Source organism: Photobacterium atrarenae (genome assembly GCF_024380015.1).
Classification (GTDB): Bacteria; Pseudomonadota; Gammaproteobacteria; order Enterobacterales; family Vibrionaceae; genus Photobacterium; species Photobacterium atrarenae.
Map to the genome: position 1 here is coordinate 3240597 of NZ_CP101508.1, position 115343 is coordinate 3355939.

General features: G+C 54.8%; 94 protein-coding genes, 10 tRNA genes, 6 rRNA genes and 1 riboswitch (2 of these 111 cut by a window edge). Of the genes, 33 read left to right on the plus strand and 77 right to left on the minus strand.

The features are described from left to right. The 4 genes from hemE to nudC form a co-directional block, all read right to left on the minus strand. Positions 1-692, minus strand: the 5' portion of a protein-coding gene (gene hemE, locus NNL38_RS15080; protein ID WP_255388816.1) for a uroporphyrinogen decarboxylase. The gene continues 376 nt to the left of window position 1, outside the view; only the first 692 of its 1068 coding nucleotides appear in the window; the start codon lies at positions 690-692; its stop codon lies off the left edge, out of view. Positions 693-1230: 538 nt separating this feature from the next. After that, entirely contained in the window at positions 1231-2001 is a 771-nt protein-coding gene (locus NNL38_RS15085) for a hypothetical protein (RefSeq protein ID WP_255388817.1), read from the minus strand. A 4-nt stretch (positions 2002-2005) separates the two neighbouring features. Further along, on the minus strand, positions 2006-2494 hold the full coding sequence (locus NNL38_RS15090; protein WP_255388818.1) for a hypothetical protein: 489 nt from the start codon (positions 2492-2494) through the stop codon (positions 2006-2008). Positions 2495-2631: 137 nt separating this feature from the next. Then, positions 2632-3390, minus strand: a complete 759-nt coding sequence (gene nudC, locus NNL38_RS15095; protein WP_255388819.1) for an NAD(+) diphosphatase — start codon at positions 3388-3390, stop codon at positions 2632-2634. A gap of 148 nt (positions 3391-3538) precedes the next feature. Here nudC and rsd point away from each other — a divergent pair, with 148 nt between their 5' ends. Next, positions 3539-4021, plus strand: coding sequence for a sigma D regulator (rsd, locus tag NNL38_RS15100; protein ID WP_255388820.1), 483 nt, complete (start codon positions 3539-3541; stop codon positions 4019-4021). 256 nt (positions 4022-4277) lie between these two features. Here rsd and rpoC read toward each other — a convergent pair whose 3' ends face one another. The 16 genes from rpoC to murB form a co-directional block, all read right to left on the minus strand. Continuing rightward, positions 4278-8495 carry a DNA-directed RNA polymerase subunit beta' gene (rpoC, locus tag NNL38_RS15105; RefSeq protein WP_255388821.1) on the minus strand — a complete coding sequence of 1406 codons (4218 nt, stop codon included), beginning with the start codon at positions 8493-8495 and terminating at the stop codon, positions 4278-4280. Between the two features lie 100 nt (positions 8496-8595). Beyond that, positions 8596-12621 carry a DNA-directed RNA polymerase subunit beta gene (gene rpoB, locus NNL38_RS15110; RefSeq protein ID WP_255388822.1) on the minus strand — a complete coding sequence of 1342 codons (4026 nt, stop codon included), beginning with the start codon at positions 12619-12621 and terminating at the stop codon, positions 8596-8598. A gap of 223 nt (positions 12622-12844) precedes the next feature. Continuing rightward, complete coding sequence (rplL, locus tag NNL38_RS15115) at positions 12845-13213, minus strand: 50S ribosomal protein L7/L12 (RefSeq protein ID WP_255388823.1); 369 nt, start codon at positions 13211-13213, stop codon at positions 12845-12847. Between the two features lie 61 nt (positions 13214-13274). Continuing rightward, complete coding sequence (rplJ, locus tag NNL38_RS15120) at positions 13275-13769, minus strand: 50S ribosomal protein L10 (RefSeq protein WP_255388824.1); 495 nt, start codon at positions 13767-13769, stop codon at positions 13275-13277. Between the two features lie 253 nt (positions 13770-14022). After that, positions 14023-14727, minus strand: coding sequence for a 50S ribosomal protein L1 (rplA, locus tag NNL38_RS15125; protein WP_255388825.1), 705 nt, complete (start codon positions 14725-14727; stop codon positions 14023-14025). 4 nt (positions 14728-14731) lie between these two features. Further along, a complete protein-coding gene (rplK, locus tag NNL38_RS15130; RefSeq protein WP_036817329.1) occupies positions 14732-15160 on the minus strand; it encodes a 50S ribosomal protein L11 in 429 nt (142 codons plus the stop codon). A 120-nt stretch (positions 15161-15280) separates the two neighbouring features. Then, positions 15281-15826 carry a transcription termination/antitermination protein NusG gene (gene nusG / locus NNL38_RS15135; RefSeq protein WP_255388826.1) on the minus strand — a complete coding sequence of 182 codons (546 nt, stop codon included), beginning with the start codon at positions 15824-15826 and terminating at the stop codon, positions 15281-15283. A gap of 11 nt (positions 15827-15837) precedes the next feature. Continuing rightward, positions 15838-16215: a preprotein translocase subunit SecE gene (gene secE / locus NNL38_RS15140; RefSeq protein WP_255388827.1), complete on the minus strand. Its 378-nt coding sequence runs from the start codon at positions 16213-16215 to the stop codon at positions 15838-15840. Between the two features lie 216 nt (positions 16216-16431). Further along, on the minus strand, positions 16432-17616 hold the full coding sequence (gene tuf / locus NNL38_RS15145) for an elongation factor Tu (protein WP_255388828.1): 1185 nt from the start codon (positions 17614-17616) through the stop codon (positions 16432-16434). A 102-nt stretch (positions 17617-17718) separates the two neighbouring features. Further along, a tRNA-Thr gene (locus tag NNL38_RS15150) sits at positions 17719-17794 on the minus strand. A 12-nt stretch (positions 17795-17806) separates the two neighbouring features. Beyond that, positions 17807-17881 (minus strand) — tRNA-Gly (locus NNL38_RS15155). A 38-nt stretch (positions 17882-17919) separates the two neighbouring features. After that, positions 17920-18004: transfer RNA gene (locus NNL38_RS15160), tRNA-Tyr, on the minus strand. A gap of 36 nt (positions 18005-18040) precedes the next feature. After that, positions 18041-18116, minus strand: a tRNA-Thr gene (locus tag NNL38_RS15165). Positions 18117-18212: 96 nt separating this feature from the next. Further along, positions 18213-18944 (minus strand): type III pantothenate kinase, encoded by a 732-nt coding sequence (locus tag NNL38_RS15170; RefSeq protein WP_255388829.1) that lies wholly within the window; start codon positions 18942-18944, stop codon positions 18213-18215. Then, positions 18944-19906 carry a bifunctional biotin--[acetyl-CoA-carboxylase] ligase/biotin operon repressor BirA gene (birA, locus tag NNL38_RS15175; protein WP_255388830.1) on the minus strand — a complete coding sequence of 321 codons (963 nt, stop codon included), beginning with the start codon at positions 19904-19906 and terminating at the stop codon, positions 18944-18946. Before birA ends, NNL38_RS15170 begins: the two co-directional genes overlap by 1 nt. Beyond that, entirely contained in the window at positions 19903-20943 is a 1041-nt protein-coding gene (gene murB / locus NNL38_RS15180; protein WP_255388831.1) for a UDP-N-acetylmuramate dehydrogenase, read from the minus strand. The genes birA and murB overlap by 4 nt, the downstream gene beginning before the upstream one ends. 76 nt (positions 20944-21019) lie before the next feature. On the opposite strand from murB, the gene NNL38_RS15185 reads away from it, so the two are divergent. The 3 genes from NNL38_RS15185 to NNL38_RS15195 all read left to right on the plus strand — a co-directional run bounded on the left by NNL38_RS15185 (position 21020) and on the right by NNL38_RS15195 (position 23561). Continuing rightward, a complete protein-coding gene (locus NNL38_RS15185; RefSeq protein ID WP_255388832.1) occupies positions 21020-21493 on the plus strand; it encodes a GNAT family N-acetyltransferase in 474 nt (157 codons plus the stop codon). A 77-nt stretch (positions 21494-21570) separates the two neighbouring features. Then, entirely contained in the window at positions 21571-22920 is a 1350-nt protein-coding gene (gene pssA / locus NNL38_RS15190) for a CDP-diacylglycerol--serine O-phosphatidyltransferase (RefSeq protein WP_255388833.1), read from the plus strand. 11 nt (positions 22921-22931) lie between these two features. Beyond that, a complete protein-coding gene (locus tag NNL38_RS15195; protein WP_255388834.1) occupies positions 22932-23561 on the plus strand; it encodes a nicotinamidase in 630 nt (209 codons plus the stop codon). An 863-nt stretch (positions 23562-24424) separates the two neighbouring features. On the opposite strand, the gene ltrA (NNL38_RS15200) is transcribed toward NNL38_RS15195, so the two are convergent. The 13 genes from ltrA (NNL38_RS15200) to NNL38_RS15260 form a co-directional block, all read right to left on the minus strand. Beyond that, the gene (ltrA, locus tag NNL38_RS15200; protein ID WP_369414611.1) at positions 24425-25717 is read right to left on the minus strand and encodes a group II intron reverse transcriptase/maturase; all 1293 of its coding nucleotides are present in this window, start codon (positions 25715-25717) and stop codon (positions 24425-24427) included. 753 nt (positions 25718-26470) lie between these two features. Continuing rightward, a tRNA-Asp gene (locus NNL38_RS15205) sits at positions 26471-26547 on the minus strand. Positions 26548-26561: 14 nt separating this feature from the next. Next, positions 26562-26677 (minus strand): 5S ribosomal RNA (rrf, locus tag NNL38_RS15210). 127 nt (positions 26678-26804) lie between these two features. Next, a 23S ribosomal RNA gene (locus NNL38_RS15215) occupies positions 26805-29689 on the minus strand. 360 nt (positions 29690-30049) lie between these two features. Beyond that, positions 30050-30125: transfer RNA gene (locus NNL38_RS15220), tRNA-Val, on the minus strand. A 28-nt stretch (positions 30126-30153) separates the two neighbouring features. Continuing rightward, a tRNA-Lys gene (locus tag NNL38_RS15225) sits at positions 30154-30229 on the minus strand. A 1-nt stretch (position 30230) separates the two neighbouring features. Further along, positions 30231-30306: transfer RNA gene (locus NNL38_RS15230), tRNA-Glu, on the minus strand. A gap of 96 nt (positions 30307-30402) precedes the next feature. After that, positions 30403-31954: ribosomal RNA gene (locus NNL38_RS15235) — 16S ribosomal RNA — on the minus strand. 361 nt (positions 31955-32315) lie between these two features. Further along, positions 32316-32431, minus strand: a 5S ribosomal RNA gene (rrf, locus tag NNL38_RS15240). 127 nt (positions 32432-32558) lie between these two features. Further along, a 23S ribosomal RNA gene (locus NNL38_RS15245) occupies positions 32559-35456 on the minus strand. Positions 35457-35758: 302 nt separating this feature from the next. Further along, positions 35759-35834 (minus strand) — tRNA-Ala (locus NNL38_RS15250). A 40-nt stretch (positions 35835-35874) separates the two neighbouring features. Then, positions 35875-35951, minus strand: a tRNA-Ile gene (locus NNL38_RS15255). A 74-nt stretch (positions 35952-36025) separates the two neighbouring features. Continuing rightward, positions 36026-37577: ribosomal RNA gene (locus tag NNL38_RS15260) — 16S ribosomal RNA — on the minus strand. The 16S, 23S and 5S rRNA genes sit together here with 6 tRNA genes alongside, the layout of an rRNA operon. A 545-nt stretch (positions 37578-38122) precedes the next feature. Here NNL38_RS15260 and NNL38_RS15265 point away from each other — a divergent pair. Then, positions 38123-38566: an RNA recognition motif domain-containing protein gene (locus NNL38_RS15265; RefSeq protein WP_255388835.1), complete on the plus strand. Its 444-nt coding sequence runs from the start codon at positions 38123-38125 to the stop codon at positions 38564-38566. Here the strand turns inward: NNL38_RS15265 and murI are convergent. The 4 genes from murI to NNL38_RS15285 form a co-directional block, all read right to left on the minus strand. Then, positions 38547-39341 carry a glutamate racemase gene (murI, locus tag NNL38_RS15270; RefSeq protein ID WP_255388836.1) on the minus strand — a complete coding sequence of 265 codons (795 nt, stop codon included), beginning with the start codon at positions 39339-39341 and terminating at the stop codon, positions 38547-38549. The genes NNL38_RS15265 and murI overlap by 20 nt on opposite strands. A 78-nt stretch (positions 39342-39419) precedes the next feature. Continuing rightward, positions 39420-40085, minus strand: a complete 666-nt coding sequence (locus NNL38_RS15275) for an adenine nucleotide alpha hydrolase (protein ID WP_255388837.1) — start codon at positions 40083-40085, stop codon at positions 39420-39422. A gap of 52 nt (positions 40086-40137) precedes the next feature. After that, positions 40138-41430, minus strand: coding sequence for a group II intron reverse transcriptase/maturase (gene ltrA / locus NNL38_RS15280; RefSeq protein ID WP_369414611.1), 1293 nt, complete (start codon positions 41428-41430; stop codon positions 40138-40140). A 598-nt stretch (positions 41431-42028) separates the two neighbouring features. Beyond that, entirely contained in the window at positions 42029-43879 is a 1851-nt protein-coding gene (locus NNL38_RS15285; protein WP_255388838.1) for a TonB-dependent receptor domain-containing protein, read from the minus strand. A 38-nt stretch (positions 43880-43917) separates the two neighbouring features. Next, positions 43918-44142, minus strand: a riboswitch (cobalamin riboswitch). Positions 44143-44290: 148 nt separating this feature from the next. Here NNL38_RS15285 and trmA point away from each other — a divergent pair. After that, complete coding sequence (trmA, locus tag NNL38_RS15290) at positions 44291-45397, plus strand: tRNA (uridine(54)-C5)-methyltransferase TrmA (RefSeq protein WP_255388839.1); 1107 nt, start codon at positions 44291-44293, stop codon at positions 45395-45397. A 77-nt stretch (positions 45398-45474) separates the two neighbouring features. Here the strand turns inward: trmA and NNL38_RS15295 are convergent, their stop codons facing one another. Both NNL38_RS15295 and fabR read right to left on the minus strand, forming a co-directional pair. Next, the gene (locus NNL38_RS15295; RefSeq protein ID WP_255388840.1) at positions 45475-45858 is read right to left on the minus strand and encodes a YijD family membrane protein; all 384 of its coding nucleotides are present in this window, start codon (positions 45856-45858) and stop codon (positions 45475-45477) included. A gap of 22 nt (positions 45859-45880) precedes the next feature. Continuing rightward, positions 45881-46513, minus strand: a complete 633-nt coding sequence (gene fabR / locus NNL38_RS15300; RefSeq protein WP_255388841.1) for an HTH-type transcriptional repressor FabR — start codon at positions 46511-46513, stop codon at positions 45881-45883. Positions 46514-46791: 278 nt separating this feature from the next. On the opposite strand from fabR, the gene sthA reads away from it, so the two are divergent. Then, positions 46792-48207 carry a Si-specific NAD(P)(+) transhydrogenase gene (gene sthA / locus NNL38_RS15305; RefSeq protein ID WP_255388842.1) on the plus strand — a complete coding sequence of 472 codons (1416 nt, stop codon included), beginning with the start codon at positions 46792-46794 and terminating at the stop codon, positions 48205-48207. Positions 48208-48289: 82 nt separating this feature from the next. On the opposite strand, the gene cysQ is transcribed toward sthA, so the two are convergent. The 14 genes from cysQ to gspC form a co-directional block, all read right to left on the minus strand. Then, positions 48290-49120 (minus strand): 3'(2'),5'-bisphosphate nucleotidase CysQ, encoded by an 831-nt coding sequence (cysQ, locus tag NNL38_RS15310; protein WP_255390664.1) that lies wholly within the window; start codon positions 49118-49120, stop codon positions 48290-48292. Between the two features lie 9 nt (positions 49121-49129). Next, positions 49130-49681, minus strand: a complete 552-nt coding sequence (gene nudE / locus NNL38_RS15315) for an ADP compounds hydrolase NudE (RefSeq protein WP_255388843.1) — start codon at positions 49679-49681, stop codon at positions 49130-49132. A gap of 157 nt (positions 49682-49838) precedes the next feature. Then, positions 49839-50597, minus strand: coding sequence for a type II secretion system protein N (locus NNL38_RS15320; RefSeq protein WP_255388844.1), 759 nt, complete (start codon positions 50595-50597; stop codon positions 49839-49841). Between the two features lie 2 nt (positions 50598-50599). Continuing rightward, complete coding sequence (locus NNL38_RS15325; RefSeq protein ID WP_255388845.1) at positions 50600-51076, minus strand: type II secretion system protein M; 477 nt, start codon at positions 51074-51076, stop codon at positions 50600-50602. Next, the gene (gene gspL / locus NNL38_RS15330; protein WP_255388846.1) at positions 51073-52371 is read right to left on the minus strand and encodes a type II secretion system protein GspL; all 1299 of its coding nucleotides are present in this window, start codon (positions 52369-52371) and stop codon (positions 51073-51075) included. The genes NNL38_RS15325 and gspL overlap by 4 nt, the downstream gene beginning before the upstream one ends. Beyond that, positions 52340-53347 carry a type II secretion system minor pseudopilin GspK gene (gene gspK, locus NNL38_RS15335; protein WP_255388847.1) on the minus strand — a complete coding sequence of 336 codons (1008 nt, stop codon included), beginning with the start codon at positions 53345-53347 and terminating at the stop codon, positions 52340-52342. The genes gspL and gspK overlap by 32 nt, the downstream gene beginning before the upstream one ends. Then, positions 53347-54009: a type II secretion system minor pseudopilin GspJ gene (gene gspJ, locus NNL38_RS15340; RefSeq protein ID WP_255390665.1), complete on the minus strand. Its 663-nt coding sequence runs from the start codon at positions 54007-54009 to the stop codon at positions 53347-53349. The genes gspK and gspJ overlap by 1 nt, the downstream gene beginning before the upstream one ends. Positions 54010-54028: 19 nt before the next feature. After that, positions 54029-54388: a type II secretion system minor pseudopilin GspI gene (gspI, locus tag NNL38_RS15345; protein WP_255388848.1), complete on the minus strand. Its 360-nt coding sequence runs from the start codon at positions 54386-54388 to the stop codon at positions 54029-54031. Beyond that, the gene (gspH, locus tag NNL38_RS15350; protein ID WP_255388849.1) at positions 54385-54975 is read right to left on the minus strand and encodes a type II secretion system minor pseudopilin GspH; all 591 of its coding nucleotides are present in this window, start codon (positions 54973-54975) and stop codon (positions 54385-54387) included. The genes gspI and gspH overlap by 4 nt, the downstream gene beginning before the upstream one ends. Positions 54976-54999: 24 nt before the next feature. Further along, the gene (gspG, locus tag NNL38_RS15355; RefSeq protein WP_255388850.1) at positions 55000-55434 is read right to left on the minus strand and encodes a type II secretion system major pseudopilin GspG; all 435 of its coding nucleotides are present in this window, start codon (positions 55432-55434) and stop codon (positions 55000-55002) included. A 24-nt stretch (positions 55435-55458) separates the two neighbouring features. After that, positions 55459-56679, minus strand: a complete 1221-nt coding sequence (gspF, locus tag NNL38_RS15360) for a type II secretion system inner membrane protein GspF (protein ID WP_255388851.1) — start codon at positions 56677-56679, stop codon at positions 55459-55461. Beyond that, positions 56680-58185, minus strand: coding sequence for a type II secretion system ATPase GspE (gene gspE, locus NNL38_RS15365; RefSeq protein ID WP_255388852.1), 1506 nt, complete (start codon positions 58183-58185; stop codon positions 56680-56682). Further along, a complete protein-coding gene (gene gspD, locus NNL38_RS15370) occupies positions 58185-60209 on the minus strand; it encodes a type II secretion system secretin GspD (RefSeq protein WP_255388853.1) in 2025 nt (674 codons plus the stop codon). The genes gspE and gspD overlap by 1 nt, the downstream gene beginning before the upstream one ends. 28 nt (positions 60210-60237) lie before the next feature. Further along, positions 60238-61125 carry a type II secretion system protein GspC gene (gene gspC, locus NNL38_RS15375; RefSeq protein ID WP_255390666.1) on the minus strand — a complete coding sequence of 296 codons (888 nt, stop codon included), beginning with the start codon at positions 61123-61125 and terminating at the stop codon, positions 60238-60240. A gap of 288 nt (positions 61126-61413) precedes the next feature. On the opposite strand from gspC, the gene hslR reads away from it, so the two are divergent. The 4 genes from hslR to NNL38_RS15395 all read left to right on the plus strand — a co-directional run bounded on the left by hslR (position 61414) and on the right by NNL38_RS15395 (position 66907). After that, a complete protein-coding gene (gene hslR / locus NNL38_RS15380; protein WP_255388854.1) occupies positions 61414-61821 on the plus strand; it encodes a ribosome-associated heat shock protein Hsp15 in 408 nt (135 codons plus the stop codon). A 26-nt stretch (positions 61822-61847) separates the two neighbouring features. Beyond that, positions 61848-62723, plus strand: a complete 876-nt coding sequence (hslO, locus tag NNL38_RS15385) for an Hsp33 family molecular chaperone HslO (RefSeq protein ID WP_255388855.1) — start codon at positions 61848-61850, stop codon at positions 62721-62723. Between the two features lie 318 nt (positions 62724-63041). Beyond that, on the plus strand, positions 63042-64673 hold the full coding sequence (gene pckA, locus NNL38_RS15390) for a phosphoenolpyruvate carboxykinase (ATP) (RefSeq protein WP_255388856.1): 1632 nt from the start codon (positions 63042-63044) through the stop codon (positions 64671-64673). Between the two features lie 167 nt (positions 64674-64840). Beyond that, positions 64841-66907: an AsmA family protein gene (locus NNL38_RS15395; protein WP_255388857.1), complete on the plus strand. Its 2067-nt coding sequence runs from the start codon at positions 64841-64843 to the stop codon at positions 66905-66907. Here NNL38_RS15395 and NNL38_RS15400 read toward each other — a convergent pair. The 3 genes from NNL38_RS15400 to NNL38_RS15410 all read right to left on the minus strand — a co-directional run bounded on the left by NNL38_RS15400 (position 66865) and on the right by NNL38_RS15410 (position 69267). Beyond that, complete coding sequence (locus tag NNL38_RS15400; protein ID WP_255388858.1) at positions 66865-67782, minus strand: bifunctional GNAT family N-acetyltransferase/hotdog fold thioesterase; 918 nt, start codon at positions 67780-67782, stop codon at positions 66865-66867. The two genes, NNL38_RS15395 and NNL38_RS15400, sit on opposite strands and share 43 nt — an antisense overlap. 89 nt (positions 67783-67871) lie before the next feature. Further along, the gene (gene dtd / locus NNL38_RS15405) at positions 67872-68309 is read right to left on the minus strand and encodes a D-aminoacyl-tRNA deacylase (protein ID WP_255388859.1); all 438 of its coding nucleotides are present in this window, start codon (positions 68307-68309) and stop codon (positions 67872-67874) included. Continuing rightward, positions 68281-69267, minus strand: a complete 987-nt coding sequence (locus NNL38_RS15410) for a virulence factor BrkB family protein (RefSeq protein ID WP_255388860.1) — start codon at positions 69265-69267, stop codon at positions 68281-68283. The genes dtd and NNL38_RS15410 overlap by 29 nt, the downstream gene beginning before the upstream one ends. Before the next feature lie 103 nt (positions 69268-69370). Here NNL38_RS15410 and NNL38_RS15415 point away from each other — a divergent pair, with 103 nt between their 5' ends. Beyond that, positions 69371-70012: a DUF2959 domain-containing protein gene (locus NNL38_RS15415; RefSeq protein ID WP_255388861.1), complete on the plus strand. Its 642-nt coding sequence runs from the start codon at positions 69371-69373 to the stop codon at positions 70010-70012. Here the strand turns inward: NNL38_RS15415 and NNL38_RS15420 are convergent. Next, the gene (locus tag NNL38_RS15420) at positions 70009-70539 is read right to left on the minus strand and encodes an AAA family ATPase (RefSeq protein ID WP_255388862.1); all 531 of its coding nucleotides are present in this window, start codon (positions 70537-70539) and stop codon (positions 70009-70011) included. The two genes, NNL38_RS15415 and NNL38_RS15420, sit on opposite strands and share 4 nt — an antisense overlap. Positions 70540-70667: 128 nt before the next feature. Then, positions 70668-72497 (minus strand): translational GTPase TypA, encoded by a 1830-nt coding sequence (gene typA / locus NNL38_RS15425; protein ID WP_255388863.1) that lies wholly within the window; start codon positions 72495-72497, stop codon positions 70668-70670. A gap of 473 nt (positions 72498-72970) precedes the next feature. On the opposite strand from typA, the gene glnA reads away from it, so the two are divergent. The 7 genes from glnA (at position 72971) to NNL38_RS15460 (ending at position 81837) form a co-directional block, all read left to right on the plus strand. Then, positions 72971-74380, plus strand: a complete 1410-nt coding sequence (gene glnA, locus NNL38_RS15430; protein WP_255388864.1) for a glutamate--ammonia ligase — start codon at positions 72971-72973, stop codon at positions 74378-74380. Positions 74381-74519: 139 nt separating this feature from the next. Then, positions 74520-75053: a DUF4124 domain-containing protein gene (locus NNL38_RS15435; RefSeq protein ID WP_255388865.1), complete on the plus strand. Its 534-nt coding sequence runs from the start codon at positions 74520-74522 to the stop codon at positions 75051-75053. A 122-nt stretch (positions 75054-75175) separates the two neighbouring features. After that, a complete protein-coding gene (glnL, locus tag NNL38_RS15440; RefSeq protein ID WP_255388866.1) occupies positions 75176-76225 on the plus strand; it encodes a nitrogen regulation protein NR(II) in 1050 nt (349 codons plus the stop codon). Between the two features lie 49 nt (positions 76226-76274). Further along, on the plus strand, positions 76275-77690 hold the full coding sequence (gene glnG, locus NNL38_RS15445; RefSeq protein ID WP_255388867.1) for a nitrogen regulation protein NR(I): 1416 nt from the start codon (positions 76275-76277) through the stop codon (positions 77688-77690). A 204-nt stretch (positions 77691-77894) separates the two neighbouring features. Next, positions 77895-80453, plus strand: coding sequence for a bifunctional diguanylate cyclase/phosphodiesterase (locus NNL38_RS15450; protein WP_255388868.1), 2559 nt, complete (start codon positions 77895-77897; stop codon positions 80451-80453). 67 nt (positions 80454-80520) lie between these two features. Next, entirely contained in the window at positions 80521-81522 is a 1002-nt protein-coding gene (add, locus tag NNL38_RS15455; RefSeq protein ID WP_255388869.1) for an adenosine deaminase, read from the plus strand. A 186-nt stretch (positions 81523-81708) separates the two neighbouring features. Beyond that, positions 81709-81837: a hypothetical protein gene (locus NNL38_RS15460; protein WP_255388870.1), complete on the plus strand. Its 129-nt coding sequence runs from the start codon at positions 81709-81711 to the stop codon at positions 81835-81837. Positions 81838-81906: 69 nt separating this feature from the next. Here NNL38_RS15460 and hemN read toward each other — a convergent pair whose 3' ends face one another. The 5 genes from hemN to NNL38_RS15485 all read right to left on the minus strand — a co-directional run bounded on the left by hemN (position 81907) and on the right by NNL38_RS15485 (position 85945). Then, on the minus strand, positions 81907-83280 hold the full coding sequence (gene hemN / locus NNL38_RS15465; protein ID WP_255388871.1) for an oxygen-independent coproporphyrinogen III oxidase: 1374 nt from the start codon (positions 83278-83280) through the stop codon (positions 81907-81909). Between the two features lie 206 nt (positions 83281-83486). Then, complete coding sequence (locus NNL38_RS15470; protein WP_255388872.1) at positions 83487-83966, minus strand: DUF2489 domain-containing protein; 480 nt, start codon at positions 83964-83966, stop codon at positions 83487-83489. A gap of 3 nt (positions 83967-83969) precedes the next feature. Continuing rightward, positions 83970-84503 (minus strand): Der GTPase-activating protein YihI, encoded by a 534-nt coding sequence (gene yihI / locus NNL38_RS15475; protein WP_255388873.1) that lies wholly within the window; start codon positions 84501-84503, stop codon positions 83970-83972. Continuing rightward, positions 84503-85144, minus strand: coding sequence for a class I SAM-dependent methyltransferase (locus NNL38_RS15480; RefSeq protein WP_255388874.1), 642 nt, complete (start codon positions 85142-85144; stop codon positions 84503-84505). The genes yihI and NNL38_RS15480 overlap by 1 nt, the downstream gene beginning before the upstream one ends. Before the next feature lie 183 nt (positions 85145-85327). Further along, positions 85328-85945: a c-type cytochrome gene (locus tag NNL38_RS15485; protein WP_255388875.1), complete on the minus strand. Its 618-nt coding sequence runs from the start codon at positions 85943-85945 to the stop codon at positions 85328-85330. A gap of 156 nt (positions 85946-86101) precedes the next feature. Between NNL38_RS15485 and yihA the strand changes: the two genes are divergently transcribed. After that, positions 86102-86770, plus strand: coding sequence for a ribosome biogenesis GTP-binding protein YihA/YsxC (yihA, locus tag NNL38_RS15490; RefSeq protein WP_255388876.1), 669 nt, complete (start codon positions 86102-86104; stop codon positions 86768-86770). A gap of 709 nt (positions 86771-87479) precedes the next feature. Here yihA and spfP read toward each other — a convergent pair. Both spfP and polA read right to left on the minus strand, forming a co-directional pair. Beyond that, positions 87480-87527: a small protein SpfP gene (spfP, locus tag NNL38_RS24855; RefSeq protein WP_438616993.1), complete on the minus strand. Its 48-nt coding sequence runs from the start codon at positions 87525-87527 to the stop codon at positions 87480-87482. 195 nt (positions 87528-87722) lie between these two features. After that, complete coding sequence (polA, locus tag NNL38_RS15495) at positions 87723-90494, minus strand: DNA polymerase I (protein WP_255388877.1); 2772 nt, start codon at positions 90492-90494, stop codon at positions 87723-87725. A gap of 324 nt (positions 90495-90818) precedes the next feature. Between polA and elbB the strand changes: the two genes are divergently transcribed. Next, positions 90819-91469, plus strand: coding sequence for an isoprenoid biosynthesis glyoxalase ElbB (gene elbB / locus NNL38_RS15500; RefSeq protein WP_255388878.1), 651 nt, complete (start codon positions 90819-90821; stop codon positions 91467-91469). Between the two features lie 344 nt (positions 91470-91813). Here elbB and NNL38_RS15505 read toward each other — a convergent pair whose 3' ends face one another. From NNL38_RS15505 to recQ, 4 genes are all read right to left on the minus strand, one after another. Then, positions 91814-92257, minus strand: a complete 444-nt coding sequence (locus NNL38_RS15505; protein WP_255388879.1) for a GNAT family N-acetyltransferase — start codon at positions 92255-92257, stop codon at positions 91814-91816. 76 nt (positions 92258-92333) lie between these two features. Next, positions 92334-93011, minus strand: a complete 678-nt coding sequence (locus NNL38_RS15510) for a 7-cyano-7-deazaguanine/7-aminomethyl-7-deazaguanine transporter (protein ID WP_255388880.1) — start codon at positions 93009-93011, stop codon at positions 92334-92336. Positions 93012-93172: 161 nt separating this feature from the next. Beyond that, positions 93173-93478, minus strand: coding sequence for a DUF3630 family protein (locus NNL38_RS15515; RefSeq protein ID WP_255388881.1), 306 nt, complete (start codon positions 93476-93478; stop codon positions 93173-93175). A gap of 61 nt (positions 93479-93539) precedes the next feature. Then, the gene (recQ, locus tag NNL38_RS15520; protein ID WP_255388882.1) at positions 93540-95387 is read right to left on the minus strand and encodes an ATP-dependent DNA helicase RecQ; all 1848 of its coding nucleotides are present in this window, start codon (positions 95385-95387) and stop codon (positions 93540-93542) included. 254 nt (positions 95388-95641) lie between these two features. Here recQ and rarD point away from each other — a divergent pair, with 254 nt between their 5' ends. The 4 genes from rarD to ggt all read left to right on the plus strand — a co-directional run bounded on the left by rarD (position 95642) and on the right by ggt (position 100082). Then, positions 95642-96550 (plus strand): EamA family transporter RarD, encoded by a 909-nt coding sequence (gene rarD, locus NNL38_RS15525; RefSeq protein ID WP_255388883.1) that lies wholly within the window; start codon positions 95642-95644, stop codon positions 96548-96550. Between the two features lie 108 nt (positions 96551-96658). Further along, a complete protein-coding gene (locus NNL38_RS15530; protein ID WP_255388884.1) occupies positions 96659-97447 on the plus strand; it encodes an AraC family transcriptional regulator in 789 nt (262 codons plus the stop codon). Between the two features lie 93 nt (positions 97448-97540). Next, the gene (locus NNL38_RS15535; RefSeq protein ID WP_255388886.1) at positions 97541-98197 is read left to right on the plus strand and encodes a LysE family translocator; all 657 of its coding nucleotides are present in this window, start codon (positions 97541-97543) and stop codon (positions 98195-98197) included. A 115-nt stretch (positions 98198-98312) separates the two neighbouring features. Further along, complete coding sequence (gene ggt, locus NNL38_RS15540; protein WP_255388887.1) at positions 98313-100082, plus strand: gamma-glutamyltransferase; 1770 nt, start codon at positions 98313-98315, stop codon at positions 100080-100082. A gap of 121 nt (positions 100083-100203) precedes the next feature. Here ggt and uvrD read toward each other — a convergent pair whose 3' ends face one another. Further along, complete coding sequence (gene uvrD, locus NNL38_RS15545) at positions 100204-102378, minus strand: DNA helicase II (protein ID WP_255388888.1); 2175 nt, start codon at positions 102376-102378, stop codon at positions 100204-100206. Between the two features lie 323 nt (positions 102379-102701). On the opposite strand from uvrD, the gene NNL38_RS15550 reads away from it, so the two are divergent. From NNL38_RS15550 to NNL38_RS15565, 4 genes are read left to right on the plus strand one after another with little or no spacing between them, the layout of a single operon-like run. Continuing rightward, positions 102702-102968: a BufA1 family periplasmic bufferin-type metallophore gene (locus NNL38_RS15550; protein ID WP_255388889.1), complete on the plus strand. Its 267-nt coding sequence runs from the start codon at positions 102702-102704 to the stop codon at positions 102966-102968. Beyond that, positions 102968-103825, plus strand: coding sequence for an MNIO family bufferin maturase (gene bufB, locus NNL38_RS15555; protein WP_255388890.1), 858 nt, complete (start codon positions 102968-102970; stop codon positions 103823-103825). Before NNL38_RS15550 ends, bufB begins: the two co-directional genes overlap by 1 nt. Continuing rightward, the gene (locus NNL38_RS15560) at positions 103803-104582 is read left to right on the plus strand and encodes an HvfC/BufC N-terminal domain-containing protein (protein WP_255388891.1); all 780 of its coding nucleotides are present in this window, start codon (positions 103803-103805) and stop codon (positions 104580-104582) included. The genes bufB and NNL38_RS15560 overlap by 23 nt, the downstream gene beginning before the upstream one ends. Beyond that, entirely contained in the window at positions 104582-105037 is a 456-nt protein-coding gene (locus tag NNL38_RS15565) for a DoxX family protein (protein ID WP_255388892.1), read from the plus strand. Before NNL38_RS15560 ends, NNL38_RS15565 begins: the two co-directional genes overlap by 1 nt. A gap of 97 nt (positions 105038-105134) precedes the next feature. Here the strand turns inward: NNL38_RS15565 and yigB are convergent, their stop codons facing one another. From yigB to lptM, 6 genes are read right to left on the minus strand one after another with little or no spacing between them, the layout of a single operon-like run. Then, complete coding sequence (gene yigB / locus NNL38_RS15570) at positions 105135-105851, minus strand: 5-amino-6-(5-phospho-D-ribitylamino)uracil phosphatase YigB (RefSeq protein WP_255388893.1); 717 nt, start codon at positions 105849-105851, stop codon at positions 105135-105137. A 50-nt stretch (positions 105852-105901) separates the two neighbouring features. Then, positions 105902-106813, minus strand: a complete 912-nt coding sequence (gene xerC / locus NNL38_RS15575; RefSeq protein WP_304414185.1) for a tyrosine recombinase XerC — start codon at positions 106811-106813, stop codon at positions 105902-105904. Then, on the minus strand, positions 106810-107511 hold the full coding sequence (locus NNL38_RS15580; RefSeq protein ID WP_255388894.1) for a DUF484 family protein: 702 nt from the start codon (positions 107509-107511) through the stop codon (positions 106810-106812). Before NNL38_RS15580 ends, xerC begins: the two co-directional genes overlap by 4 nt. Then, on the minus strand, positions 107508-108338 hold the full coding sequence (dapF, locus tag NNL38_RS15585; protein WP_255388895.1) for a diaminopimelate epimerase: 831 nt from the start codon (positions 108336-108338) through the stop codon (positions 107508-107510). The genes NNL38_RS15580 and dapF overlap by 4 nt, the downstream gene beginning before the upstream one ends. Before the next feature lie 14 nt (positions 108339-108352). Further along, positions 108353-109606, minus strand: coding sequence for a diaminopimelate decarboxylase (gene lysA, locus NNL38_RS15590; protein ID WP_255388896.1), 1254 nt, complete (start codon positions 109604-109606; stop codon positions 108353-108355). 30 nt (positions 109607-109636) lie between these two features. After that, entirely contained in the window at positions 109637-109753 is a 117-nt protein-coding gene (gene lptM, locus NNL38_RS15595; RefSeq protein ID WP_255388897.1) for an LPS translocon maturation chaperone LptM, read from the minus strand. A 78-nt stretch (positions 109754-109831) separates the two neighbouring features. Here lptM and cyaY point away from each other — a divergent pair, with 78 nt between their 5' ends. After that, positions 109832-110143 (plus strand): iron donor protein CyaY, encoded by a 312-nt coding sequence (cyaY, locus tag NNL38_RS15600; protein WP_255388898.1) that lies wholly within the window; start codon positions 109832-109834, stop codon positions 110141-110143. Between the two features lie 67 nt (positions 110144-110210). Here the strand turns inward: cyaY and NNL38_RS15605 are convergent, their stop codons facing one another. Further along, positions 110211-112790 carry a class I adenylate cyclase gene (locus NNL38_RS15605; protein WP_255388899.1) on the minus strand — a complete coding sequence of 860 codons (2580 nt, stop codon included), beginning with the start codon at positions 112788-112790 and terminating at the stop codon, positions 110211-110213. A 414-nt stretch (positions 112791-113204) separates the two neighbouring features. Between NNL38_RS15605 and hemC the strand changes: the two genes are divergently transcribed. The 3 genes in view from hemC to NNL38_RS15620 are tightly spaced (at most 5 nt apart) and all read left to right on the plus strand, a layout consistent with a single transcriptional unit that may run on beyond the window. Then, on the plus strand, positions 113205-114137 hold the full coding sequence (gene hemC, locus NNL38_RS15610) for a hydroxymethylbilane synthase (protein ID WP_255388900.1): 933 nt from the start codon (positions 113205-113207) through the stop codon (positions 114135-114137). Then, on the plus strand, positions 114137-114892 hold the full coding sequence (locus NNL38_RS15615; protein WP_255388901.1) for a uroporphyrinogen-III synthase: 756 nt from the start codon (positions 114137-114139) through the stop codon (positions 114890-114892). The genes hemC and NNL38_RS15615 overlap by 1 nt, the downstream gene beginning before the upstream one ends. Positions 114893-114897: 5 nt before the next feature. After that, positions 114898-115343, plus strand: partial view of a uroporphyrinogen-III C-methyltransferase gene (locus NNL38_RS15620; RefSeq protein ID WP_255388902.1) — the start only. Its footprint extends 760 nt past the window's final position; the window shows 446 of its 1206 coding nt (coding positions 1-446); its start codon is at positions 114898-114900; its stop codon lies beyond the right edge, outside the window.

The following is a 115343-nucleotide window of genomic DNA, read 5'->3' on the forward strand; positions in this document are numbered from 1 at the left end:
ACAATCTTATGCATGTAGCGCAGGGAGAACTCGTTGTAATCACGCGGGGTCAGCACGCCACCCCAGGTATCAAACACCATCACCGACTGGGCACCGGCTTTGATCTGGGCATTCAGGTACTCAACCACACTATCGGCCAGTTTATCCAGCAGTGCATGCAAGGTCGCCGGCTCGGCGTACATCATCTTCTTGATTTTGGTGAACGCTTTCGAGCTGCCACCTTCGACCATATAAGTTGCCAGGGTCCATGGGCTACCCGAGAATCCGATCAAAGGCACTTCGCCCTGCAGATCTTTGCGGATCTGGCGCACGGCATTCATCACATACTGCAACTCACCTTCCGGATCCGGCAGGCCAATTTTATCCACATCGGCCTTGCAGGTGATTGGACGCTCAAACTTTGGTCCTTCACCGGCTTCGAAATACAGCCCCAGGCCCATCGCATCCGGAATGGTCAGGATATCTGAAAATAGAATGGCAGCATCCAACGGAAAACGGCGCAGCGGCTGTAGCGTCACTTCACTCGCCAGCTCAGCATTCTTGCACAGTGACATGAAGTCGCCGGCCACACTGCGGGTTGCACGGTACTCCGGCAGATAACGGCCGGCCTGGCGCATCATCCACACTGGGGTGCAATCGACCGGCTGCTTCAGCAGCGCACGTAGGTAGCGGTCATTCTTTAATTCGCTCATTCGGGACTCCCTGGGTAAATTCTGCGGCGTATTGTATCACTCCAGGTCGGCAACAAAAGAGCGCGATTGTTAAGCAGATCATGTTTATCACAACAATCCACGCACCGGGTTTGCGACATCACACGCTACCGTGGTACAAAATCTGCGCGCTAGCAATAATAACAATGATATTGCTCGTCACAGAGCACGATAACTGCACCTTACCCCTCCCCGCGGAGGGTTTTTTTATGCCCTAAACAGGCCAGTGACAGCACAGATATAGCCATGGCCATACCCGGCAAAGCCCCCAGCCAGCAAAGTTCCGAAGCCCTAATACCAATCACAGTCGTCAGTGTTCAGAAATAGCGCAGGAAAAATCCTTGAGAACAAGGTGGGATTTTTCGATAAGCAGTTATTCTACATTCAAAAACCCTAACGCAGTTATCGCGCGTTTTAACAAGCTAGGATGACCAGTTACTTGCAATGATTAGTATAAGATCAAGAAAGGAGGCTCACGCCTCCTTTGCCCTCACATGACGGCATCGACCGCCTGCATCCGTTAGCCCGCAATCAACTCGCAGACTTTTTTAGTGATCCCGGCTAAATACCCTTGAGCCAGGTAGGACGGACACAAGGCTGCCTGTACTTCAGAGGAATGCTTCAGGTACCCCTCTGCCCCTGTCAGTTTATGATCCAGGCAGTGTTGGGTCGCAACAGCTAACGCCGTCTGATAGTGCTGGTGTTTGGGCAACGCTAAGGTCTCCAGCACGCCTTTCGCCACATCCGCCTCTTGACAGTAATCGGCATTGCGCTGCACGGCCGGTGCGAAGAACGGGACCGATGCGGTCGATGAAACCTGCTTCAGCGACCGTTGCCCCTGCTGGAACAGCATATCCGCCGGGGCAGAGAAATGAGTCAGCGTTTGAGCATACTCATAGGTACAGGCCGCATTCCCGTAGCGGTAACATGGCGCGTAATATTGCTCAGCCTGCATCAGGTAGATAGCGGTAAACTCACGATTGTTCGCCAACTGCGGGTACTGCAACGCCAAGCCTTTGCCAACACCGACCACATCTTCAAGGCTCACCGTGCTCGTTAGCGATTTCAGAAACGCCACCCCAGCCTGATCAACCAATGTCTGCCAGGTCGCTCCCCGCTCTGCCGGACTGACATCCTGCAAATGCGTGATCACCTCTGTCCAGGCCTGCTGCCGGGCCAGTTGCTGGAGCTCATCGAGCGAGTAAACCTGCTGCTCGGCCTGAGCGCCGACCGCTACCAGCGCCAAACCGATAACCGCGACCCGGGCACCAGATTTCAAGCGTTCCATCATCTTATCAACCCCATGCATCCTGCAGTAGTTTCGCGAACTTACTATTGTAGGTCCCATTCCCGTTGAGTTTGATATTCAGCTCAGTCCCATCCGGTGACAGGCTAAAGCTGGTATCACGCTCAGTGATCTTGCTTTGACCACTGAAATTCAATTTCTTCAGCTTACTGAATTCTGCTTTATACAGCTCGGCATGATCAATGGTGGTACACAGCGCCACCATATCGTCATAAATGTTATTAACCTGACCACCAACCCAGCCCGCCACGTTGACTGGATCCACGCGTGCTTCCTGATAGTCATACCCGGACCAAGCTTGCCAGTCGATACTGGCTTTCAGCTCAGCATTCCCACATTTTTGTTGGACCCGGGCGACCTCGCTTTCAACGACATCCTGAGACACCAGTTGCTTGGCTTTCACCTTGAGCCCCGCGGCGTTGGCGCCGCCAACCAGCGACATAGCACATAAAACCAGAGCAATGTGACGATATTTCATAACAACCTCAGTTCATATTTATTTCAAGTTTATGAGCGGTGTTGTATATTATTTTGGCGCTCACATCTACACCTGGCCCAAATGAAATTCGGAATATGAAGCAGTATCGTACAACGGTGTAATTGAGTTTATTCTCATCACATTAGCTCAATCGTCGCCTCGATCAGCGCCCGGGCAATGGTACCCGGTGGTGCCAACGGTGGCAGGTGCGCGGCATCAGCCCAGATCGCATCACTGAGCTCGGTATAGTCCGGTTTGAGTGTCCCGCCGGCATAATCGGCCAGAAACCCCATCATCAGGTTGGAGGGAAACGCCCACGGCTGACTGCCGAAATAGCGGATATTGGTGATCTCAATCCCGGTTTCTTCCATCACTTCCCGAGCCACACACTGCTCCAGGGTTTCGCCGGCTTCGACAAATCCTGCAATGACGGTATACATCCCGGTTTTATGCCTTGGGTGTTGCGCCAGCAGAATTTGATTCTCTTTTCGTACTGCCACGATCACGCAGGGAGAGAGGCGGGGATAATGATGGGCCTGGCATCCCTGACAGTGCATCGCCAACTCGTGGCGGGCCAGCACACAGCGCGCACCGCAGATGGCGCAAAACGCCTGGCTGGAGAGCATATGCGACAACTGCGTCGCCTTACCGGCCAAGCTGAATAATTCGCCATCCAGATGTAGTAATTCCCTTTGAGAATAAAACCTACCTTGGTCATTACTTTCAGTCACTTCGAGCCAATACACCGGCTTCCCCTGAAAATGACCAATTAAGCGAGCATTCTCGCAAGAAAATACCAACTGCTTCGGTGTCATGAGAGGAAGTGTTTGATTTTCTAAATATAATTGGCGTTCTCTCACGATGCACCAATAGGCGGCCTCTTGGTTATTTAACATCAATGTTACATCCATCCTTGCAGGGTTAGTTTTTTACTGGCAATCTAAACTTATCGCGGAGTCAATCCGTCAGACAAGGGTCTCTTTTTAAAGAGATTCAACTGTAGTCTAGTCAGTATTGATACTGGCCGATCATGAGGGCATGGTCATGCTAAGTAAATTCGAGCAAGTTCAACAACAGTGGGGCGGCACCAGCGATGTCATCGATCACTGGCTGATGTCGAGGCAACAACTGCTCATCGACTATTGCAAGCTCGCGGGGCTTCCCCCCTTTGAGCACAAACAACGCCAGCTTCCGACCGCGGCGCAGCTACAACTCTTTTCCCAACAGTTAGTCGATTATATCTCTGAAGGTCACTTCAAAATCTATGACATGGTGATGGCCCGCTGGAATGCCACCGGCTACTCCCCTACGGAAGAAATTTCGACCCTATACTCCCAGATCACCGAAACCACCGATCCGCTGCTGAATTTCACGGATCGCTACGGCGATATCAAAGAAGATGACGAGATCCCCGACTTTGATAACGACTTGTCTGCTGTCGGTGAATTGATTGAATCACGCTTTGAGCTGGAAGACGAATTAATTGAGCTGATCAGCGAAAGTCTGGCTTGCCCACCGGGCGCCTGAGCTTTACCAGCACTCAGTCCTGTCCTCCACCAGCCTGACTCGTTTCGGGCTGGTTAACAAACCTGCACGTCACGCACTGTCCATGACCGCCATGCTGTTGCTGGTCATCGCACAATGTCCGGCTCTCACCAAACCTAATTCTCAACAAACAGTGCTGACAGCTTTGAACAACGGCCTGTCTGCACCTGCGGCCAAGTACAGATAATAAAAAGGGTACCCGAAGGTACCCTTTTCAATCAGTGCGATAAACGCGAGATTAGTGCTCGTCGTTCAGGCCGGCATTCAGCAGTGCCGCCAGATCTTGCGATGCTTGCTCGGCATCAACCTGAGGTGCTGCTGGCTCCAGCTCTGCATCACGGTTGCGCTGACGCTCCTGGTGGTACGCAAAACCGGTACCGGCAGGGATCAGACGACCCACGATCACGTTCTCTTTCAGGCCGCGTAGCTCATCACGCTTACCAGAAACCGCAGCTTCGGTCAGTACGCGAGTCGTTTCCTGGAACGACGCCGCAGAGATGAACGACTCAGTCGCCAGAGACGCTTTAGTAATACCCAACAGATCACGCTCGTAAGTTGCTGGTAGTTTACCTTCAGCTTCCAGCTTACGGTTCGCGATGGTCACGCGGGAGTATTCCAGCTGTTCACCCGGAAGGAACTCAGAATCACCGGAAGACAGGATCGTTACCTTACGCAGCATCTGACGAACGATTGTCTCAATGTGCTTATCGTTAATCTTAACGCCCTGAAGACGGTAAACTTCCTGAACCTCGTTCACGATATAGTCTGCAACAGCGTTCACGCCACGCAGACGCAGGATATCGTGCGGCGCCTCTGGACCATCGGCGATCACATCACCTTTCTCGACCTTCTCACCTTCGAATACGTTCAGCTGGCGCCATTTCGGTACCATCTCTTCGTATGCGTTTCCTTCTGCAGGGGTGATGATCAGGCGACGCTTACCTTTGGTCTCTTTACCGAACGATACGGTACCTGTGATCTCAGCCAGGATTGCAGGCTCTTTCGGCTTACGTGCTTCAAACAGATCAGCAACGCGTGGCAGACCACCGGTGATATCTTTCGTACCGCCAGATGCCTGAGGAATACGCGCCAGCGTATCACCAATACCAACCATGGCACCGTCTTCCAACTGGATAATCGCTTTACCCGGCAGGAAGTACTGTGCTGGCATTTCGGTGCCCGCGATCATCACGTCATGACCGTTTTCGTCAACCAGCTTGATGGTCGGACGCATGTCTTTACCCGCACCGGTACGCTCAGCAGCATCCAGTACCGTGATCATAGACAGACCGGTTAGCTCATCCGTCTGGCGAGAAACGGTCACACCGTCGATCAGGTCAACAAACTGAACACGACCCGCCACTTCAGTGATGATTGGCATAGTATGTGGGTCCCAGTTGGCAACCACTTCACCGGCATTCACATGCTCGCCGTCACCTTTGGTCAGGTGAGAACCATATGGCAGCTTGTAGTTCTCTTTAGTACGGCCGAACTCATCAATGATGGTCATTTCAGACGCACGAGAGGTGATCACCAGCTTGCCTTCGTTGTTGGTCACGAACTTGGCATTCTGAAGTTTCAGAGAACCGTTGTTCTTCACCTGGATGCTGTTTTCAGCCGCAGCCGCAGATGCCGCACCACCGATGTGGAACGTACGCATCGTCAGCTGGGTACCCGGCTCACCGATAGACTGTGCAGCAACAACACCGACCGCTTCACCTTGGTTCACCAGGTGACCACGGGCCAAGTCACGGCCGTAACAGTTACGACAACAACCGAAGTCGTTTTCACAGCTGACAACAGAGCGTACTTTCACCTGGTCAACAGAGTTTTCTTCCAGGATGTCACACCACTTCTCATCCAGCAGCGTGTTACGCGGCGCAAGCACTTCTTCAGTACCTGGCTTGAGTACGTCTTCAGCAACCACACGACCCAGAACACGCTCACGCAGTGGCTCTTTAACATCACCACCTTCGATCAGCGCCATCATGTTGATACCTTCATGGGTACCACAGTCATCAGACGTGATCACCACGTCTTGCGCCACGTCTACCAGACGACGAGTCAGGTAACCGGAGTTCGCGGTCTTCAGTGCGGTATCAGCCAGACCCTTACGTGCACCGTGAGTCGAGATGAAGTACTGCAGTACGTTCAGACCTTCACGGAAGTTCGCAGTGATTGGCGTTTCGATGATCGAGCCATCCGGCTTGGCCATCAGACCACGCATACCTGCCAGCTGACGGATCTGAGCGGCAGAACCACGCGCACCCGAGTCGGCCATCATGTATACGCTGTTGAACGATTTCTGTTGCTCTTCTTCACCATCGCGGTTGATAACGGTGTCGTAAGACAGGTTATCCATCATCGCCTTGGCAACCTGCTCGTTGGCAGTGGCCCAAATATCGATCACTTTGTTGTAGCGCTCGCCGGCAGTGACCAGACCAGACTGGAACTGCTCCTGAATTTCAGCAACTTCTGCTTCAGCTTCAGCGATCTTGGTGTATTTCGCCTCTGGTACAACCATATCGTCAATACCAACAGACACACCAGACAGGGCTGCGTACGCGAAACCGGTGTACATGATTTGGTCCGCAAAAATCACGGTCTCTTTCATGCCCAGCTCACGGTAACAGGTGTTCAGCAGCTTAGAAATTTGCTTCTTACCCAGCGCTTCGGTGTTGACCAGGCTGTACGGCAGACCTTTCGGTACGATTTGCCATAGCATTGCACGACCAACCGTGGTATCAACCAGCTTAGTGTCAGCAACCAGGTTACCCTGCTCGTCTTTCACGTGTTCAGTGATACGCACTTTCACACGGGAGTGCAGCTCGGCGTTGCCGGTACGGTAAGCTTTTTCAGCTTCTGCCGAGCCCGCCAGGTACATGCCTTCACCCTTCGCGTTGATTTTTTCACGCGTCATGTAGTACAGACCCAGTACAACGTCCTGAGAAGGGACGATGATTGGATCACCAGACGCTGGCGACAGGATGTTGTTGGTCGACATCATCAGTGCACGCGCTTCCAGCTGGGCTTCCAGCGTCAGCGGAACGTGTACCGCCATTTGGTCACCATCGAAGTCGGCGTTATAGGCCGCACACACCAGTGGGTGCAGCTGGATCGCTTTACCTTCGATCAGGACTGGCTCAAATGCCTGGATACCCAAACGGTGCAGGGTTGGTGCACGGTTCAGCATCACTGGGTGTTCACGGATAACTTCGTCCAGGATATCCCAAACAACCGCTTCTTCGCGCTCGACCATCTTCTTAGCAGCTTTGATAGTCGTGGCCAGGCCACGGGTTTCCAGCTTGCCATAGATGAATGGCTTAAACAGCTCCAGGGCCATCTTCTTCGGAAGACCACACTGGTGCAGACGCAGGTATGGACCTACGGTGATAACCGAACGGCCTGAGTAGTCAACACGCTTACCCAGCAGGTTCTGACGGAAACGGCCCTGCTTACCTTTGATCATGTCGGCCAAAGATTTCAGAGGACGCTTGTTCGAACCTGTGATCGCTCGGCCGCGACGACCGTTATCCAGCAATGCATCAACAGACTCCTGAAGCATACGCTTTTCGTTACGTACGATAATATCAGGAGCAGCCAGATCCAGCAGGCGCTTCAGACGGTTGTTACGGTTGATCACACGACGGTACAGATCGTTCAGATCTGAAGTTGCGAAACGACCACCATCCAGCGGTACCAGCGGACGTAGATCCGGCGGCAGAACTGGCAGAACAGACAGGATCATCCACTCAGGGTTGTTCCCTGACTGCAGGAATGCTTCGACTAGCTTCAAACGCTTGGTCAGTTTCTTACGCTTGGTTTCAGAGTTGGTTTCTTCCAGCTCTTCACGCATCAGTTCGATTTCAGCATTGAGGTCCATGTTGGCCAGCAATGCTTTCACCGCTTCGGCGCCCATTTTCGCGTCGAATTCGTCGCCCCACTCTTCCAGCGCGTCCAGGTACTGCTCTTCGCTCAGCAGCTGGCTACGCTCAAGGTTGGTCATGCCTGGTTCAATTACGACGTAAGATTCGAAGTACAGTACACGCTCGATGTCACGCAGTGGCATGTCCATCAGCAGGCCGATACGGGACGGCAGTGACTTCAGGAACCAGATGTGGGCAACCGGAGAAGCCAGCTCGATATGACCCATACGCTCACGGCGTACTTTGGTCTGCGTAACTTCTACACCACATTTTTCACAGATCACACCACGGTGCTTCAGGCGCTTATATTTGCCACAAAGACACTCGTAGTCTTTTACCGGGCCAAAGATACGTGCACAGAAAAGACCGTCACGCTCAGGCTTAAAGGTACGGTAGTTAATGGTTTCTGGCTTTTTCACTTCACCAAACGACCATGAACGAATCATGTCTGGTGACGCAAGACCGATTTTGATCGCGTCAAATTCTTCAGTCTTGTGTTGTGCTTTCAGAAACTTAAGTAAGTCTTTCACATTCGGCTCCTGTGAGGAGTTGACCCATAAAGGCGCCAGTCTTCTGGCGCCTTCATATTTATACCGGTTTGACTAATAAGTATAGGTAACCAACCTAAGCTTATTCGTCTTCCAGCTCGATGTTGATACCCAACGAGCGGATCTCTTTCAACAGTACGTTGAACGATTCCGGCATACCTGGTTCCATACGATGGTCGCCATCGACGATGTTCTTATACATCTTCGTACGGCCGTTCACGTCATCCGACTTAACGGTTAGCATTTCCTGCAGGGTATATGCCGCGCCGTATGCTTCCAGCGCCCACACTTCCATCTCACCGAAACGCTGACCACCGAACTGTGCTTTACCACCCAGCGGCTGCTGAGTAACCAGGCTGTAAGAACCGGTAGAACGGGCGTGCATCTTGTCATCAACCAGGTGGTTCAGTTTCAGCATGTACATGTAACCAACAGTTACAGGACGCTCAAACTTGTCACCGGTGCGACCGTCAAACAGAGTCAGCTGACCAGATTCTGGCAGATCACCCAGCTTCAGCAGCTCTTTGATTGACGGCTCAGGCGCGCCATCAAAGACCGGGGTCGCAATCGGCAGACCGCCACGCAGGTTCTGGATCAAGGTGCGAACTTCATCGTCTGACAGGGCAGCAATGTCAACTTTCTGGCGTGTGTCACCCAGATCGTAAACCTTCTGCAGGAACTCACGGAACTTGTGTAGTTCTTGCTGCTGCTTCAGCATCTCGTTGATCTTGTCACCGATACCTTTCGCTGCCAGACCCAGGTGGGTCTCCAGGATCTGACCGATGTTCATACGAGACGGTACACCCAGTGGGTTCAGTACGATATCAACCGTCTGACCTTTCTCATCGTACGGCATGTCTTCAACAGGGTTAATCTTCGAGATAACACCCTTGTTACCGTGACGACCGGCCATCTTATCACCCGGCTGGATGCGACGTTTCACGGCCAGATAAACCTTAACGATCTTCAGTACGCCCGGCGCCAGATCATCACCCTGTGTGATCTTGCGACGCTTGGTTTCGAACTTCTTATCGAATTCGGCTTTCAGCTCGTCGTACTGCTCGGCCAGCTGCTCCAGCTGGTTCTGCTGGGCTTCGTCGTCCAGCGTCTGTGCGAACAGTTTTTCGCGATCCATCGACAGCAGTTTGTCTTCGCTGTAACCGGCTGCCAGCAGCAGGGTGCGAACACGTGCCAGAAGGCCACCCTCAAGGATTTGGAACTCCTCGGTGATGTCTTTCTTCGCTTCTTTGAGCTGCATCTCTTCGATTTCAAGCGCACGCTTGTCTTTCTCCACGCCATCGCGGGTAAAGACTTGAACGTCGATAATCGTACCAGAGACAGAGTTCGGTACACGCAGAGAAGAGTCTTTCACGTCAGACGCTTTCTCACCGAAGATCGCACGCAGCAGCTTCTCTTCCGGTGTCAGCTGAGTTTCACCTTTTGGTGTCACCTTACCAACCAGGATGTCGCCGCCTTTCACTTCAGCACCGATGTAAACGATACCTGACTCATCCAGCTTCGACAGCGCAGCTTCACCCACGTTCGGGATATCGGCTGTGATTTCTTCCGCGCCCAGCTTGGTATCACGCGCCACACAAGACAGTTCTTGAATGTGGATCGTGGTCAGACGGTCTTCCTGAACTACACGCTCAGAAACAAGGATGGAATCCTCGAAGTTGTAACCGTTCCAAGGCATGAACGCGATACGCATGTTCTGGCCCAGAGCCAGCTCACCCAGATCAGTTGACGGGCCGTCAGCCAGGACATCGCCACGCGCAACCGGCTCACCCGGCATCACTGTTGGACGCTGGTTGATACAGGTGTTCTGGTTCGAACGGGTGTACTTGGTCAGGTTGTAGATGTCGATACCGGCTTCGCCTGGTACCAGCTCGTCTTCGTTGACTTTCACAACGATGCGAGATGCATCCACCGACTGGATCATACCGCCACGTTTGGCTACGGCTGTTACACCGGAGTCAACCGCTACGTTACGCTCGATACCGGTACCAACCAGCGGCTTGTCTGCACGCAGTGTTGGGACTGCCTGACGTTGCATGTTCGCACCCATCAGGGCACGGTTCGCATCATCGTGTTCCAGGAACGGGATCAGGGATGCCGCCACCGATACAACCTGGTTGGTTGCAACGTCCATGTACTGAACGTGATCGCGTGGGTGCAGACCGGATTCACCTTTCTGGCGAGCGGTGATCAGTTCGTCAGCGAAAGAGCCATCTTCGTTCAGCGCGGCGTTCGCCTGCGCAATCACGTAGTGACCTTCTTCAATGGCAGACAGGTAATCAATTTCTTCGGTTACCTTGCCGTCGATGACTTTACGGTATGGGGTTTCCAGGAAACCGTAAGCATTACACTGTGCAAAGGCAGACAGTGAGTTGATCAGACCGATGTTCGGACCTTCAGGGGTTTCGATAGGACACAGGCGACCGTAGTGGGTTGCGTGGACGTCTCGAACCTCAAAGCCAGCACGTTCACGTGTCAGACCACCTGGACCAAGCGCCGAGATACGACGTTTGTGAGTAACTTCTGACAGTGGGTTGTTCTGATCCATAAACTGAGACAGCTGAGAAGAGCCAAAGAACTCTTTCACTGCCGCAGAAATTGGCTTCGCGTTGATCAGATCCTGAGGCATGACATTGTCAAGGTCACCCAGGCTCAGACGCTCTTTCACCGCACGCTCAACACGGACCAGACCGACACGGAATTGGTTTTCTGCCATCTCGCCTACAGAGCGAATACGACGGTTGCCCAGGTGGTCGATATCATCGACTTCACCTTTACCATTACGGATGTCGATCAGCTTACGCATCACATCGATGATGTCGTCATGATCCAGGGTACCCGGGCCAGTCGTTTCATCACGGTTCAGAGAGCTGTTGAACTTCATCCGGCCTACGGCAGACAGATCGTAACGATCTTCGGTGAAGAACAGGCTTTCGAACAGCTGCTCAGCGGCTTCACGTGTCGGCGGCTCGCCCGGACGCATCATGCGGTAGATTTCTACCAGTGCGCTCAGACGGTCAGTCGTGCTGTCAATACGCACGGTTTCCGACATGTAGGGGCCAAAGTCCAGATCATTGGTAAACAGGACTTCCAGTGACTTGTGGCCAGCTTGTGACAACAGTGCCAGCGCTTCCAGGCTCAGTTCCTGGTTCGCAGCCACGATCAGTTCACCTGTTTCTTCGTTCACATAGTCACGAGAAGCAATTTTGCCAACAATGTATTCAACAGGCACTTCGATATGATCGACACCGTCTTTGCCAAGCTGGCGAATGTGACGGGCCGTAATACGGCGGCCTTTTTCTACGTAGAGCTTACCGTTCGCTTCGATATCAAAGCTGGCAGTTTCACCGCGCAGACGCTCCGGAACCAGCTCCATCACCAAAGATTTACCCTGAACTTCGAACTTCACTTTCTCGAAGAACATGTCCAGGATCTGCTCGGTGTTGTAGCCTAGTGCACGCAGAATGATTGATGCTGGTAGCTTACGACGACGGTCGATACGTACGAATACGTTATCCTTAGGATCAAATTCGAAATCCAACCATGAGCCACGGTAAGGGATGACGCGTGCATTGTAGAGCACTTTACCTGAGGAGTGGGTTTTACCCTTATCGCTGTCGAAGAAGACACCCGGGCTACGGTGCAGCTGGGATACGATAACCCTCTCGGTACCGTTAATAACGAATGTACCGTTATCTGTCATGAGCGGAATTTCGCCCATGTAAACTTCTTGTTCTTTGATGTCTTTGACAGTGCCCGCAGGTGCGTCTTTATCGTACATGACAAGACGTAGCTTCACGCGTAGCGGCGCAGAGTAAGTTACACCCCGAATCTGACATTCTTTAACATCGAAGACCGGCTCACCGAGACGATAGCTAACGTATTGCAGCTCGGAATTGCCGTTATAGCTCTGAATTGGGAAAACAGAACGAAAGGCAGCTTCTAGACCGTAATGCCCTTCCGGATCCTGCTCGATGAACTTATCAAAAGACTCAAGCTGGATCGACAGCAAGTAAGGTACATCCAATACTTGTGGACGCTTACCAAAATCCTTACGGATACGCTTTTTCTCGGTATAAGAGTAAACCATAGGTTCCTCAGATCGCTGATAAGTGATCCAAACTACCTCGAGTAAGAGGCAGTGACTAATAACACTGTTTATTGTAGGTTCAGCATTCCGTTGAATACTGTTTTTTGCACGGGACGTGGTCGCAAAACAATGTGAAAAACACCACTACCCTACAGCGCAAAAAGGCCGGTGGCTATTTAGCCACCAGCCATTAGCCTTTCCAGGCTAAGAAATTAAGTAATTATTACTTAACTTCAACAGAAGCACCAGCTTCTTCAAGTTGAGCTTTCAGAGCTTCAGCTTCGTCTTTCTCGATACCTTCTTTCAGAGGTGCTGGAGCGCCGTCAACCAGAGCTTTCGCTTCTTTCAGACCCAGGCCAGTTGCGCCACGTACTGCTTTGATTACAGCAACTTTGTTACCGCCAGCAGAAGTCAGGATTACGTCGAATTCAGTTTGCTCTTCAGCAGCTTCACCTGCTGCTGCGCCGCCTGCTACAACTGCAGCTGCAGCAGTAACACCGAATTTCTCTTCCATAGCTTCGATCAGCTCAACAACTTGCATTACAGACATTTCTGCAACTGCGTCTAGGATTTGCTCGTTAGTGATAGACATAACAATTCTCTTTTAAAGTCAACAATTAGTTTAAGTAGCAACCAGGTGAAAGCAAGGGCAATTAAGCCGCAGCTTCTTCTTTCTGATCGCGAACAGCTGCGATAGTACGGACCAGCTTGCCAGCAGACGCTTCTTTCATGCACATCATCAGACGTGCAATCGCTTCGTCGTAAGTTGGTAGAGTCGCTAGTACTTCAACGTCGGCAACAGCGCCTTCGAATGCAGCAGATTTGATCTCGAATTCTTTGTTCTCTTTCGCGAAGTCTTTGAACAGACGCGCGGCAGCACCTGGGTGCTCATTAGAGAAACCAATCAGTGTAGGACCAACAAATGTCTCAGTCAGACATTCGAAGTCAGTACCTTCCACTGCACGACGAGCCAGGGTATTACGAACAACTTTCAGGTAAACGCCGTTTTCACGAGCTTGTTTACGCAGAGAAGTCATCGCACCCACAGCAACGCCACGAGAGTCAGCAACAACTGCAGACAGGGCACCATTGGCAGCTTCGTTGACTTCAGCAACAATTGCTTTTTTGTCTTGAAGGTTCAATGCCATTGGATTTGCTCCTGGATTTAAGCCGGGTTCCCCCGGACATTACACCACTCACTGCCACTATGGCAGGAGAGTTCTTACGGCGCAGATCCAAGAAAGACATACATCAATCATGTTCTGGCACCGTCTACGTAGGTCATATTAAGTTCCGAAGAACACCTACGGTCTTTGACGAAGGCTGAATTACATCAAGCAATTCAGCCTCAGCCATGAATTCGGAAGCGCGAATTATACACGAATTACGCGCTTCTGCAAATTACTGTGCGTTAGTTTCCAGAGTGTTCTGGTCTAGCGCCACACCTGCACCCATAGTGGTGGAGATGCTTACTTTCTTGATGAAAGTACCTTTCGCTGAAGAAGGCTTCGCTTTCTTCAGAGCAACCAGCAGAGACTCTAGGTTCTCTTTCAGTTGCGCAGCATCGAAGTCCACTTTACCAATAGTGGTGTGGATGATGCCGTTTTTGTCGTTACGGTAACGAACCTGGCCTGCTTTCGCGTTCTTAACCGCTTCAGCAACGTTTGGCGTTACAGTACCAACTTTCGGGTTTGGCATCAGACCGCGAGGACCAAGAATAGTACCCAGCTGACCAACAACACGCATTGCATCTGGAGATGCAATTACAACGTCGAAGTTCATCTCGCCTTTCTTAACCTGCTCAGCCAGATCTTCCATACCAACCAGGTCAGCACCAGCTTCTTTGGCAGCTTCTGCGTTTGCACCCTGAGTGAATACCGCTACGCGGATGTCACGGCCAGTACCGTGTGGCAGGACAGTCGCGCCACGAACGTTCTGGTCAGATTTACGTGCATCAATGCCAAGATTAACAGCAACGTCAACACTTTCGTTGAATTTAGCAGTAGCCAGTTCTTTCAGAAGAGCAACAGCTTCGTTGATGTCGTACTCGCGAGAAACATCTACTTTCTCACGGATTACGCGCATGCGCTTAGTTAGTTTTGCCATTGTCTTAACCCTCTACTACCAGACCCATTGAACGAGCAGTACCGGCAATCGAACGCTTCATCGCTTCGATATCAGCACCAGTCATGTCCGCAGCTTTAGTTTCTGCGATCTCTTGGATCTGAGCGTCAGTCACAGTACCCACTTTTTCAGTGTTAGGACGGCCTGAGCCAGACTTAACGCCAGCAGCTTTCTTCAGCAGAACAGCAGCAGGTGGAGTTTTAGTTACGAACGTGAAAGAACGGTCGTTGTATACTGTAATAACAACTGGAATCGGCAGACCTTTCTCGATAGAGTCAGTCTTCGCGTTGAACGCTTTACAGAATTCCATGATGTTCACACCGTGCTGACCCAGAGCAGGACCAACCGGTGGACTTGGGTTTGCTGCACCAGCTGCAACTTGCAGCTTGATGTAAGCTTCTACTTTTTTAGCCATTGCTATTTACCTTATTTTGGGTTCAAACGTCTATCAGAGATAGACTCCCCGTCTAACGAAAGGGCGCGAAATTGTAGTCCAATTTCACGCCCTTGACAACACCTGCTGACTATTTATTGATCAGCTTTTTTCAACCTGGCCGAACTCAAGTTCTACCGGTGTCGCACGGCCGAAGATCGATACAGACACCTTCAGGCGGCTCTTGTCGTAATCCACTTCTTCAACCACACCGTTAAAGTCGGCAAACGGGCCGTCCGTAACACGGATAACTTCACCCGGCTCAAAGACCGTTTTATGCACAGGAGATTCGCTCGCCTGTTGCAGACGGTTCAGAATCGCATCCGCTTCTTTATCCGAGATAGGCGCCGGGCGATCTGAAGTACCGCCGATGAAGCCCATTACACGAGGGATGCTACGAACCAGATGCCAAGTTTCATCGTTCATCACCATCTGAACCAGCACATAGCCAGGGAAGAACTTACGTTCACTTTTGCGGCGCTGGCCTGCACGCATCTCGACTACTTCCTCTGTCGGTACCAGCACCTCATCAAAGTAGTCTTCCATGCCATGCATTTTGATATGCTCACGCAGTGATTGTGCAACACGGCCTTCAAAACCAGAAAAAGCCTGCACGACATACCATCGTTTTTTTGGAGCTTCGCTCATGAACTCTTACCTCACACACCGGTAACTAGGCGGACTAGACGGACCATGATGCCGTCGATACCCCACAAGGCTAACGCCATAATGACAGTGACAGCTAAAACGATAAAGGTTGTCTGCGTAGCTTCCTGACGAGTAGGCCATACTACCTTGCGGACTTCCATGCGCGATTCACGGGCAAACGTAATCGCGGTTTTACCTTTTGCCGTAAGTGCCGCAATACCACCAGCAGCCGCCACGAGGACAACTACAGCAGCAGCGCGGATCACCACGGAAACATCACTGTACAGGTAATTACCAACCACAGCGGCAGCGAGCAGCGCAAATACAACGACCCACTTCAGGCCATCCATACTGCTTGAGCTGCTTTGGTTTTCGGCATTCGCTTTCATACAACCAACCTGTAACTAGTCTCAATATAGACGAAAATAACCCCGCAAGTGCGAGGCCATAAATGAAGGAAAGCACTAAGGCTTTAATTACAATACGAAAACTTCATATCAGTGAACTGCTTTTCTGCATTTTCGACCAAAAAACAAACAGAAAATTGCTCAAACGCAGAAAAAGGGCATCAAATGATGCCCTTTTTAGTACCTAGTCGTCAAATATTATTCAACGATCTTAGCTACAACACCAGCACCAACGGTACGGCCACCTTCACGGATTGCGAAGCGCAGACCTTCGTCCATCGCGATTGGTGCGATCAATGTCACAACCATCTTGATGTTGTCGCCTGGCATTACCATCTCAACGCCTTCTGGCAGCTCGATAGTACCAGTCACGTCAGTTGTACGGAAGTAGAACTGTGGACGGTAGCCTTTGAAGAACGGCGTATGGCGGCCACCTTCGTCTTTAGACAGCACGTATACTTCAGACTCGAAAGTTGTGTGCGGAGTGATAGAACCTGGCTTCGCCAGTACTTGACCACGCTCAACTTCGTCACGCTTCGTACCACGCAGCAGAACACCAACGTTCTCACCGGCACGGCCTTCGTCCAGAAGTTTACGGAACATTTCAACGCCAGTACAAGTCGTCGTTGTCGTCTCTTTGATACCAACGATTTCTACTTCGTCACCAACAGTGATGATACCTTGCTCAACACGACCAGTTACAACAGTACCACGGCCCTGGATTGAGAATACGTCTTCGATTGGCAGGATGAATGGCAGATCGATCGCACGCTCTGGCTCTGGGATGTAGTTGTCAAGTGCTTCAGCCAACTCAACGATCTTGTCTTCCCACTCTTTCTCGCCGTTCAGGGCGCCCAGAGCAGAACCCATGATTACTGGGCAGTCGTCACCTGGGAAGTCGTACTCAGACAGCAGTTCACGAACTTCCATTTCAACCAGCTCTAGCAGCTCTTCATCATCAACCATGTCACACTTGTTCATGAATACGATGATGTAAGGGATACCAACCTGACGACCCAGCAGGATGTGCTCACGAGTCTGAGGCATAGGGCCATCAGTTGCAGCAACAACCAGGATACCACCGTCCATCTGCGCAGCACCGGTGATCATGTTTTTAACATAATCCGCGTGTCCTGGGCAGTCTACGTGTGCGTAGTGACGAGATGGCGTGTCGTACTCAACGTGAGAAGTTGCGATGGTGATACCGCGCTCACGCTCTTCCGGCGCATTATCGATCGATGCGAAGTCTTTTGCTTCACCGCCGTAAACTTTAGCCAGAGTAGTACAGATAGCTGCAGTCAGAGTCGTTTTACCGTGGTCAACGTGGCCGATAGTACCAACGTTAACGTGCGGTTTAGTACGTTCAAATTTTTCTTTAGACATGGATAGTCCCTCTAGGCACGGTATTTGGTGGCATTACGACCACACAACCAATCATGGGTTTGTAGAGTATATATCAAAAGAATTGACGTGACTTGAGGAGAGTGGTGCTGATAGGCGGATTTGAACCGCCGACCTCACCCTTACCAAGGGTGCGCTCTACCGACTGAGCTATATCAGCACACAAGAAGTGTGGAGCGGGCAGCGGGAATCGAACCCGCATCATCAGCTTGGAAGGCTGAGGTAATAGCCATTATACGATGCCCGCTAAACTCGTAACTCGTCAAGCTATCAATCATTTGAAAATGGTGGAGGGGGACGGATTCGAACCATCGAAGGCAGTGCCGGCAGATTTACAGTCTGCTCCCTTTGGCCACTCGGGAACCCCTCCAGATTTTTACTACACTTTCACTCATCTAGGAGAAAGTGGTGCCGACTACCGGAATCGAACTGGTGACCTACTGATTACAAGTCAGTTGCTCTACCTACTGAGCTAAGTCGGCGTAAGTGCTGCGCATTCTAGAGAATGATGGCATCGCTTGCAATACCCTAAAGGCTATTTTTTTTTGTTTTCACCTTGAACGATGTAATTTTAACCATTAGCGACATTTTGCATACAAAGCCAGGCCTTCCAGCACCAGATCCGAGCGTCGGCGATAGGACTTCGCCCAAGACACCGGCAAATGGCGGACACCGCCCCCACACAAAATCACTTCCGGCTCGGTTTTCAATTTCTCGCGCGCCTGTCCCAGGCCATACTCGATCAGTCCGACCAAAGCTGCCCGGCAACCATTCTTTAATCCGTCTGCCGTGTTGTCTGCAAAAGTCAATTCGTCGCTGTGTTCATGATCGGAGAACACCTTGGTGGTATTTTCCAGAACTGATTTCATCATCAGTTGGTAGCCCGGTGCAATCCACCCCCCCAGGTGTTTGCCGTCTTCCGATAATACATCAAAGGTTAAAGCGGTACCGATATCGATAATGACTGTCGGCGCTTTAAACTCCTGGCGAATGGCTACCAGCGTCAGCCAACGATCCACCCCCAGGTACTGATATTCGGTATAGGCGTTCTTCACCCCGAAGTCTTTGCGCAGGGTTTTGACCTGCATCACCGGGATATTCGCCAGCTGCGCAATCCGCTGGATCGAGTTATCCACTTCAAACGGCCCGACACTGGCAAAGACGATCCTGTTAATTTCCTTATCTAACAGCGGCTCTAACACCATCTCCAACTTCCGGCTCGGGTAACGCCCCAGCAGCTCAAAGTCACCGTTATCAAATAACTGGGCAACTTTGACATAGGTGTTACCCGCTTCGATTAATAATTGCATTAACAACCTCTGAGGCTGATTTCTCCACCGATATAAGGTGTGATCCCCTGCTCGGTTTCCAATAACAGCGCCCCCTGACTATTGATACCGCGAGCAACTCCTTCTACTACGCGTTCACCGATCAACAACTTTACAGGGCGATCCAAATAATTATCTATACGATTCCAGCGCTCGACAAAACCATCCAGCCCGACTTGCTCATAGTGCTCTAAAGTCTCTTGCATCCGCTGAATCAGTGTCGCGGCCAGCAAGTTACGCTCCGGCAATGCCGAACAAGCTTGCTCCAGATTAGCCCAGGCCTGGCCGATCGCCGTGCCTTCCTGCTCCCGCATGGCAACATTCAAGCCCATCCCGATCACCAGATGCGCGGCCTCACCTGCCTGCCCGGTCATCTCAATCAGGATCCCGGCCAGTTTCTGATCCCGGTAATAAAGGTCGTTGGGCCATTTGACTTTTACTTCATCCGCCCCCAGCGACTGCAGCGCTTCGGCAATCGCGACACCGACAACCAAGCTGAGGCCCATCGCTGCCGCCATTCCAGCATCTAAACGCCAGTACATAGACAGGTACAGATTACTGCCAAAAGGAGAGAGCCACTGCCGACCACGACGACCACGTCCGGCTTCCTGATACTCAGCCAGACACACAGCCCCCCGGGGTAACTGGCCGACCCTGTCCAGCATATATTGGTTGGTCGAGTCAATCACAGGAATGAGATCTAAGCTCGGGCACTTTACCTGAGCCTGGATCTTATCGCAATTGAGCAAGTCTAATTTTGATACAAGGCTGTATCCTTTTCCTTGCACCCGAAAAATATCGAGCCCCCAGCTTTGCAACACTTTGATATGTTTACTGATCGCTGCACGGGAGATCCCAATCGCCTGCCCCAGCGCTTCCCCGGAGTGAAATTGGCCATCAGCCAGCTGAGCCACTAAGGCCAAACGCGTTCCATGCTCTTTCATGGCAACATCTCCTCTAAGTATGTCTCCTGGCCTGCAGCCATAAACCTTACTTCATGTTCCAAGGTTACACCAAAGGTCTGCTGTACGGCACAGACCACATCTGAAGCCAACGTCAGCACATCCTGGGCACTGGCTCCGCCGGCATTCACCAGGACCAGGGCCTGCTGCTCATGCACTTTCGCCCCTCCGACCTGGTAACCTTTCAGGCCACACTGATCAATCAGCCATCCCGCGGCTAACTTGCACGACCCATCAGCCATTTCATAGCTGGGCAGACTCGGAAACTGAGCAAGCAAGGTATCTCGCCGGGCTTGGGTAACCACCGGATTCTTAAAAAAGCTGCCGGCATTACCCAGCACTGCGGGGTCTGGCAACTTGGCCCGGCGTACCTGACAGACCGCTTCGAAAATCTCTTTCGCAGAGACCGTTTCGGGATCAAACTTTGCGAGTGGACCGTAGCTAATGTTAGGCTGCCAGGCTTTTGGCAGGGCAAGTCCAACCGCAACAATCGCATGACTATCTTTCAGCGCATGTTTGAACACTGAATCACGATAGCCAAACTGACACGCTTGTGCCGACAGCCGGTGCGCCTCCCCTGTAGCCAGCTCTACCGTATCGACATACTGACAGATATCTTTGAGTTCAACCCCGTAGGCACCGATATTCTGGATGGGGGATGAGCCGACGCACCCCGGGATCAAGGCCAGGTTTTCCAATCCCGGCATATTGCGCGCAATGGTCTCGCATACCAGCTGATGCCAGTCTTCCCCGGCACCAATATGAAGCAGATAAGCAGACTCAGTTTCCGTTACTGTGATCCCGGCAATCCGGTTCAGAACAATCACCCCGGCGAAATCTTCACAAAACAGTAAATTGCTGCCTTGTCCGACAATCAGTTTCGGCAAGGTTCGGTATTGCTCATCCTGCCAAATCGCCACTAAATCCGCTGCCGTTTCGGCAACCAGGATCTGTTGAGCCTGAACTTCAATCCCAAAGGTGTGAAAAGGTGCCAGAGACCTTTCTTGCAAAACTTTCATGCCAATACCGAACCATACCTTTTATACTTAGACGCGCATTCTAACCCGATTCATACCAACGACGCAGTGTTTTCCCATGAGTAACCTTAGATTCCACCCCTTAGAACCCCTCCGATTTCCCCTGATTCACCGGTTCTATAAAGCCCATTATCCGGCCGGAAAAGCCAAGAAAGACGAGATCATCTGGGTCGGAGAAGATACCAGCGGTTTAGTCTGCTGTGTCAGGTTCAAGCAATTTGAACACCAGCAATTGCTCACCGGGATGCTGGTTCACCCGGCACACCGCGGTCAGGGACATGGCTTGGCTCTGCTGGCAGCAGTGCAGGCACAATTACAGAGTTTGCCCTGCTTCTGCTTTGCCTTTCGTCACTTGGAAGGACTCTATACCTCAGCGGGATTCCGGTCCATCGCAGATGATGACTTACCCGAAGCGTTGGCCAGCCGGATCAGGCGCTACCGGCAAAGCGGTAAAGATCTCATTGCCATGCAATTTGATCTCGAGGCGACAAATTCCATGCCACGGGACGCAAGCCTTGAAGGTCATGGGTAGAATCAGGGAATTTTCTGATATAATTCCGCTCTAAATTAACAGATTTATCTTCAATAGATCGCGTAAACGAGGCGATAATGGATTCAGCTATTGCTCACAGGCAGCGCATTGATCAATTACCGTGTATTGCACACAACCCGGAAGATTTAGAGACTCTACTTGATGCAGGCTCCTTCCGGGAGCGTCTACTTCACGAAATCACTCATGCTACACAGCGCATTTATCTCGTCGCACTCTACCTCCAGGATGATGAGGCCGGGCGAGGCGTACTGAAAGCACTCTATGAGGCAAAACAAGCGAACCCCGACCTGGATATTAAAGTCCTGGTTGACTGGCACCGTGCCCAAAGAGGCCTGATCGGCGCTTCAAAATCCGATGGCAATGCCGCTCTGTATCGAGAGTTCGCCGAAAAATACCAGCATCAGATCGAAATTTTAGGTGTACCGGTTCGCAACCGGGAAGTTTTCGGTGTCCTGCATCTGAAAGGATTTGTTATTGATGACAAGGTGATCTACAGCGGTGCCAGCCTCAATGACGTCTATTTAGCCCAGCATAATCGCTACCGTTATGATCGCTATCATGTGATCAAGAACCGGCACCTGGCCGATAGCATGGCACGCTTCATTACCGAAACACTAGCGGAAAGCGATGCGGTAAACTGCTTGAGCCAAGCTGTTCGCCCGGATACCAAATCACTGAAAGGTGCGATCCGAACACTTCGGAGCCAGCTTCAACACGCCAGCTATTCCTTTACTCCGGAACAGATTGACCATGGACAAGTCGGTCTGACACCGCTTATCGGGCTTGGAAAACGCAAAAACAAGTTAAATCAGCATATTTGTACCCTGATCGCCAGTGCTGAGAAAGAACTGACCATCTGTACGCCGTATTTCAACTTCCCGCGTATGATCAGCCGAGAGGTCAAACGTGCGCTGCGACGCGGCGTCAAAGTCACCATTATCGTGGGTGATAAGACAGCCAATGATTTCTACATCCCACCGAGCGAGCCATTTAAAACTATTGCGGGTCTGCCTTATCTGTACGAAATTAACCTGCGCAACTTTGCCAAGCACAACGAAGCCGCAATTGCCCGGCGCCAGCTTGCGATTCACTTATGGAAACATAATGACAACAGTTTCCACCTCAAAGGCGTCTGGGTGGATCGTCAGTATATGTTGATCACCGGCAGTAACCTTAATCCACGCGCATGGAAGCTGGATCTGGAGAATGCCATTCTGATCCGGGATAAAAACCAGCTCCTCGCTGAGGAGAAGCAGAAAGAATTAGACTGCATTTTGCGCCATACTCAACTTGTGGGCAGTTACAAATTCATCGATAAAGTGGATACCTACCCAATCCCGGTGAAAAAGCTGATCAAACGGATCCGCCGAGTCCAAGCGGATCATATTTTGAATCAGATCCTTTAAGGAAGAAGACCATGACAATCGCCGCAATTGATGTCGATCCGCAGCGGACCTTTAGTCCGCTCTGTCCAGAGGAACTCCCGGTTCCTGAAGGCGATCAGATTGCCTCTGCACTGAATGCTCAGGCCGAGTTTGCGACCTTGCGTGTCCTGACCAAGGATGCCCATCCTGCCAGTGCGGTCTGGGTAGTCGATAGTCATGAGCAAATGCTGAAGCCTTTATCGCTGCCAAATGCCGACCTGACCTGGGTTGCTCACGCCGTTCCGGGCACCGACGGCTTTAAAACGATCCCGGGCCTGCCGGCTGTCACAGATTATGATCATGTTATCTGGAAGGGGATCGAGCCGGATCTTCACCCTTACGGCGCTTGCTACCATGATCTTCAGGAAAAGCTCAGTACCGGACTAATCGAGTGGCTGGTCGCAAACCAAGTTTCAACCGTGATTATCGGCGGCTTAGCGACAGACTACTGTGTCAAAACAACGGCCTTACAGCTGCAATCCTGTCAGCAATTTAGAGTAATCGTGAACCTCGCGGCCTGCCGTGGCATTGACCCCGACACAATAGAGAAGGCTTGCGCTGAGATGCAGACGGCCGGGATCACAGTGGTGCCCAATCTGGAAGCCCTGCGCGCAAACCTGTAAACAAGCATCTCCATATCAAAAGCAGCCTCATCAGGCTGCTTTTTTATATCTAGATTTCCCGAGTCGAACACAACATACCGGACATGAGCATTTAGCCTGTATTATATCCCTTGAGCAACAAGAACAACTCGCCAATATATCAAAGACAATGCCCATAACCCGCCAGATGGCAAACTAACGGGCGCAGATATCCATGCATATATAGTCCAGAAATTTGATAAGCACTACCACCCTGATTCTATTTATACCAATCAAAGTAAATCAGTGATCAGAAATAGCACCGGAAAAATGTTTGAGAACAAGGCAGAATTTTCAGATAAGTAGTTATTCTACAATCAAAAATTCTAACGCAGTTATCGAGCATTTGAACAAGCTAGGATGACCAGTTACGCGCTAGCCAATGAGAGCCACCGCAAGCTTCAAAAGCAACAATGCAACGAGGGTGTTTAGACAGGAATGTACAAAGGCTTGAACGAGAAAATTTCTTTTTGAAATGAGTATGACCAGCCGCATCGCGGCCAATAAGATGGAAATTAGATTTGCCTAAATCAACACCGAGAACTTAAATTAACATGATGGTTCGCCTCTTGTTGTCTCAAACCAAAGCCTAGTGGCTTCGGAGTGAGGCGGACCATCTAATTAACCAAGCATTTCTGCTTGGGTTTAGTGTAAATGACGGAGCGGACGGGAATCGATGGTCCAGCATTCCGGCCCGCGAAAAAGTGCGTAGCACTTTCGGGAGCGTAGAATGTAAAAAAGCCCGAATCTTTCGTCGGGGACGCCTAGTCTCGGGCTATCCGGCCGAAGGACGGACCTTCAAAATCAACAATCGAGTAGGAGGAGGCCTCACGGCCTCCGTCCTCTCACACCACCGTACAAGCGTGGGTCGCATACGGCGGTTCCGAATATATTTTCAGTGACTCGTACCCATCTCGCAACGAGTACAGACCCATCTCCTTGAACCATTTCATTGGCATGGCCTGATTGAGCTGGGGCGATAAAGCCAAGTGCCACCACCCTTTATCTGACATCGCCAGCTTCCACGCATTGCGTTCGCTTACACCCTCTTGGCGTAACCATGTCGCTATGCTGTATCTGCGCTTGCGCTGCTTGAGGCGATAGCACCGTAAGCGCCGCCTTATCCATTCATCCAAGCGCTGCATCGCGCTTTTCCGTATGGCAAGCTTGAAATAGTGTTGCCAACCTCTTAGGTATTGAGTGAGTTCGACTAGGACTGTCTTCAACTCTCGCCCTCGATTCCGCTTCGTTATTTGACGCACTCGCTTCTTCATCTGAGTTTGTGCTGTCTTCGAGATATGGATGCTTCCATCTCGTTGAAAGCGATGGCCTAGGTAAGTCCGCTCTGTCACTCTCGTTGCCGCACTTTTCTCACGGTTAACCCTGAGTTTCAGTTTCTGCTCCAAGAACTCCGTGATTGAGGCTTTTACTCGATTGGCGGCTTCCTCACTGTGCACGTAGATTTGGCAGTCGTCTGCATATCGGCAGAACTTATGCCCTCTTCGCTCAAGCTCTTTATCCAACTCATCTAATACGATATTTGATAGCAGCGGAGATAATGGTCCACCCTGTGGCGTCCCTCGTTGCCTCTGCTCAACTAACCCGTTTCGCATTATGCCTGCCTGTAGGTATGACCTGACCAGCTTCAGGACCCGTTTATCTGTGATGTCCTCCGATAGCCTGTGCATCAGTCTATCGTGGTTCACAGTATCGAAGTATTTCGCCAGGTCTATGTCGACTACATAACCCCGCCCCTCCCTGATGTAGTGGCTTGCTGCCACCAATGCATGGTGGGCACTGCGGTTAGGCCTGAACCCATAACTGTTGCTTGAAAACTGAGGTTCGTAGATATCTGTCAGTACTGAGGTAATGGCCTGTTGGACTACCCTATCAAGTACAGTTGGGATACCTAGCTGCCTCACTCCCCCGCTAGGTTTGGGAATTTCTACACCCAGAACGGGTTGCGGTTGGTAGCTCCCGTCCAGAAGGCTCTGGCGGAGCGCTTGCCCATTAGAAGACTGCCGAAGCATCGAGATAGTCGCTGTTATGTCGAGTTTATCAACCCCAGCACATCCCTTGTTCTTCTTCACTCTTCTCAGGGCTTGGTTCAGATTTGTTGAGGAGCAGATCCGCTCCATCAACTGAGTTGAGGTCACCAAGACTCGTCCTCCTGTCTACGCCGATCATGCTTGTCATTCTTCGTGGCCATGAGCGTCACTTGCGGTGTTGCCCAGTAGTACGTAGAGATGTTGTTCATCTTGCTATGACCCCACATGATTGAGTGTCTAGTGACTGCTTCTTGATATATTCAGTTCCGGCCTTCCCTTGGGTTGTACTTCCCCAAGGTACTATGCCTTCTGCTGACTTCTTATTACCCGTCACACAACATCACTGTTGTATTAGTCTCATCCGAGACAGGTCGTAAGATCTCCCGAGGTAAGACGTTGTTCTTTCCCTTGGCTGTGCCTGATTTACCCGTACACACTTCCCGTCGAGGCATTGGGCTGTTCTATATATTGCTAGGTTACCCAAGTTGTACTGGCCTACTATCAGGTTTCTGTTCGTCACACCCAAGTTTTGCCGTTTGCTTCCTTCAGATCCCACCTCACGGTGGGCACCCTTGCATAGGCTAACGGTTCTCGCTCGACTGAGCCCGTAGAGGACTTTCACCTCCTAGAACAACGCCATGCTCGGCGCACAATGCAAAAAAGCCCCGCTATTTCTAGCGGGGCTTTCAAAGAAGTGGCGGAGCGGACGGGACTCGAACCCGCGATTGCCTTCGGCAGCGTGACAGGCCGCTGCTTTCAAGGTAAAGAAGCTAACCAACTGAACTACCGCTCTTGTACTGCGCATACAAAAATCCCCAGCATTCCTGCTAGGGACTTGATAATTGGCGGAGTGGACGGGACTCGAACCCGCGACCCCCGGCGTGACAGGCCGGTATTCTAACCAACTGAACTACCACTCCGCACTAAATTGGAAGCCTGGCGATGTCCTACTCTCACATGGGGAGGCCCCACACTACCATCGGCGCTGTTACGTTTCACTGCTGAGTTCGGCATGGGATCAGGTGGGTCCATAACGCTATGGTCGCCAAGCAAATTCTGTTTATCTTACGCCTTTGGCGGAAGATACAATCTCGGAAAATCTGACCAGTATTCTCAAACACTCCATTCAAGTGCTTGCGGAGTCCGTACTTCGTAAACAAAACCCCTTGGGTGTTGTATGGTTAAGCCGCACGGGCAATTAGTACAGGTTAGCTCAACGCCTCACAGCGCTTACACACCCTGCCTATCAACGTCGTAGTCTACGACAACCCTTCAGAAGGCTTGAAGCCTTGGGGATGACTCATCTTGAGGCTCGCTTCCCGCTTAGATGCTTTCAGCGGTTATCGATTCCGAACTTAGCTACCGGGCAATGCGTCTGGCGACACAACCCGAACACCAGCGGTTCGTCCACTCCGGTCCTCTCGTACTAGGAGCAGCCCCTCTCAATCATCCAACGCCCACGGCAGATAGGGACCGAACTGTCTCACGACGTTCTAAACCCAGCTCGCGTACCACTTTAAATGGCGAACAGCCATACCCTTGGGACCGACTTCAGCCCCAGGATGTGATGAGCCGACATCGAGGTGCCAAACACCGCCGTCGATATGAACTCTTGGGCGGTATCAGCCTGTTATCCCCGGAGTACCTTTTATCCGTTGAGCGATGGCCCTTCCATTCAGAACCACCGGATCACTATGACCTGCTTTCGCACCTGCTCGAACCGTCATTCTCGCAGTCAAGCGGGCTTATGCCATTGCACTAACCTCACGATGTCCGACCGTGATTAGCCCACCTTCGTGCTCCTCCGTTACGCTTTGGGAGGAGACCGCCCCAGTCAAACTACCCACCAGGCACTGTCCGCAACCCCGATAAGGGGCCGACGTTAGAACATCAACACTACAAGGGTGGTATTTCAAGGACGGCTCCACAGATACTGGCGTACCTGCTTCGAAGCCTCCCACCTATCCTACACATGTAGGGTCAATGTTCAGTGCCAAGCTGTAGTAAAGGTTCACGGGGTCTTTCCGTCTAGCCGCGGGTACACAGCATCTTCACTGCGATTTCAATTTCACTGAGTCTCGGGTGGAGACAGCGTGGCCATCATTACGCCATTCGTGCAGGTCGGAACTTACCCGACAAGGAATTTCGCTACCTTAGGACCGTTATAGTTACGGCCGCCGTTTACCGGGGCTTCGATCAAGAGCTTCTCCGAAGATAACCCCATCAATTAACCTTCCGGCACCGGGCAGGCGTCACACCGTATACGTCATCTTTCGATTTTGCACAGTGCTGTGTTTTTAATAAACAGTTGCAGCCACCTGGTATCTGCGACTGCCAGCAGCGCCAAGAGCAAGTCTCTTTACCGCCGGCAGCGTACCTTCTCCCGAAGTTACGGTACCATTTTGCCTAGTTCCTTCACCCGAGTTCTCTCAAGCGCCTTGGTATTCTCTACCCGACCACCTGTGTCGGTTTGGGGTACGATTCCTTGCTATCTGAAGCTTAGAGGCTTTTCCCGGAAGCATGGCATCAATGACTTCAGCACCGTAGTGCCTCGACATCAGGTCTCAGCCTTGTAATCCCGGATTTGCCTAAGATTACAGCCTACACCCTTGAACCTGGACAACCGTCGCCAGGCCCACCTAGCCTTCTCCGTCCCCCCATCGCAATAGCAAGAAGTACGGGAATATTAACCCGTTTCCCATCGACTACGCCTTTCGGCCTCGCCTTAGGGGTCGACTCACCCTGCCCCGATTAACGTTGGACAGGAACCCTTGGTCTTCCGGCGAGGAGGTTTTTCACCCCCTTTATCGTTACTCATGTCAGCATTCGCACTTCTGATACCTCCAGCAGCCCTTACAGGCCACCTTCAACGGCTTACAGAACGCTCCCCTACCCAATACATAAAATGCATTGCCGCAGCTTCGGTGTATCGCTTAGCCCCGTTAAATCTTCCGCGCAGGCCGACTCGACCAGTGAGCTATTACGCTTTCTTTAAATGATGGCTGCTTCTAAGCCAACATCCTGGCTGTCTGAGCCTTCCCACATCGTTTCCCACTTAGCGATAACTTTGGGACCTTAGCTGGCGGTCTGGGTTGTTTCCCTCTCCACGACGGACGTTAGCACCCGCCGTGTGTCTCCCGGATAGTACTTACTGGTATTCGGAGTTTGCAAAGGGTTGGTAAGTCGGGATGACCCCCTAGCCTTAACAGTGCTCTACCCCCAGTAGTATTCGTCCGAGGCGCTACCTAAATAGCTTTCGGGGAGAACCAGCTATCTCCAGGTTTGATTGGCCTTTCACCCCTAGCCACAAGTCATCCGCTAATTTTTCAACATTAGTCGGTTCGGTCCTCCAGTGCGTGTTACCGCACCTTCAACCTGCCCATGGCTAGATCACCTGGTTTCGGGTCTAATCCCAGCAACTGCACGCCCAGTTAAGACTCGGTTTCCCTACGGCTCCCCTATACGGTTAACCTTGCTACTGAAATTAAGTCGCTGACCCATTATACAAAAGGTACGCAGTCACACCCGAGGGTGCTCCTACTGCTTGTACGTACACGGTTTCAGGTTCTGTTTCACTCCCCTCACAGGGGTTCTTTTCGCCTTTCCCTCACGGTACTGGTTCACTATCGGTCAGTCAGGAGTATTTAGCCTTGGAGGATGGTCCCCCCATCTTCAGACAAGATAACACGTGTCCCGTCCTACTCGTTTTCACCTTAAATGCGTTGTCGGCTACGGGGCTATCACCCTGTCTCGCGGCACTTTCCAGAGCCTTCACCTGACGCATAAAAAGCTTAAGGGCTAATCCGGTTTCGCTCGCCGCTACTGCCGGAATCTCGGTTGATTTCTCTTCCTCGGGGTACTTAGATGTTTCAGTTCCCCCGGTTCGCCTCAATACGCTATGAATTCACGTATTGATAACTGCTGCTGCAGCTGGGTTTCCCCATTCGGAAATCGTAGACTCAAGTGGCTCTTACTGCCTCATCTACGCTTATCGCAAGTTAGTACGTCCTTCATCGCCTCTGACTGCCCAGGCATCCACCGTGTACGCTTAGTCACTTAACCATACAACCCCAAGGGGTCTGTATCGCAAACGACCAAGGTTTCCATCAATGACTTGACGGATTAGTTTGTTTTGCCGGACTCTTTGTCTGTCTTCACTTTGGAAAAGTGAAAGCAAACATACACAAGACACTTGAATGTGTGTTGCTTGAGAACTCGTTCCATCTTTCGATGAAACTTTAGTATTGAATGTCAAACATTCAATTTACTAGTCAGCTTTCCAGATTGTTAAAGAGCATGTGTTTATCTTTCGATATCCACTTTCTAATGACTTTCAGCCGGACGCGCAGGCGACAAAAAATCGGACTCAACAAAGTTAACCTTCATTGAATCTGCGATTCCGTGCAGAAAATAATTAGAAAGTGGTGGGCGATACCGGGCTCGAACCAGTGACCCCCTCCTTGTAAGGGAGGTGCTCTCCCAACTGAGCTAATCGCCCTCCGAGTTTTACATCTTCGAGGAGAAGATGGTGGGTCGTGCAGGATTCGAACCTGCGACCAATTGATTAAAAGTCAACTGCTCTACCAACTGAGCTAACGACCCGTGGCGTCCCATAGGGGAGTCGAACCCCTGTTACCGCCGTGAAAGGGCGGTGTCCTAGGCCTCTAGACGAATGGGACTTTGGTTTCTAAGTTTGGGCACTTAGAAAAACATGTTCTTTCTATTTCGACCAGGCAATCTGTGTGGACACTGCATTAAACAATACGTCATATCGTTAAGGAGGTGATCCAGCCCCAGGTTCCCCTAGGGCTACCTTGTTACGACTTCACCCCAGTCATGAACCACACCGTGGTAAACGCCCTCCCGAAGGTTAAGCTATCTACTTCTGGTGCAGCCCACTCCCATGGTGTGACGGGCGGTGTGTACAAGGCCCGGGAACGTATTCACCGTGGCATTCTGATCCACGATTACTAGCGATTCCGACTTCATGGAGTCGAGTTGCAGACTCCAATCCGGACTACGACGCACTTTTTGGGATTCGCTCACTATCGCTAGCTCGCCGCCCTCTGTATGCGCCATTGTAGCACGTGTGTAGCCCTACTCGTAAGGGCCATGATGACTTGACGTCGTCCCCACCTTCCTCCGGTTTATCACCGGCAGTCTCCCTGGAGTTCCCACCCGAAGTGCTGGCAAACAAGGATAAGGGTTGCGCTCGTTGCGGGACTTAACCCAACATTTCACAACACGAGCTGACGACAGCCATGCAGCACCTGTCTCAGAGTTCCCGAAGGCACCAAAGCATCTCTGCTAAGTTCTCTGGATGTCAAGAGTAGGTAAGGTTCTTCGCGTTGCATCGAATTAAACCACATGCTCCACCGCTTGTGCGGGCCCCCGTCAATTCATTTGAGTTTTAATCTTGCGACCGTACTCCCCAGGCGGTCTACTTAACGCGTTAGCTCCGAAAGCCAGAATTCAAGACCCCAGCCTCCAAGTAGACATCGTTTACGGCGTGGACTACCAGGGTATCTAATCCTGTTTGCTCCCCACGCTTTCGCATCTGAGCGTCAGTCTTTGTCCAGGGGGCCGCCTTCGCCACCGGTATTCCTTCAGATCTCTACGCATTTCACCGCTACACCTGAAATTCTACCCCCCTCTACAAGACTCTAGCCTGCCAGTTCCAAATGCGATTCCGAGGTTGAGCCCCGGGCTTTCACATCTGGCTTAACAAGCCGCCTGCATGCGCTTTACGCCCAGTAATTCCGATTAACGCTCGCACCCTCCGTATTACCGCGGCTGCTGGCACGGAGTTAGCCGGTGCTTCTTCTGTCGCTAACGTCAAACAACCAGGCTATTAACCTGGCCGCCTTCCTCACGACTGAAAGTGCTTTACAACCCGAAGGCCTTCTTCACACACGCGGCATGGCTGCATCAGGGTTTCCCCCATTGTGCAATATTCCCCACTGCTGCCTCCCGTAGGAGTCTGGACCGTGTCTCAGTTCCAGTGTGGCTGATCATCCTCTCAGACCAGCTAGAGATCGTCGCCTTGGTGAGCCGTTACCTCACCAACCAGCTAATCTCACCTGGGCTAATCCTGACGCGAGAGGCCCGAAGGTCCCCCTCTTTGCTCCGAAGAGATTATGCGGTATTAGCCATCGTTTCCAATGGTTATCCCCCACATCAGGGCATATTCCCAGGCATTACTCACCCGTCCGCCGCTCGCCGCCCTTAACGTTCCCCGAAGGTTCAGTTAAGTCGCTGCCGCTCGACTTGCATGTGTTAGGCCTGCCGCCAGCGTTCAATCTGAGCCATGATCAAACTCTTCAATTAAAGTTTTGTTGTTTCCGAAGAAACGGCTCAGTGATTACTGATAAATTGACTGTGCCGATACCTAAGTATCGATTTGGTCACTCAGTTCACTGATAAATCTTTTGACTATCATTCCACGAGTGCCCACACAGATTGCATGGTCAAATTGTTAAAGAACGTTGACTTTCAGTGCCTTGGCGATTTCCGCTTCAGCAAGTCAGGAGGCGTATAATACGCTTTTCTGATATCCAGTCAAGACAAAATTTTCATCTTTTTTCGCGGTTGGCGAAACAGTAAAAACCTTCTGTTGACGTCGCTCACATTGCAACCAGTCGGAGCGAAAGAAAAGCCCGCTGTATCCAGCGGGCTCTCTCAATTGGAAGCCTGGCGATGTCCTACTCTCACATGGGGAGGCCCCACACTACCATCGGCGCTGTTACGTTTCACTGCTGAGTTCGGCATGGGATCAGGTGGGTCCATAACGCTATGGTCGCCAAGCAAATTCTGTTTATCTTGCGCCTTCGGCGGAAGATACAATCTCGGAAAATCTGACCAGTATTCTCAAACACTCCATTCAAGTGCTTGCGGAGTCCGTACTTCGTAAACAAAACCCCTTGGGTGTTGTATGGTTAAGCCGCACGGGCAATTAGTACAGGTTAGCTCAACGCCTCACAGCGCTTACACACCCTGCCTATCAACGTCGTAGTCTACGACAACCCTTCAGAAGGCTTAAAGCCTTAGGGATGACTCATCTTGAGGCTCGCTTCCCGCTTAGATGCTTTCAGCGGTTATCGATTCCGAACTTAGCTACCGGGCAATGCGTCTGGCGACACAACCCGAACACCAGCGGTTCGTCCACTCCGGTCCTCTCGTACTAGGAGCAGCCCCTCTCAATCATCCAACGCCCACGGCAGATAGGGACCGAACTGTCTCACGACGTTCTAAACCCAGCTCGCGTACCACTTTAAATGGCGAACAGCCATACCCTTGGGACCGACTTCAGCCCCAGGATGTGATGAGCCGACATCGAGGTGCCAAACACCGCCGTCGATATGAACTCTTGGGCGGTATCAGCCTGTTATCCCCGGAGTACCTTTTATCCGTTGAGCGATGGCCCTTCCATTCAGAACCACCGGATCACTATGACCTGCTTTCGCACCTGCTCGAACCGTCATTCTCGCAGTCAAGCGGGCTTATGCCATTGCACTAACCTCACGATGTCCGACCGTGATTAGCCCACCTTCGTGCTCCTCCGTTACGCTTTGGGAGGAGACCGCCCCAGTCAAACTACCCACCAGGCACTGTCCGCAACCCCGATAAGGGGCCGACGTTAGAACATCAACACTACAAGGGTGGTATTTCAAGGACGGCTCCACAGATACTGGCGTACCTGCTTCGAAGCCTCCCACCTATCCTACACATGTAGGGTCAATGTTCAGTGCCAAGCTGTAGTAAAGGTTCACGGGGTCTTTCCGTCTAGCCGCGGGTACACAGCATCTTCACTGCGATTTCAATTTCACTGAGTCTCGGGTGGAGACAGCGTGGCCATCATTACGCCATTCGTGCAGGTCGGAACTTACCCGACAAGGAATTTCGCTACCTTAGGACCGTTATAGTTACGGCCGCCGTTTACCGGGGCTTCGATCAAGAGCTTCTCCGAAGATAACCCCATCAATTAACCTTCCGGCACCGGGCAGGCGTCACACCGTATACGTCATCTTTCGATTTTGCACAGTGCTGTGTTTTTAATAAACAGTTGCAGCCACCTGGTATCTGCGACTGCCAGCAGCGCCAAGAGCAAGTCTCTTTACCGCCGGCAGCGTACCTTCTCCCGAAGTTACGGTACCATTTTGCCTAGTTCCTTCACCCGAGTTCTCTCAAGCGCCTTGGTATTCTCTACCCGACCACCTGTGTCGGTTTGGGGTACGATTCCTTGCTATCTGAAGCTTAGAGGCTTTTCCCGGAAGCATGGCATCAATGACTTCACCGCCGTAGCGGCTCGACATCAGGTCTCAGCCTTCTTTTATAAAAAGAGCGTCTCGGATTTACCTAAGACACCAGCCTACACCCTTGAACCTGGACAACCGTCGCCAGGCCCACCTAGCCTTCTCCGTCCCCCCATCGCAATAGCAAGAAGTACGGGAATATTAACCCGTTTCCCATCGACTACGCCTTTCGGCCTCGCCTTAGGGGTCGACTCACCCTGCCCCGATTAACGTTGGACAGGAACCCTTGGTCTTCCGGCGAGGAGGTTTTTCACCCCCTTTATCGTTACTCATGTCAGCATTCGCACTTCTGATACCTCCAGCATGCCTTACAGCACACCTTCAACGGCTTACAGAACGCTCCCCTACCCAATACATAAAATGCATTGCCGCAGCTTCGGTGTATCGCTTAGCCCCGTTAAATCTTCCGCGCAGGCCGACTCGACCAGTGAGCTATTACGCTTTCTTTAAATGATGGCTGCTTCTAAGCCAACATCCTGGCTGTCTGAGCCTTCCCACATCGTTTCCCACTTAGCGATAACTTTGGGACCTTAGCTGGCGGTCTGGGTTGTTTCCCTCTCCACGACGGACGTTAGCACCCGCCGTGTGTCTCCCGGATAGTACTTACTGGTATTCGGAGTTTGCAAAGGGTTGGTAAGTCGGGATGACCCCCTAGCCTTAACAGTGCTCTACCCCCAGTAGTATTCGTCCGAGGCGCTACCTAAATAGCTTTCGGGGAGAACCAGCTATCTCCAGGTTTGATTGGCCTTTCACCCCTAGCCACAAGTCATCCGCTAATTTTTCAACATTAGTCGGTTCGGTCCTCCAGTGCGTGTTACCGCACCTTCAACCTGCCCATGGCTAGATCACCTGGTTTCGGGTCTAATCCCAGCAACTGCACGCCCAGTTAAGACTCGGTTTCCCTACGGCTCCCCTATACGGTTAACCTTGCTACTGAAATTAAGTCGCTGACCCATTATACAAAAGGTACGCAGTCACACCCGAGGGTGCTCCTACTGCTTGTACGTACACGGTTTCAGGTTCTGTTTCACTCCCCTCACAGGGGTTCTTTTCGCCTTTCCCTCACGGTACTGGTTCACTATCGGTCAGTCAGGAGTATTTAGCCTTGGAGGATGGTCCCCCCATCTTCAGACAAGATAACACGTGTCCCGTCCTACTCGTTTTCACTGATAAGGTGTTGTCGGTTACGGGGCTATCACCCTGTATCGCGGCACTTTCCAGAGCCTTCACCTGACACCAAACCAACTTAAGGGCTAATCCGGTTTCGCTCGCCGCTACTGCCGGAATCTCGGTTGATTTCTCTTCCTCGGGGTACTTAGATGTTTCAGTTCCCCCGGTTCGCCTCATTAAGCTATGAATTCACTTAATGATAACTGCTGCTGCAGCTGGGTTTCCCCATTCGGAAATCGTAGACTCAAGTGGCTCTTACTGCCTCATCTACGCTTATCGCAAGTTAGTACGTCCTTCATCGCCTCTGACTGCCCAGGCATCCACCGTGTACGCTTAGTCACTTAACCATACAACCCCAAGGGGTCTGTATCGCAAACGACCAAGGTTTCCATCAATGACTTGACGGATTAGTTTGTTTTGCCGGACTCTTTGTCTGTCTTCACTTTGAAAAGTGAAAGCAAACATACACAAGACACTTGAATGTGTGTTGCTTGAGAACTCGTTCCATCTTTCGATGAAACTTTAGTATTGAATGTCAAACATTCAATTTACTAGTCAGCTTTCCAGATTGTTAAAGAGCATGTGTTTCGTTATCTCCGCAGAGATACAAACCACTGTTTAAAGATTCTCAGGGAAAACCCTTAAAGAGTGGTGGAGCTAAGCAGGATCGAACTGCTGACCTCCTGCGTGCAAAGCAGGCGCTCTCCCAGCTGAGCTATAGCCCCAACGTTTCCGATGCCTCACCAGCTTCCCTTGGGCAGGAAGTGGTGGGTCTGAGTGGACTTGAACCACCGACCTCACCCTTATCAGGGGTGCGCTCTAACCACCTGAGCTACAGACCCAGCATCGTTTCGCTCTTTTACATTTTAACCAGGCAATCTGTGTGGACACTGCATCAAACAATGCGTCATATCGTTAAGGAGGTGATCCAGCCCCAGGTTCCCCTAGGGCTACCTTGTTACGACTTCACCCCAGTCATGAACCACACCGTGGTAAACGCCCTCCCGAAGGTTAAGCTATCTACTTCTGGTGCAGCCCACTCCCATGGTGTGACGGGCGGTGTGTACAAGGCCCGGGAACGTATTCACCGTGGCATTCTGATCCACGATTACTAGCGATTCCGACTTCATGGAGTCGAGTTGCAGACTCCAATCCGGACTACGACGCACTTTTTGGGATTCGCTCACTATCGCTAGCTCGCCGCCCTCTGTATGCGCCATTGTAGCACGTGTGTAGCCCTACTCGTAAGGGCCATGATGACTTGACGTCGTCCCCACCTTCCTCCGGTTTATCACCGGCAGTCTCCCTGGAGTTCCCACCCGAAGTGCTGGCAAACAAGGATAAGGGTTGCGCTCGTTGCGGGACTTAACCCAACATTTCACAACACGAGCTGACGACAGCCATGCAGCACCTGTCTCAGAGTTCCCGAAGGCACCAAAGCATCTCTGCTAAGTTCTCTGGATGTCAAGAGTAGGTAAGGTTCTTCGCGTTGCATCGAATTAAACCACATGCTCCACCGCTTGTGCGGGCCCCCGTCAATTCATTTGAGTTTTAATCTTGCGACCGTACTCCCCAGGCGGTCTACTTAACGCGTTAGCTCCGAAAGCCAGAATTCAAGACCCCAGCCTCCAAGTAGACATCGTTTACGGCGTGGACTACCAGGGTATCTAATCCTGTTTGCTCCCCACGCTTTCGCATCTGAGCGTCAGTCTTTGTCCAGGGGGCCGCCTTCGCCACCGGTATTCCTTCAGATCTCTACGCATTTCACCGCTACACCTGAAATTCTACCCCCCTCTACAAGACTCTAGCCTGCCAGTTCCAAATGCGATTCCGAGGTTGAGCCCCGGGCTTTCACATCTGGCTTAACAAGCCGCCTGCATGCGCTTTACGCCCAGTAATTCCGATTAACGCTCGCACCCTCCGTATTACCGCGGCTGCTGGCACGGAGTTAGCCGGTGCTTCTTCTGTCGCTAACGTCAAACAACCAGGCTATTAACCTGGCCGCCTTCCTCACGACTGAAAGTGCTTTACAACCCGAAGGCCTTCTTCACACACGCGGCATGGCTGCATCAGGGTTTCCCCCATTGTGCAATATTCCCCACTGCTGCCTCCCGTAGGAGTCTGGACCGTGTCTCAGTTCCAGTGTGGCTGATCATCCTCTCAGACCAGCTAGAGATCGTCGCCTTGGTGAGCCGTTACCTCACCAACCAGCTAATCTCACCTGGGCTAATCCTGACGCGAGAGGCCCGAAGGTCCCCCTCTTTGCTCCGAAGAGATTATGCGGTATTAGCCATCGTTTCCAATGGTTATCCCCCACATCAGGGCATATTCCCAGGCATTACTCACCCGTCCGCCGCTCGCCGCCCTTAACGTTCCCCGAAGGTTCAGTTAAGTCGCTGCCGCTCGACTTGCATGTGTTAGGCCTGCCGCCAGCGTTCAATCTGAGCCATGATCAAACTCTTCAATTAAAGTTTTGTTGTTTCCGAAGAAACGGCTCAGTGATTACTGATAAATTGACTGTGCCGATACCTAAGTATCGATTTGGTCACTCAGTTCACTGATAAATCTTTTGACTATCATTCCACGAGTGCCCACACAGATTGCATGGTCAAATTGTTAAAGAACAATTCCTCATTCGCTTTCGCTCTGAGGAGGTGCGCCATTCTAAGGATTCAAAGGGAAGTGTCAAACACTTTTTGAAACTTTATTTTTGAAGGCTTTCACCACTCCGACTCGCTGCTTGCTTTCTTATTTAAGAAGCCGCCTCCGTGTCGGTGAGGCGGCATTATAGAGACTTCCCAACACCTGACAAGTGTTTTTCTAAAAAAAATTACCACCCGGTCACTATTTCAACTAATTTGATCTAAACGCCTCTAATTTCAACATTAGAGGATCATCACACTCACTAACTAGTAATTACAACCTGATGAAAGTAATATCAATGTGACTCTGTTGTTAAAATAACCAATCACAGCCTTCCTTCAATAATGATTATGACGATGTAGTTTTTAATATGAAATTTTCCAAACAAACCATGATGGCCCTCGGGGCTATTGCCATTATCGGGGCACTCATCATTAGCATGCTTTCTTTCCCGCCTGCCTTTGCCTTTATTCTGGGCGTGATCGCTGCTACCGCTGCCCTACACTATCTACCGGAAATGCCGACTATCTCGACGAACGGCGAAGCACCGCAGGGGAGTAAAACGATCTATGTCGGTAACTTGCCTTATCGCGCCAATGAAAGTGAGGTGAAAAAGCTCTTTGCCGAATATGGCGAGGTCTTTGCCGTTCGCCTGATGAAAGATAAGCGAACCGGCAAACGGCGCGGATTTGGTTTTGTGGTCATGAACAGTAGTGATGCTGACACTGCGATCAGTCAGCTGAACAATAAAGAGTTCGGACAACGAACGCTGAAAGTCCGCGAAGCCAACGAACCTAAAAGCTCGGATAGTTAAGCGATTGAACCGCTCCCAGCTTCAGGGCTTCTAAACTATGATTCAGTGCCGCAGTATGAGGGTCTGCGGCACTGCTATAAGTAAAGTTGCATCGCAAGCCAGACTGCTCCCCAAATTCGACTTCCCCCAGCAAAGACTTCACCCGGTTCGCAATCGCCAATCCGGAGTCCACAATCTGTACCGGCGCACCAAACGCCTGCGCGATTTCAGCTTTGATTAATGGAAAATGCGTACACCCCAATACGATGCTATCTACCTTGCCCCGCCATGGCGCTAAGATCCCCGCTAACTCATCCAGGGAGACCGTTTGTCCTCTGAGTTTCTCTTCTGCCATTTCGACCAGTCGGGTCGAGCCAATCCGGTAAACCTCACAATCGCTGGCAAACTGAGATATCAGCTGATTGGTATAATCACGCTCGACCGTCGCCGGGGTCGCCAACAACCCCACCGCTTTTTGTTTACTGATCAATGCTGCTGGTTTAATCGCCGGCACTACCCCAACCACAGGGATAGACAGTTCAGCTCGCAGCGTCGGCAACACCACGGTACTAGCCGTGTTACAGGCAATGACGACCAGATCAATATAGTGGCGTTCAACCAACAGGGAAACAATGTGCCGGGTCCGTTCGATCAATACCGCTTCCGGTAATTCACCATAGGGAAAACCGGCATCATCGAAGGCATAGATATATTGAAGAGATGGAAGCTGGGTATAGATTTCCTGATAGACCGACAGCCCCCCGACCCCAGAGTCAAAAATAAGTACCCGTTTCACTGCTCACCACAAACCAGACATCATTTCAGGGTGCACATCATACTGCGTTCACGGCCAGATCAGAAATTTCATCCATCATCAGGACGAAAGTAGCTGGTACCTTTGATAGTGAAACCGGGATTGCCGTTCACGTGCCAACAAACGAAGCTTTAATTCCCCCCGGAAGCACGGCGCCTGCGTCACCAGGGTATGAAATTCTCCATTTTCACCACAAGGGTCGATTTGCACCGGTAACTGCGACAGAAATGCTGCGTTATACCACTGACCACAATACTTACCATCGAGCTGATGCGTATCAACCGTGGTGATCAAGGTCTGAATCCCGCTGGCCAATATTTCCTGTGCCAGCACTCGGCTGTCTTGCCCAAGCAAAGGAAACAGGCATTGCCAGCCAGCCGGCTCAATATAACTCCGCCGGTACTCAGCAATGCCATTGCAAAACATATCCCCGAACGCCACGGCGTCAATATCCAGACCGCTACTGCGTAGCCCTTCCACAACCCGCGACTGATAGACCGCATTAGGTGGAAAAGCTTCCGGCAGGGGGATCAGCACCAGCGGCAATCCGGTCAATGCAGCTTGCTGTTTGAGCACGTCAACCGGTGTGGCCTGAAACGGCACTTCATCTTCCAGGTAGGTGGTATATAACCCGACGACTTCAACCGCAGGATCGCGGAGCAATTTCATCAGAGTCAGCGTTGCGTCTTTCCCGGAAGACCAGCTGACGATCACTTTGGTTTTCATAAGCAATGTTGGATTTAATCGAGTAGGAGGAGGCCTCACGGCCTCCGTCCTCTCACACCACCGTACAAGCGTGGGTCGCATACGGCGGTTCCGAATATATTTTCAGTGACTCGTACCCATCTCGCAACGAGTACAGACCCATCTCCTTGAACCATTTCATTGGCATGGCCTGATTGAGCTGGGGCGATAAAGCCAAGTGCCACCACCCTTTATCTGACATCGCCAGCTTCCACGCATTGCGTTCGCTTACACCCTCTTGGCGTAACCATGTCGCTATGCTGTATCTGCGCTTGCGCTGCTTGAGGCGATAGCACCGTAAGCGCCGCCTTATCCATTCATCCAAGCGCTGCATCGCGCTTTTCCGTATGGCAAGCTTGAAATAGTGTTGCCAACCTCTTAGGTATTGAGTGAGTTCGACTAGGACTGTCTTCAACTCTCGCCCTCGATTCCGCTTCGTTATTTGACGCACTCGCTTCTTCATCTGAGTTTGTGCTGTCTTCGAGATATGGATGCTTCCATCTCGTTGAAAGCGATGGCCTAGGTAAGTCCGCTCTGTCACTCTCGTTGCCGCACTTTTCTCACGGTTAACCCTGAGTTTCAGTTTCTGCTCCAAGAACTCCGTGATTGAGGCTTTTACTCGATTGGCGGCTTCCTCACTGTGCACGTAGATTTGGCAGTCGTCTGCATATCGGCAGAACTTATGCCCTCTTCGCTCAAGCTCTTTATCCAACTCATCTAATACGATATTTGATAGCAGCGGAGATAATGGTCCACCCTGTGGCGTCCCTCGTTGCCTCTGCTCAACTAACCCGTTTCGCATTATGCCTGCCTGTAGGTATGACCTGACCAGTTTCAGGACCCGTTTATCTGTGATGTCCTCCGATAGCCTGTGCATCAGTCTATCGTGGTTCACAGTATCGAAGTATTTCGCCAGGTCTATGTCGACTACATAACCCCGCCCCTCCCTGATGTAGTGGCTTGCTGCCACCAATGCATGGTGGGCACTGCGGTTAGGCCTGAACCCATAACTGTTGCTTGAAAACTGAGGTTCGTAGATATCTGTCAGTACTGAGGTAATGGCCTGTTGGACTACCCTATCAAGTACAGTTGGGATACCTAGCTGCCTCACTCCCCCGCTAGGTTTGGGAATTTCTACACCCAGAACGGGTTGCGGTTGGTAGCTCCCGTCCAGAAGGCTCTGGCGGAGCGCTTGCCCATTAGAAGACTGCCGAAGCATCGAGATAGTCGCTGTTATGTCGAGTTTATCAACCCCAGCACATCCCTTGTTCTTCTTCACTCTTCTCAGGGCTTGGTTCAGATTTGTTGAGGAGCAGATCCGCTCCATCAACTGAGTTGAGGTCACCAAGACTCGTCCTCCTGTCTACGCCGATCATGCTTGTCATTCTTCGTGGCCATGAGCGTCACTTGCGGTGTTGCCCAGTAGTACGTAGAGATGTTGTTCATCTTGCTATGACCCCACATGATTGAGTGTCTAGTGACTGCTTCTTGATATATTCAGTTCCGGCCTTCCCTTGGGTTGTACTTCCCCAAGGTACTATGCCTTCTGCTGACTTCTTATTACCCGTCACACAACATCACTGTTGTATTAGTCTCATCCGAGACAGGTCGTAAGATCTCCTGAGGTAAGACGTTGTTCTTTCCCTTGGCTGTGCCTGATTTACCCGTACACACTTCCCGTCGAGGCATTGGGCTGTTCTATATATTGCTAGGTTACCCAAGTTGTACTGGCCTACTATCAGGTTTCTGTTCGTCACACCCAAGTTTTGCCGTTTGCTTCCTTCAGATCCCACCTCACGGTGGGCACCCTTGCATAGGCTAACGGTTCTCGCTCGACTGAGCCCGTAGAGGACTTTCACCTCCTAGAACAACGCCATGCTCGGCGCACAATAAGAAAAACCGCCCGAAGGCGGTTTTGATAAATATTAGAAACTATATGAAACGTTTGCAAAGTAGCTACGTTCAGCAGCGTTATAGCCGTAGGCAGTGACAGACTCTTCGTCCAGCACATTGGCAATACGCCCTTGTAAGGTTAACGCCTCTGTCACATAGTAACTGGCTGCAATATCCAACAGGTGATAACGCTTCAGCTCGACTTCTGAGTTGGTAAAAGTCACTGGGTCAAAATACTGATCCCGGCTGTCCCCTTGATACAGATAGCTCACCTCCAGTAGATATGCATCAGCCAGATAGCTGGCATTCCACTTCAGGGCTTCATCAGGCACACGTCTTAGCCGCTTTTTGTCACTTTCATTTTCATGATCCATCAAATCCAGAGCAACGTCATGATGAATAGGACCTGTTTCAAAGCTTGCTACCAGCTCAACTCCCTGAACTCGGACATCCTGGTTTTCCAGTTGTTCACCCTGGCCCTGATTGCGGATTTGGTTGCTCACAGTGTTGTCATAAGCTGCGATACGCCAGTCAAGCAGCGAGTGGGTACCTTCCAGTGCCACTTCATAGTTTTCAGACTCTTCCGGCTCCAGGTCCGGATTACCAAAGCTCGGCCAGTACAAATCATTAAATGTTGGGGCTTTAAAGCCTGTTCCCGCATTCGCCGTGACTCGCATCTGCTCGACAAAACGCCACCCGGCACCCAGCTGCCATGACTTATAGGAGCCATAATGCTCATTATCGTCATAGCGTAAGCTGGCTTCAAACTGAATGTCATCGGCATCCCGCCAGAACGTAATATAGCCGGCATCATTACGGCGGCTCTCATTATCATAAGATTCGAATTGACCGGCGAAGCTGTTCCACAGCTCAGAGTCACTGGCCTTCTCTTCAACCAAATCAACGCCAAATCCGGCATGATAATGCTCTGTCAGCTGATAACTGTTGCTCCAGTTAACTTGTGTCCGGTCAGTAACAATCGTACTGCCCGGCGTGTTCCCCTTATTTTCGCCTTCATCGCGATTCACGCCTAACAGTAGCGAGGAGGTCAAACGATCAGAGGCATAGCTTACCTGACCGGAAGCATTGTAAAACACATAATCAGCCTCATTATTCCCCGGGCTGCCGGTATAATCGTACTCAGTTTGGCCGTCATGATAAAAAGCGTTCACGACTGCGCGCCATTTATCATTCAGGATAATCCCAAACTCTCCGAGAATATCTTTGCTCTTAAAGCCATCATCATCTTTTTGGTCTTCCAGCCAAGCACCGGAAGAATAATCAGCAACATTAAAACCATCTGCCTGCTCAAAATTTCCGGCGACTTTAGCCCAGGTCAGCTCGGTTAAGCGGCCAGCAACACTACCTTTGGCCTGATAATAACCGTCACTACCAATCCCGGCTGCGACTTGGCCCTGCACATCATCAGGCTGCGTTGTAGTAATGATGTTGATTACCCCAGCCGTTGCATCAGCACCATATACCGCTGCACGCGTGCCCCGGATATATTCGATACTTTCGATGCCAGTCAGCGGTAACTGACCCAAGTTCACACCGCCAGCCGTTGCACTACCCAGGCGTACGCCATTCATCATGATCAAAACATTTTGACTCCCGCGCACTGAAACGGTCGTCAATTGGCCGAATCCACCATTTGCGGCAATCGTCACGCCCGGCAGGCGGCGTAAAACTTCAGCCAGGGATTTGGCCTGAATAGCTTCAATATCTTCTTTGGTGATCACAGAGACAGGCGCAATCACATTTTTGACGGATTGCTCAAATCGGTTGGCCGTTACCACCATGACATCCTCGTGCTGGGCGGCAACAAAAAAAGACGACAGGCACACAGGTGCCAACGCCACTGCTAAAAGCGTTTTCTTCATTATTTAGATACCTTAAGTCGCGTTAGTTACAAAGCAATCTCTTGCTCAGTACGCGGGTCGGTCTTCGGACTTAAGAGCTTGGTTGAACAACCACCTAGGCAACAACTTCCCACTTCCTGTCGACGGCCTTGCACCATCATTTGAAGCAGTGTTTGGAACTAACGTCCATGTGCTTTCGTTCTCTCTCACCGCTGCGCGTCAGTCACGGAATTTCACCGTGTTCCCTACCTGAATTCAGGCAAACCCGTGCAGAGCGAATGCTAGTTATCCTCATGATGAATGTCTAGTTTTGTTTGTTATGGGATATGACAATACGCTTTGAGCAACACTTTTCTCCGCCTCAGCACTGGACATCAGTCAACAATGCAATAAAATCTGCGCTCTTATTTTGAGCAGTTTGAGGCACCCAACATGGCATCCACCGACATCAATCCAGCTGAGTATCAGGCACAGCTCGATGAAAAGGCAGCGCGTATTCAAAATATCTTTGCGGATTTTGAAACCCCTGAGCTTGAGGTGTTCGCCTCTCCTGCCGAGCATTACCGGATGCGTGCCGAGTTTCGGGTATGGCATGAGGGCGATGATCTCTACTACATCATGTTCAACCAGGAAACCCGTCAGAAATACCGGGTTGATCAGTTCCCGGCTGCCAGCCGCCTGATCAACGACCTGATGCCGCTGCTGGTTGATGCGCTCAAGCCGGTCAAGGCTCTGCGTCATAAGCTGTTCCAGGTCGATTTCCTGTCAACCCTGAGCGGCGAGATCCTGGTATCGTTGCTCTACCACCGTCAACTGGACGAAGAATGGGTCAACGAAGCCAAGGCACTCAAGCAGCGCCTCAATGATGAAGGCTTCAAGCTGAACTTCATTGGCCGGGCACGCAAGCAGAAGATTGTGCTGGATCAGGAGTACGTGATTGAAAAACTCAGCGTCCACAATCGCACCCTGACCTACCAGCAGGTTGAAAACAGCTTTACCCAGCCGAACGGTGAAGTGGCGCAAAAAATGCTGGAGTGGGCGGTCGACTGTACCGAAGATAGTGAAGGGGATCTGCTGGAGCTCTACTGTGGTAACGGTAACTTCTCGCTGGCACTGGCGAAAAACTTTGATCGCGTCCTGGCCACCGAACTGGCAAAACCTTCGGTTGAGTCGGCCCAGTACAACATTGCCGTCAACAACATCAACAATGTACAGATCATTCGCATGTCGGCCGAAGAGTTTACCGAAGCGATGGAAGGCAAGCGCGAATTCCGCCGCCTGCAAAACGCCGGCGTGGATCTGAAGAGCTACAACTGCAACACCATTTTTGTCGATCCGCCACGTTCAGGCATGGACGATGACACCTGCCGGATGGTGCAGGCCTACGATCGCATCATGTACATCTCATGTAACCCGGAAACGCTGAAAGAGAACCTAGCCATTCTGGGCGAAACGCACCGCATCACCCGCTTTGCGCTGTTTGATCAGTTCCCGTATACCCACCACATGGAAGCCGGGGTTCTGCTGGAGCGGAAATAATCGGTTTTCTAGTCGAGCACAAGCCATTAAAAAAGGCGCCCTCGGCGCCTTTTCCTTTCTCAAAACTGAGGGGCGAATTACGCTTGCGCCTCAGTGCTTTCGATCTTCTTTGGCGTCATAATCCCCAGTTTGTAGGCAACCCACACCAACAGACCTAAGGTGATCATCAGCGGCAGGAAGTTAGAGCCCATATCCGGCAGTTGTGCCCGCATAAAGCCGGAGTATCCAAACGCGCCAGCCAGGAAACAGGCAAAGGCGATGGCCGGGGTTCCTTCCGTCATCGGCTTGCTCAGGTACTCCTGATACAGGCAGTACACCGCCAGACCAAACGCAATGACAGGAAAAATAGAAAACGGTACAGCACTTGATGTGAATACAGCTAACGTCGCATTGCCGCACAGACCTGCCAGAAAAGACAGCAACAGTGTTTTACGTTCAGCTTTTACTTGTTCCTTGTTCATATCCTTCACCAACACAATAAAGTTAGAGTTTCTGCCTGAGCTCTCGACGCTCACGCTCTTTACGATACCAATAGGCACCCTTCGCGATCATTCGCAATTGCATAATCAATCTTTCCGCATGCTCGGCACGCGCATGGCTGTCCAGATCCAGTGCCTCTGCACCGGAGCTGAAGACCAAAGTGACCGACGCCTCCGCCTGAGTATAGGCTTCATCGTGGGTCACACCAGTTTTCGCTTCCAGGTACTCGGTCAACTCCGCAACAAAGTGCTGAATTTCCCGGGCCACCGCAGCTCGGAACGCCGGTGATGTGCCAGAGCGCTCGCGTAAAAGCAACCGAAACACATTCGGGCTGCTTTCAATAAATTCCATAAATGTTTCTACAGAGGTTCGGATCACACTGCCTTCTTTGGCAATGCGCTGACGCGCCTGGCGCATCAGCTGACGCAGGATCAACCCGCCTTCATCGACCATGGTCAGCCCCAGCTCATCCATATCTTTAAAATGGCGATAGAAAGAGGTGGGTGCAATCCCGGCTTCCCGTGCGACTTCACGCAGGCTGAGACTCGAAAAGCTACGCTCGGCACTGAGCTGATTAAATGCAGCATCAATCAGTGAACGACGGGTTTTTTCTTTTTGCTGAGCCCTGATTCCCATGAACTTGTTGTTTCTCTGTAACCTTTTCTGCAACTATACGCGCTTTTGTTCGCCGGTTCAGCGAAAATCGCCTTTTTCACAGCAATCAGAACATAGTAAATCCCGACCGTAGCTGAATCAAAGCAGTATTTGTCACTTTTAACAGACAGCTCACAGAGTTCCGGCTCCACAACGTGATCACCCCCAATCTATCAAGCGACTCTGATTTTACCGACTTCAGGAAAAAGTTAAACTATCGCGTAAGCAATGTTGCAAGGATGATAAGAAAGGCCTGAACAATGACTAAGTCAACACAACCACATGCCCAGCATTTTGATGCCATTATTATTGGCAGCGGCCCGGGGGGCGAAGGGGCTGCGATGGGGCTCACCAAAGCAGGCTTCAATGTTGCGATCATCGAGCGGGAGAACAGCGTCGGCGGCGGATGTACCCACTGGGGTACCATTCCGTCCAAAGCCCTGCGCCATGCCGTCAGCCGGATCATCGAATTTAACCAAAACCCGCTCTACTGCAAAAACAACTCCAGCCTCCACAGCACCTTCAGCCAGATCCTCGGCCACGCCCAGGACGTAGTCAGCAAACAGACCCGAATGCGCCAGGGGTTTTACGATCGCAACCACTGCACCATCATTCATGGTGAAGCCAGCTTTGTCGACAGCCACACCGTCGTCGTGAAAGCCGCTGACGGCAGCCTCGACCGCTACAGCGCCGACAAGTTTGTGATTGCCACCGGCTCTCGGCCTTATCACCCGGCGGACGTTGATTTTAACCACCGCCGAATTTATGACAGCGACTCGATCCTGCGCCTGAAGCACGATCCCCGCCACATCCTGATTTATGGTGCCGGAGTGATCGGCAGTGAGTATGCCTCAATTTTCCGCGGCCTGGGAGTCAAGGTGGACTTGATCAATACCCGTGACCGCCTGCTGGAGTTCCTCGACAACGAGATTTCCGACTCACTGTCCTACCACCTGTGGAACAGCGGCGCAATGATCCGCAACGGCGAGGCCTATGAGCGGATCGAAGGCACCGAGGACGGCGTGATTTTACACCTCCAATCCGGCAAAAAGATGCGTGCCGACTGCCTGCTGTATGCCAACGGCCGGACCGGGAACACCGATCGCCTGAACCTCGATAGTATCGGACTCACACCGGATTCGCGCGGTCAGCTCAAAGTCAACAATAACTATCAAACCGATGTCGAGCATATCTATGCCGTCGGTGATGTGATTGGCTACCCGAGCCTGGCCAGCGCCGCGTATGATCAGGGCCGCTTTGTCGCCCAGGCGATCAGCAATGGCGAAGCCGAAGGCTGCTTGATCGAGCATATTCCGACCGGGATCTACACCATTCCGGAGATCAGCTCGGTCGGCAAAACCGAGCAGGAACTGACCGCCGAAAAAGTGCCGTATGAAGTCGGTCGCTCGCAGTTCAAGCACCTGGCCCGGGCCCAAATCGCCGGTACTGAAGTCGGCAGCCTGAAGATCCTGTTTCATCGCGACACCAAAGAGATCCTCGGAATCCACTGCTTCGGTGAGCGGGCGGCCGAGATCATCCACATCGGCCAGGCGATCATGGAGCAAAAAGGCGAAGGCAACACCATCGACTATTTCGCCAATACCACCTTCAACTACCCGACCATGGCCGAAGCCTACCGGGTCGCCGCCCTGAACGGCTTAAACCGCCTGTTCTAAGCCTGCCAAGGTTTCAGCGAAAACGCCCAATAAAAAACGGAGCCGCAGCTCCGTTTTTTATTATGTGACCAGCACGCGCCAATCAAACTTCCATCATCCGGTTATCCGGGGTCAGGATCGTCGACCATGGCAGCGACTCATCACCCAGGGTGATGAAATTCGGGTTCTCCAGCGTATCGCGCTCATTGTAAGACAGCGGCGTCAGGTGCGTATTGAGGATCCTGCCGCCGGCTTCTTCAACAATACATTGCGTCGCCGCGGTATCCCACTCACCGGTCGGGCCCAGGCGCAGATAGCAATCCACCGCCCCCTCAGCCACCAGGCAAGATTTCAGCGCTGCCGAGCCCAGCGGCACCAGATCATAGTTCAGCGACGGATCCAGCCGGTTGGTGATCGCCTGAATATCCTGGCGGCGGCTGATCGCCACCGCAATAGACTGGGTCGGCAACTCGTGTTTATGGGTCGAGATCCGCACCGTTTCTCCTTCCGGTGTGATCTTCCAGGCCCCTTTGCCGTCATAGGCGTAATACACCACCCCGGAGATCGGCGCGTACACCACCCCCATAATCGGCTGGTTGTCCGCCACCAGAGCAATGATCGTCGCAAAGTCACCACTGCCGGCAATAAACTCCTGGGTGCCGTCAAGCGGATCCACCAGCCAGTAACGTTGCCACTGACGCCGTTCCGACAAAGGCACCGCGGCATCTTCCTCCGACAGAACCGGAATATCCGGCGTCAGTTCACTCAGGCGCTCGACCACCAGCTTATGCGCAGCCAAGTCAGCACTGGTCACCGGGGTATTGTCATTTTTGACCTGCTTTTCAAACTGGCCACGCTGGTAGATATCCAGGATCACCTGCCCGGAAGCCCGGGCAATGTCGATGACCGACGGTAATAGGTTCGATAAATCCATCATTCGCTCCTATCGGGAGAGTTGTTGTAAGGCCAGGAACAAGGCCGTAATACTGCGTGACTCAGCAAAATCGACATGAGTCAGCAGCTCTTCAGCCTGACTCAACGGCCAACGGACAATTTCCAACGGCTCGGGCTCATCCCCTTCCAGTTGCTCAGGATAAAGGTCTTGGGCCAGGAACAAGGTCATCTTGCTGGAAAAATATGACGGTGCCAGCACCACGTCTTTCAGCGGACGGAACTGACGGGCACCAAAGCCAATTTCTTCTTTCAACTCCCGGTTGGCAGCAACTTCAGCACTTTCCCCCGGATCGACCAGACCTTTCGGGAATCCCAGCTCGTAACGATCCGTTCCGGCAGCATATTCGCGGATCAACAGCAAATCGCCTTCGGCAGTCACCGGTACCACCAGCACGGCATGCCGACCGCTGGGCTTCATCCGCTCGTAGGTACGCTCGACGCCGTTGGAAAAACGTAAATCCAGCGATTCAATCTTGAACAGCCGGGATTGCGCGACCACTTTGGTCGCCAGTATTTCTGGTTTGTTGTTGTCCGCCGCCATAACGTTATCCTGTGTTACCGTCACCTGACCCATGGCCGGCTGCATTGGATGCAACTTTACCGTGCCACTGAATATTGGCTATTTAAGGCCAATCGCCGGATGAAATAAAGAGAATGATCGAAAAAGCGTTAAGTTGAATCGGTCAATTGTGCGCCGGCTAGAGGCGTCCGCGATAGTTCAACTGATAACGTCCTTTCGGATCCGGATTACCCAGCCACTTCAGCTGCTGGCCCAACTGCGCCGGAAACGCGGCGCCCGGCTTAAACCATCCGTTCAAGACGTATTGGCGGCTCGGCGTCAGCTCTGCCTGCCATTGACTCGACACATCCGGTGAAGACTGGTTGGCACTGGCAACCACTTTGCCCTGGGCACAGCTGAGATCGGCAAGGGCCGAGCCCGGATTCAATGCCCCCATCGGCGTCGTAATACCACCTGAGGTCCAGGCCAGCGTCCCGTTCAACGTGTCACAAAACGGCGCCTGATACTGATAATCACGCACCGTCAGCTCCAGATTGCCCGCCAGCGAGATGGGTACCGGCACCCGGGCATAAGCCATCGCCTGCTGCGCCGGCAACGAGACCAGCAGGTTTTCAGCAAATGGGCCTTCCGCGCGATAGCCAACCCGGCCCCGCCCGATCAGGTTCAAATCACTACCCTGGCCAAAGCGAACATCGAAGGCGGCCTGGGCTGACAGTAAAGCGGCGATGTCCATCTGCCACTGCACCCGCCCAAAATTCTGGCCCTGCCAGACAATTTGCGCGGCGCTGCCCTGCCAGGGTGTGCCGTCGAGCCCGGAGAGTGTCAGCCCCCGTACCTGAGGCATCTGCTGCCAGACCCAGCTGATCGGCACATGCGCAATCAGGCTGGCCACCAGGACAACGACAAATGAAAAACTGACGAGTAACTTATACTTCACGATTATCCCCGGCCCAACTGTAAACGACTGACTTCCACCACGCCGGCACTGTCACTTTTAGACACATCCAGAAACTGGGCATCAATCCCATGCTCGTCTTTCAAAAACGCCAGCCAGTTGACCAGCGTATTAAACGGCAACGGCTGGACCCAAACCTGAACCGCATCATCGCGCGGCTGCATCCGGATCAGTTCAATCCGAAACCGGCGGGTGGTTTCATTCACCACCTGGTTCAGACCCTTATCACTAACCATTCCGGTGCTGCCCGAGCGTCCCCGCAGCGCCGTGATCTCATCTGCTTTGGCACTGACCCAGCTCAACAGCTGACGCTCACTCTGCAACCGCTGCGCGGCCAAATCCGCCCGACTGGCCAGCGGCTGCCAGATCCCCCAGTACAACACGGCTATAACCAGGGCAATGCCGCCACCCAGGACCAGGCGCTGCTCGCGAACACTCAGGGACTTCCACCACGCATTCATGACTTTCTCCTTAACACGACCGCGCCGGTCACCTGATTTTCCACTTTATTGAGCTGCCCCTGCTGCACGTCAAACTGCTCGGTCAACAGTAAGCGCAGTTGCTCGAAATGCTGAAACTCGGCGCCGCTTGCCTGCAACCGCAGCTCCGAACGATTCTGATCATATTTCACATTGAGGATATTGAGTTGCGGTACTTGACTCAACGCCGGCTGCAGCTGTGCCAGCCATGGCAGCAAGCCTTCACCATCACCACTGCCCCCCAAACGCGCCAGCTCACTGTTCATCTGACGCTTGAGGTAACTCTGCGACGGGATCCGCTTAAACTGCGGCAACACTTGGCGGAAAATCCGCTCACTCTCAGCTTTATACGCCAAGGCCTGCTGTTCCATCTGCTGGATGGACACCAAATGTTCAGCCACCATCGCCACCAACACCAGACCGGCAGCAATCGCCACCTTGCGCCAGGGCTTGAGATATTTGCGCCAGGCCGGTTGCAGCTTATACGGACCCGAGAGCAGGTTGACACCGCTGTCATCTGCGCCCAGCGCCAGCAACTGCATCACCAGCTCCGGCGTTTCGGCCTGCCACTGACCGGGAACGCCTGCCGGTGCCGGTGTATAATGGCGGATCAGCACGGATGCGGCATCAACGGCTTCCCCGGTCTCAACCGGCTGAACAGCACGGGTAACTGCCGCTTCACTATCAGCGTTCTCATCCGCTTCGGCGACATCCGCCATAATCGGTGCTTTCTGTGCCAGCAGCCAAGCGCCCAGCCAAGCGGGTTCAGCACAAATCCCCTGGGTCTCCGACTGGCGGATCAACCACTGCTCCTCCAGCTCTGCCGCGGTATAACTGTCCTTAAACAGCGGCAGACACAAGCAGTCGGGCACCAGTTTTTTCACATCCATGCCAGCTTCGCTCAAAGCTGCCAGCCAAGACTGAACTTTACGGTGCTCAACCACTGCCACATGCGCGGTCTGTCCTTCCCGCTTGAGCAGATGCACATGCAGCGCATCCACATCCTGCGCCAGCTCTTCTTCCAGCAAGTACGGCAGCACGGTCGCCAGCTGCCGCCCACTGCCAGACGGGATCACAACTTCCGTCAGTAACACATCACTGGCAGGGATCAGTGCAAACACCGGGCGCTGGGCAGCATATTCTTCCAGCTCACTCAGCTGGTCCAGACTGGCCAACTGACCCGACGCGATCACCTCTTTTTGCTGTCGCGACCAGACCAGCCATTGCACCGGCTGCTCCGGCCGGCTACTGAGCCTTATCGTCAGAAACTCGCTCACTGATTCCTCCATAACGGCGCCGAACAACGGTCACCTTGTCCTGGCCCTCACGCTTGATCAGGGCCACAAGTCTTACTCTGGATCGATCCACCCGGATCTCGGTATCCAGTTGAAAATAATTACTACTGACCGCCAGGTGCTCTCTGGCGCGCTTTTGTACATCGCTGCTCAGCCGGCTGATCGTCGACTCGCCCATAAAGGCATCTACGGTCTGCCAGCCATCATAAGGACGGTTGCCGATCAGCGTGGTGGCATCAGACTTCGGCAGCTCCGGTGCAAACAGCCCGACCAACAGTGCAGCCTGATCCTCAGCGATGGTGTTGACGTTGAGCACCAGATCCCGACTGGGAATCGCGCACAGCAACGTTCTGACTTTTTGATAAATCCGGGCGCTCACCCCGTTGACGGCCCGAAACTCACTGACATCGGCCATCATTCCCATCGGCGGCAGGTAGGCCGGCTGAAAGCCTTCATAGGTACTGTCTCCAGCCCCGAATGGCGCATTCACCGCCTCGGCCGGATCGACATATTCCCAACTGGAGTCAGCGATCACTTCGGCGTCGTAGCTGTCAATCCCGCTCTCTTCCAACACCGATTGCAGGTAGCGCACCAGGAACGGCTTCTGGCTTCGATCATCTGGCAGCGGCAGCTCCGACAGGGCATTGAGGTTAAAACAGGCCTGACGATCGAAGATATTGCCCACCGCTTCGCCGCCTTCCAGCGGATAACGCTGCCCCCGGGTTGCCCAGACCTGACTCAAGTTGACAGTATCACTGTCGCTGAGGCTCTGATCGATGGCGACTTTCGCCAACGCTTCCATCCCCTGCGCGTACCAGTAGGCCTGTTGGTTCTGGAGCTGGTTCTCCACCCGGTAGAAGTTAAACTGTAAGCGTTCACTCATCTGCGCCGCCAAGAGCGTCATCAGGGCCAGGATCATCAGCACCACAATCAGGGCGACACCGCGCTGCTGCTTCATCAGCCCTCCTCCTTGGCTTTCGACGCCAGGGCCGAGACCGGCAGCATATACACCCGCTCAATCTCACCGAAATCTGCCAGCGTCAGCCGGATCCGCACCCCTTGCGGCAGAGTCGAATCCTGATTCCAGTGCTCCAGCCATTTCTTGTCCTGGTAGAAACGCACTTCGAGCTTCGTAACATCCGCCAGGATCGGACGGACCAGCGGCTCAGCACCGACCACGGTATCCGGATAGCGGAACCAGACCCGCTCTAAGGTATCATCCACAATCCGGTAACCAACCCGAACATTCTCCCCACGCGGAAACATCTGCTGCGGATTCTGCCACCCGGTACGAGTAAACATGATACCGTCGCTGGACGAATCAAGCAGATACTCCCCGCTCAGCAGCAACTTGCCGCTGGGCGCTTCCCCCTGATTCCGAGTCCGACGCGCGACAATCTGGCGAAAGTCGTTATCCATCATCACCACGGCCCGCTGGATTTGCTGCAATCGCTCATTGTGCTCGCGCGACTGCTGATCGCTGATCTGGACCCCGTTCATCACCTGATAAGCCGACAGACTCAGCATTGCAAACACTGCAATGGCCACCAGTACCTCCAACAGGGTAAACCCCGCCTGGCTCTGGCCGACCGGCCCCTGACGCCCGCCATTCAGGTCCATGCGGGCTACGCGTAAACCATTAGTTTTCAACATAAGTTCTCAGCGTGACCACGGACTGCTTGCGAGCAGCATCTGTCGCCACCGTCACATCCAGCGCCCGCAGAAACCCATCTGCAGTCTTACTGCTTTTAATCGACCAGTACCATTCGCGGCCGGCCAACTCCGATTTGCCTTTTTTTTCCGATGACGGGATTTCCCCGGACAGGCGAACTTTGGCCAACTCGTTATCGGCGACCATGGCCGCGAATGTTTTTTCTTCCAGATAACCAAGGGTATTGAGATGCTGGCTGACCGCCTTCATCACGCTCAGTGCCGCGGTGGCGAACACCGCCAGGGCGACCAGCACTTCCAGCAAGGTCATGCCACGACTGGCTTTCATCGGCGCCTCCGCTCAGCCAGACTTGCCACGGTTTCTCCCGGCGGCAGCAAATGGAGCTGACCGATTTCATCGGCCTGGACCCGCCAGAACTGATTCTCGCCCGTGACTTCAAATTCAAGGGTAAACGGGGTGTACTCCCCGCTTGCCATCACCACCACCTGCGGCGGCTTAATTTTGTTTTGATCCGTTTGTTCAGCAAACAGGTCTTCATCAAACAAGGAGCCCGGTTGGAACAGCCGATCCTGATCCTGCCAGGAGTAACTGCCAATCTCGACCCGCAGCCGGATATCATCGTCCATCTCCACCTGGGTAAAGTAGCGCGAGGTATCCAGCGGTTTCCAGTGCTGACCGGTTAGCTGAAGAAACTGATAGCTGCCCCGCTCGACCCGGATCCCGTAGTCGAGCCCGTTGAGCAGGGCATCTTCGCCCAACAGCTGCACCAGGTGATGAAAACGTGTAGCCTCTTCCTTGACCCGGTCTTCCTGACTTTCCGGGAAGGTTGCAATCACCGCCACCGCACTGGTAGCGAGTAACACCAGCACCAGCATCAGTTCGATCAGGGTAAAGCCCGCCGCACGTTTCATCACAGTCTCTCTCGGTGCCAAGCCGGCTTAGAAGTCCAGCATGTTCCAGTTGCCGATATCGGTATTGACCCCTTCACCGCCTTCCTGGCCGTCAGCACCCAGGCTGAAGATATCCACCGGACCATTTTCACCCGGCATCACATACTGGTACGCATTACCCCAAGGGTCCTGCGGCAGGCGCTTAATGTAGCCACCGTTACGATAGTTGCGCGGCTCCGGGCTGGACGATGGCATCGAGACCAGCGCATCCAGACCCTGATCGGTTGTCGGGTAGACGCTGTTATCCAGTTTGTACATATCCAGCGCCTGCTCCAGCGCACTGATGTCTGTGACCACTTTCTGCTGATCGGCCTTCTCTTTATTACCGAGCAGATTCGGCACCACCAGACTGGCCAGGACACCCAGGATCACGATCACGACCATCACTTCGAGCAGCGTAAAGCCGCGTTGTTTGCGTTGCATTGAAAAACCTCCAAAGAATAAAACTTACATACCAACCATGTTATTGAGGGCAATAATCGGCATCAAAGTGGCAATCACGATAAACATCACAATGCCTGCCATTGCCACAATCAGCAACGGCTCAAAAATCCCCAGCGCCATGTTCACCAGCGATTCAAAATCCCGATCCTGGTTATCCGCCGCCCGGGTCAGCATCTGCTCCAGCTCACCACTCCGCTCCCCGCTGGCAATCATATGCAGCATCATCGGCGGAAACAGCTTGGTCTGCTCCAGCGAGACCCGCAGGCTGGCCCCTTCGCGCACCTTGTCGGCCGCTTCCAGGATCTGGCGGTTGACCCAGGTATTGGTCATCACCTCCGAGGCAACCTTCATTCCTTCCAGCAACGGAATTGCGCTGGAAGTACAAATCGACAGGGTGCGGGCAAAGCGCGACGTATTGAGGCCGCGGGCAACCTTACCAATCACCGGTAAGCGCATGACCAAGCGATCCCAACGTAGACGGATATCCGGCTTGCGTAAGGCGGCCTTGATCAACAACAGCGCGCCCAGCAGCACAATCAGCACCAAGGCGCCCCAGTTCTGAACAAAATTACTGGCCGCCAACAGCACTTCGGTGATGGTCGGCAATTGCTGCCCCATCTGAACGAACTGATCGACAATTTTCGGCACCACGGTGGCAAGCAAAAAGGCCACCACGGCCACCGCCACCAATGTCAGCATAGTGGGGTAAATCATCGCCTGTTGCAATTTGCTGCGCATCTGCTGGCGATTTTCGGTGTAGTCGGCCAGTCGGTTCAGGACCGTATCCAGATGACCCGACTTTTCGCCGGCTGCCACCATGGCCCGGAACAACTGATCAAAAATATGCGGATACTCGGCCATGCTGTCGGCCAGGGTATAGCCTTCCACCACCCGTGAACGGACGGCCAGCAGCATGTTTTTCAACCGCGGCTTTTCGCTCTGCTCGGCCACCGCCTTGAGACATTCTTCCAGCGGCATCGACGCCTGGACCAGGGTCGCCAGCTGACGGGTGATCAGCGACAACTCCGTGGTGCTGATCCCCCGGCGCAGGTGAAAGCCACCACTGGCTTTTTTCTTCTCCTGCGCCAGGCTCTGCACCACCTCAACCGGGATCAGCCCCTGCTCACGCAGTTGCTGGCGGATCTGGCGGGCAGTATCACCCTCCAGCACCCCTTTTTTCTGCCGGCCCCTGGCATCGAGCGCCTTATATTGAAACGCCGCCATTTATCCCCCCTCTCTGGTGACACGCATCACTTCTTCCAGCGTGGTCACACCGGCGCGGACTTTGGTCAGGCCGTCGTCGCGAATACTCGGGGTATGGCCACGAATGGCTTTCTCGATCGCCATTTCCCCGACTTCGGCATGGATCAACTCCTGCACATTGTCATCCACCAGCAACAGCTCATGGATCCCGGTTCGTCCGCGGTAACCCTTGTGGTTACAGGCTTCACACCCCACCGCCCGGTACAGGGTCAGCGGCTCGTCGGCTCGCAAACCGAACAACTTCTTCTGCTCGGCATCGGCTTCATACGGCTCGCGGCACGACTTACACAAGGTACGCACCAGGCGCTGGGCCAGTACGCCCAGCAACGAAGAGGAAATCAGGAACGGCTCAATGCCCATGTCGCGCAATCGGGTGATCGCGCCGACTGCAGTGTTGGTGTGCAGGGTCGACAGCACCATGTGGCCGGTTAGCGAGGCCTGGACAGCTATCGAGGCGGTTTCCAGATCCCGGATTTCCCCGACCATCACCACATCCGGATCCTGACGCAGGATCGCTCGCAGACCCCGGGCAAAAGTCATATCCACTTTGGTGTTGACCTGGGTCTGGCCGATGCCGTCAATATCAAATTCGATTGGATCTTCAACGGTCAGAATATTGCGCTCTTTGCCGTTGAGTTCCTGCAGACCGGCATACAGGGTGGTCGATTTCCCCGAGCCGGTCGGACCGGTGACCAGGATGATCCCGTGCGGGCGCTGAATGATTCGCTGAAAATTCTCGTGGTTGCCCGGCGTCATCCCCAGGCTGTGGAGATCCAGCCGGGTTGCATTCTTATCAAGCAGGCGCAGTACCACCCGCTCACCGTGCGATGACGGCATGGTCGAAACCCGCACATCCACCGCCCGACCGCCGATGCGCAGGGAAATCCGACCATCCTGCGGCACCCGCTTCTCGGCAATATCCAGCCGTGCCATGACCTTGATCCGCGACACCAGCAATGGTGCCAGCTTGCGGCTCGGCTGCAGGACTTCACGCAGCACTCCGTCGACCCGGAAGCGGATCGACAGCACTTTCTCGAAGGTTTCGATATGAATATCCGACGCGGCTTCTTTGATCGCTTCGGCCAGCATGGCGTTAATCAGTTTGATGATTGGCGCGTCGTCTTCCGATTCGAGTAGATCTTCGGTCTCCGGCAGCTCCTCGGCCAGGGAGAAGAAATCATCACTGTCCGAGCCCAAATCTTCCATCAGCTGACGCGCTTCAGACGAGTCACGCTGATAGGCCTCGGTCAGTTTCTGCTCAAAAGCCTTGTCATCCAGCGCCTGCGGGGTAAACCCGCCGCCACTGACCCGGCGAATTTCCGCCAGTACCGGCGCACTCAGAGCGCCGCAATAAAACAGCGTCCGGCCCTGCTCATCCGACTCCAGCACCACCCGGTGGCGCCGGGCAAAAGAGAAGGGCAACCGGAACAGCGGCTGGATCTCGCCAAAGGTTCGCTCCGTATCCATTACTGCGTCTCCAGCTGCGCCACAAAGGCACGCACTTCCGGCGGCAGCGAAATATCTTCACCGTATTTCGGCAGCACCGGGGTCTGGGTATCCGGCATCAGACGCAACCCCTTATCTGCGCGGTAGAGTTGCTCAGCCCGGATATAGTTGTACTTACGCTGGGTAATGCCATCGGCCGTCACGCCATCGCGAATAATGGTCGGCTTAATAAACACCATCAGATTGGTCTTCGCCTTGGTGGTATTGGTTGATTTGAACAGGTGACCCAGGATCGGGATGTCCCCCAGCAACGGAATTTTCTGCTCGCTTTCATCCACCTGCTCCTGGATCAGACCGCCCAGGGCAATCATCTGGCCATCCTGGACCAACACCGAGGTGGTCAGCTGGCGTTTGGAAAAACGCACGTCCACTGCCCCTTCGGCCCCCAACACACTCGAGACTTCCTGCTCAATTTTCAGCTGCACCGAGTCCCCTTCGTTGATCTGCGGCGTCACATTGAGCTTGATCCCCACTTCCTTACGCTCGACCGTCTGGAACGGATTGTCGTTATTGGAGCTGGACGTCGAACCGGTCACCACCGGTACCTCTTCACCGACAATGAACGAGGCTTCGCCGTTATCCATCACGGTAATACTCGGCGAGGAGAGAATATTGGAGTTGCGATCCGAGGCCACGGCATTGACCAATGCGGTCCAGTCCCCCATTACGATGCCGAGCGCCGCACCATTGACGCCGCTCAGGACACCACCCAACGTCGAGAAATCACCTTTTGTATCAGGGGTTGTGGTTATCACTTGATTATCACCGGCACCGGTAATTGTGGTCGAACCCGGCACATCTTCCGCCTCTTCCAGGCCAATCGCGAACTGGCTGATCGGGACCCCGGAGTTGCCGAACTGGACCACACCGCCATCAAGCGAGCCCCACTGCACCCCGAAGTTGACGCCGTCGCCTTCGGACAGCTCAACAATCATCGCTTCAATCAGTACCTGGGCACGGCGAATATCCAGCTGGGCAATGATGTTTTCCAGTGCGCGCATAATATCGGGCGGCGCAGTCAGGATCAGGGCGTTGGTATCGATGTGCGCAGAGATCATCACCTCTGAATTGATGCCCCCGGCAGGACGATTCTTGCTGCCGCCCTGTTTCTCGGCCTGCAAGTTCTCGGAAACCCCCTTGAGCACCTCAACCATGTCTTCGGCGTTAGCGTACTTGAGGTAGATCACCCGGTTGTTGCCCGAGGTTGCCATTTCCTTGTCCAGTTGGCGGATCAGGCGTTTGAGGCGATTACGGACCTGGGGATCTCCCGACAGCAGCACCGCATTGGTCCGCTCATCAGCCACTAGTTTCGGCTGCAGGAACTGAGGCGTTGATTTGGCATCGGCCGACTTATTCAGCGCTTCGACAATGCGCACCATTTCGGCTGCTGATGCGTTGTTGAGTTCAACGACATCAATTTCCTTATCACCGGCGCGATCGACCCGCTCGATAATCTCCGCCAGGCGACCCACGACCGCTGCCCGGCCGGTGATCATAATAATGTTGGCCGGATCGTAGTGCACCACGTTCCCTGCCCCGGCATTATCGTTAAGCTGGCGCAGCAACGGTGACAGCTCACGCACCGACACATTGCGCACCGCGATCACCCGGGTCACCACCTCATCGCCCTGCACGCGATCTTTGGCACCGACGACAGGAATGGCTGAGATTTTAGCGTCTTTATCACGGATCACCTTCAACACGCCGTTGTCCATTTCGACCACGGCAAAACCGTACACCTCCAGAACATTCAGGAAAAACTGGTAGTACTGCTCATCATTAAGCAAATCATAACTACGCACATTCACCTGGCCGCGTACTGCCGGATCGACAATGATGGTTTTCTGCAAGTTGCGCCCGACTATATTAATGAATTCCTGAATATCCGTTCCTTTGAAACTGGCGCTGAATTCATTGGCAAGTGCTGAGCTGCACAGCAAACTTCCGGCCAGCCACAGGGCACTTTTCCCTATCCATTTTTTCACAAAAAACTCCTGCTTATCGTCGCGTTCGCTAGCGCAACTCAATATAAATATCGTGTAACTGGCCTTCCCGCTCGACCGTCAACATAAATTCGGTGGCCTCAGACAGTTCCGTCCACAGCCGGGCCATCACGGCCGGATCCGTTAAATCGTTGCCGTTGAGGCTGACCGCCAAGTCATTGGGCTGCAGACCAACCGCATCAAACAGCGCACGCTCTTTCCCCGGATTGACCCGGTAGCCCACCAGCTCGTCGTCCTTTTTCACCTGAGACAGGCGAATGTAGCTAAACAGATTCTGGGGTTTTTCCAGAATCTCCTGCTTAATCCGCCCTAAATCACCGGCAACCGCAGCAGGCTGGGAGTTGGCTGCAGCACTCGGCTGGGGCTGCGGCTGAGATTTGCTGAACTTCATGCCATCGAGCATCAGGGTTTCATCCCGGCCGCTGTTGCGAATAATCACCCGATCAACATACACCGCCTGCAAGGTTGCCCGGGTTCCCTCGATGGCCTCATTCAACCCATAGGTATTCTGTCGGCCCCGATTGGCAATCACGGCCAGACTCGTGCCCGGTTCGGTACTGGCAACCACCCCCACCAGCGTCAGGTTCAGCCGGGTCTCCGGGGCATCCTGAGCCACGGGTTTCTTTTTCACTACCGGCGCGTTTTGCTGATAGCGACCAAACAGGTGCATCCCTAATACGTCCGACACCTGAAAACCATCCCGGTTCGCAGGGGAAACGGCCACCGTTTTTGCCTGCCAAGTCGCAGGCCCGGCCGTCGGCTGGAGTAAAGACCACACCAACCGACCTAAGAGCCATGCCAACATCACGACCAGCAGCCAGGTGGCTATACGGGTCAGTGTTTTCACTGACATCGGTCGCTTCGCCTGAAGCATTTCCAACCAATTTGCTGCAACCATTGCTAAACCATCTTCCTGTTGCTGTGAGTCCATTCGTCTGCCGTTCTGGCATCCGAATCAGTTAGCATACCGTTTCGTGCAAAATACAGCAGTTTTTTCATCGTAAAAAGAACAAATATAGCAAAACAGATCACGTAAAAAACATATCTACTATCAATAGACTAGACATTGCTCGTGAATTATTCCCGCCCGAGCGTTGAAATTGCGCCCGCCCGGCACCATTAAGTAAGGCTGACGCTGTTATGGCAATATGGTATTTTTAGCCCTCTTTGGGAGAAGGAGCACGTTATGGGCCAGCAAACGCCTGATTCAGACACTCTCCAGGTCCGTCTTGATAAGTGGCTCTGGGCCGCCCGGTTTTACAAAACCCGCTCGATTGCCCGCAATATGATCGAAGGTGGCAAGGTCCACTATAACGGCCAACGCTCCAAACCAAGCAAACTGGTTGAAGTTGGCGCCGAAGTCCGACTGCGACAAGGCAATGATGAAAAAACCATCACCATCATGAAATTGTCCGGTACCCGCCGGGGCGCCCCGGAAGCACAAACCCTTTACCAGGAAACGGCACAGAGCATCGAGCAACGCGAAGCCCATGCCCAAATGCGTAAACTCAATGCCTTCCACAACCCGAGTCCTGACAAGCGTCCTGATAAAAAACAGCGACGCGATATAATTAAGTTTAAAAGCAGTAACTGATTTTACCTGCTGGAGTAGAAAGTAAGATGACAAACGATAGTCTGTACCGTTACCTGTTTGACGGTGTATCTGTACGTGGTGAGCTTGTTCAGCTGAGCGACACCTATCAGCAAATCATTTCCAGCAAGGAATACCCGGCACCGGTACAACACCTGCTGGGCGAGCTGCTTGTCGCCACCAGCCTGCTAACCGCGACCCTGAAGTTTGAAGGGTCGATCACCGTGCAACTACAAGGCAACGGTCCGGTAAAGCTGGCCGTGATCAACGGCGACCATAACCAGCAGATGCGCGGTGTCGCCCGCTGGGATGGCGACGTCCAGGCCGGGACTATCACCGACCTGATTGGCAAGGGCCACCTGGTGATCACCATCACCCCGAACCAGGGTGAGCGCTACCAGGGCGTCGTCGGCCTCGAAGGCAACAGCCTGGCGGCCTGCCTGGAAAACTACTTTGCCAGCTCCGAACAGCTGAAAACCCGCATCTGGCTGCGCACCGGTGAAATTGACGGCCAGGCCAAAGCCGCCGGGATGCTACTGCAGATCCTGCCGGACGGCCAGGGCCATGAGAATGACTTCGAGCACCTGGAGCAATTGACCGAAACCGTCAAGAACGACGAGCTGTTTACCCTGCCGGCCCAGGATGTGCTGTACCGCTTGTACCACCAGGAGACCGTGAAGCTGTTTGATCCGCAGGACGTCTCTTTCCACTGCGGCTGCTCCCGTGAGCGCAGCGCCTCGGCGATTTGCTCCATTGAGCGTGACGAAGTCGAGCGTATTGTGGCCGAGGAAGGCCAAATTGCCCTGCACTGTGACTACTGTGGTACCAGCTATGCGTTTGACAGCGTCGATGTCGCGGCTCTGTTCGAAAATGCCGCCACAAACGGTTCAAATCAGGTCCATTAATTATTCTGTCGTAATAACCCTGAAAGTGAGTTACAGAAGCCGGCCGCCTGCCGGCTTTTCTTTTAACTGAAGCACAGTTTATTCCGCCCCACTGAAATTCAACTACGCCTTAAATCCCGCTTTTTTCAATAGAAATATTAATCCGAAACCCTAGCGCAAACGTTTCACAACACTGTAAAATCACCCCATAAAATGAATGATTACTTTTACTTACCCGTAACGTTGAAGTGGTTATTTTTTGATAAACATCCCTGAATTACCCCTTTAGGGTTGCTAGCATGGTCAACAGTTCAACAACATCTTACCCAAGGAGCACCTATGAGCGTCATGAACGTCGATAAGAAGGTTGCAAAAAATATGGATCTGTCTCAATACGGTATCAGCAATGTTACTGAGATTCTTCGCAACCCGTCTTACGAGCAGCTGTTCGAAGAAGAGACCAAGCCAGGACTGGAAGGTTACGAAAAAGGGATTGTTACGGAGCTGGGCGCCGTTGCCGTCGACACCGGCATCTTTACCGGCCGCTCACCGAAAGATAAATTCATCGTCAAAGACGACACCACCAAAGATACCCTATGGTGGGCCGATCAGGGCCAAAACGATAACAAAGCCATTGATCAAGCCGTCTGGAACGATCTGAAAGATCTAGTCACCGAGCAGCTGTCCGGCAAGCGCCTGTTTGTCATTGACGGCTACTGCGGTGCCAACCCGGATACCCGCCTGTGCATCCGGGTGATCACCGAAGTCGCCTGGCAGGCGCATTTCGTGAAAAACATGTTCATCCGCCCAAGCGAAGAAGAGCTGGCAACCTTCGAGCCGGATTTCGTGGTGATGAACGGCGCCAAGTGCACCAACCACAAGTGGAAAGAGCACGGCCTGAACTCAGAAAACTTCACCGTATTCAACCTGACCGAGAAAATGCAACTGATCGGCGGCACCTGGTACGGCGGCGAAATGAAGAAAGGCATGTTCGCGATGATGAACTACTTCCTGCCGCTGCAGGATATCGCCTCAATGCACTGCTCTGCCAACATGGGCAAAGACGGCGACGTTGCTGTGTTCTTCGGCCTGTCCGGCACAGGTAAAACCACCCTGTCGACCGATCCGAAACGTGCCCTTATTGGTGATGACGAGCACGGCTGGGACGATCACGGGGTGTTCAACTTCGAAGGCGGCTGCTACGCCAAAACCATCAACCTGTCAAAAGAAGCCGAGCCGGATATCTACAACGCGATTCGTCGTGACGCACTGCTGGAAAACGTTACCGTGCGCAGTGACGGTGCCATCGATTTCGACGATAACTCGAAAACCGAAAACACCCGCGTCTCCTACCCGATCTACCACATCGAGAATATCGTCAAGCCTGTTTCCAAAGGCGGTCATGCCAACAAGGTGATCTTCCTGTCGGCCGATGCCTTCGGTGTACTGCCACCGGTCTCTAAGCTGACGCCAGAACAAACCAAGTACCACTTCCTGTCTGGCTTTACCGCCAAACTGGCCGGGACTGAGCGCGGCATCACCGAGCCGACGCCTACCTTCTCAGCCTGTTTCGGTAACGCTTTCCTGACCCTGCACCCGACCAAATACGCGGAAGTCCTGGTCAAGCGCATGGAAGCGGCGGGCGCGGAAGCTTACCTGGTCAACACCGGCTGGAACGGCACCGGCAAGCGGATCTCCATCCAGGATACCCGCGGCATTATCGATGCCATCTTAGATGGCTCCATCGAACAGGCCGACACCAAACAGATCCCGGTCTTTAACCTGGAAGTCCCGACATCGCTGCCAGGTGTGGATCCAAACATCCTGGACCCTCGCGATACCTACACCGATCCACTGCAGTGGGAAAGCAAAGCGAAAGATCTGGCCGAGCGCTTTATCAACAACTTTGACAAGTACACCGACAATGAAGAAGGTGCCGCACTGGTTGCAGCTGGTCCACAGCTTGACTAACGGGCAACACCTCGAGCAATGTTTGCGCCCCTCTCCGGAGGGGCGTTTTTTATTGCGATGGCAAAAGCTGCTGAAATAAAACAAAAACTAAACCACGTTCTCACATCATCCCGCTTGCAGCGTACTGAATTTTCGGCCAATCTGAATCCATGCTATAGGAGAACACCATGCGTCTGGCCGGGAAGCTCATTGCAACTTTTATCATTATCAGCCTGCTGGCAACCACCATCCTGCTGGCGCTGCTGCACACCCGCCATGCCGCGCCCCTGATCGACCGCCTCGTCAACGCTTTCACCCCGTATCACATCAATACCACCACGGTGCGCTATCACATCCTGAAACCCTGGCACCTGCGGCTCGACGAGCTGAACATCCGACTTCCTGCCGCCGACGCACAGCCCCCCGAGCCGATCACCATTGCCCGCCTCGAGCTCTGGTTCAATCCCAGGCACCTGTTACGGCCGGGCTGGTCGTTCGACACGGTCTTGATTGACGGCCTCACACTCAGCAGCGCTGCGCCCCTGCAGACACTTCCGGCGATTGAAGCCACCCGCCTGGCCCTGACCAATTTCAACTGGCGCAGCGAAGACCTGACGTTGGCCAACAGCAAGCTCCAGCTCAACCACTGGCAAAGCAGCCCATCGGCCTCCTCGTACACCTACCAGGGCGACGTCCGGCTGGCCGCTGATACGATCCAGTGGCAGCAGCAAACGCTGGAGAATGTGCTGATCGACGGTCAGCGTGACGGAGAGCACTGGACACTCTACGGCTTTTCGTTTCGCTGGCACCAGGCCAATATCAGCGGCCAGGCAGAATACCAACCCGGCCCCGAGGCCCGACCGCTGTGGCGGATCCGCCAGCTCAGCCTGGCTGGCCTGAACCTGCAAGAGCCAACGCTGGCTACCTGGCTCAGCACCCGGTGGCACCAGTACCTGAGCGAGGCACAACCCGACATCTCGGTCGAGCGGCTGGATGTCCTCCACAGCAGTCTCGAGCTGCCGGGGCTGGTCCTCAACAGCGCCAACCTCTCCCTGCGCGACTGGCATCTTGATGGTGGCGGTTTACCTGCAGCGCTCTGGCAACAGCAGGAAGCCACATTGTCATTAGATGCCGACAGCCTGCGCTGGCAGGATCTTGTGCTGGACACACCGCTGGCCGAGCTGGCCTTTCGCCCGCAGCAAGTCCAGCTCACCGGCTTGTCCACCAAACTGCTGGGCGGCTATCTCACCACCGACGGAACCCTGACGCCTGATACCCTGGCCCTCAACCAGTTCACCGCCCGCAACATTCAGTGGGAATTACCACGCAACTGGACAGATCGGTTGCGCCACCTGAGCGCCCCGCTGAGTAATATCAGTGTACAGGAGCTCAAGATCGGCTATACCGCCCTCACCGCACCGGATCCCCGCTGGCCATTTCACCTCAACGGGCTCAATGTCAGCGGCTATGAGCTGCAGCTGAAACGCCGGGGACAACCTGGTTTATGGCAGGGGAGCCTGACGGCCAGCGCCAGCAGCGCCGGACTCAACGGGGTACCGGTTACCGAATCAATGCTGAAAATGACCAGCCAAGCCGGGCAATGGCAGTTGGAGCGGCTGACCCTGTCATTTGAGCAAGGCTTGATGGAAGCACAGGGGCAGATGGCCCTGGTACAGGAAGGGATGCCATGGCAGTTACAACTGAGCAGCGACAGCCTGCCGGCCACCGTGCTACCGCGCTGGTTACAGCTCCCGCTCATGGTCGACGGTATGCTGGATGTGACGCTCAACGCCCAAGGGTTAGGCCAGCATGCAACCGGCCTGGCCTATAGCCTGGCAGGCGAGTTGAACGCTACGCTGCGCCAGCTCCGGCTGAACCGGCAAACGACAGCCCAGCTCTGGCAGCAGTGGCAACAGCCGTCACCGACCTGGTATGCTGCGTCTCAATCCCCCGGCACACCGAGCCCTCAAGACTCAGCGGCCGGATCAGAAAAGGCCCGCAAGGCAGCGCAACAGACGGAACTGTTACAAATCAGCCCGATCCGGCTCCAGGCCGATCGCGGCCGGATCCAGATCCAGCCAATCGATATCAAGGGAGGAAGCTGGTCTGCCACGCTGGGCGGTCGGTGGGATCTGGCCCGGCCCGATGCCCAGCAGCTGGAACTCAATGCCGAGCAGGGCTGTGAGCGCCTGCAGCGGCGCTGGCAGGGGGATCAACAATCGGTGTCGCACACTTCCTGCGGCAATAACATATAGGTGCCGGTAAAGGTTGCCGCCTGCTGCTCGCCACTATAGATCTCCACATCGACCACCACCCGGCCTTTGCGGCCACCGGCCAGGCGATCGAGATCGCCACGCAGGCTTTCGACCCCAGCCAGAGCCCGGGGACGTTCTTTCACCGGAGCTGTGTAGCGGATTTTGCTATCCGCCAGCACGATATCCGCCTGTAGCTTACGCTCTTTAAGCAGCATCCAGACAAAGCCCCAGCCGGCCAGGGTCGCCATGGTGAAAATACTGCCGGCAAACATGCTCTGGCTGGGATTGAGGTTGGCATTGAGGCGGGCGCTGACTTCAAACCGGTAGCCGGTATACTGACTGATGGTGATCCCCATCTTATCACTAATCGGGATCTGGTACTGCCACAGCTCCTGCAGCGCCTGGCACCAGTCCGGGTTACGCACCACTTCATTGAGTGGTTTGAGGGGCTTGACCATCTGCTGGTGGCGGACCGGACCACGCTCTTCGCTCAGCTCCCCCTGATTGACAAAGCCGTTGCGGGCATAGAAAGAAATAGCGTCTTCTCGCGCATTACACACCAGACGTTTCGCCCCTTCCTGGCGCGCCAGCGACTCCAGTGCCATCAGCACCAGCGCCCCCATCCCTTTGTGACGGTAATCAGGATGGACCGCCATATACCGGACCTGCCCTTCGTTATCCGGGGTCATATACAGTCGGCCCACTGCAATCGGCTCCCCGCTATCTGCCACGATCATCCGGTGGTGGCTGAGTTCATCATAGGCATCACGCTCCGAGCCGACCGGCATGTGCCAGGGCTCGCGCAGCATCCGCCAGCGAAAATCATAATACTGTGTCAGCTCCCCGTCCGTCGCCGGGGTGATCAATCGAAACATGCTATCCTTCTCCAACAATTCCCTGTCGGCGCCTCATCCCTGAGCCGCCGGATCGGGTCTGCACAAAGGCACACCCGGTTGCAGATCGATCAGACCTGCAACCAGAATGTCACCGGCCCGTCATTGAGCAGCGCAACTTTCATGTCCGCCGCAAACACGCCGGTTTGGGTGTGGATCTCCTTTGCCTTGCAGCACTCGATAAAATAATTGTACAGACGCTCCGCATCGGCAGGCGCAGCACCGACTGAAAAGCTCGGGCGCATCCCGCTCTTGGTGTCCGCCGCCAGAGTAAACTGCGACACCACCAGCACACTACCGCCAGCTTGCTGCACATTGAGGTTCATTTTTCCGGCGTCGTCTTCAAACACCCGGTACCCTAATACTTTATCCCGCAAACGTTGCGCTTTGGCTTCATCGTCTCCTTTTTCGACCCCCAGCAAAACCAGCAACCCTTTGCCAATGGTCCCGGTGGTTTGACCGTCGACGGTCACACTGGCTTCACTTACTCGCTGGATCAGCGCAATCATGCTTTTGCTCCTTTACTTCTTCACGACTGGATTGCCCGGACGCCGACGCATCCGTTTGGTGTGGTGGCTTGGTATCGGCTGATTTGGCTTTTTGCCGCCCGGCCGGATGCCAGTGTACACCTTCTCCCAGACTGGCGGTAATCTCCGCCCCGAGCAAGACAATGCACCAAACCAGGTAGACCCAGACAAACAGGATAGGCACCACCGCGAGTGCGCCGTAAATCAGCTGATAAGACGGGAAGTTCGTTATATAAAGGGCAAAGCCTTTTTTGCTCAGTTCAAACAGGATACTTGCCGTCAGGGCGCCAATCAGGGCATGACGAAACCGCACCTTGGTATTGGGTACCAATAAGTACAGGCCGAGAAAGGCGCTGGTCGACATGATCACCGGCAAGCCGCGCAGAAACTGCTGCAGGACGCCATTGACCGTATCACTGCCGAGCAGGTTAAGCGAGCCGAGATATGAGCTGATCGCGATACTGCTGCCGAGCAAAATCGGCCCGAGCGTCAGCACCATCCAGTAGATCGAAAAAGAAATCACCGCCCGGCGCTTCTCGCGCACCCGCCAGATATAATTGAGCGAGGTATCGACAGCTGAGATCAGCATCAGGGCAACGACAAACAACGCCGCTATCCCCACCGCGGTCATCTTGCCGGCATTGGCGACAAACTCGTTGAGGTATTGTTTGACCACTTCCCCGGCCGCCGGGACAAAGTTCTCGATCACGAAGTTCTGTAACACTTCGCCCAGTCCGGCAAACACCGGAAACGTCGACAACGCCGAAAGCACCACGGTCACCAGGGGCACCAGCGACAGCAGGGTGACGTAGGCCATTGAGCCTGCCGCCACCGTCAGCCGGTCATGCCCGATCCGCCGTGCCAGATATTGGAAATAAGCCAGAACCGTCGCAGCATGCCGCGGCCAATTCCACTTGCCAGTTTGATGATTGTCAGCCATAGTCTGTGAAATCTATTTATCTGTTTTTATAGTCAAAATAGTTGGTCAGCCAGCAGATGACAACCCACATCGCTGACCGTCCAACCGCGCAGGAGCCTGTTTTATGCGATTTTTGCTCATCGCCCTTCTCAGTTTATCGATCCTACCGGGTTGCCAGAGTGCGTATTACTCGGCCATGGAAAAGGTCGGGATCCATAAACGCGAGATCATGGTCGACCGAGTGACCGAAGCCACCGAAGCCCAGCAGGATGCGCAGGCCCAGTTCACCAGCGCCCTGGACGCCCTCAAGGCGATCCACGCCTTTGACGGCGGCGAGCTGGAGGCCACCTACAATACCGTCAATGATCAGTATGAAGCCAGTCGCGACGCGGCTGACAAAGTCAGCAGCCGTATTGCCGCGATCGAAGATGTCGCCGATGCCCTGTTTGACGAGTGGGAGGATGAGCTTTCCCTCTACACCAGCGCCAACCTGCGCCGGGACAGCGAGCAGAAGCTCAAGCAGACCCGCGCCGCCTACCAGCGGATGCTCAGCGCGATGCAACGGGCCGAGCAAAAAATGACACCGGTCCTCAACACCCTGCGCGACAACACGCTATACCTTAAGCATAACCTCAATGCAGCCGCCATTGGCTCGCTGCAGGGAGAATTCCAATCGCTTCAGCACGATATCCAGCGCGCGATCCATGATATGGAAGCCGCGATTGCTGAGTCTGAGCGCTTTATCGCCCAGCTTGAGCGCGGCTAAATCAGCCTGATCCGGGCCAGTACCCAGCTGGCCCGATCCGCCACCGCGCCCCACGGCACATCCACCACCTGATAGCCCAGCGCCTGATACGTCTCGACCAGTTGCTGATGGATCTGCTCAGCCTCGGCAAAGCTGTGCGGCCGCTCGTTATCCTGCACATAAATCTCACGCCGGGGCGGACAGCAAAACACGCTCGGGTAATAGCCGAGAGCCGCCTGACGGTAGTTGGCCGGGACCGGCTCGCCACCGATGGTCAGGTAGGCACAGATATCACCAATCGCCCGATCGACAAACGCCGGCATAGTGCCTTCCGCCGCCTGTCGTCGTTGCTCGCTCATCGCCGTCAGGCAGAGCCCGGCAAAGGCCGGTAAATCGGTCCAGGGCAAAACCCCCGCGGCACATTGCTGCTGCTCACGGATCAACTGACGGGAGGTTTCCGGAAACACCAGATAGCCTTTGCGCGCAACGGCCTCCAGCAACGCCGTTTTCCCGGCACCGGGACCGCCCGTGATAATAATCGGTTGCATAACGTTTACGCTCTCTCGATGAAACAGCGCCGATCAGGGCCCAGATACAACTATCCCCTCATGGTAGCACCAATGAGGGGATAGTTTCATAACGTTCTGTAAAGGGTTACCCTTTCAGCGCGCTTTCTTTACTTGGCGCCACGGCTTGCACGTTTACGATCCGTTTCCGTCAGCAGTTTCTTACGGATACGAATGCTTTCCGGCGTCACTTCGACCAGCTCATCGTCATCGATGAACTCCAGCGCCTGCTCCAGGGTGTACTTGATTGGCGGCGTCAGCACCTGCGCATCATCAGTGCCCGATGCACGAACGTTGGTCAGCTGCTTGCCTTTCAGGGCGTTTACCGTCAGGTCGTTGTCACGGCTGTGGATCCCGATCACCATCCCTTCGTAAACTTCCACACCGTGACCGATGAACAGACGGCCACGCTCCTGCAGGTTAAACAGGGCGTTGGTCAGCGCTTTACCCGCTGCGTTAGCAATCAGGACACCGTTGATACGCTGGCCAATCTCACCGCCTTTGTGCGGACCGTAGTGATCAAACGTGTGGTACATCAGACCAGAACCTGACGTCAGGGTCATGAACTCAGTCTGGAAACCGATCAGGCCGCGAGATGGCATCATAAAGTCCATCCGGACACGGCCTTTGCCATCCGGAGACATGTCTTTCAGCTCACCTTTACGCAGACCGATGTTTTCCATGATCCCGCCCTGGTGCTCTTCCATCACATCGATGGTCACGGTCTCATACGGTTCCATCAGCTGGCCGTCTTCTTCTTTGATGATAACTTCAGGACGCGATACTGCCAACTCAAAGCCTTCACGACGCATGTTTTCGATCAGGATCGACAGGTGCAGTTCACCACGGCCGGAAACACGGAACTTGTCCGGGTCATCGGTCTCTTCCACACGCAGGGCCACGTTGTGAACCAGCTCTTTTTGCAGACGCTCAAGGATGTTGCGTGAGGTCACGTACTTGCCTTCTTTACCGGCAAACGGGGACGTGTTGACCTGGAAGGTCATGGTCACGGTCGGCTCATCAACCGACAGCGCCGGCAGCGCTTCAACCGCGTTCACGTCACAGATGGTGTCAGAGATTTTCAGCTCACCCAGACCGGTGATGGCGATGATGTCGCCCGCAGTCGCCGCTTCAACTTCATGGCGCTCCAGGCCCAGGTAACCCAGCACCGTACCCACTTTACCGTTACGGGTCTTGCCGTCAGCACCCACCACTGTCACCTGCTGGTTTGGCTTCACGCTACCACGGGTCACACGGCCTACACCGATCACGCCGACGTAAGAGCTGTAGTCCAGCTGGGAGATCTGCATTTGCAGAGAGCCGTCAACATCGACCTCCGGTGCAGCCACGTTCTCAACTATCGCTTCGAACAACGGCTCCATGTCCTCGCCGGTTTCGCCTTCTTCCAGGGTTGCCCAGCCGTTCAGTGCAGAAGCGTAAACTACCTGGAAGTCCAGTTGCTCATCGCTCGCACCCAGGTTATCGAACAGGTCAAACACCTGATCCATCACCCAATCAGGACGCGCGCCCGGACGGTCAATCTTGTTAATGACCACAATTGGCTTCAGGCCATGAGCAAACGCTTTCTGGGTTACGAAACGCGTCTGTGGCATTGGGCCGTCAACGGCGTCAACGATCAGCAGCACCGAGTCAACCATCGACATGATACGCTCAACCTCACCACCGAAGTCGGCGTGTCCCGGAGTATCAACGATGTTGATCCGGTAATCGTTCCAGTTGATCGCTGTGTTCTTAGCCAGAATGGTAATACCACGCTCTTTTTCGATGTCGTTGGAATCCATTACGCGTTCTTCAACTTCACCGCGAGACTCTAACGTGCCAGACTGCTGAAGCAGTTTGTCAACCAGGGTTGTCTTGCCGTGGTCAACGTGCGCAATAATTGCGATATTTCTTAGTTTATCGATCTGTGGATTTGACATGTGTTTTACATTCACTCAGAACATGCAGCGACCGGAAGGTTGCCACGTGGTTAAAAAAACGGCTCATAATCTAACAGATTTTACGTCAAAACCCACCTATTATGTGATTTATATCACCGGCATTTTGATCCAGCCGGACCCGCCCACCGCCTCCCTGCCGCTGAACACTTGATTTCCAGAACAAACCACTGTCACGCCGGCTTCATCTCATTGACAACCCCGCGCCGTAGGCTAATAGTAGAGGCGCGCACCAAAGCGGTGCCAGACTTCCTTCTTGCACTATGTTGGTGCAGTAATTCACTATAATGGTGCAGAGAATGGATTCCGAAGCCCCCCGATCATGCTAAATGGGCGATTTTGGGGCTTTAAAAAGTTGGCACGGTTCTCGCTTTATTCTATGTAAGTGAACACAACGGGTTCACGACCTATTTATTGCGGCCAGTTGCCCAATCTAACACCGGAGGTTATTTAAGATGTCAGTTGAAAACGTACTCGCGCTGATCCAGGAAAACGAAGTCAAGTTTGTTGACCTACGCTTTACCGATACCAAAGGTAAAGAGCAACATATCTCTATTCCTGCCCACCAAATCGATGCTGACTTCTTTGAAGAAGGTAAGATGTTCGACGGCTCTTCGGTGGCTGGCTGGAAAGGCATTAACGAATCCGACATGGTGATGATGCCGGATGCATCAAGCGCGGTATTGGACCCATTTACGGAAGATGCCACGCTGAACATCCGCTGTGACATCCTTGAGCCTGCAACCATGCAGGGCTACGACCGTGACCCACGCTCCATAGCCAAGCGTGCCGAAGACTACATGCGCGCAACCGGCATTGCCGATACCGTGCTGATCGGTCCTGAGCCGGAGTTCTTTCTGTTTGACGACGTGAAGTTTGCCACCGACATGTCGGGCTCATTCTTCAAGATCGATGATGTCGAAGCAGCCTGGAACACCGGCAGCGACATCGAAGGCGGGAACAAAGGTCACCGCCCGGGCGTCAAAGGCGGCTACTTCCCGGTTGCACCGGTTGATTCATCGCAAGACATCCGCTCTGCCATGTGTCTGATCATGGAAGAGATGGGCCTGGTGGTTGAAGCCCACCACCACGAAGTGGCAACCGCGGGTCAGAACGAGATCGCGACCCGATTCAATACCCTGACCACCAAAGCGGACGAGATCCAGGTCTACAAGTACGTCGTCCACAACGTTGCCCACGCATTCGGCAAAACCGCGACCTTTATGCCAAAACCACTGGTTGGCGATAACGGCTCCGGGATGCACGTGCACCAGTCGCTGGCCAAAGACGGTCAGAACCTGTTTGCCGGTGACAAATACGGCGGCCTGTCTGAAATGGCGCTGTACTACATCGGCGGGATCATCAAGCACGCCCGTGCCATCAACGCCTTTGCCAACCCATCAACCAACTCGTACAAGCGTCTGGTTCCGGGTTTCGAAGCACCGGTCATGCTGGCTTACTCTGCCCGTAACCGCTCGGCGTCGATCCGTATCCCAGTGGTACCGAGCCCGAAAGCCCGTCGTATCGAAGTTCGCTTCGGTGATCCGGCAGCTAACCCATACCTGTGCTTTGCCGCGATGCTGATGGCCGGCCTGGACGGGATCAAGAACAAGATCCACCCGGGTGAAGCGATGGACAAAGATCTGTACGACCTGCCGGCTGAAGAAGCTGCGGAAATTCCAACCGTTGCCGAATCCCTGCAGGGCGCACTTCAGGCACTGAACGAAGACCGTGAGTTCCTGACTTCAGGTGGTGTCTTCTCTGATGATTTCATCGACTCTTACATCGCTCTGAAATCTCAGGATGTTGAGAAAATCAACATGACCACCCACCCGCTGGAGTTCGAGCTGTACTACTCAGTTTAAGCAACAACCCAGCGTCGTCACATCACACTTTAGGCCGGCTTCACACGCCGGCCTTTTTACGCTTGCCCTTCTGCGCGACATCCCCCAGGCTTGGCGCACCACCCAACACAGTATCACCGCACAATCACCCGGAGCCCGTATGAAAATCATGACGGTCCTCTCTCTGCTCGCCATCCATACCAGCTTGGCCGCCACATCAATTTATACCTGGCAGGATGAACACGGCATCACCCATTTCTCGGATATGCCCCGCCAGGGCGCCGAAACCGTGGCGCTCGCTCCACCTGCCACAGTCACCCTGAGCGAGCCGGATGAGGCCCATGCCCCACGACAACAGCAGCCTCCCGCGTTGCCCCCGCTGAGCCTGGCGCTGGTATCCCCCACGGATCAGCAAACCCTGCGCGACAACAGCGGAACCGTCATCCTCTCCCTCTCCACCAACCGCCCGCTGGCGGAGCACGAGCAAATCCTAGTGCTGCTCGATGGAGCGCCCTACGCCGCCCCCGAGGCAAGCCTCCACTGGCAGCTGCACAATATCGATCGGGGCAGCCACCGCCTTCAAGTCCAGGCCGTCAAAGACGGCAAGGTTATTGCATCTTCCCAAGCAATCACTGTCTTTTTGCATCGCGCCTCTATGCTCCAGCGAACACCGCCCGGACCCGAGCCCAAATAACACGCCACGGCACAATTTTCCGTGCACGATTGCAGACAGGCAGGTTACACTTAGTTGCACCAATGTGGTGCAATGATCCGTTCTTTGCACGTAACTGAACTGGGACGACAAGGATGAATACAGTGACTGCCTCATTTACACCGCTGATCCTGGACAATATGGTCACGGCCATTTTACTGCTCGACGAAGGACTGACGATCCGCTACGTCAACCCGGCGGCCGAGCAGTTGCTCTCGTATAGCAAGCGCCGGCTCCATCACGCCTACTTCCCGGATTTGCTCCAGCACTCCTCGCTGGACCTCGGGCTGATCCAGGCAACGCTGCAGAGCGGGCAGGGGCTGGCAGACAGCGATGTCACCTTCGTGATTGACGGCCGGCATTACACCCTTGAGGTCAATGCCAGCCCGCTGTCGTGGCAGAAGGCGTTGCTGATCCTGCTCGAACTCAAACCCATAGACCAGCAGCGCCGGATCAGCCAGGAGCTGAGCCAGCATGCCCAGCAGCAAGCCGCCCGGGAGTTGGTCCGCGGACTGGCCCACGAGATCAAAAACCCGCTCGGCGGCCTGCGCGGCGCGGCGCAATTGCTTGAAAAAACCCTGCCCGATCCCAGCTACACTGAATACACTCAGATGATTATCGAACAGGCCGACCGGCTGCGAAACCTGGTCGACCGGCTGCTCGGCCCCCAGCGTCCAGGCGCGCGGAAAACCGATAATATTCACGTCGTGCTGGAAAAAGTTCGCCAGCTGGTGGTACTCGATACCGGCAGCCATATTCACTTTCACCGTGACTACGACCCCAGCCTGCCCGATTTCACCATGGATCCGGAGCAGCTGGAGCAGGCCATTCTTAACATCGTCAGCAATGCCGCCCAGGCGCTGCAGCAGTATGGCGGCGGCAACATCACCCTGAAAACCCGCACCGATCACCAGACGCTGATCCAGGGCACCCGCTACCGGATTGCGGCCAAGGTGGACATCATTGATGACGGCCCGGGGATCCCGGGGGATATCCAGGACACCCTGTTCTATCCCATGGTCACCGGGCGTGAGGGCGGCACCGGGCTTGGGCTGTCGATCGCCCAGAACCTGGTCGACCAGCACCACGGTAAAATTGAAGTGGTCAGCTGGCCGGGACACACCCAATTTACGATTTATCTGCCGATTAAATAGCCCAGCCACACAGGCCATCGGGCTGAACGACAACGAGAGAGGACGTGATATGAGCAAAGGATTAATTTGGGTTGTCGACGATGACAGCTCAATTCGCTGGGTATTAGAGCGAACCCTCACGGCCGCCGGACTGAAGTGCGATACCTTTGCCGATGCGGACAGCGTGCTGGAAGCGCTGGAGCGCAACGTTCCCGACGTGTTGGTGTCGGATATCCGTATGCCGGGCACCGACGGCCTGGCGTTGCTGCGCTCGCTGCACCAGGAGTACCCGTCGCTGCCGGTGATCATCATGACCGCCCACTCCGATCTTGATGCCGCCGTCAACGCCTACCAGGAAGGGGCGTTTGAATACCTGCCCAAACCGTTCGACATTGACGAGGCAGTCAACCTGGTCGAGCGTGCCGTCACCCACAGCCAGGAGCAGAAGCGCCAGCAGCAACCGGAAATCGAAACCAAAAATGCCCCGGAGATCATCGGCGAGGCACCGGCAATGCAGGAAGTCTTCCGGGCCATCGGCCGCCTGTCCCGCTCATCGATTTCGGTGCTGATCAACGGGGAGTCCGGCACCGGGAAAGAACTGGTTGCCCACGCCCTGCACCGCCACAGCCCGCGCAGCCAAAAAGAGTTTATTGCCCTTAATATGGCAGCGATCCCGAAAGATTTAATCGAGTCCGAGCTGTTCGGCCATGAGAAAGGGGCGTTTACCGGGGCCAACAGTGTGCGCCAAGGGCGCTTTGAACAGGCCAATGGCGGCACGCTGTTTTTAGATGAAATCGGCGATATGCCACTTGATATCCAGACCCGGCTGCTGCGGGTACTGGCCGACGGCCAATTCTACCGGGTCGGCGGCCACTCTCCGGTCGATGTCGACGTCCGGATCATCGCCGCCACCCACCAAAACCTGGAGCGCCTGGTAGCCGAAGGGGAGTTCCGGGAAGATCTCTTTCACCGCCTCAACGTGATCCGGGTCCACCTGCCGGCGCTCAAAGATCGACGCCAGGATATTGCGCAGCTCACCCGCCACTTTCTCCAGCGGGCCTCAGACGAGCTCGGGGTCGAAGTCAAAACTCTCCACCCGTCCGCCGAGAGCGTACTGACCGAACTTGACTGGCCGGGGAATGTCCGCCAGCTGGAAAATACCTGCCGCTGGCTGACGGTGATGGCCAGCGGCAACGAAATTCTCCCGGCCGATCTTCCGCCGGAGTTGCTACAGGCCGAGTCCCGCAGCAACGAAGACAACGCAAATGGCCACTGGGAGCAGGCGCTGGAGCGCTGGGCGCGCGAGACCCTGCAACAAGGCAGCCAGAACCTGCTGGGCGAAGCCCTGCCGGCATTTGAGAAAATCCTGCTGGAAACGGCCCTGGCCCATACCCATGGACACAAACAAGAAGCCGCCCGCCTGCTCGGCTGGGGGCGCAATACACTCACCCGAAAACTCAAAGAGCTCAATATCACCACCGACTAGCCACCGTGGACCGCCCGAGCCCTGAAAAATATCCCTTCTGAAGGTATGACTGCCGCGCGGCTCGTGTGGGCAGTCCCCCTCCCTCAGATGCCGGGTTAACCGCACTGAAATAACATTCCCGGGAGATAACGTTTGCATGTTGGTGCCATTTCATCGACTATTTACTCAATATAATCGGCCTCGCTTTTATTCACCTGAAATATAATGCTGAAACATCGTCTGCTGACATTGCGTTTGGCGGTAATGCTCCCCTTTACCGCGTTGTTGCTGCTTACGGTCGGGATCATCGCCCTGGCCCAGCAGCACAGCTATGAGCGCATGCTCGATGCAGTCAGCGGCAAGCTCCTGGGCTCTTATACCCGCAGTATCAGCAACGACCTGCGCCTGTTTCTCGGCGATCCCTTCAACACCAACCTGACCATTGCCGACAGTATTCAGCGCCACCGGCTCTATCAACCGCCTAGCCTGACCGGGCTGGAAGCCTATCTCAAAGATGCCATTTCCAGCCTGTACGACCATCAGCCGCAAATCACCACCATTGGCTTTGGCAGCAAGGACGGCTACTTCATCGGCTTTCGCAAGCAGGGCCTGCGCGATCTGTCGCTGATGCTCAAGGATCGGCGCACCGACAACGAGCTACACATCTACCAGGGCAACAGCCATTACGGTGATCTCCGCTACCGGGTAAGCGATTACGATCCAACCACACGCCCCTGGTACCTGCCGTTTACCCACACCCACAAGCCCGGTTGGGCCGAAGTATACACCAACCAGGATGATATCCAGTCGCTGACGATCTCCGCCGTCAGCCCGGTGATTGATGATACCGAGCACACGCTGATAGGGATGATGGTGACCGATATCAACCTCAGCCATATCAATCAATTCCTGCACCGCGAAAGCCGCAACTTTTCCGGCAGTACCTATATCATTGATCAGGACGGCCGCCTGATTGCCAGTTCGGCGCAGTCCGGCAACGCCCAGTTGATCACCAACCTGCCCCGGCCAGATGCGCTGATCACCGCCAGCCAGCAGTTTATGGCTAAGTCTCACCTGACCGGCCGCGACAGCGCCCGCTCATTTGAGTTTGTCCACAACAAAACCCGCTACTTCAGCCGGATCACCCCCTACCATGATGATCATCAGCTTAACTGGCACATTGTGGTGATCATGCCCGAGAGCGAGTTGCTCGGACAGCTGCCGCAGCTGCAGGAAACCGGCTTGCTGGCAGCCATCCTGCTGGCTGCGTGCGGGCTGATCGCCGGCTTGTTCATCCTGAAGAAAATCACCCAGCCAATCACTGATATTGCGCGGGCCTCGCAGCAGATCAGCGAAACCCACTGGCAAGTCGATCTCCGCCCGACGGTCCGCTTGCAGGAAACCAATCAGCTCGCTTCGGCATTCACCGCCATGTCGGCGCGATTGCAGCACTCATTCAACACCCTGCGCAAGCAGGTGCTCTATGACAACCTGACCGGGCTGCTGAGCCGGGAAGGGTTATTGGAATCCACCAATGCGCCCCATAGCGGACAACAGGCGACCCTGATGATCATCGGCCTCAAGGCCTTCAGCAACATCAACGACAGTATCGGCCACCTCAACGGCGATCAGCTGCTGAAACAGATCGCCCAGCGTCTGCAGCGCAACCTGCCGGGTGCGGCCCTGCTCTGCCGAGTTGACCGCTACGAATTCGCCACCTTCATTCCCGACCTGGGCCCGGACCACGATGCCGAATCGATCGCTGACCTGCTGCTGACCTCTTTTTCAATGCCGTATCGGATCAACGATATCGAGATCATCGTCTCGGCTCGCATTGGCGTGATTAAGGGTATCTTGCAGCAACACGGCATGACCGACTGGCTACGCAATGCCAGCCTGGCGCTCAATGCCGCCAAACGCCAGGACGATCACCCGATCCAATATTTCACACCGGCGCTGCTCGAAGCCTCCCAGGAAAAAACCCGGATGGCTGCCGAACTTAACCGCGCCCTCGCCAACCAGGAATTTGAAGTCCACTACCAGCCGCTGATCGCTTTAGGCGGCGGTGGCCTGTGTGGCGCCGAAGCCCTGGTGCGCTGGCGCAGCCCGAGCCGGGGCCTGGTGCCGCCGTTTCAGTTCATTCCGCTGGCGGAAGAGAACGGGATGATTAACGAGCTGGGCGATCAGATCCTGCGTCAAGCTTGTAAAGAAACTCAGGGGATGCTCGCCTGCGGCGCGTGGCCGGCCGACTTCATGCTGCATGTCAATCTCTCGGTCCGCCAATTGCAGCAGCCCGACTTTGTGGTTCAGCTCAAATCAATTCTGGCCGAAACCGGCTTAGCCACGGCCAACCTGACCCTGGAGATCACCGAATCACGGCTGATCAGCCAACCGCAGCAAGTCACCCAGACCCTGCGCCGGCTGCGACGGCTCGGGATCCATATTGCCATCGATGACTTCGGCACCGGCTACTCCTCGCTGGCCTACCTGGCCGATCTGCCGTTTGACAGCCTGAAAATTGATCGGGCCTTTGTCAGCCAGATGAGCGCCAGCACCAACTACACGCCTGTGATCACGGCCATCATCACCCTGGCCCGCCATTTCGGGGCCGAGATTGTCGCTGAAGGGGTAGAAACCCGGGAGCAGGCTGAACGGCTCCAGAGCCTGGGGTGCCACTACGCCCAGGGTTATTACTACGCCAAGCCGATGCCGCTTCACGAATGGTCAACAGCTCAGGTAAGCATTGCTGAATTTTCAGCCAGCACCGAACAATCAGCGGGCTAACTATAATGATCGTGAATCATTCTTTGCGTATACTGACGCACCAATTTTCAGCGGGATGACGAGTATCATGATTACCAAGCACCTACCTTTAACTGATTTGCACCGCCATCTTGATGGCAATATCCGTATCCAGACCATCCTTGAACTCGGCCAGCAATTTGGCATGGCTTTACCCGGTCATGATATCGAGTCCCTGCGCCCGCATGTGCAGATCGTCGAGGCAGAGCCGAGCCTGGTCGCCTTCCTGTCCAAGCTGGACTGGGGCGTTGCGGTACTGGGCGATCTGGATGCCTGCCGTCGTGTGGCCTACGAAAATGTTGAAGACGCACTCAACGCTCAAATTGACTATGCCGAACTGCGCTTCTCGCCGTACTACATGGCGATGAAGCACCAACTGCCGATCGCCGGGGTGGTCGAAGCAGTGGTGGATGGCGTCAAAGCGGGTTGCCGCGACTTCGGCGTCCAGGCCAACCTGATCGGGATCATGAGCCGCACCTTCGGCACCCAGGCCTGTCAGCAGGAGCTCGATGCACTGCTGACCCAGAAAGACAACCTGGTGGCAGTCGATTTGGCCGGTGATGAGCTGGGCCAGCCGGGCGATCAGTTTGTCGCTCACTTCAAGCAAGTACGTGATGCCGGCCTGCAGGTCACGGTTCACGCCGGGGAAGCCGCCGGGCCGGAGAGCATGTGGCAGGCAATCCGCGATTTGGGTGCGGTGCGGATTGGCCATGGCGTGAAAGCGATTGAAGATCCAGCCCTGATGGACTATCTGGCCGAGCACAAGATCGGCATTGAGTCATGCCTGACGTCAAACATTCAAACCAGCACGGTCGCCTCGCTGGACAGCCACCCGGTGAAGCAGTTCCTGGATCACGGCATCCTGGCCTGCCTGAACACCGATGATCCGGCGGTTGAAGGGATTGAGCTGCCGTATGAATACGACGTCGCTGCGCCGCAAGCCGGCCTGAGCGAAGCACAAATCCGCCAGGCGCAAATCAACGGCCTAGACGTGGCTTTCCTGTCCGACGCCGAAAAACAAGCACTTCGGGACAAAGCAGCACAACGTTGATCCAGCCCGCTAAAAAAATGCAATCAGCCGGATGTTTTTTGAACGATTTCAATTTCATTTCGGCTGATTTTGCGTAAAATACGCCCACTTTCTCCACCTCAGCAGCCCGGTTGCGCGCCCCATAGCGTGCCAACGGACCGGTTGCCGGAGAGCTTCACGATCCACAAACCGACTCAGGACTCAATCATGCTGGACAGTCTTCTCACTTTCAGTGTGGCGCTGCCTGCCGTCAGTGAAGTGGCAGCCAATGGCCCGGGCCATTTTGCTGCCGGTGTGCTGGCGCTGTTAGCCGCCGTCAATTTTTTTGGCAACTGATCGCAAAAGCCCTCACCCTGAACCCATCAGGATGAGGGCTTTTTCATATTTTGCTGGTGCTGCTCCCGGTTAAATGACCCGGGAGAACTGCTGCTGACGCGCCCGATCGCGCAGGTATTTATCGAAACACATACAGATATTGCGGATCAGCAACCGGCCTTTGAGGGTTACCCGGATCGCGCGCTCATCCACCGTGACCAGCTCGTCATTAATAAAAGTCTGCAATAGCTGCAAATCTTCAGCAAAATAGCTGTCAAAGTCGAGGTCAAAGCGGGATGCGATCTCGGTTTTATCGAGCTGGAAATTACAGATCAGCGATTTAATCACTTCTCGCCGGAGCAAGTCATCCCCGTCGAGCGACACCCCTTTCCATAGGGCTTCCCGCTTGTCGCGGACACTGGCGTAGTATTTCTTCAGCTCTTTCTGGTTCTGGGCATAACAGTTACCAATCATGGAAATGGCCGATACCCCCAGCCCCAGCAAGTCGCACTCGCCCTGGGTAGTATAACCCTGGAAGTTGCGGTGCAGGATCCCGTTGCGTTGCGCCACCGCCAGCTCATCATCCGGCAGGGCAAAGTGATCCATCCCGATGAACTGATACCCGGCACCGGTCAGGGTCGCAATGGTATCTTGCAACATCACCAGTTTCTCGGTCGCCGCCGGCAGATCAGATTCCTGAATTTTACGCTGTGCGGCAAACAGGGCTGGCATGTGGGCATAGTTAAACACCGACAGACGCCCCGGCTTCATGGTCAGCACCTGCTGCAGCGTCTTGGCAAAACTCGCCTGATCCTGCTTCGGCAACCCATAGATCAGATCCAAGTTGGTGGAGCGGAAGCCCAATTCTTTGGCACGCGCCACCAGGGCAAAGATAAAGGCTTCATCCTGCTCGCGGTTCACCAGCTTCTGCACTTCTTTATTGAAGTCCTGCACCCCAATACTCAGGCGGTTAAAGCCTTCGCTGCGCAGGTGGTCGAGCATATCCAGCTCGATTTCACGCGGGTCGATTTCAATACTGATTTCGGCATCCGGAGCAAAGGTAAACAGCTCGCGCAGCAATCCGACCAGGCGGCTGATCTGCGCTTTGGTCAAAAACGTCGGTGTCCCGCCGCCCCAGTGCAGTTGGGTCACGGTACGCTCGCCCAGCAGCCCGGCACGCTGACGGATTTCCAGCTCTAAGACATCCAGGTACTGATCGGCCTTGTGCTGATGGCGGGTGATAATTTTGTTGCAGCCACAGTAGTAGCACAGCTTGTGACAGAACGGAATGTGCACATACAGTGACAACGGCCGCTCCGGATACTGGGTACAGGCCATATCAAATTCCGCCGGGGTAAAGGCTTCATGGAACTCCAGGGCGGTCGGATATGAGGTATAGCGGGGGCCTGAATAGTTGTATTTTTCTATCAGCGCCTGATCCCAAATTATCTGCTCATTTGACATGACGTATTTCCACTACTGTTCTGGGGTTAATTGCAAAAGCCAAGTGTGCCACAACTGAGTAAAGATGTAGATATTTTACTTATTACAGTGTGCGGAAATGATGACTCGCTCAGAGTTTGCGGCCTTACCTGCCCGGACTGTGGTGTCAGCTTACAGTATAGATAAGACCGCGTGCCGCAGGGATGCGGCATTGAGAGGTAGGTGGATCAGGCCTTCAGGGCCAGGACTAAGTCCAGCTCGCGTTTGATGTCATTCATTAGCCGGGATTCGGCTTTCATTCGCATCATGTCGAGCTTCATCCGCTCACGCTTTTCCAGCGTCTTGCGGGCTTCACCGCGCGGCATATCCTTGACCACCTCGTAGAGCTCGTGCATAGCCGGGTACGTACTGGCAAAGTCAACCTGGCGATCCCCCTGCAGCACTTCCATCAGCTTGTACAGCCGGATGGCAACTTCCGACATATCACACTCATCCTGCTTCCCGGCCTGGGCAATAATCAGCACGCTTTCCATGATATTGGCATTGCGCTGCTCAATCCCCTCAGCCTGCACGCGTTCCGCCCGGGCCAAGAAGGCCTGATGGCGCTGGTGCTGCTGATAAAGTTTAAACAGCAGATAACCGGCATACCCCGCCAGCACGGCAACCACCGAGCTGGCCAGTCCAAACCACAACGTCAAATTCTGCAAGGCTTACTCCTTGTCGAAATCGTCAAAATCCATGTTTTCAAATTTATCCAGCAAATCGTCTTCCTGGCTCGGCGCCGTTTCGACCACCACTTCGGCTTCGTCGTCTTCCAACAGGCCCAGCTGGCTCATCAGCTGCTCAATCCGATCCAGTTTCTGGTCCACCTGCTTTTGCAGCCCGGCGCCCAGCTTCTCACCGGCTTCGATGCGATCGAGCAATACCATCAACTGGGCATCATTTTCCAGCATCGCCAGCTCCTGCTCGGCGCTGAGACGGCGATCTTTCTTGGTCATCGGCTTCTTGGCCTCAACGATCAGCGGCACCGGCTTCTTACTGCCATGGCGCGGATCTTTGGCCCGCCCCTGGCTGCGGCCATTGACCACTGCCGCGTCGGAGTGACGGCTGCCGGACTTCAGGCCTTTGCGCTTGCGTGCTTTTTTGCGCAGGCGACCATCCTGATCATGCTGGCTGGTCGATTTCGGGGTCAATACAGCCGGGCCTTCTGAGCCCGGTTTACGGCTCTTTTTCTTACGGGTCATTACTGGGTTTTCCTCAGCAAAATTACATCATTTCCAACAAATTCTACATTCAGGCCATCTCGCCGGGCCAGAAAGCGAAACGTTTCGCGGCTGAAAAAGCTCACGTGGGTTGGGTCGTTCTTGTAGTGCCAGCTTGCAAAAGCATCGGCATCTGTCGCCAGCTTGGTCATCAGGCCCAGCCATCCGCCGGGCCTGACCATGTCGCGCAACAGCGCCCATTCCTTCGCTGGCGTGTAAAAGTGTTCGATCGCCTCGGTACAGGTGACAAAATCATAGGTCCGCGCCAGTACCGCCGGCTCGTTGGCAAAATACGGATCGTAAATCGCCATCTGGTGTCCCATCTCTGACAGCATTACCGACAGCGTCGGGCCGGGACCGCAGCCAAAATCCAGCCCGGACCGTGATGCAGGCCCCAGCCGCTCGGCCAGCGGCGCCGCCAGGCGGCTGAGAAACCGTCGGTAGCCCTGATCCGCCGGGTTGTTCTCATGCTGATCATAGACCGCCTTTTCCTCATCCGGGGCCAGCAGCGCCGCCGGATCGGCAAATATCAACGCACAATCCCGGCAACGGAAATAAGCGCGCAGACGATCTTCAAAAAACGCCTCAGCCGACGGGCAATGGCACAGCGGGCAGGTGTGCATGTCTTCCTTTCTCCTTCGCGCCGAACCACCCAGGCTGCCCTGGTCATCCGGCTTAAAATGAAGCGGCGTATCATAGCAGATCCGAATACGAAATGCGCATATTTGCGCCGCCCTCCCGCAAAACGGGCATGAAAAAAGGCAGCCGAGGCTGCCCTTATTTCACGTATACTGGAAACGGGTTATTTAGTGTAGGCCACCAACGTACTGAGACAGGGCGGTAATTTCTTTATCTGTCAATTTCGCGGCAACCGAGCGCATCATCGCGTTCATGTCATTGCTGCGGTCACCGGCACGGAATTTCTCCAGCTGCAGTTTGACATATTCGGCATTCTGGCCGGAAATTTTCGGGAAGCCTGAGAGGCTTGTACCATTACCGCGCGGACCATGACAGGCTGTACACGCCGCAATACCACGCTCAGCATCCCCGAAGCGATACAGGGTCTGGGCGATTTCAATAGAAGACTCCGGCGTCGTGTTGTCAGAAACTGGCAACGAAGCGTAGTAAGCAGCTAGATCCGCCATATCCTGCTCACTCAGAGGCATCGCCATTCCACCCATCACCGGATCGTTACGACCTTGCTTTCCACCGGTACTCATCGCCAGCTTGAAATCCTTCAGCTGTTTTTCCAAGTAGCCAGCATGCTGGCCTGCGATTTTCGGGTATTGCGCCATAATGCTGTTGCCATCTGCTCCATGACAAGCGGCACATGTCGCGGCTTTTGCTTTTCCAGCTTCCACATCTCCCTGGGCCCAGGCTGAGCAACTGGCAAGAAGAGTCAATATCAGTGCTAATTTCTTCATGACATTCCGTTATAATTATTGAGCTTCCAGTACCACAAGTAATGCTCAGTTACATGGTATACAATAAGACCACATAGCGAGCACGGTTTCGCACATTTTACACCATTTCACATAAAAGTAATCAGTCGACTACATGAAGACTTGACGGAGTTAACAGTGAATCAAACTCTCAACTATAGAAATACCGGCTTTATCACAAGTGCACCGACTATTCGTCACTTGCCAAACGACACAGGCGTTGAGATCGCATTTGCTGGCCGCTCCAATGCAGGGAAGTCAAGTGCCCTGAACCGGATCACCGATCAGAAAAGTCTGGCCCGGACCTCAAAGACCCCGGGACGCACCCAGCTGATCAATATGTTCGAAGTGATCCCGGGCTGTAACCTGATCGACCTGCCGGGTTACGGCTATGCCCAGGTGCCGCTGGAAATGAAGCTCAAATGGCAGGAGTCGTTGGGCGAATACCTGCAAAAGCGCGAGTGCCTGCAAGGCCTGGTGGTGCTGATGGACATCCGCCACCCACTCAAAGATCTCGATCAACAGATGATCATGTGGGCGATCGAAAGTCGCCTGCCGGTGCTGGTCTTGTTGACCAAGGCCGACAAGCTGAAAAGCGGCGCCCGCAAGCAACAACTGATGAAAGTTCGCGAGACCGTGAAAACCTTTGGCGGCGATGTTCAGGTGGAAGCCTTCTCTTCGCTCAAGGGGATTGGCGTCGATCAGGTGCGCCGCAAACTCGATGATTGGTTTGCCCCGGAGCTGGAACGCCAGCAGGCACTGCTCGATATGGCCGACACCGGACTCGATACCGACACGCTCGAATAACCCCCTGTCCGGCACTCGTCTTCCCAAGGCGAGTGCCGTTCCTGAACGCACCTTTTCCCGGCTCTTCCGCCGCCCAGCCCCCTTCAAACCACCCTGCGCCTGCCGTATCCAACCCGATGAGCCTGCCCCCAGCCGGTGTAACAGGCCCGCATTGTTTTGTTATACAAATTAAGGGCGCCGCACATTGAGCAGGCTGGAAGTTTATTACATTTTAATGAACGGAATAGACAATAGCCGGATAAAAAAAAGCCACCTCAAGCGGAGGTGGCGATGTCATGGATGTGCTTGGCAGCCGGCGTGTCAGCCCGCTGGCAAATAACAAATATGAACAAGAAGCAGTCATGATTATACCGAACCCAAGCCGAGATTAAAGTAATTACTCTAATATTTTTGTTGCACATTGTTTCAAATACACTGCGGCTCAGTTGGCATGGATGGCCAGCGTTTACACCGATCCCATCACTTAGTGTTCCTGACGGTAGTCGTTGTTGAAACCCAGATTAGGTAAACACTGCTGATATTCCAGTCAAATTTCAGAAGATAGAAGAGAAATAACGCATCAACCCGCAGTAGCGCACTGCAGCAGCACATCACCGATCAAGCGTGGGAGAACATCAAGGAAAGCAAACAGAACACAACAACAAGCGGGAATGGATTTTTCCGGCGCTGAAATAAAAAACGCCCTGGTCAATCGACCAGGGCGGCTGAATCAGCCAAATCCAATAACGTGAAACAAAAGGTCTGAAAGATAGAACATCTTACCTCTGTACCCTACGCCGATAACTGTATATCAATTGCTCAGATTTGAAAAGCCCTTTCTGTAGTTTTTTTTCAACATTGCGTAACTAACTTAAATGACAGGTAACTTTACCAGCGATTAATTCGCCTAAAAAAATAGCTGGCTCGTGGCCAGCTATACTGATGTTCAGACCCAATCCGGAGCCCACACTCCCTAGTGGGCCTGCTCCCAGTTATCGCCCTGACCAGCATCGGCGATCAGCGGTACTGCCAGTTCCGCCGCAGATTCCATCAGCTGACGAATACTGTCCGATACACGCTCGAGTTCAGATTCCTGTACTTCAAAAACAAGTTCGTCATGCACTTGCATCAGCAGGCGAACCCGGTCGGCCGGCTGCTCACGGATCCACTGATCCACCAGCACCATGGCCCGTTTGATAATATCGGCCGCCGTGCCCTGCATCGGCGCATTGATCGCTGCCCGCTCTGCCGCCTTACGGCGCATTCCGTTACGGGATTTGATATCCGGCAGGTAAAGGCGACGACCGAACAGAGTTTCAACATACCCTTTCTCGCTGGCCGAGGTTCGGGTGCTTTCCATGTATTCCAGCACGCCCGGATAGCGCTCGAAGTACACATTCATATACTCCTGGGCTTCGTTACGGCCCATATCCAGTTGTTTGGCCAGGCCAAACGCACTCATGCCGTAAATCAGGCCGAAGTTAATCGCCTTGGCGCGGCGACGCTGCTCACTGGTGACCTCATCAATCGGCAGGCCGAGGATCTCAGCGGCCGTCGCGGCGTGGATATCCTTGCCGTGGCGGAAGGCATCCAGCAGCGCCTGGTCACCGGACAGGTGCGCCATGATCCGCAGCTCAATCTGCGAGTAGTCGACGGCCAGGATCTTATAGCCGGTCGGCGCGGTAAAAGCCTGACGGATCCGTCGTCCTTCTTCGTTTCGCACCGGAATATTCTGCAGGTTCGGATCGCTTGAGGACAGACGACCAGTCGCCGTTACCGCCTGATGATACGAGGTGTGTACCCGCCCGGTGGCCGGGTTAATCATTTTCGGCAGCTTATCGGTGTAAGTGGATTTCAGCTTTGCCAGGCCGCGGTATTCAAGGATCAGCTTCGGCAACGGGTAATCCAGCGCCAGCTCCTGCAACACTTCCTCGTTGGTCGACGGGGTACCGGACGGGGTCTTTTTCACCACCGGCAAGCCCATTTTCTCGAACAAAATCGCCTGCAGCTGCTTGGGTGAGCTGAGATTAAATTCTTCCCCGGCAAGTTCGTAAGCCTTTTTCTCCAGCTCATCGAGGCGGGCCGCGATTTCAGCCGACTGGGTGCTCAGCTTCATGCTGTCAATCAGTACCCCGGTGCGCTCCATCCGGGACAAGACCGGTAGCAGCGGCATTTCAATGGTTTCAAACACCGACTTGAGCTTGTCGTCGGCATTGATTTTCTCGATCAGCAGGTTGTGCAGACGCAGGGTGATATCGGCATCTTCTGCGGCATACGGCCCGGCCTGCTCCAGCTCTATCTGGTTAAACGTCAGCTGCTTCTTCCCTTTCCCGGCGATCTCTTCAAAGCTGATCGTCTTGTGCTCAAGGTAGCGCAGCGCCAGGCTGTCCATATCGTGGCGACCGACCACACTGTTGAACACATAAGACTCCAGCATGGTATCAAAGGTGATCCCCTGCATGTCGATGTCATAACGCGCCAGGATCGAGGCATCAAACTTGAGGTTCTGACCAACCTTGGCCCGGTTCGGATCTTCCAGCAGCGGCTTGAGCCGGGCCAGCACCCAGTCGCGATCGAGCTGGGCCGGCGCATCCAGGTAGTCATGGGCCACCGGCACATACGCAGCTTTCCCCTCTTCCACCGCGAACGATACCCCGACCAGGTTGGCTGTCATGTAGTCCAGGCCATCGGTTTCGGTATCAAAGGCAACCACCTCAGCCGATTGCAGAATTTCCAGCCAGCCATTGAACGAGGCTTCATCCAACACCGTCTCGTAACCACTGCGATCAATCACCGGGGCCACCGCCTGGGTTTCCGGTACGGCCGCGGCAACACTTTCATCCGCGGCAATCCGGCCGTCACTGCCGCTCAGCATCTCTTCCAGCCAGCGACGGAACTGCAACTTGCCGAACAGGCGGGTTAGCTCATCAGCATCAGGCTCACCCTTGCGCAGTTCATCCGGCGTCACATCCAGCTCGACATCCAGCTTGATGGTCGCCAGCTCATACGAGAGATAGGCCGCTTCTTTGTGCTCGGCCAGTTTCTTCGGCATGGTTTTCGAGCCGCGGAATCCCAGCGCCGGGATTGCATCGAGGTTGGCATACAGCGCATCCAGGCCACCGACGCCGGTCAGCAATGCCTTGGCGGTTTTCTCGCCCACACCCGGTACGCCGGGGATGTTATCGACTTTATCGCCCATCAGCGCCAGGTAATCGATGATCAGCTCCGGTCCGATGCCGAACTTTTCCACCACCCCTTCCGAGTCCATCACCACCCCGGTCATGGTATTGATCAGGGTGATATTCTCATCCACCAACTGGGCCATATCTTTATCCCCGGTACTGATCAGCACCGGCATATTGGCTTTCGAGGCCTGGGTCGCCAGGGTTCCGATCACATCATCGGCCTCGACGCCGGACACGGCGATCAGCGGCAAGCCCATGGCGCGGATAATCGCGTGCAGCGGCTCAATCTGGCCGCGCAGATCATCCGGCATCGGCGGCCGGTGCGCCTTATACTCCGGATAGATTTCATCGCGGAAAGTCTTGCCCTTGGCATCAAACACCACGGCAATATGCTCTGTGGAAAACTGGCGTAGCAGGCTGCGCAGCATATTCACCACCCCGTACACTGCGCCGGTTGGCTCACCGTCCGAGTTCGTGAGGTTCGGTGCCGCGTGATAGGCACGGTAAAGATACGAGGATCCATCAATCAGGATCAGTGGATTTTCTGGAATAGTTGCCATAAAGAGATTCTTATATCCGGGGGATGAAAGAGTTAGGGCCTTAGAATGCCACGACAGCCGTCAACTGTTAACTGTTGTTGTCCACCTCACCCCGCCAGCCTGTGGATAACTTTGTTAGTATTTAAAAAATCGAGGTGGATCAAAATTAAAACCAAATCAAACACTTCCAATCAAACCCTTTCTAATCATAAACTTATGAGATCACCTCATCAGGGATCCTCGATCCTCAAATGATCATTAATTGTGGAAAAAGTTAACAGTTCGATCTGAAATAAGCATATCTTTGAGCAGAAACACGTAAAATTGATGAGAAAGGAGACCAGCATGAAGAAAATTGCAGTTATTTTGAGCGGCTCGGGCGTCTTTGACGGGGCAGAAATCCACGAATCTGTCCTCGCGCTCCTCGCGATCGAACAGGCTGGTGCCAGCTGGCACTGCTTCGCACCGAACATTGCCCAGCACCATGTGATCAATCATATCAGTGGCGAAGAGATGCCGGAGACCCGCAATGTGCTGGTTGAGGCCGCTCGGATCGCCCGCGGCAACATTGATGATATCGTCAACCTCAGGGCCGTCGACTATGATGCCCTGCTGCTGCCGGGCGGGTTCGGGGTCGCCAAGAACCTGTCTGACTTTGCCCTGGCCGGTACCAAGTGCCAGGTCAACAGCGAGGTCAAGCGGGTGTGCCAGGAGTTTGCCCGGGAAGAAAAACCGGCCGCCTACCTCTGCATTGCCCCGACCTTGATCCCGACGATCTATGGCGAAGGTGCCCGGGGGACGATCGGCAACGATCCGGACACGGCCAGCGCCTTTAGCAAGATGGGCGGCGAGCACGTGGTCTGCCCTGTAGATGATTATGTGCTGGATCAACAGCGCAAGATCCTCACCACCCCGGCCTACATGCTGGCGGGCAGCGTCTCGGAAGCGGCAAGCGGGATCAATAAGCTGGTGCAGGAATTGGTCAAGCTGGCTTAAGCGGGCAACATAGATCCGGCGTTGATTTTCCGGGTCCCAGAAAAAGAAAAGGCGGCGCTCCTTGTGGTTGGTCGTCCAACCGGATGCGCCGCTCAGCAGAATTGGTGATTGGTTTTCAGCCCTACACTAAAAACCCAGACCGTCGCTGAAGTACACTGGAAGCAATGTGAGCAATGTCGTGCCTTCAAACAAGAGAGTGTTTGTGATTCCCTCTCGCTGAGTGCAAGTTAATAATAACCATTCTCATTTGAGATGCAAGCTTTTTATTGAGAATTATTGTCATTTATTGTGCTCATCGCCGGACACCGCCCAAGCCCCCGGCTGCCACGCAGAAACATTCAGAGCTAACCTTCTGATATAAAAAGATCTTTGATGAAATGCAGCCGATAGTCTGCCAAACCATCTTTTTTCTCGAGATGTTCGATTTGATAGCCGTTTCGGAGCAATAACCGCAGCATCGCCGAAAAACGGTTGCGGGATTTGACCCGCACTTCAACATAGCCCTGCTCACGCATCCAGGTTTCCTGAGCGGTCAGCAAGGCCTGAGCCACCCCGTAGCCACGCGCCTCGGCCGTCACGCCGCCCAGCCAGCTGTAGAAACAGGTCTCCGACAGGGCGTAGCCAATTTTAATGCCCACCGGCTGCCCTTCGATCTCGGCGATCAGAATTAACGACCGATGTCCCTGCAGCCGGGACTGCAATCCCGCTTCATCTGCCGGGTAGGCAAACTCTTCAATCTGAGCCAGCACTGCGGCAGCTTCAGCGATACTGGCCTGACGGATTTTCATCTTCATCTCCTTCATTGACTTCAACTGTGAGAGGCGCTGGCACAAAAAAGCCGGCCTCCGCCGGCTTGCGTGTAACTTAGACCAGCTCCCGCTGGGGAGCCCCCTGCGGCGTCAGGGTGGTCAGGCGCTTGATCAGGTAATTCAGCAACACACCGTACATCGGCACAAACAGACCTAAGCTGATGATCAGCTTGAAACCATAGTCCACCAGCGCAATTTCCACCCAGTGCTCGGCCATGAACGGATCCGGGCTATGGTAGAAGGCAATCGCGAAGAACGCCACGGTATCGAGCGCATTGCCAAACAAGGTTGAGCAGCTCGGGGCCACCCACCACTGCTTGCACTGGCGCAGGCGGTTAAACACTGAGACGTCGAGGATCTGCCCCAGCAGGTAAGCCATAAAGCTGGCAATCGCGATCCGGGCAACAAACAGGTTAAATTCCCCCAATTGCGCCATGCCCTGATACTCCCCCTGATAGAAGAGCACCGACAACCCATAGGAAATCGCCAGCGAAGGCACCATGACCCGCAGGATGATTTTACGCGCCATCGCAGCGCCGAAAATCCGCACCGTCAGATCGGTGGCCAGGAAAATAAACGGGAAAGAAAAGGCGCCCCAAGTGGTATGGAAACCCAACACGGTAAACGGCAGCTGGACCAGATAGTTGCTCGACGCAATGATCAGCAGGTGAAAAGCAACCAGAAACGAAAGGGCTTTGCGCTGTTGCGCGAGAGAAAATTGAGACGTAGTCATATTGAGACCTTTTTGTCATTGGGGGAGAGGGAACCCAAAACACCGTCGGCACACTGTACCGCGGCAACCAGGCGGGCGATTATACCTTAACCATTTTGCTTGCCTAGCCCCGGATCAGCCCGGGCTCCGACGCAAACGCTTGCCCTCGGCCCGACTTATCGCTACCTCAGCAAAGTGGCGAGAAACTGCAGGGTGTCTGCTGCATCCCCGGCCATGCCTTCGAGCCACATGGCCCCGCTGTAGTGCTCGCCCTTGAGCATCAGCCGACAACCTTCAAAGTCGATCAACCAGAGGTGGAGATCGGCATTGCATTCGCGCTCAACCACGGTTGCATCCAGCTGTTGCAGCAATTGCTCGGCAACGACCGGGAAATCATCAAAATCAAAACTCGGGCCGTCAATCAGCAGCAGTCCCTGCTCAAGGTCGAGTTCGCAGCAAGTAAAAGCCAGTTCTGTCGAGCTGGTCATAGGCACTCCTTGGTTCATCGGTGATCTTGCGTGAATTTATCTATCTGTGAATATTAATGCGTTAATAGGTTTCGTCGCCGATGGTCAGGTGCTCTTCAATCAGGGTCAGAAAGGCCTCGCCGTATTTCTCCAGCTTGCGATGGCCGACGCCATTGACGGCCAGCAGCTCACCAGACGAAGTCGGCAGGATCTCCGCCATCTCCATCAGGCTGGCATCGTTAAACACCACGTACGGTGGCAAATCTTCCTCATCGGCAATCGCCTTACGTAGTTTACGCAGCTTGGCAAACAGCTTCTTGTCGTAATGGCGGTTGGCGAGCTTATCGCTCTTGGCGCTGCGAGTCGCGATATCAAGCCGCGGCACCGCCAGCTCCAGCGCGACTTCCGCGCGCAGGATCGCCCGGGCTTTTTCGGTCAACTGCAGCGTCGAGCTGTGGACAATACTCTGGATCAGATAGCCACGGTGGATCAGCTGGCGCAGGATACTGACCCAGAACTCATGGCTGTGCTCGCGGCCGATGCCATAAGTGGTCAGCTTGTCATGGCCGAGCTCGCGGATCCGCTGATTCTGCATCCCGCGCAATACGTCCACCACGTGGTTGACCCCGAAGCGCTGGTTGACCCGGTAGACACAGGACAGGGCTTTTTGCGCCACTTCCAGCGCCGCAAAGCGCTTGGGCGGGTCGAGACAGATATCGCAGTTGCCGCACGGCTCTTCCCGGTACTCGCCGAAATAGTTCAGCAGCACCTGGCGGCGGCAGGTCTGGGCTTCAGCAAATGCGCCCATGGCGTTGAGCTTGTGACTCTCGACCTGCTTCTGGGCCCCGTCGGCCTTTTCATCCAGGCAGCGGCGCAACCAGGCCAGATCGGACGGATCATACAGCATGACCGCTTCCGCCGGCAGGCCGTCACGCCCGGCGCGGCCGGTTTCCTGGTAGTAAGACTCGATATTGCGCGGGATATCGTAATGGACCACGAAGCGGACATTGGGCTTGTTGATCCCCATCCCGAACGCCACTGTCGCCACCACGATATGAATATCATCGCGCTGAAAACTTTCCTGGACCTGGGCCCGCTCGTCATGGGCCATGCCGGCATGATAGGCCGCGGCCCGGATCCCGCTCTCGCACAGTTTCTCGGTGATCTGCTCCACCCGCTTGCGGCTGTTACAGTATACGATCCCGCACTGGCCGCGCATCGTTCCCAGATAGCGGATCAGCTGCGACATCGGCTTGTATTTTTCCTGCAGGGTATAGCGGATATTGGGCCGGTCGAAACTGCCGAGATAGACATGCGGCTCGCTCAGGGCCAGCCGGGAGAGAATATCCTGGCGGGTGGTTTCATCGGCCGTCGCGGTCAGGGCCATGATCGGCAGGTCCGGGACATACTGCTTGAGTGCCCCCAGCGACGCATATTCCGGACGGAAATCATGTCCCCACTGGGAAATACAGTGCGCCTCATCCACCGCCAGCAAGCTGAGCGGCAACTCGGGCAGACGTTCGAGGAAATCCCGGCTCAGCGCCCGCTCCGGCGAGACATACACCAGCTTGATTTCCCCGGCCTGCATCTGGCGGAAAGTGTCCTGGATCGCCTCGCGCGACAGGGTGGAATTGATACACGCAGCCGCGACCCCGTTGGCCTGGAGCTGGTCGACCTGATCTTTCATCAGCGAGATCAGCGGCGAAATCACCAGCGTCAGCCCGTCGCGGATCAGGGCCGGGATTTGATAACACAACGACTTCCCGCCCCCGGTCGGCATGATCACCAAACAATCCTGTCCCCCGGACGCCGACTCGATCACGTCCTGCTGCCCGGTACGAAAAGCCTGATAGCCGAACACATCCCGGAGGATCTGCTCACTGGCGGAAAGCGATGCTGGCTGGCAAACGGCGGCGCTGCTGGATGACATAGGAGGACTCTTTGATGAACGAGCGGGCTATTCTATACCATTCGGATCATGGATGTGAACGTCATGGTACCGGCACCCCGGCTGGCGGCCCATTTTTCACCCCCGCCCGCATCAACCCATCCGCGTATCCCGGCATTTGCCGAAAAAAGTTCCGGGTGACACAGTTCTGGATCACGTTTTATACTGCCGGAACATCACAAGTTAGAAAATCGTTTTAACGCGACCACTCCTTTTCCTTAACATTCTGGGTACCGATGAACGAACAACAACAGACGCAGCGTGGCGTCGTCCTGGCCCTGGCTGCCTATACCATGTGGGGCATTGCGCCCATTTATTTCAAAGCCCTGCAACAGGTCAGCCCGCTGGAAATTCTCAGCCACCGGGTGATCTGGTCTTTTTTCTTCCTCGCCGGCCTGATTGCACTGGGAAAAAACTGGGGCAAAGTCCGGGCCGTGCTGCGCCAGCGCAAAACCCTGCTGATGCTGTGCGCCTCATCGGTACTGATCGGCGGCAACTGGCTGATCTTCATCTGGGCGGTGAATCACAACTATATGCTCGATGCCAGCCTCGGCTACTTCATCAACCCGCTGCTCAATGTGCTGCTCGGGATGGTTTTTCTTGGTGAGCGACTGCGGCCGCTGCAGTGGCTGGCCGTGGCCCTGGCAGCCTGTGGCGTGGCCATGCAGCTGATCCAGTTCGGCTCGCTGCCGTGGATTGCCCTGGTGCTGGCCAGCAGTTTCGGGGTATACGGCCTGGTGCGCAAGAAAGTCAACTTAGATGCCCAGACCGGGCTGTTCATGGAAACCAGCATTCTGCTGCCGCTGGCCGCCGTCTACGTGCTGGTGTTTGCCGACAGTCCGACCGCAGACTGGCGCGCCAACCCGATCGGCACCAACCTGCTGCTGATGGCCGCCGGGATTGTCACCACCCTGCCGCTGCTGTGCTTTACCGGTGCCGCGACCAAGCTCAAACTCTCCACCCTGGGCTTTTTCCAGTATATCGGCCCGAGCCTGATGTTCCTGCTCGCCATCCTGATCTACGGCGAAACCTTCAGCCTCGACAAAGGCTACACCTTCGCCTTTATCTGGGCGGCACTGATCCTGTTCAGTTTTGACGGCATCAAAGGCCACCGCCAGGCCAGAAAACAGCTGCGCGCCAGCTAAGCCGCGCAGCATGTCCACCGCGGGGTGTCAGTTTTTTACAAGCCCGCCCCGCTGCTTTATGCTCTACTGAATGGCTGTCAGCGTACGATCACCACGGCGAGGTTCAGGATGAACACAGTCAACCACCGCAAATCCTGCATCGCGGACATCAACCTGATTGATGCCCACTACCAGAGCTTTGCCTTCAAACGACACTATCACCTCAATTACCACCTCGGGCTAATCACCGAAGGGGAGCAGGAATATCATTTCAACGGCGCCCGCTACCTGGCCGGGGCCGGGCAAATGGTGATGATGCCGCCGGACGAAATCCATGACGGCCAGCCTTACCAACGTGGCTATAAAGTCAAAGTGTTCAGCATCACCCCGGACTGGCTCGATCACCAGGCGAATGAATTGGCCGGTCCGCAGCAGATCCATTTTCCACGCAACCTGATCACCGACCCGCCGCTGTTTCGCCAGCTGAGCCAGCTGCACGATCAGCTCAGCAACCCACATTTCCCGCAGCTCGCCAAGGAAAGCATGCCGCTGGAGTTCTTCTCCCGCCTGCTCAGCCGTTACGGCCAGCTCCGCCCCAATGCGGTGGCCGCCCTGGGCAGTCAAGATCTGCACCAGTTGCGGGATTACCTGATGGCCCACCTGGATCAGAAAATCAGCTTAGAAACGCTGGCCCGGCTGTGCGATCTCAGTCCGTCGCAACTGCTGCGCCAGTTTAAAAAAGCAACCGGCATGACTCCGTATGCCTGGTTGGCCCGGTTGCGGCTGGAGCATGCCATGGCTCTGCTCAAGGCCGGGTACAGCAGTACCGATGTCGCCTACCATGTCGGCTTTTACGATCAAGCCCACTTTACCCGCACCTTCAAGCAAACCTTCGGCGTCGCCCCGTCCGAGATCTAACCGCATTCTTTCCGCGCGTGTGAATTTTTTACAAGCGCCCGCTGGCGAGCCCGGGCATGCTATGACGACAGTGATCAATTGCGGAAACACAGCATGAACGAAGTCCATACCTTAATGACCCTGTTAACTGTCCATTTTATCGCCCTGATGAGCCCGGGGCCGGATTTTGCCCTGGTGGTACAAAATGCCGGGCGCTACGGCCGCCAGGTCGGGGTCACTATCGCGCTCGGCTTGTCGCTGGGGATCCTGCTGCACGCGATCCTCAGCCTGACCGGCACCAGTCTGCTGATCCGCGAGCAGCCGACCCTGTTTGCCCTGCTGCAGGGTGCCGGCGGCGCCTACCTGCTATGGCTCGGCCTCGGCGCAGCTCGCAGTGCCTGGGCCTCCCTGCGCCAGACCAACACCCCGGTCACAGACAATGCCCCCGAGCCGGTCGCCGCTGTCGGTACCATCAAGCAGGCACTGGCCAAAGGCTTTGCCACCAATATCCTCAACCCCAAGGCGCTGGTGTTTTTCCTCAGCCTGCTGTCGACCCTGATCCCGGCCGGGATGTCGACGTCCGGCAAAATCACCGCCATCAGCCTGCTGTGGCTGATATCTTTCCTGTGGTTTGCCCTGCTCGCCTGGCTGCTGACCGGTCAGCGGGTGCAGCAAACGGTGCGGCGCTGGACCCCTTACGTCGATGCCCTGTGCGGCCTGATCTTTCTGGTCATTGGCGCCACCATCCTGGTGCGGCTGCTGCCACTGTAGCGCGACGCGCGACCCTTGGAATGTTTGATAATGAGCACAGAAAAATGCTCATGAATTAGACAGTTATCACTTGCGCTCTTAATCTGAGGAAATCACCAAGAAAAAGGAAAAGACCATGGAATGGAACAAACACCCCCTGGCAGTGCTGCTGGCGGCAAGCCTGCTGAGCCCGCTCGCCCAGGCCAAGGATCCCCAAACCGGGCAGAGCACGGATCAGGTTGCCCCGGAAGCCAGCACCGGGCTGAGCCAGCAGCAGCTGATCACCGGCAGCGAGTGGATGATTGCCACCGCCAATCCCTATGCCAGCCAGGCCGGGGCCGAGATCCTCAAGCAAGGCGGCAACGCCATTGATGCCATGGTCGCGACCCAGCTGGTACTGGGCCTGACCGAGCCGCAGTCCTCCGGAATTGGCGGCGGCGCATTTCTGGTCTACTGGGATGCCGAGCAGGAAAAGCTGACCACCTTTGACGGCCGGGAAACCGCGCCGCTGGCCGTGACGCCACGGCTGTTCCAGGCCAGTGACGGCACCCCCCTGGCCTTCTATGACGCCGTGGTCGGCGGCCGCTCCGTCGGCACCCCGGGCACGGTCAAACTGATGTGGCATACCCACCAGAAGCTCGGCAAGCTGGCATGGCGGGAGCTGTTCCAACCGGCGATCAAGCTGGCAAAAAACGGTTTCACCGTCAGCCCGCGCCTGGCCAAGCTGATTGATCAGGACCGTGAGCGCCTGCAACGCTGGTCCAGCACCCGCGCCTATTTCTTCCATGAAGACGGCAAGCCGCTGCAGGCCGGGGAAACGCTGACCAACCCGGCCTATGCCGACACCCTGCGCCGGATTGCAGAGCACGGTGCCAGCGCCTTCTACCAGGGTGATATAGCCAAAGACATTGTCGATACCGTGCGCAATGCCGAGGGCAACCCAGGCGTGCTCAGCGTGATGGACCTAGCCACCTACCGGGTCAAAGAGCGCAAGCCGATCTGCGCCCCGTACCGCCAGTACCAGGTGTGCGGGATGGGCCCGCCGAGCTCCGGCGCCCTGACCCTGGGGCAAATCCTCGGCATGCTCAGCCACTATCCGTTGGATAAAATGGGGCCGGAGGATGTCCACAGCTGGCGGCTGCTCGGCGATGCCTCACGGCTGGCCTTTGCCGATCGCGGCCAGTACATGGCCGACAGCGATTATGTGCCGATGCCGACCCAGGGCTTGCTGGCGCAGGACTATCTGGAACAGCGCGCCACCCTGCTCAAAGGCGACAAGGCGCTGGCCAGCGTGGCACCGGGCCAGCCCGCCTGGACCCATGCCATGCGCTACGCCCCGGATGAGTCGCTCGAGCTGCCGTCGACCAGCCATTTCTCAATCGTCGATCGCGACCGCAATGTGGTCTCCATCACCACGACCATCGAAAACGGCTTCGGCTCGCGGCTGATGGTCCGCGGCTTTTTGCTCAACAACGAGCTGACCGATTTCTCGTTCCGCAGCCATGCCGACGGCCAGCCGATTGCCAACCGGATCGAGCCCGGCAAACGGCCGCGCTCGTCTATGGCCCCGACCATCGTGATGAAAGATAACCAGCCGCTGCTGGCCATCGGCTCCCCGGGCGGCAGCCAGATCATCGGCTATGTGGCCAAAACTTTGGTCGGCCACCTGGACTGGGATCTGGATCTGCAACAGGCGATCAACCTGCCGAACATGAACAACCGCTTCGGCGCGTTTGAGCTCGAGCAAGGCACCGGCGCCGAGCAGTGGGCTCCCAAGCTGGAGCAACTGGGCTTTGAGATCAAAGTGAAAGATCTCAACTCCGGGGTCCAGGCGATCCGGATTGACGGCAAACGCCTGAGCGGGGCCGCCGATCCCCGCCGAGAAGGGGAGGTGCTGGCGCAGTAAGCCACGCGGCTACCACGCATCGGATCCAACAAAAAGCCCGCAAACATTTCGTCTGCGGGCTGTTTCAATGGCGGATCGCGATGTCAGCACAGCGCCGATGTCACACATCTGAACGCCGTGTTTACATCGGCTCCAGCTTGGCGTACTGGGTCACCAGCCACTTGATCCCTTCACCGTTGAAAGCGACCTGAACCCGGCTCTGGGCACCACTGCCTTCAAAGTTGATGATGGTGCCTTCACCGAATTTCGGATGCATCACCCGCTGGCCGAGGTTAAACCCGGTCTGATTGAAGTTTTCATTCACCTGGGTCTGGCTGAATCGACCGCTGCTGGCCGGACGCGAGACCTGAGCCTTCATCCGCACTTCTTCGACAAACTCAGACGGGATCTCGCGAATAAAGCGCGATGGCTTATGGAAGTTGTCCTTGCCGTATAGCCGACGCATTTCCGCGTAGGTGATGTAGAGTTTCTGCATCGCCCGGGTCATGCCGACGTAACACAACCGGCGCTCTTCTTCGAGACGGCCGACTTCCTCGCTGGTGCGGGCGCTCGGGAACATACCTTCTTCCACCCCAACCATAAACACCACCGGGAATTCCAACCCTTTGGCGCTGTGCATGGTCATCAGCTGGACCGCATCTTCAAACTCATCGGCCTGGCCTTCACCGGCTTCCAGCGCCGCATGGGACAGGAACGCTGCCAGCGGCGACAGATCTTCGGCTTCTTCCGGCACTTCAAACTGGCGGGTCGCCGTCACCAGCTCTTCCAGGTTTTCAATCCGGGCCTGGGCCTTCTCACCTTTTTCCTGCTCATACATGGCGCGCAGGCCCGAGTTGCGGATCACCTCGTCGGTCTGCTGGAACAACGGCAGCTCGCAGGTGTCATCTTCGAGCGCATTCACCAGCTCGATAAATCGGCGCAGGGCATTGGCCGCCCGGCCGGCCAATACCTGCTCATCAAGTAGGGCAACACTGGCCTGCCACAGGGTGGCGCCGCGATCGCGCGCCGCCATCCGGATAGTGTCCAGGGTGCGATCACCGATCCCGCGGGCCGGCGTATTCACCACCCGTTCAAACGAGGCATCATCGTTGCGGTTGGATAACAGGCGCAGGTAAGCCAGCGCATCTTTAACTTCCTGGCGCTCGAAGAAGCGCATGCCGCCGTAAATCCGGTACGGCAGGCCTTCCTGGATCAGGGCTTCTTCCAGCACCCGCGACTGGGCGTTGCTGCGGTACAGCAGCGCGGTGTCATTTAACGTGCCACCCTGATCGCGCCACGCTTTGATCTTGCCGACAGCAAAACGGGCTTCATCCAGCTCGTTGAAAGCCGAATACAGGGAGATCAGCTCGCCTTCCGCGCCTTCGGTCCACAACCGTTTACCCATCCGCTCATTGTTATGGGCAATCAGTTCATTGGCCGCATTCAGGATATTGCCGGTCGAACGGTAATTCTGCTCAAGGAAAATAGTCGAGGCATTGTGGAAGTCGCGCAGAAAGCGCTGGATATTTTCCACCTGGGCGCCCCGCCAGCCATAAATCGACTGGTCGTCATCGCCGACGATCATCACATGACAGTCCGGGCCGGCCATCAGGCGCAGCCAGGCAAACTGGATGTTGTTGGTGTCCTGGAACTCGTCCACCAGGATATGCTTAAAGCGCGCCTGATAATGCTCGCGGATATGCTTGTTATCGCGCAGCAGCTCAAACGAGCGCAGCAACAACTCGGCAAAATCCACCAGCCCGGCCCGATCGCAAGCTTCCTGGTAAGCGCGGTAGAGCTGCAACCAGACCTGCTCGACCGGATCGTTAAAGGTCTCGATATGATTCGGGCGCAACCCTTCATCTTTTTTACCGTTGATGTACCAGGCGGCCTGGCGGGCCGGCCACTGTTTTTCATCCAGGTTCTGGGCCTTGATCAGCCGGCGCAGCAGGCGCATCTGATCGTCCGAATCGAGGATATTAAAATCTTCCGGCAGCCGGGCATCAAGATAGTGGGCACGTAGCATGCGGTGGCACAGGCCGTGGAAGGTGCCGTTCCACATCCCGGCGCAGGAGCCCTGCATCAGGGCATTGATCCGGCCGCGCATCTCGGCCGCCGCCTTGTTGGTAAAAGTCACCGACATGATGCTGTACGGCGACGCCTGTTCGATCTGCAACAACCAGGCGATTCGATGGACCAGCACCCGGGTCTTGCCACTACCCGCCCCCGCCAGCACCAGGTGATTCCCCAGCGGCGCAGCCACCGCCTCGCGTTGCTTGTCATTCAGGCCATCTAACAGGAGTGAAGCGTCCATCATTACCTACTGGTTATTTATACACTGGCGACGATTATAACAGCTCAGATTGAGAATGCCTTATGGAACTTGATCACGCCTTTCCCGGCCAAATTCCACGGCGACCATACGAATAACTTGTCAGATTCAAAGCATTGTCCTGGCGAACTTTTGTTCTATGCTTGGAAATGCAGAATGTTGCACCTAAGAAAAAAACTTTAAAAACATGTGAAATAAAAATCGACCCAGCCCTTTCTTATGACACAAGAGCATTATCGATACCGTTACAACAACCCGTAACCCCTGACTGCCGAGCAGTAGAAAAATCAACCCAGAGAGGAAACATCATGAACAAAGCAACCAATATCGCCCTTGCCACTGCCGTCACTGGTCTCATTGCACTGGCAGGCACCGCGGCCACCACGGCCACAGCCGTTGCTGCCGAAGCCAAAGAAAAATGCTACGGCGTTGCCAAAGCCGGTAAAAATGACTGTGCCACCAAAACCAGCTCCTGTGCCGGGACCTCTAAAGTCGATGGCCAGAAAGATGCCTTTATCATGGTGCCGAAGGGCCTGTGTGATCGTCTGGCCGGTGGTTCAACCGAGTCTAAATAATGCATCTGTCACCGTCGAACCTGGTGGGGATCGGTTTGCGATCCCCCCACCTGACCCAGATTCTCGATCAGCAACCGGCGATTGGCTGGCTGGAGATCCACAGCGAGAATTACTTTAACCCGACCTCTGCCGCCCGGCAGCAACTGCGGCAAATTGCCGAAAACTACCCGATCAGCTGTCACGGCATCGGCCTGTCCCTCGGCTCAGCCGACCCGCTGGATCGCCGGCACCTAAGCCAGCTCAAACAACTGGTGGACGAGCTCAACCCGATGGCCGTCTCCGACCACCTCAGCTGGAGCTCAATCAACGGCCAATTTTTCAATGACTTACTGCCACTGCCTTATACCGAACAAGCCTTGCATCATTTTTGCGACAAAGTCGGCCAGGTGCAGGATATTCTCGGCCGCCAAATCCTGATTGAAAACCCGTCGAGCTACCTGCGCTTTACCCATGCAGAGATGCCCGAATGGGAGTTTCTCCACCAGGTCCAGCAACGCACCGACTGCGGGCTGCTGCTCGACCTCAACAACATCTACGTCAGCGGGTTTAACCATGGCTTCGACTGCCACACTTATCTGGCCGCCCTGGACGCCTCAGCGGTCAAAGAAATTCACCTCGCCGGGTTCACCGTCAAGCAGCTCGAAGCCGGCGAGATCTGGATTGATACCCACAGTAAGCCGGTGAGCGAACCGGTCTGGCAGCTCTACCGCGACTGGCTCCGCCTACACGGTGCGGTCCCGACCCTGATCGAGTGGGACCTGGACATCCCCGAACTGCCGGTCCTGTTGGCTGAAGCCGATAAAGCCCGACACATTCTGCGCCAGGAGGCCCCGCATGACACCCTTATCGCCCCCTGATCTGCGACAGCTGCAACAGGACTTCGCCGCAGCATTACATTACCAGCCCAGCCCGGTGGCAACACAGGTTGAAGACGGCACCTTTACCGCCGAGCAGCGACTCCAGCTCTATCGCAATAATTTTATTATCAGCCTGTCCGAGGTGCTGGCAGCGACTTACCCGGCTGTCAAAGCCGTCGTCGGCGACACCTGTTTTGCCCAACTGGCCCGCCAGCATATCCTGAGTCACCCGTTGCAGCACGGTGATGTCAGCCATTACGGCGCGGGGCTCGCGGACACCATCGGCCAGTTTGCTGAACTGACAGAAGCAGTGCCCTATCTGGCTGACCTGGCCCGGCTCGAATGGCTGGTTGACCAGGCCGGTCACGCCCCGGTCTCACGCCATGCCTTTCCGTTTGCCAAACTGCAATCGCTCGCCAGCAGCAATGCGGACGATTTTGCCCGGCTACAGCTCATCGTACCCGAAGCCACGTTTTGCCTGGATGCCGACTACCCGGTCGCCACTCTGTGGCAGATGATCACCAGCAACCAAATCGAGGCTATCGATATCAACCAGACAGAGTCAGCCGTGATCCAGCATCGTCCGGATCAGGTTGCCGTGATCCGCGCCTGCCCGGCGGGGACAGGGTTGGTTCGCCTCAGCCTGCGCGGCGAGGGCCTGGGTCAGGCCTCCGAGGCCATGCTGGCTGAATTGGGAGCATTGGTGCAGCAACAGGTTTTTTCCGATATTCAAGGTCTGCCACAGGGAGAAGCATAATGCAGAATATCATTCAACAGATTGACCACCTGGCACAGCGGATCAGCGAGCCGCTCACGCCCTTGCTGCTGCTGTTTACCCGGCTGTGGGTGGCCTGGGTCTTCTTCAACTCCGGCCTGATCAAATATTCAAGCTGGGACAGCACCCTGTACCTGTTCGAGTTTGAATACCAGGTACCGCTGCTGCCATGGAAATGGGCTGCCTACCTCGGTACCGGCGCCGAGCTGATCCTGCCGGTCTTTCTGGCGCTGGGCTTGCTGACCCGCCCGGCAGCATTGGCGCTATTTGTCTTTAATATCATTGCGGTAATTTCTTACCCGCTGTTGTGGGAACGTGGATTCTATGACCATCAACTATGGGGAATGATGCTGCTGGTGAATGTGTTCTGGGGCGCCGGGCTGATCTCCGTCGACCAGCTCTTCCGCCGCGAGAGCAAGCAAAGCCTGCTGGAATAGCCCGTCTGACAACATCCGGAAAACAAAAAGGCGATCCGAAGATCGCCTTCTTTGTTACCTTCTTTTCACCGGCTGATGTTGCTGCCTGCCGGGTCGTTCAAACCAAATCCAGCAATTGGGACAGGTGGTGAATTTCCACATCCGGCAGCCATTTGGCTTTTGGCTCCCGGCTCAGCTGGCGCTGCTGATCATTGAGCCAGCACGCCTGCATGCCGTGCAGTTTTGCCCCACCAACATCCGTAACCAAATGATCGCCGACATGCAGAATATCAGCCGCCGGTACACCCAACAGGGCCACGGCCTGGGCAAACAGATCCGGCTCCGGTTTAGCCAGGCCATCACGCCCGGCCACCAGCACCCGTGAAAAATACGGGCTGAGGCCAATTTGCACGGCATCGACATTACCGTTGGTGATCGCCAGCATCGGCACCCGTTTACCCAGTTCACGCAGCACCCGGTGGGTTTCCGCCGGGACGTCAACCTGGTTACGCACCACCAGCACATGTCGAACCCCGGCTTCGGCCGCCTGCGCCGCCTGAGTCTGGGCATACCCCAGCTGCATCAGGCCGATTTTCAGCAGCTCATAGCGCCAGCGCGTCACATCATGACGCAGCAGCGGGTTGTACTCGGCCAGTTTGAGTTTGAGTCGCAGCCAGTCTTTACGAGTCAGCGCGTGGCTGATCGGATGCACCTCTGCCAGCCAGTCATACATTGCCTGCTCCGCCCGCCGGATCACCGGTCGGTTGTCGTACAGGGTGTCATCGAGATCAAACGTCAACGCCTTGGGCGGCTGAAAGGTACGATAAAACTGCATGGCTGCCTCTGCAAAAATGGATCAAGAAATATCACCCTTGAGGTGAATGGTTAACGCTTGCCCCGCTTGGCTCGCGGATGCGCTTCGTCGTAGACCTGGGCCAGGTGCTGGAAGTCGAGATGGGTATAGATCTGGGTGGTGGTCAGGTTGGCATGCCCGAGCAGCTCCTGCACCGCCCGCAAATCACCACTGGATTCCAGCATATGGGTGGCAAAACTGTGGCGCAATTTATGCGGATTGATATGACTCGACACCGCCTGCTTCTGGCCCCACTCGGCCATCCGTTTCTGCACATTACGGGTCGAAATCCGCTGCCCCAATTTGGAGACAAACAGCCCCGGCTCATCCCCGGCGGCCAGCTGGCCACGAACCTTGAGCCAGTGGCCGACCCACTCCCGGGCCAGCCCGGCAAACGGGACCACCCGCTCTTTGTCGCCTTTACCAATCACCCGGATATCGCCCTTGCTGAGGCTGATATCCCGCACATCGAGATTGACCAGCTCCGACAGGCGCAGGCCGGCGCCATACATCAGCTCCATCATGGCCCGATCCCGGATTGACAGCGGATCATCCTCGTTAACATCGAGCAGCTGATCCATCTCATCCACATCCAGGTTCTTCGGTAACGGCCGCGCTTTGCGCGGTGCCGACACGCCCTTGGCCGGGTTGGCCTTGATTTCGCCCTGGTGGACCAGGTAATCGAGAAAACTGCGCAACGCCGACAGTCGCATCGACAAGCTGCTGGCCTTGAGGCCATCGCGCATGCCCTTGCTGGCCAACTGACGGACCCAGCTGGCATCGACCGTTTGCCAATCGGTGACGCCAAGCTCGACCAACTGCTCGGCCAGCGTGGTCAGCTGACGCTTGTAATTGTGCTGGGTGTGCAGGCTCAGCTCCCGCTCGCTGCGCAGGTATTCATAAAAGCGCAGCAGCGATTTTTCCAGTCCGGCAGGCAGGCTCAATCGATCACCTCGCGGGTATATTCCCAGTGATAAATCAATCGGGCCAACACCAGTGCCAGTTGTTCGACGAACAGGGTGTCCATCGCCGGCTGGAAGTGGCCGCCGTCCGCGCTGGCAAAACTCAGCACCCCGATCGGTTGCTCCAGGCCCAGCGGCAGGACGACAAACGAGCCCAGATGCGGCGGCTGCGCAAACAACAGCTCACTTTCCTGCTTGCGCAAGCGGCCTAGGTAAACCGGGCGCTGCGATAAATGCGCAACCCGGAAAGGCTCAAAGGCTTTGCGCTCCAAAAACAGATGGTCGTCAAAACTGTCAAACAGTTTGAGGCTGACCTCCAGGTTCAGCTTTTCCGCCAGCGATTCCAAAATCACCAGCGCCTGATAGATATTGTGGGTCTGAAACAGTTGATGCTGGGCACGGGCAAAAATCTCAAACAGCTCGCTGTTTTTGCCGGCGGCAGCCACCAGGCCACGAATTTCGCTTTCCAGCTCCCGCACCTGCTGACGTAGCCGGGTCAGCTGAATTTCTACCAGGGAGACAGCCCCCCGCTCGTGGTGCGTCACCTGCAACGCATCGAGCACCTCCGGCTGGCGATTAAAAAAATCAGGATGGTCGCGCAAATACGCCACAACCTCCTGATCAGTCAACGGAGCGTCTGCCGCGATCGGCAGCTCGCCCAGTTGGGATACATCGGTCATAATACTATTTGTCCATCAAACACATGGGCCACGGGGCCAGTCATGTACAGCGGTTTGCCCGGACCCGGCCAGCGAATATGCAAATCGCCGCCCGGCAGGCTGACTTTAACTTTCTCATCCAACAGCCCCTGCTGGTGGCCAATCGCCACCGCCGCACAAGCACCGCTGCCGCAGGCCTGGGTTTCCCCCGCCCCACGCTCATACACCCGCAGCTTTACCTCGTTGCGATTGATCACCTGCATAAAGCCGGCATTCACCCGCTCGGGAAAACGTTCGTGGGATTCTAACAAAGGCCCCAGGGTGTCGACGTCTGCGGTCGCCACATCCTCGACCACGGTCACACAATGGGGATTGCCCATACTGACCGTCCCGCAAAAGACGGTTTGCTCGCCAACGCGCAGAATATAGGTTTTCTCCGCCTGCTTGGCGCGAAACGGGATCTTGGCCGGCTCGAACACCGGCACGCCCATATTGACCGTGACCTGATTGTCATTTTCCAGCTTGAGCACCATCTTGCCGCCCTTGGTGCTGACGGAGATATGGTATTTGTTGGTCAGCCCCTTCATCCACACGAAGCGGGCAAAACAGCGCGCACCATTGCCGCACTGCTCCACCTCGCTGCCGTCGGCATTGAAGATCCGGTAATGAAAATCCGTTTCCGGATCATAAGGCGGCTCGACGACCAGCAGCTGATCAAAGCCAATGCCGCGATGGCGATCGGCCAGGCGGCGAATGGCATCAGGCGAGAAGAACACATTCTGGGTCACGCAATCGACTACCATGAAGTCGTTGCCTAAACCATGCATTTTGGAAAAGTTGATCTGCATGAAGTCCGTTCTCGTTATTGCGGTAAGATATGCTCAGACTGCCACAACTGCGCCAGGGTTTCACGCTCGCGCACCAGATGGCTTTGTTCGCCATCGACCATCACTTCAGCCGGCCGGACCCGGGTATTGTAGTTGGACGCCATCACAAACCCATACGCCCCGGCCGAACGCACCGCCAGCAGATCCCCTTCCGCCAGACACAAGCTACGATCTTTGCCGATGAAATCCCCGGTCTCGCAGATCGGGCCGACAAAATCATAAATCACAGCCGCCCCTTCGCGCGGGCTGACCGGGATAATATCCTGCCAGGCCTGATACAGGGTCGGGCGGATCAGATCGTTCATCGCCGCATCGACAATGGCAAAATTCTTGTGCTCAGTGTGCTTGAGGTATTCCACCCGGGTCAGCATCACCCCGGCATTGGCGGCAATCGCCCGGCCCGGTTCGAAAATCAACTCCAGTTGCGGGTGATCCGTCAGACGGGCCAGCAGGGCCGAGGCATAGGCCGCCGGCTCCGGCGGTTGCTCGCTGCTGTAGGTCACGCCCAGGCCGCCGCCGACATCCAGATGGTCAATTTCAATCCCTTCGGCCTTGAGGGTATCAATCAGCGCCAGCAGGCGATCGGTGGCATCGATGAAAGGATCCAGCGCCGTCAGCTGTGAGCCGATATGGCAGTCCATCCCGGTGACTTTGAGGTGCGGCAGGCTATGCGCCAGGCGGTAGACTTCCGGCGCACGCTCAAAGGCAATCCCGAACTTGTTATCCCGCAGGCCGGTGGAGATATACGGGTGGGTCTGGGCATCCACATCCGGGTTGATCCGCAGGGATACCGGGGCCACTTTGCCCAGCTCGCCCGCGACCTCGTTGAGGCGGATCAGCTCCGGCTCCGATTCGACATTGAAGCACTTAATGCCCAGCGCTAGGGCTCGTTTCATTTCCGCCGCGGTTTTACCGACGCCGGAGAACACCACCTTGGCCGGATCGCCGCCGGCGGCGATCACCCGCTCCAACTCGCCCTGGGAGACGATATCAAACCCGGAGCCCAGCCGGGCCAGGACATTCAGCACCCCGATATTCGAGTTCGCCTTCACGGCATAACAAATCAAGTGCGGGTGATCCGCAACCGCCTGATCAAAAGCCCGCCAGTGACGCTCAAGCGTCGCCCGTGAATACACATAGAGGGGCGTGCCATAGCGCTCAGCCAGTTCGCTCAGCGCGACCTCTTCAGCCCATAGCTGGCCGTCTTGCTGGTAATTAAAATAGTCCAATGTTGTCTCTTCCCTGTCTGATCGCAGTGTTTACGGTTGCTGTTGTTGCTGCTCTGAGTCATCCGGCATGTATAACGGACCGCTTTGACCGCAGCCGGTGAGAGCCAGGATCCCCAGAACAAAAATCGCCAATAAACCTTTACGCATGTTTCAAAGCCAGTGATTATCATTTCAATGCCCTCTATAATCGCACCAACACTCGGAAAAGCAATAGGACGCAATGGGATGAACGATACAGAATTTCATAAGCTGGCCGATGAAGTGCTAATGCACATCGAAGAAGGCATCGATCAGTCCGGTGCCGACATCGAATACGAGACGACGGGCAACGTACTGACATTGGAATTTGAAAACCGCAGCCAAATCGTAATTAACCGCCAGGAGCCGCTGCATGAAATCTGGCTGGCCTCCAAATCCGGCGGCTATCACTTCAAATATCAAAACGGCGAATGGCGCTGCACCCGCAGCGGCAACGAGCTGATTGCCCTGGTCAAACAGGAGTGCTCACTGCACGCTGAAGAGCCGGTCAGCTGGTAGATCCCGAGCAAATCCCTGAACAACAAAAAGCGAGAGCCCGGCTCTCGCTTTTTGTTTCTCTCAGGCTTTATCCCAGCTGGCGGGACGACGCCGGCATCGTCATCATCTCCGGGGCCGCCTGGCTCTCCGGACGACGCGCGGGCTGCTGGCCCCCTTTGAACGGGATCACCTGGGGCTCCCCGCCGTCGTTATGGACGATGTCATAGAACTGCGGCAGGTTAAAATTAATAAAGTTGGCACTGTAGCTAAAGCGATCCTGGGCCGAGGTATAGAACCGGTTTACCCCGTGCACCATCTCGTCCTTATCGCCGCAGCACTGGCGATACACTTCCACCCGGTTGGCTTCATCAAGAATATAGATGTTATAGCCGCTGTCGCAGTCTTCGAAGAAGAACTGGATCAGCCCTTCACTGGCGTAGGCGTCGACGATTTCCGGCGGGTGCGGTTCATCGGTTTTACCCATCACCAGGTTGGCCGAGCCAAACAGCTTGTTGGTCGAGATACAGCTATAGAAATCGACCGAATTCTCCAGCTTCTGCACCGATACCCCGCGGCGCTCGAAAAACAGGCCGTGGGTCTGTTCACCAATCCGGATCGCTTTGAAGCGGCGGCGCTTCTCCTGCTCGACCGGTTTCAGCCGCAGCTCGATACATTCGGCCACCAGTTGGTAAACCAGGTTACGGATCAGGCCGCGCATGTGCTTGCTGTAACAGAACACATCCACCGATTCCGGCGGAATCGCATCTTGGTGCATCTTGCCCAGCACCGTCTTGAGCGCATCCAGCATTGCATTCTCGCCGCTGAAGTTGAGGGTTCTCACCTCATTCCAGGAATTGCGATACACCAAGTCGACACTGCCGACCAGGCAGGTTTGATCCACGCCGTAGCTGAAGATATCGGTATTTTTAAAGTCAAACTTCACCGCACGGTTTTTCAGCGCCGTGGTCGGGTCATTTTCCAGGTTGATAAACAGGCCCAACTGGCGGATCTCACACGGACTCGACAGCGCCTGCAGACTCGGCTGCGGCCGGCGGATCGGGAAAGTATTGCGAATGTCACTGACCAGCTGATACAGCTTATCAAGGTCCAGCGCCGCATCCCGCACCACGGTATGCAAGCAGGTCGATTCGGTCAGCAGGCCGTTGAAATAGGCCCACGCCACCAGCTTGCTCAGGTAGCGGTTATGCTCCAGCGACGGCTGGCCGAGGATCGCATAAGGGTCGAGCGAGTGCTTGTAGAGATACCAGCCCGCGGCATTGGTTCGCCCGGCCGGGACCTGGATCAGGGTCAGGTCAGATTCATGCAAATCCGGCGAGATCTGCGGGTTGAGCAAAGTGACTTTGCCCGGCAGCACCTCGAACGCCGCGTACAGCTTGCGGGCCAGGATGCTGATATCTTCCGGGCTGATCGCCGAGGTGATGTTATTGCGCCGGGCAAAGCGGATCAGGTTGCGATAGCTCAGCATCAGCGCATCAAGTAGCTCGTTGTGGGCTCGCTTGACCTGCTCGACCTTCCAGTTACGGCGGTTGTCCAGCTCCTGCAACACCGGTTGCGGCCACTGCCAGCCCCCGGTCAGCTCTTCGAGCACAGCGCGGCGCCAGGGCACCGAGCCCAGCGACGGCTCGCGGGTCAGTTTTTCATGGGTTTTGAGATAGAAACAGCGCCGAACCAGATCCAACCGGCGATGGTCATTGATCCGTTCGAGATAACGGGTCACCTTCTCCAGCATCAGGAAGTAGGCATCCATACAGTATTCGGTGCGATCTTCGGCGAAGAAGCGCCGCTTGGCATCTAAGCTCAGCAGCTGGGTATGCGGGTATTCCCACGAGTAGGCTTCAAGCAAAATCGCCTTGAGCACCGACTTATACGGCGAGTCGATACTTTTATACAACTGCCACAGGCTGGAGCCGAAGTATTCCTCGGCCGGGATCCGGCTCAAACCACCAAAATCAATCCACTCATCACGACGGATATACCCGTTGCTTTCCAGGTAATGGAGATAGTCGTCGTAACACTCCTCCATCTCCGGCGGCACCATGTACCACAGCAGGCGCTGGCCGGCGAGCTGGACCGCCGAGCGGTAGAACTCATCGAGCAGCAGCAAATGCTGGCTGGAGCCACAGTTATCGCCGGTCATGGCTTCTGAGAAGTTGTCGCGGAAACGATTTTGATCAATCAGGAAGAAATTGGCTTCGACGCCCTGGGCCATCGCCCATTCAGACACCAGCGCGCACTTGCTCTCGAGCGCCTCGCGCCCTTCGGCAGACAGATCGGCGCGAATACAGACCCAGATATCGAGATCGCTGGTCAGGCTCTGGCCCAGCGACGAGGTGCTGCCCATGGCATAGAGACCGAGGATCGGCGCAGCCGACGCGGCCAGTTCCGGAGGAGCAATGGTGGTTTGATGAGTCAGGCCACAATCATCAATAAACTGCTGCTGCGCATCAGACACAGTAAAATCGGCAATCCCGACCGGCACCGCCTGATCAACATAGCCAGGCACAGCCGGATGATTGTAATGCAGCAGCGCAGTCAGCAAATTAAACACCTGCTCGGATGGGGCCGTCATGGCCGCACGAGCACGTTCCAGCCGGAGCTGGTTAAGCTGATCCAGTCTGCGTTTTAGTGTCTCGATAAAATTGTGCAAATTACTCTTCCAAGAGCTGCCAGCTTGAGAGCGGCCCAAATCTTGTCATTCGTCATGCAGCACTGGGCTACACCGGAGCAAAAACGTGATCAATCTAACAGTTTTTACTTTGACCGTAAAGATAGTGTCAGATTATGACAGCTTATGAATGGTATGCCGACTGATCTCATGCCTGCCAGGCCCATCCGTAACCCTGACTCATCCTCAACTTAGCCCAAACTCACTAAACCGCCAGTGACAGGATTGTCATGAATTCGACGCAGTGATCTTATGTGACAAATATCACATTAATTAAAACCAATGGCAAGACAATACTGCGCCACCGCACTGAGCCACAGATACGAATTACCATCACTTTCAAGGAGTGATACGATAGTCTGATACCCTAGAAAATGATGATATGGACCTGATTCTATGAGTGATAAACCGATCCGGATTGCCACCCGCAAAAGTCCGCTGGCCATGTGGCAAGCCGAATTTGTCAAAGATGCCCTGGAGCAGGCACATCCGGGACTGAGCGTCGAGCTGGTCCCGATGGTCACCAAAGGCGACGTCATCCTGGATACCCCGCTGGCCAAAGTCGGTGGTAAAGGTTTGTTCGTGAAAGAACTGGAAGTGGCCATGCTCGAAGGCCGGGCAGATATTGCGGTCCACTCGATGAAAGACGTCCCGGTCGACTTCCCGGAGGGTCTGGGCCTGGTCACCATTTGCGAGCGTGAAGATCCGCGTGACGCATTTGTCTCCAACCACTACGACAACATTGCCGATCTGCCGGCCGGTGCCGTCGTCGGCACCTCCAGCCTACGCCGCCAGTGTCAGCTACGCGCCCAGCGCCCGGATCTGGTGGTCAAAGATCTGCGCGGCAACGTCAACACCCGGCTGAGAAAGCTCGATGACGGCGAGTTTGATGCCATCATCCTGGCCTGCGCCGGCCTGATGCGCCTGAAAATGCACGACCGCATCCGCAGCGCCATTGCACCGGAAACCAGCCTGCCAGCCGTCGGTCAGGGCGCGGTAGGCATTGAATGCCGACTCGACGACACGCGCGTCCGCACCTTGCTCGATGCCCTTAACCATACCCCAACTGCCACCCGCGTATTGTGCGAGCGGGCGATGAACAACCGCCTGCAAGGCGGCTGTCAGGTCCCAATCGGCAGCTATTCAGAACTGGAAGGCGATCAGATTTGGCTTCGTGCCCTGGTGGGCGAGCCGGACGGCAGCAAAATTGTCCGGGGCGAGATCCGTGGCCCTGTCGCCGATGCCGAAGCTCTCGGCACTGAGCTGGCGAACCAACTGCTCGCCCAAGGCGCCAAAGAAATTCTGGAAGCGTTATACGGCGACGACTAATGACGATCCTGATCACCCGCCCGGCCCCGGAAGGCAACGCGCTGGCCCAACAGCTCAACGCGGCGGGGATCCATGCCATTGCCCAGCCCCTGCTCGAGATCATCCCGGGAGATGAGCTGTCAACACTCCAATCCCGGCTCGAGCACCTGCAATCTGGCGATGTTCTGATTGCGGTCAGTGCGCATGCAGTAGATCTGGCGCACAATTCCTTGCGCTCGCAAGGTGCCAGCTGGCCAAAAAACGTGCATTATATGGCCGTTGGAGACAAAACGGCTGCCCGGCTTTCGGCATGCAGCGGCCAAGCGGCCCTGTCTCCCGAAACCCGCAACGACAGCGAAGGATTGCTGGCCCTCCCTGCCCTGGCGCAGGTCCATGGCCGCCGCATCCTGATCTTGCGCGGGAACGGCGGCCGCGAGTTGATAGCCCAAACCCTGCAACAGCGTGGGGCCGAGGTGGATTACTGCGAAACTTACCAACGCCGCCTGCTGCCGCTGGATGGCGCAGCACTGTGCCAGGCATGGCAGGCGCAACAGGTTTCGTCCATAGTGATCACCAGTAGCGAGCAACTGGCATATCTATATCGTTTGGTTCCAGAACATGACAAGGCTTGGTTTCTGCAGCGACACCTTTTCGTACCAAGCCAACGCATTGCTGAGCAAGCCAACGCGCTTGGTTTCAGCACTGTTTCCACGGTGGGAAGCGCGGCGAACCGCCAGCTTTTTACAACCCTAAGCAAGATAGGCACGATGGGATAAATCGGATGACTGATAAAAAAAGCAATAATGAAAACCCTGCAGAGAAAAAACAATCAGCAGCGGTAAACGCAACGGACAAGCCAGGTCAATCAAGTGCCCCAACCCAAGCACCTGACACCCAAACTGCCAAGGATAAGGCAGATCAGGCGAAGACTCCTCCCCCGGCCCAGCCCGCCGAAGCCAAAGGCGGCAGCAAAATGGGTGCCATTGCCATTGCCCTGGTGATCGCGCTCGGTGCCGGCCTGTACTACCACGGCCACCAGCAGACTCTGACCCAAAACGCCAAAATGGCCGCACTGGAGCTCCAGCTGGCCAACCTGAAAGGCGAGCTGAAAGACAACATTTCTGCCAGCCAGCAAGCGACCCTGAACAAAGTCGAGAGCAGCCTGCAGCGCACCGACGTATCGCTGTCGCAGCAAAACAAATCGATCTCCAGCCTGCAAATGGCCCT

Coding starts and splice junctions, on each gene's coding strand:
- fabR (WP_255388841.1), bottom strand. CDS start 46,513: ATGGGAATCAGGGCTCAGCAAAAAGAAAAAACCCGTCGTTCACTGATT.
- rplA (WP_255388825.1), bottom strand. CDS start 14,727: ATGGCAAAACTAACTAAGCGCATGCGCGTAATCCGTGAGAAAGTAGAT.
- NNL38_RS15485 (WP_255388875.1), bottom strand. CDS start 85,945: ATGAAGAAATTAGCACTGATATTGACTCTTCTTGCCAGTTGCTCAGCC.
- pckA (WP_255388856.1), top strand. CDS start 63,042: ATGAGCGTCATGAACGTCGATAAGAAGGTTGCAAAAAATATGGATCTG.
- gspE (WP_255388852.1), bottom strand. CDS start 58,185: ATGGATACGGAGCGAACCTTTGGCGAGATCCAGCCGCTGTTCCGGTTG.
- rplK (WP_036817329.1), bottom strand. CDS start 15,160: ATGGCTAAAAAAGTAGAAGCTTACATCAAGCTGCAAGTTGCAGCTGGT.
- NNL38_RS15410 (WP_255388860.1), bottom strand. CDS start 69,267: ATGGCTGACAATCATCAAACTGGCAAGTGGAATTGGCCGCGGCATGCT.
- NNL38_RS15085 (WP_255388817.1), bottom strand. CDS start 2,001: ATGATGGAACGCTTGAAATCTGGTGCCCGGGTCGCGGTTATCGGTTTG.
- NNL38_RS15400 (WP_255388858.1), bottom strand. CDS start 67,782: ATGTTTCGATTGATCACCCCGGCGACGGACGGGGAGCTGACACAGTAT.
- elbB (WP_255388878.1), top strand. CDS start 90,819: ATGAAGAAAATTGCAGTTATTTTGAGCGGCTCGGGCGTCTTTGACGGG.
- rplJ (WP_255388824.1), bottom strand. CDS start 13,769: ATGGCATTGAACCTTCAAGACAAAAAAGCAATTGTTGCTGAAGTCAAC.
- NNL38_RS15195 (WP_255388834.1), top strand. CDS start 22,932: ATGACAATCGCCGCAATTGATGTCGATCCGCAGCGGACCTTTAGTCCG.
- hemC (WP_255388900.1), top strand. CDS start 113,205: ATGAGTGATAAACCGATCCGGATTGCCACCCGCAAAAGTCCGCTGGCC.
- gspJ (WP_255390665.1), bottom strand. CDS start 54,009: ATGGACCTGAATGGCGGGCGTCAGGGGCCGGTCGGCCAGAGCCAGGCG.
- cyaY (WP_255388898.1), top strand. CDS start 109,832: ATGAACGATACAGAATTTCATAAGCTGGCCGATGAAGTGCTAATGCAC.
- NNL38_RS15565 (WP_255388892.1), top strand. CDS start 104,582: ATGCAGAATATCATTCAACAGATTGACCACCTGGCACAGCGGATCAGC.
- gspF (WP_255388851.1), bottom strand. CDS start 56,679: ATGGCGGCGTTTCAATATAAGGCGCTCGATGCCAGGGGCCGGCAGAAA.
- add (WP_255388869.1), top strand. CDS start 80,521: ATGATTACCAAGCACCTACCTTTAACTGATTTGCACCGCCATCTTGAT.
- glnA (WP_255388864.1), top strand. CDS start 72,971: ATGTCAGTTGAAAACGTACTCGCGCTGATCCAGGAAAACGAAGTCAAG.
- nudE (WP_255388843.1), bottom strand. CDS start 49,681: ATGGCGGCGGACAACAACAAACCAGAAATACTGGCGACCAAAGTGGTC.
- ltrA (WP_369414611.1), bottom strand. CDS start 41,430: ATGGAGCGGATCTGCTCCTCAACAAATCTGAACCAAGCCCTGAGAAGA.
- NNL38_RS15510 (WP_255388880.1), bottom strand. CDS start 93,011: ATGACTACGTCTCAATTTTCTCTCGCGCAACAGCGCAAAGCCCTTTCG.
- hslO (WP_255388855.1), top strand. CDS start 61,848: ATGACAAACGATAGTCTGTACCGTTACCTGTTTGACGGTGTATCTGTA.
- nudC (WP_255388819.1), bottom strand. CDS start 3,390: ATGTTAAATAACCAAGAGGCCGCCTATTGGTGCATCGTGAGAGAACGC.
- gspI (WP_255388848.1), bottom strand. CDS start 54,388: ATGAAAGCCAGTCGTGGCATGACCTTGCTGGAAGTGCTGGTCGCCCTG.
- yihI (WP_255388873.1), bottom strand. CDS start 84,503: ATGACCCGTAAGAAAAAGAGCCGTAAACCGGGCTCAGAAGGCCCGGCT.
- ltrA (WP_369414611.1), bottom strand. CDS start 25,717: ATGGAGCGGATCTGCTCCTCAACAAATCTGAACCAAGCCCTGAGAAGA.
- recQ (WP_255388882.1), bottom strand. CDS start 95,387: ATGTCATCCAGCAGCGCCGCCGTTTGCCAGCCAGCATCGCTTTCCGCC.
- yigB (WP_255388893.1), bottom strand. CDS start 105,851: ATGCAGTTTTATCGTACCTTTCAGCCGCCCAAGGCGTTGACGTTTGAT.
- pssA (WP_255388833.1), top strand. CDS start 21,571: ATGGATTCAGCTATTGCTCACAGGCAGCGCATTGATCAATTACCGTGT.
- NNL38_RS15530 (WP_255388884.1), top strand. CDS start 96,659: ATGAACACAGTCAACCACCGCAAATCCTGCATCGCGGACATCAACCTG.
- gspK (WP_255388847.1), bottom strand. CDS start 53,347: ATGAAGCAGCAGCGCGGTGTCGCCCTGATTGTGGTGCTGATGATCCTG.
- lptM (WP_255388897.1), bottom strand. CDS start 109,753: ATGCGTAAAGGTTTATTGGCGATTTTTGTTCTGGGGATCCTGGCTCTC.
- tuf (WP_255388828.1), bottom strand. CDS start 17,616: ATGTCTAAAGAAAAATTTGAACGTACTAAACCGCACGTTAACGTTGGT.
- ggt (WP_255388887.1), top strand. CDS start 98,313: ATGGAATGGAACAAACACCCCCTGGCAGTGCTGCTGGCGGCAAGCCTG.
- rplL (WP_255388823.1), bottom strand. CDS start 13,213: ATGTCTATCACTAACGAGCAAATCCTAGACGCAGTTGCAGAAATGTCT.
- NNL38_RS15265 (WP_255388835.1), top strand. CDS start 38,123: ATGAAATTTTCCAAACAAACCATGATGGCCCTCGGGGCTATTGCCATT.
- rpoB (WP_255388822.1), bottom strand. CDS start 12,621: ATGGTTTACTCTTATACCGAGAAAAAGCGTATCCGTAAGGATTTTGGT.
- birA (WP_255388830.1), bottom strand. CDS start 19,906: ATGAAAGAGCATGGAACGCGTTTGGCCTTAGTGGCTCAGCTGGCTGAT.
- gspG (WP_255388850.1), bottom strand. CDS start 55,434: ATGCAACGCAAACAACGCGGCTTTACGCTGCTCGAAGTGATGGTCGTG.
- NNL38_RS15560 (WP_255388891.1), top strand. CDS start 103,803: ATGACACCCTTATCGCCCCCTGATCTGCGACAGCTGCAACAGGACTTC.
- NNL38_RS15420 (WP_255388862.1), bottom strand. CDS start 70,539: ATGCAACCGATTATTATCACGGGCGGTCCCGGTGCCGGGAAAACGGCG.
- hslR (WP_255388854.1), top strand. CDS start 61,414: ATGGGCCAGCAAACGCCTGATTCAGACACTCTCCAGGTCCGTCTTGAT.
- nusG (WP_255388826.1), bottom strand. CDS start 15,826: ATGAGCGAAGCTCCAAAAAAACGATGGTATGTCGTGCAGGCTTTTTCT.
- murB (WP_255388831.1), bottom strand. CDS start 20,943: ATGAAAGTTTTGCAAGAAAGGTCTCTGGCACCTTTTCACACCTTTGGG.
- NNL38_RS15325 (WP_255388845.1), bottom strand. CDS start 51,076: ATGAATGCGTGGTGGAAGTCCCTGAGTGTTCGCGAGCAGCGCCTGGTC.
- NNL38_RS15090 (WP_255388818.1), bottom strand. CDS start 2,494: ATGAAATATCGTCACATTGCTCTGGTTTTATGTGCTATGTCGCTGGTT.
- NNL38_RS15285 (WP_255388838.1), bottom strand. CDS start 43,879: ATGAAGAAAACGCTTTTAGCAGTGGCGTTGGCACCTGTGTGCCTGTCG.
- rarD (WP_255388883.1), top strand. CDS start 95,642: ATGAACGAACAACAACAGACGCAGCGTGGCGTCGTCCTGGCCCTGGCT.
- NNL38_RS15580 (WP_255388894.1), bottom strand. CDS start 107,511: ATGACCGATGTATCCCAACTGGGCGAGCTGCCGATCGCGGCAGACGCT.
- rsd (WP_255388820.1), top strand. CDS start 3,539: ATGCTAAGTAAATTCGAGCAAGTTCAACAACAGTGGGGCGGCACCAGC.
- NNL38_RS15435 (WP_255388865.1), top strand. CDS start 74,520: ATGAAAATCATGACGGTCCTCTCTCTGCTCGCCATCCATACCAGCTTG.
- polA (WP_255388877.1), bottom strand. CDS start 90,494: ATGGCAACTATTCCAGAAAATCCACTGATCCTGATTGATGGATCCTCG.
- NNL38_RS15295 (WP_255388840.1), bottom strand. CDS start 45,858: ATGAACAAGGAACAAGTAAAAGCTGAACGTAAAACACTGTTGCTGTCT.
- glnG (WP_255388867.1), top strand. CDS start 76,275: ATGAGCAAAGGATTAATTTGGGTTGTCGACGATGACAGCTCAATTCGC.
- NNL38_RS15480 (WP_255388874.1), bottom strand. CDS start 85,144: ATGCACACCTGCCCGCTGTGCCATTGCCCGTCGGCTGAGGCGTTTTTT.
- NNL38_RS15505 (WP_255388879.1), bottom strand. CDS start 92,257: ATGAAAATCCGTCAGGCCAGTATCGCTGAAGCTGCCGCAGTGCTGGCT.
- secE (WP_255388827.1), bottom strand. CDS start 16,215: ATGAAAGCGAATGCCGAAAACCAAAGCAGCTCAAGCAGTATGGATGGC.
- uvrD (WP_255388888.1), bottom strand. CDS start 102,378: ATGATGGACGCTTCACTCCTGTTAGATGGCCTGAATGACAAGCAACGC.
- NNL38_RS15185 (WP_255388832.1), top strand. CDS start 21,020: ATGAGTAACCTTAGATTCCACCCCTTAGAACCCCTCCGATTTCCCCTG.
- trmA (WP_255388839.1), top strand. CDS start 44,291: ATGGCATCCACCGACATCAATCCAGCTGAGTATCAGGCACAGCTCGAT.
- bufB (WP_255388890.1), top strand. CDS start 102,968: ATGCATCTGTCACCGTCGAACCTGGTGGGGATCGGTTTGCGATCCCCC.
- NNL38_RS15515 (WP_255388881.1), bottom strand. CDS start 93,478: ATGACCAGCTCGACAGAACTGGCTTTTACTTGCTGCGAACTCGACCTT.
- gspC (WP_255390666.1), bottom strand. CDS start 61,125: ATGGTTGCAGCAAATTGGTTGGAAATGCTTCAGGCGAAGCGACCGATG.
- dtd (WP_255388859.1), bottom strand. CDS start 68,309: ATGATTGCGCTGATCCAGCGAGTAAGTGAAGCCAGTGTGACCGTCGAC.
- NNL38_RS15415 (WP_255388861.1), top strand. CDS start 69,371: ATGCGATTTTTGCTCATCGCCCTTCTCAGTTTATCGATCCTACCGGGT.
- NNL38_RS15395 (WP_255388857.1), top strand. CDS start 64,841: ATGCGTCTGGCCGGGAAGCTCATTGCAACTTTTATCATTATCAGCCTG.
- hemN (WP_255388871.1), bottom strand. CDS start 83,280: ATGTCAAATGAGCAGATAATTTGGGATCAGGCGCTGATAGAAAAATAC.
- dapF (WP_255388895.1), bottom strand. CDS start 108,338: ATGCAGATCAACTTTTCCAAAATGCATGGTTTAGGCAACGACTTCATG.
- sthA (WP_255388842.1), top strand. CDS start 46,792: ATGACTAAGTCAACACAACCACATGCCCAGCATTTTGATGCCATTATT.
- NNL38_RS15170 (WP_255388829.1), bottom strand. CDS start 18,944: ATGCAATTATTAATCGAAGCGGGTAACACCTATGTCAAAGTTGCCCAG.
- NNL38_RS15535 (WP_255388886.1), top strand. CDS start 97,541: ATGAACGAAGTCCATACCTTAATGACCCTGTTAACTGTCCATTTTATC.
- NNL38_RS15550 (WP_255388889.1), top strand. CDS start 102,702: ATGAACAAAGCAACCAATATCGCCCTTGCCACTGCCGTCACTGGTCTC.
- typA (WP_255388863.1), bottom strand. CDS start 72,497: ATGTCAAATCCACAGATCGATAAACTAAGAAATATCGCAATTATTGCG.
- NNL38_RS15615 (WP_255388901.1), top strand. CDS start 114,137: ATGACGATCCTGATCACCCGCCCGGCCCCGGAAGGCAACGCGCTGGCC.
- cysQ (WP_255390664.1), bottom strand. CDS start 49,120: ATGGATTTATCGAACCTATTACCGTCGGTCATCGACATTGCCCGGGCT.
- NNL38_RS15275 (WP_255388837.1), bottom strand. CDS start 40,085: ATGAAAACCAAAGTGATCGTCAGCTGGTCTTCCGGGAAAGACGCAACG.
- NNL38_RS15460 (WP_255388870.1), top strand. CDS start 81,709: ATGCTGGACAGTCTTCTCACTTTCAGTGTGGCGCTGCCTGCCGTCAGT.
- NNL38_RS15450 (WP_255388868.1), top strand. CDS start 77,895: ATGCTGAAACATCGTCTGCTGACATTGCGTTTGGCGGTAATGCTCCCC.